The organism is Thiobaca trueperi (assembly GCF_004342175.1).
GTDB classification, from domain to species: domain Bacteria; phylum Pseudomonadota; class Gammaproteobacteria; order Chromatiales; family Chromatiaceae; genus Thiobaca; species Thiobaca trueperi.
This window is the reverse complement of the sequence record NZ_SMAO01000008.1, coordinates 113,952-223,065: the sequence shown is the minus strand read 5'-3', so window position 1 is coordinate 223,065 and position 109,114 is coordinate 113,952. Positions and strand designations below refer to the sequence as shown.

The following is a 109,114-nucleotide window of genomic DNA, read 5'->3' as shown; positions in this document are numbered from 1 at the left end:
CTCCTCGCTCACTCACCTTCCTCCCTAAAACCCCAACGACCACTCACACTCAGTCGTCAACTCACAGCGAGCCGCGCATTATACAAATTACAGACGCACCGTCAAGGCTTAATTTTCCAGAACAACGGACGACCCGTATCAGCATCGTTGCAGGTCTCTTGCTCTTTGTCGGTCGCTACAACTACCTGCAGGACGACTTGCCCTGGTCGACGATGCGACAAACCTGTCCGAAGATCCAGTTCAAAGCAATTTGTTGATCGCCTTCTCGATCTTGCCGCCTTGGGGTGACGTGGTGCTGATGTAGTGATCGACCAGATTGCCCTGGCGATCAATCAGATATTTGTAGAAGTTCCATTTCGGATAAGGCGCGCCTGCTGCGGCAAGACGCTCGAACAGCGGGGCGGCACCGCCTTTTTTGACGCTGACCTTTTCAAACATGGGAAACTCAACCGAGTAGGTCAGGCGGCAGAATGTTTGGATCTCTTCTTCCGACCCCGGCTCCTGACCAGCAAAATCGTTGGACGGGAAGCCCAGGACGACCAGCCCGCGATCCTTGTATTGGCGATAGAGCGCCTCCAGCCCCTCATACTGAGGCGTAAATCCACACTTGCTGGCCGTATTGACGATCAGGATCACTTTACCCTGGTAGGCTTCGCAGAGATTGACGACCTCTTCGCCAGCAAGTCGGCGCACATCGAGATCAAGCAGCGGCGAACAGGTCCTGTCATCAGCGGTGGCGGGAACGCTGGCGGCCGCCAGACTCAACATTAACAGCGTGTTTTTCATGAGGGATGACTCCTGAATCCTGATAGCGGCGGCGGGCAAATGTGGGTCTCAGATAGGTAGAGTGGGCGCGCGGCGATTGCAATGGCGGCTTGCAATCGCCACGCTCGTACCGATCATGCTGTGCTCTGAAATCCTTTGCGTTCTTTGCGCGCTTTGCGGTTCAACTGCTTTTTTTCGGATCATCCATAATGGGGACGGACATGAACGATTGGGTCAAGGCAAGGGTCGTCGGCAAGCATCAATGGGCAGCGGGGCTTTACAGCCTGCAATTCGATGCACCCATCGCGGACTATCAGGCCGGGCAGTACATCAAGGTTGCCCTGGACATCGAAGGGGAGCGGATCGGTCGGCCTTATTCGCTGGTGAACGCCCCGCAGAGTCGTCCGCTGGAAATCTATTTCAACGAGATCGCTGGCGGCCCGCTGACCCCGCCGCTCTCTGCGCTGAAACCCGGTGACGAGGTCTGGCTCACCGCGCATGCCGGCGGCATCTTTACCCTGGAGACGGTCCAGCCCGCCGAGACACTCTGGCTGCTGGCGACCGGCACCGGACTGGGCGTCTATCTCTCGATTCTGCGCACCGATGCGCCCTGGGACCTTTTCAAGCGCGTGGTCCTGATCCATGGGGTACGGGTGGCCACCGATTTCACCTATGCGGAGACCCTGGCCGAGATCGGCAGGCGTCACGCGGATCGTTTCACCTTCATCCCGGTGGTGAGCCGCGAGGACTGCGCCGGTACTCTGCACGGACGCATCACGGATCTGCTGACCAGCGGCCAGCTCGAATCGCGTGCGGACGCCACCATCGACCCGGCCACCAGCCATGTGATGCTGTGCGGCAACTCAGCCATGATCAAGGACGCCAAGGTCATCCTGGAGGCGCGCGGACTGGTGCGTCATCGGCGTCATGCGCCCGGCCACTACACGACCGAGCAATACCACTGACCCGAAAATGGGAGACTGAAACCGCAAAGGCGCGCAGGAGGCCAGGAAAATTGAAACACCTTCGCGCGCTTTGCGTCTCTGCGGTTCAAATACTCTTTGCTACAGAAACCAGTTGAGCGCGAGCAGCACCAGCGCAGCCATGATGCCAGCGATGATGTCGTCCAGCATGATGCCAAGCCCGCCGCCAACCTGCCGATCCACCACTCGGATCGGCCAGGGTTTCCAGATGTCGAAGAGCCGGAAGGCGAGGAATCCGGCGACAATCCAGAGCCAGCCCGGCGGGGCGACGATCATGGTCAGCAGAAAGCCGACGAACTCATCCCAGACGATGGCCGATGGATCCTTGGCCCCCAGATCATCGGCGACCCGTCCGCAGACCCAGATGCCAAAAAGGGTGAAGATCAGCAGCAGCCCGGCATAGAGCGTCCAGTGCAGCGGGCTCATGAGCAGATAAAGCGGGATGGTGGCAAGCGTGCCGACCGTACCAGGCGCCTTGGGCGAAAGCCCGGAGCCGAAACCAAAGGCGATCCAGTGCGTGACCTTGGTGCGGTCGAAACCGGTCTGGCGGACGGTGTCAGGGTTGAACGGCGAAGTGGTCATAACCTGCCCCATTGATTGTGAGAATACCGCCATCCGGCAGGCGGCAGATCAGCCCCGGTTCGGCGCGGATCCTTCCCACTGCGCGCACCGGGCAGGAGAGTTCGGCAGCCAGCGACTGCACCGCATCGAAACGCCCCGGCGGCACGCAGAAACAGAGTTCGTAATCGTCCCCTGACGACAGGGGCAGCGACCAGTCATCAGTCTGTTCGATGACCTCAGCCACCGGCAGCGAGAGCGGCAGGCGTGCCAGATCCAGTTCTGCGCCAACGCCAGAGGCCGTTAGAATATGTCCGAGATCGCCCGCCAGTCCGTCCGAAAGATCGATCATGGCCGTCGCCAGACCGCGCAGCGCCAGACCCAGTTCAACCCTTGGGGTCGGATACTCCAGACGCTGTCTGAGCGCCGGTTCGACCTCGATACCAGCAAGCAGCCCGCACAGCGCCAGCCCCGCATCACCCAGGGTGCCGCTCACGCAGATCAGATCGCCCGGACGCGCGCCATTGCGGCGCACCGCCGCGCCGACTGGCACCAGACCATGCACCTGGACCGTCACGCTCAATGGGCCGCGCGTGGTATCGCCGCCGATCAGCCGGATACCATAGCGGGCCGACAACGCGGCGAATCCGGCACTGAATGACCCGATCCAGTCCCGATCTGCTGCTGGCAGCGTCAGGGCCAGGGTGCTCCAGGCCGGTTCGGCCCCCATCGCCGCCAGATCGCTGAGTCCGACGGCCAGCGATTTATGGCCGATGGCAGCCGGATCGCAGTCGGGAAAAAAGTGGATGCCAGCAACCAGCGCGTCCAGGCTCACGGCCAGTTCATGAGCGGGCGGAACCGTCAGCAGGGCGCAGTCGTCGCCGACACCCAGCGCGACATCGGCGCGAACCGGCCCGATGTCGGCAAAAAAATCGCGGATCAGTTCGAACTCAGACATCCGGGAACGCTCACGGCTTGCGTTCCGGCGTCCCGGCATGACGGCGGGCGATCTTGTCCAGCACGCCGTTGACATACTTGTGCCCTTCATGCGCGCCGAGCAGCTTGGTCAGCTCAACCGCTTCATTGATGGCGACCCGATCCGGAATACTGTCCGAGAAGAGGATCTCGAAGGCGCCGAGACGCAGGATCGCCAGTTCGACCGGGTCCACCTGGGTGATGGGTCGATCCAGGAAGAGATCGAGCTGGGCGTCGATCTCCTTGATCCGCGCCGGGACGCCGGTCAGCAGTTGATCCAGGAGTTCCAGATTGAACTTGAACCGCTGTTTGGGATCCGGCGGATCGTCCTCGTGCGCGCCGCTCAGGGACATGGCGACGGCATCCAGCCACTCGGGATCGTCGAGCAGATGACGCTTGATCGCCATCGGATCCTCGCCGGTCAGACGCCATTGATAGAGTGCCAGCGCGGCATAGCGGCGCGACTGGCTGCGCGGGCTGACCTTGTCGGCTGTGTTCTCGGTCAAGTCAGTTGCCTCAGCAGATCGACCATTTCCAGGGCGGACATCGCCGCCTCGGCGCCCTTGTTGCCAGCCTTGGTGCCGGCGCGCTCGATGGCCTGTTCGATGCTGTCCACTGTCAGCACGCCGAAGGCAACGGGCAGGCCATATTTGAGGCTGACCTGCGCCATGCCCTTGACGCATTCGCCAGCGACATAGTCGAAATGCGGCGTGCCGCCACGAATCACCGCGCCGAGGGCGATGATGGCGTCATAACCGCCCTGGGCCGCCAGACGCTCAATGGCGACCGGCATCTCGAAGGCGCCGGGAACGCGCACGATGGTCAGATCGGCCTCATTCGCGCCGTGACGCAGCAGGGCATCGATTGCGCCTTTTTCCAGGCTCTCCACCACGAAACTGTTCCAGCGGGAGACCACCAGACAGAAACGGGCGTTTTCAGTGGCGCGGAGCGCGCCTTCAATGGTTTTGATGCTCATTGTGCTCTATTTTCAAGGATCGATTGATCGTCTTGCACCCACCTGGTAAAGACCTGCATCGTCACGCTGGGGGAGGCGCGGCGCGGGATTTGCGCCCACTATTCTCCCGCGATCGTCATGCGGTCGATGAGCCAGGAACCGGTGCGGGTGCCGCCTGGAAAGTCACAGTCGTTGCCAACCGCGACCAGGCCGGCGAACATGGTTTTGAGGTTGCCGGCAATGGTGATCTCTTCCACCGGATACTGGATCTCGCCGTTCTCGACCCAGAAGCCGGACGCACCGCGCGAGTAATCGCCCGTGACGGCATTGACCCCGTGGCCCATGAGTTCAGTGACCATGAGCCCGGTTCCCAATTCGCGCAGCATGGCCGCACGGTCCCTGTCTCCCATCTCGATGCGCAGATTGCGTACCCCGCCGGCATTGCCGGTGGTCGGCAGGCCGAGCCGGCAGCCTGAATAAGTGTCCAGCACATAGGTTTGCAACACGCCGCCACTGATCAGATCCTTGGCGCGGGTGGCTACACCGTCCCCATCGAAGGGCGCGCTGGACAGACCGCGCGGCAGGTGCGGCTCCTCGTGGATACGGACAAACTCGGGAAAGATACGTTTACCGAGATGATCGAGCAGAAAACTGGAGCGACGGTAGAGACTGTTGCCATTGATGGCCCCGACCAGACTGCGCAGCAATCCCGTTGCGACCTCGGCGCGAAAGAGCACCGGCGCCTCCTGGGTCGGCAGACGACGCGCCCCGAGCCGCGCGACGGTGCGCGCGGCGGCGCGCTCGCCGACGCTGTGCGCTGGCTCCAGATCCAGCGCGGAGCGGGCGGACGTCCACCAGTAATCACGCTGCATCATGTCGTCTTCTTGAGCAATCACGGCACAGTTGAGACTGTGACGGGTCGTCGGATAACCGCCGATGAAGCCGTGACTGTTGCCGGAGACATGGATGCCAAAATGGGTCGAGAGACTCGCGCCCTCTGAATTGATGATGCGCGGGTCGTGGCCGCGTGCGGCATCCTCGCAGGCCGTCGCCAGATTGATGGCCTCCTCGACGCTGAGCAGCCAGGGGTGATAGAGATCCAGGTCCGGGATCTCGGTCGCCATCAACTCCGCCGCAGCGAGATGCGCACAGCGGTCTTCCTGAGTCTGTTCGGCAATGGCGCAGGCCGCCCGCACGGTATCGCGCACGGCGTCCGTACTGAGATCGGAGGTACTGGCAGAGCCCTTGCGATGGCCGAAATAAACGGTGATGCCCAGTCCGTTATCGCGGGTGTGTTCCACGGTCTCGACCTCGCCGAGTCGCACCGCCACATCCAGTCCAGAGCTGCTGCCGACCGATGCCTCGGCGGCGCTCGCCCCCTGGTGCTTGGCTTCTTTCAGCAGGTCTTCGATGATCTGTTGCAACCGGGCCATGCGCTCGGCGGTGTCTTCGGTGGTCAGGATGGGCATGGTCGATGTCAAATATCTAAATGATGAGGGATGAAGGGCGGCGAAATGGCGCGTGAGTGACTATTCTACTCTCCTTTGCACATTGTTTTCCCGCCCGACCTGACACGGCTGATCCGGTCATCCTGACGACCCATACAATAGCCACAACTCACCCTGGATTAGCCCATGCTGCTCTCCCCCAAATACCGCTTTCTCTTCGTCCACATCGCCAAGACCGGGGGCACCAGCGTGCGTGCCGCGCTGGAGCGTCTGCGCTGGCGCGATCCCTGGTATTACCCGATGTTTCTGTGCAGCCGCCTCAGTCATCTGAGCGGGCACCGGATCGCGACCAAACTGCCGCGTCACGCCAAGGTCATCGCCGCTCAGGAGCTGCTGCCCAAGGACTATTTCGACTCGCTGTTCAAGTTCGCCTTTGTGCGCAACCCCTGGGATCTCCAGGTGAGTTCCTTTCACCATATCCGCCGCGAGCGACCACATTATCTGGGCGGTCATGAGACCTTCGATGCCTTTCTGCGCTGGAAGCTGGATCCGGAACGGCCCTATCAGTACCACCTCGATACCTCCATCACCTTACAGAGCGACTATCTGATCGATCTGCATGGTCGGGTTCTGGTGGATTTCATCGGGCGTTACGAGCGTCTGCATGAGGATTTCGCGACCGCCTGCGACCGCATCGGCATCGCGCCGCCCGCCCTCCCTCACGCCCGTGCGGCCAAGGATCGCAAACGGGATTATCGCGGTTATTACAACGACGAAACCGCCGGGCTGATCGCCCGGCATTTTGCGCGTGACATCGAGATGCTGGGTTATCAGTTCGATCCGGAATAGTCGTCAGTCGGCCAACTGCCTTCAATCCCCCGGCACCAGATCCCGATAGGCATGCCAGGTCGCATGGCCGACGAGCGGGACGGCGATGAAGAGACCGATGTAGAAGGTCAGCAGGCCAACGCCGACGATGCAGACGATGAGCGCGGCCCACAACAGCATCGGTCCCCAGTTGACGGTGACGGCCCGCACGCTGGTGCGCATGGCGGTGAAGGCATCGACCGGACGGTCAATCAGCATCGGCACGGTGATGGCGCTGATACAGAAGGCGCAGACGGCAAAGCCAGCGCCAACAACAATGAACGCAAGCAGGATGAGGTTGTACTGTCCCGACAAGAACACGACCTGGACAAAATTATCCAGGCTCGGAAAGGGATCGGTGAACAGCATGATGAACAGAAAGACGCTCGCCAGGATCCAGGCCTGCATAAGCATGATCAGAACGCCGGTGGTGATGCCGAGCTGGCTTTGATTGCGCTTGAAGGCCTCCAGCGCCTGACAGGTCTTGAGCGACTCACCCCGTTCCAGGTTGTCGCTCATCTGATAGAGTCCAATGGCAAGCAGTGGCGCCAGCAGAAAGAAGCCCGCCATCAGAAAGGGCACCAGAAAAGTCAGGTGTCCGAGCGCCATCAGCAGGGTCATGACCGCACCGATGAGGACGATCCCGGCGCCATAGGTCAGACTGTAGCCCGGCGCGGCCTTGATGTCGGCCCGGCCCTTGATGAGCCACTGCCAGGGATGTGTGAAATCGATCTGGTTGACCCGCAGCGCTTCCCGTTCTGCCGCCGGATTGGTCAGAGCAATATTTTGCATGCTTCGATTCCTCCCGATAGGGTTATGGTTCTTACGGCGCGGCCCGAGCGCCTGCAAGGATATTAGACGCATCCAGTCGCTTATTCCGACTTTTTCACTCAACTCATCGTCCGAACCAACAGCGGAGCCATCATCATGTCCCATCCCTCTTTCACGTCGCACTTCGATGAAGTTGCCGACGGCATCTATTGCATCGAAACCGGTCTCTACCGTCACGGTCTCGCCGCCTGTTATCTGGTGCGCGCCGGTGATCGCCTGGCCTTCGTCGATACCGGCACTGCCAACAGCGTGCCCGGTCTGCTCGGCGTCATCGCCGCACTTGGCCTGACGCCTGAGCAGGTGGATTATGTGATCCCGACCCATGTCCATCTGGATCATGCAGGCGGTGCTGGCGGACTCATGGCGGCCTGTCCGCATGCGCGTCTCGTCATCCATCCCAAGGGCGCGACCCATCTGATCGATCCGGGCCGGCTCATCGCCAGCGCGACGCAGGTTTATGGTGAGACGGCTTTTGCCAGAGATTTCGGCAAGCTGACGCCGATTCCGGCTGAACGCGCCATCCTGGCGGAGGACGGCCAGACCTTCGACCTCAATGGCCGCACCCTGACCTTCATCGACACGCCGGGTCATGCCAACCATCACGGCTGCATCCTCGACGCGGAAAGCCAGGGCTTTTTCACCGGCGACACCTTCGGCATCGCCTACCGCGAATTCGACACCCCGGATGGTCCCTGGCTCTTTGCGCCGACCACGCCGGTCGCCTTCGATCCCGACGCCTGGCTGACCACGCTGGACAAGCTCATGGCCTTCACGCCTCAGGCCATGTATCTGACCCACTATGGCCGGGTCGATCGCCCCGAGACGCTGGTGGACGGTCTGCGCCAGAGCATCCGCGATCTGGCCCGACTGGCGCTGGCGGAGGAAGGACGCGCGGACAGCGAGCGGTCAACCCGCCTGAAGAACGCTGTCACCGAACATCTGCTCGGCAGCGCCCGCACCCACGGCGTCAACCATGAAGACGCGCACATGCTGGAACTGCTGGCGGTGGATACCGACCTCAACGCCCAGGGGCTGGAGGTCTGGCTGAAACGACGGGAGAAGCAGGCGGCCTGATGGCCATTGCCGATGAAGAATCCGTAACCTTTGTACCATCCGCCTGCCGAGTCGTCTAAACTCAACTTCGTTTCAATTTTGGCCCCTGGTGGTCACTGACCAGGCTATCCGCCTGGTAACGGATTTTGCGTTGAATACCCTGATCATCACACTGAGGAGAAACACATGGCTATCAGTTTGCAAAAAGGCGGTAACGTCAGTCTGACCAAGACCGATCCGGGTCTGACCAATGTGCTGGTCGGGCTTGGCTGGGACGCCCGCTCGACCGATGGGGCTGCGTTCGATCTGGATGCCAGCGTCTTTCTGGTCGGTGAGAGCGGCAAGGTGCTGTCCGATGGCCACTTCGTCTTCTACAACCAGAAGACCTCGCCCGATGGCGCCGTCATCCATGCTGGCGACAACACCACCGGCGCGGGCGAGGGTGACGACGAGACGGTGTCGATCAATCTGCCGGGAGTCGAGGCCGGCGTTCAGCGCGTGGTCTTCGCCGTCACCATCCACGAAGCCGAGGCCCGCAACCAGAATTTCGGCATGGTGCGCAACGCCTTCATGCGCGTGCTGAACAAAGACAGCAGCACCGAGCTGGCGCGCTTCGACCTGTCGGAAGACTACTCCACCGAAACCGCCATGATCTTCGGCGAGATCTACCGCAACGGCGCGGAATGGAAGTTCAAGGCCGTGGGCCAGGGCTTTGCCGGCGGACTCAGCGCACTGGCGAAGGATCACGGGGTCAGCATCGGCTGATTTCGGGCCGCCAGCTTCCAGCTTGTTTTGCTGATGGCTGAAAGCTCGCGGCTTTCCCTCATCCGACGGGAGAGATTGCCATGCCAGTCTTCACCATCACCGGGGATGTCGATCCCTTTCTGCATGTCAGTCTGCGCAAGGACGAGAAGATTTTCTGCGAATCCGGCGCCATGGTCATGATGGAAGCGGCCCTGCAAGTGAAGGGGCAGATGCGCGGCGGTCTGGGACGTGCCCTGATGCGGCGGCTCGCCAATGACGAATCGCTGTTCCAACAGGAAATCCACGCAGTGGGCGGCGATGGTGACTGTCTGCTGTCGCCGACCCTGCCGGGTGCGATCGAGCTGCTGGATGTCGGCCCGGACGCTGCCTACACACTCTCCGACGGCAGTTTTCTGGCCGCAGACGACGGTGTGGAGGTTCGTCCGCGCATGAACACCCTCGGGGGCGGGCTCTTCGGCGGCACCGGCGGTTTCGTCATCATGGAGGCGACCGGGCGTGGCAAGCTGGCCGTCTCCGGCTTCGGCTCCATCTTCACCCTCGACATCGAACCTGATCGCGAAACCGTCATCGACAACAATCATGCTGTCGCCTGGTCGTCCGGCCTGCATTACGAGGTCGGAATGCCCAACTCCGGGAGCGGTGGCTTCTTCGGCACCCTGGTCAATTCCGCGACCTCTGGCGAAGGGCTGGTGATCAAATTCAGAGGCAGGGGCAAGGTCGTGGTCTGCTCGCGCAACCGCACCCTGTTTCGCGGTCCGGCGCAGTGAATCGAACGCTTCACTTTAACTAGAGGAATCTCAACATGGGCATCAGTCTTCAGAAAGGACAGAAAATCTCGCTGGACAAGGAAGCCGGCAGCAGTCTGACCCGGATCGTCATGGGGCTGGGCTGGGATTCAGTGAAGAAAGGCGGCCTGCTTGGCGGGCTCTTCGGCGGCGGCGGCGATATCGACCTCGATGCCTCCTGTCTGCTGTTCGACGAGTCGGGCAATCTGGTCGATACCGTGTGGTTTCGCCAACTGCGCAGCCAGGACGGCAGCATCGAGCACACCGGCGACAACCGCACCGGCGAGGGCGAAGGCGACGACGAACAGATCCGCGTCAATCTCGCCGCCGTGCCGGCCAATATCAAAAGTCTGGTCTTCACCGTCAACAATTTCACCGGTCAGGATTTCTCGCAGGTCGCCAACGCCTTCTGCCGCATCCTCAACGGTGCCAACAACAGCGAAATCGCGCGCTACGACCTGAGCTGCCAGGGCAGTCACAACGCCATGATCATGGCCAAGGTCTATCGCCACAGCGGCGAGTGGAAGATGCACGCCATCGGCGAGGTCGGACAGGGCCGGGTCGCCAGCGAACTGCTGCCGCAGATCACACCGCATCTCTAATCTCCAGCCACAGGCAACAGGGCAATGACTCGCATCTGGTTCAACCGGACCTTTTCCAATGTCCGCGCCCTGTTCGACCTCGTCCGCCAGGGTGACGGGTCCGGGGAATTCCATCTGGTCTGTTCACATACGCAGAGCGGATTCCCCGGCTTGCTGTCGGCGCACGAAACCGCCCTTGAGCCGACCGGTCTGACCGGTCTGGATTATGTCGATTTCTGTCTGCATTTCTGTCGGGAGCGACGAATCGACTGCTTCTGGCCGGGCAAGGAAGCGCGTCTACTGGCTGCGCACCGTGAGCGATTCGCCGCACAGGGTGTCGAGTTATTCGCAGTCGCCGCGCCCGAGATGCTGGAGATCCTGTTCGATAAGGCGCGCTTCTATGTCGAGGCGCGCCGCTTCTCCATCCCACCGCCCGACTCGGTTGAATTCAGCACGCCTGACGCATTCGAGACCGCCTATGCACGGCTGCGCATGGCGCATGAGGTGCTGTGCGTCAAACCAGCCGACGGTGTCAATGGGGCCGGTTTCCGTGTCATTGAGGAACAGCGCAGCGGGCTGGAGATCCTGCTCCAGGGCGCGCTTTACTCCATCCATCTCGACGGTCTGCGCCAGTTGCTGCGCGAGGCCGAAACCTTCAAGCCATTGCTGTTGATGGAATTTCTCGGCGGTTCCGAATACAGCCTGGATTGCGTGGGCGATGGCCGGCGACTCGTCGCCGTTACCCAGCGCAAAAAGGCCAGGGCCGGCGGTTATGGTCAGGAAATCGTGGAGATCCATGCACTCACCGATGCCGTGTCGGAAATGACCGCCGCTTTCGGTCTGCGCGGTCTCTTCAACGTCCAGTTTCGCGAGGGACAGAACGGCTTCCGCCTGCTGGAGATCAACCCCCGCTTTGCCGGCGGTATCGGTTACACGGGTGCAGCGGGGCTCAACCTGCCATATCTGGCGCTGCATGGACTCATCCACGGGTTTCCAGACCGCCCATTCCCCCTGGTTGCAGCCAGCACGCAGGTGTTGGAAGTGCCTCAATTCCACCGCATCGAGGCTGCTGCTTGAGCGAATCACGCCGGGTTGAACTGGTCACCGGAACACTCAGCGTCCAGGTTCGTGAATCAGCCTTTCCGCTGGATGATCTCTGCGGGTTTGCCGCCCGCGACAATCGTAAGCGCGGCTTTCTCTTCCTGAGCAAGGTGCTCGGCAAGCACTGGCCCGCCCTGCCCTCGCGGATGCGCCAGATACACCAACATCTGGCCGCGCAGCTTGAACTGGGCGGCGGCCCCTGGCTGGTGCTGGCGATGGCCGAGACCGCGACCGGACTCGGCCAGGGCGTCTTCGAGGCGCTGCTGGATCAGCGACCGGGGACCGAGGCGCTGTTCATTCATTCCACGCGCTATCGTCTTGCCGGTCGGCCTTTCCTGGCCTTTGAGGAACCGCACTGCCACGCACCCGACCAGTTTCTCTACGAACCGCTCCAGGCCGATCATCTTCAACGCTTCGAGACCGCCCGTGACCTGATCCTGGTCGATGACGAAATCAGCACCGGCACCACGTTATGTAATCTGGTCGATGCCTACCGGGCACGCAACCCACAGCTTGAACGGGTCCACTTCGTCGCCATCACCAATTTCAGCGGCGCGGATTGTGCCGAGCGGTTCGCCGCACGTCTGGGTCTGCCGGTGCAATGCGTGGCGGCGCTGGCGGGCGATTTTTCATTCCAGCCGGCAGACCTGCCAGAGCGCCCGCAGGCACCCGCTGCGGTTGGCGACAACCGGCGCCGACCCGACCAGCTCGCTGAATACCTCGGACGTTTCGGCATCGACCGGCGCCTGTGGATTCCGCCAGCCGACATCGCCCGTCTCAGCGCCGGACTGGCGCCGGGTGCCGCGATTCTGGTGCTGGGCACGGGCGAATTCATGCATGTCGCCTTCCGGGTCGGGCTGGAGCTGGAGGCTCAGGGCTTCGCCGTCGCCGTGCAGTCCACCACCCGCTCGCCCATCCTGTTGGGCGCCGATATTGGACATCGGCTGCTTTTTGCGGACAATTACGGCGAAGGCATCCGCAACTATCTGTACAACGTCGATTACAAAGATTACGCGCGCATCGTCGTCTGTCATGAAACGCCGCGCGACGGCCTGGACGATCTGCTGCAACAGCTTGGCCCCGATTGTCTGACCTATGGTCTGACCACTGACCACTCTTAAACTGGAGGTACACATGGCTATCAGTCTGAACAAAGGCGGCAACATCAACCTGAGCAAGGAAGCCCCCAATCTTGAAAACGTCCTTGTGGGTCTGGGCTGGGACGCGCGCGCGACGGATGGACAGGCGTTCGATCTCGACGCCAGCCTCTTTCTGGTGAAGGAAGACGGCAAGGTTCCAAGCGACGCCTATTTCATCTTCTACAACCAGAAGACCTCGCCGGAAGGCTCGGTCGAACATACCGGCGACAACCTGACCGGCGCGGGCGAAGGTGACGACGAATCGATCAAGGTCACGCTATCGAAGGTGCCCGCCGAGATCCAGCGGCTGGTGATCGTGGTCACCATCCACGATGCCGAGGCGCGTCGGCAGAGTTTCGGCCAGGTCAGCAACGCCTTCGTGCGCGTCGTCAACCGCGACAACAATCAGGAAGTGGTTCGCTTCGATCTCTCCGAGGACTATTCCACCGAAACCGCGATGATCTTCGGCGAGATCTACCGTCACAGCGGCGACTGGAAGTTCAAAGCGGTTGGTCAGGGCTATGCCGGCGGACTGCGTGCGCTCGCGCTGCAACATGGCGTCAACGTAGGCTAGACCATGAATTTCATACGCGGACAACGCGCCAAAATCGCCGATCTGGTGCCGAACGGCCAGCGCTTCACACTCGGCGTCACCATCAACGCGCCTGGACTGATCATCGACTTCGCCTGCTTCGGTCTGGATGCCCAGGGCAGGCTGTCCGATGACCGCTATATGACCTTCTTCAACCAGCCGACCACACCCTGCGGCGGGGTCGCGCTGGCGACCCCGGCAGGCGATACCGCCGGTTTCGCCATTGATCTCGCCCGACTGCCGGCAACCATCCAGCGTCTGACCGTCACCGCCGCCATCGATGGCGCCGGAACCATGTCGCGCATCGCCAGCGGACATATCCGCTTCGTGGATGGCGGCAGCGAGACCGGGCGCTTCGCCTTCACCGGCAGCGACTTCGCCCAGGAACGCGCCCTGATGCTGCTGGAGATCTACCGCAAGGACGGCGTCTGGCGCGCCTGTGCGCTGGGTCAGGGCTTCAATGGCGGTCTGGATGCACTGGTCGGCCATTTCGGCGGCACCCTGGCCGAACCGCCCACGCCAGCCCCGGCAGTACCGCCAGCTCCTCCCGCACCCCAGGCGCCGCCGGTCAATCTCAGCAAGGTGACGCTGGAGAAAAAAGGCAATTCGGTCTCGCTGGCCAAAAAAGGCAACGCCGAACATGGCGAGATCGTCGTCAATCTGAACTGGACGGCGGCTGAGGGCAAAAAAGGCTTTTTCGGCTTTGGCAACAAGCGGACCGATCTGGACATCGGCTGTCTGTTCGAGCTGCGCACCGGTGACAAGAGCGCAGTGCAGGCGCTCGGCGACACCTTCGGCGATTATTTCAATCTGCCCTATATCGGGCTGGATGCGGACGACCGCAGCGGCACTCGCACCGAGGGCGAGAATCTGCGGATCAACGGCCAGCACTGGGACAAGATCCGCCGCGTCCTCGTCTATGCCTTCATCTACGAAGGCGCGCCCAACTGGGCCGAGGCCAACGCACTCATCACCATCAAGACGCCGGGACAGCCCGAGATCGAAGTCCGGCTCGACTCGCACCGCAATGATCGCCCCATGTGCGCCATCGCCCTGCTCGAAAACCAGGACGGCGCGGTGAAGATCACCAAGCTGGTCGAGTATTATCGCGGCCACATGGACATGGATCAGGCCCACCGCTGGGGATTGGACTGGGTGAAGGGCAGAAAGGATTGACCCGACCGCGACCCCGATTAAGGTTCTACCCGCCTGAAAGACCGCCAATTGGACAGGATTAACAAGATTAAAAACAATGTTTTGAAAAATCCTGTCCATCCTGGAAAATCCTGTTAATCCTGTCTATCAATCGCCAAAACTGGCGCTTGTTCGATTTTTCCATCCACTCTCGTTATTTTCCATCAAGGTGAAACACATGGCATTTCAAGACTTTCTCAACAACCTGAAACAGAAGGCCGGCGACCTGAAAAACGAGGTGCTGAAGTTCAAGAACAAGGATTTTCTGAATGCCGCCGTCAGCGGCTCGGTGCTGATCTCGATGGCCGACGGCCATGTCTCGTCCGAAGAAAAGCAGAAGATGATGCGCTTCATCGAAAACTATGAAGCGCTGTCGGTCTTCGCCAGCAAGGAGATCGTGGAGTCGTTCCAGAACATCATGTCCCAGATCGAATTCGACAAGGATCTGGGCGAGACCAAGGCCTATGACGCCATTCGCAAAATGAAGGGCAACGATGACGCCTCGCGTCTCATCATGCGTCTCATCATCGCCATCGCCGGCGCCGACGGTAATTTCGACGACAGCGAAAAGCGTGTCGCGCGCAAGATTGCCATGGAACTCAGCCTCAATCCGGCGGAATTCGAGCTGGTCTGAGGGTGCGCACCCTGGTCTTTGTGGATCTGGATGACACGCTCTTCCAGAGCCGTCACAAATGCCCGACCGACGATGATCTGCATCCGGTCGCCTCGCTCCGGGATGGCAGCGTCCATTCCTTCATGACGGCGAAGCAGCGGGCGTTGTGGCGGCTGCTGGACGCAGACGCCACCCTCATCCCCACCACGGCGCGGGATCTCGATTCACTGCGCCGGGTGGATCTTCCCTTTCAAAGCTGGCGTATCCTCGACTACGGCGGAGTCATCCTGAATCCAGATGGCCATCCCGATGCGCCGTGGATGCAGCGGATGACGCAGGTTTCACAGGAAACCATCGGCGAGCTGAACGCACTGCTGGATCTGGTCGAGACCTTCATACAGAGCGCGGGACTCTCGGCCCATGTCCGCATCATTGAGGACTTCGGCCTGCCGTTTTATCTGGTGGCCAAATATCGCGACGACCGGGAGGACGACCTGAGCCGCTTGCAGGACGAATTGGTTCGGCCCTGGCTCGCGGAGCGTGCTGACGCCTATCGGCTGCATCGCAACGGCAACAACCTTGCCGTTCTGCCGCGCGCGCTGGGCAAAGAGCATGCCGTGCGTTATCTCATTGAGCATCTGGGTCGCGAAAACAGCGAACTCCTGACCATCGGGGTCGGAGACAGCCTGATCGATGGGGCCTTCATGGCCGAATGCGATTACGCCATCACCCCGCGCGGCTCGCAATTGTTCGAGGCGACCTTGCAGCAGATGTTGTAATTGACAGGATTAACAGGATTTTTCAAATCATTGTTTTCAATCTTTTTAATCCTGAATCATCCTGTTAATCCTGTCCAAATTTCAGAGCGGCGCGCCTCATGACCCTGCTCAACCAGCCCTCAGGTATCGAAACCTTCTCCGGCAGCTACCGCCCGCAGGATGTCCGCTTTCTGCTCAAACCCATCGACCTCGCTCCGGTCGAGGTGGCCGAGAAAGAGCGCCTGATCCAAAGCGGTCAGCACCATTACAGCGAAATGCTGAGTCCTGAGTCCCTCCCCTCGCCACGCTATCTGGCCGTCTTTCAGCAGGCATTTGCGATGGGACGCCGTCGCATGGCGCAAGGCATTCTCGATCTCGCCGCTATCATCGCGGCACGACGACCGCACGGGATCACGCTGGTCTCGCTGGCGCGGGCCGGCACGCCCGTCGGGGTGCTGCTCAAGCACGTTCTGACCGAGGTTTTTGGCCGTGACCCGGCGCACTATTCCATCTCCATCATCCGTGACCGGGGCATCGACACCAACGCGCTGCGTTTCATCCTCAGTCAGGCGGGACAGGATCCGGCGGGACTGGTGTTCGTCGATGGCTGGACCGGCAAAGGCGTCATCGCCCGCGAACTGAGACAGGCGCTCGATAACTTCCGGCAGAATCATGGGGTCAGCCTGGATGCCAGTCTCTTCGCCCTCACTGATCTGGCCGGGGCCGGCGTCGCACCCTCGGATGAGGATTATCTGATCCCGTCAAGCATCCTCAACGCCACGATCTCGGGACTGGTCAGCCGCTCCGTTCTCAATGATCAGACCGGCCCCAACGATTTCCACGGCTGCGTTTATTACGAGGAATTCGCCCCGGCGGATCGCTCGGTCTGGTTCGTCGAAGTGCTGCTCCGCGAGGTACGGGCGCTGCTCGCCGAGGGTTACGCGCCCTGCCCCTTGCCGGTCGATCCGGCCCCGGCACAAAGACGCTCGGCAGATCTGCTCACCAGCATTCGCGACACCTTTGGGATCGACAACCCGAACTTCATCAAACCCGGCATCGGCGAAGCCACCCGCGTCCTGTTGCGTCGGCTGCCCGAGCGCGTCATCATCTGCGACACAGAGGCTCCAGAGGTCGCCCATCTCTTGCAGTTGGCGCACGAAAAAGGAGTCCAATGGCAGGTCGATTCCGACCTTCCCTATCATGCCGTGTCGCTCATCCAGGGGCTTTCAGATGCTTAACGCCTACCGTCTTGGCGGATCGCTCTATGTGCCAGCCAGCCATCGGGACATCCTGCGCATTGCCAACGGCGCCAGGTGGCCGGCGCTGCGCTCGGTCATCTTCTGCACCGAGGACGCCGTCGCCCACTCCGCGCTCGAATCCAGCCTGGAGAATCTGCGCCGCTGTCTTGAACACATGGAACCACGTCCGACGCTCCTGCGCTTCGTGCGGGTGCGCAATCCCGAGATACTCGCCAGGCTGCTGGACCTGCCCGGCATCGAGAAGCTCGATGGCTTCGTCTTCCCCAAATTCGATCTGCACAACGCCGACCACTACATGGGACTGCTGGCAGGCACACCGCATCTCTGCATGCCGACCCTGGAAACGCGCGATGTCTTCGAGCCAGCGCGCATGATCGCGCTGCGCGACCGTCTGATCGAGCGTGGCTATCAGGAGCGGATCCTGGCCCTGCGTATCGGCGGCAACGATCTGCTGTCATTGCTTGGCATCCGTCGCCCGCGCGACCGCACGCTCTACCGCACCCCGCTGGGTCAGACCGTCGCGCAACTGGTGACCATCTTCAAACCGCACGGCTTCCAGCTCACCGCCCCGGTCTTCGAGCACATCGACTGCCCGAATATCCTGCGCGAGGAACTGGCCGAGGACATTGCTCACGGACTCTGCGGCAAAACAGCGATCCACCCCAGCCAGATCGCGCTCATCGAGTCCGGTTTCCGCCTCTCGCCGACCGACATTGAGGACGCCCACCGCATCCTGGTCGATGACCGGGCGGTCTTCCAGTTCAATGGGTCCATGTGCGAACTGGCCACCCACAGCACCTGGGCCCGGCACATCCTCGAACGCACCTCACTGGAATCCTGATCCTCGTGACAGGGTTCCGATCTGCCCCAACTGAATGCATACGGCCCACCATCATCGAGCAATCGAACCGGAAAGGGTTCCGCACGCCGTCTTGAATTCGGAACCGACGGCAGTTAACCTGTCGATCCGTTTTCGCGACAAGCCGCCATGCGGGCAATAAACCATCGCAAGACGCCAGTCTCTTCCGCCCGGATGGCGAAATTGGTAGACGCAAGGGACTTAAAATCCCTCGACTTCGGTCGTGCCGGTTCGACCCCGGCTCCGGGCACCACACGAAACAGCAGCACCCGCCGCCGCCTCTCAACTCCAAACTTAGAGGCGAGAGGGACGTTTCCCTCTCAGTTATCCCGGAAACACCCCGGTGGAGAGATAGCGGTCGCCCCGGTCACAGATGATGACGACGATCACCGCCCCGCTGACCTCGGCTGAGAGCCGCCGCGCCGCCGCCACCGCACCACCGGATGAGATTCCGGCAAAGATACCCTCGCGGGCGGCAAGCTCCCGGGCGGTCTGCTCGGCCAGCGCCTGCGAAACGTCCAGAATGCGATCAACCCCGGCCGGGTCATAGATCTGCGGCAGATAGGCCTCCGGCCAGCGGCGGATGCCGGGGATGTTGGAGCCCTCCTCCGGCTGCACGCCAAGAATCCGGATCGCCGGATTCTGTTCCTTCAGATAACGTCCGGTACCCATGATGGTGCCAGTGGTGCCCATGGCGCTCACGAAATGCGTGACACGCCCCTGGGTATCGCGCCAGATCTCGGGGCCGGTGGTCTCATAATGGGCGGCGGGATTATCGGGATTGGAGAACTGATCGAGTCGGAATCCCTCCCCTCGCGCCTCCATCGCACTGGCCAGATCAATTGCCGCCTCCATGCCCCCCGCTTTGGGCGTCAGGACGATGTCGGCGCCAAAGCCCTTCATGACGCCACGGCGTTCCTCGCTCATGTGCTCGGGCATGACGAGCCGCATGCGGTAGCCCTTGATGGCCGCCGCCATCGCCAGCGCAATCCCGGTGTTGCCGCTGGTGGCTTCGATCAGCGTATCGCCGGGCCGGATAACGCCGCGCTCCTCGGCGCGCCGGATCATGTGCAGCGCCGGACGATCCTTGACCGAACCAGCCGGATTGTTGCCTTCGAGCTTGGCCAGGATCAGGTTGTCGGTCGTGCCTGGCAGATGTTGCAGACGTACCAGCGGGGTGTTACCGACGCAGTTCTCGATGGTTGGATGGGGGATGGAATTCACTCGCTCGTCTCGTCATGAAGCGCCGCATGGCGGCGAGGGGATGAGCATGATGATTGAGCGCCAAACCGATTTCCAGCCCCTCTGCGCCAGAAGCATTCTGTGGAATCGGCATGACAGGGATCAAGTCATCACGGCTGACAACAGGACGCCACGTCCGCTCCGCTGGCTGCCGGGATCAATCCTGCACCGCCAGGATGACGTGCGACGCCTTGATCAGTGCACAGACGCGCCCGCCTTCGTTCAACTCCAGCGTCCGGGCACTCTCAATGGTGACGACGGCGGTCAGACGCGCGCCGCCGTCGAGCGCCAGCACCACTTCGGTATTGACCGCACCCTCGCTGATGCGCTCGATGCTGCCGCACAGCCGGTTGCGGGCCGACGTCCTGAGTCCGGCCTCATCCGTGGCAAGGATGACGAACGAAGCCTTGATGAGTGCGAACGCCTCGACACCGACTGCCAGCCCCAGGGCCTGAACGCTTTCATTGGTGACGATGGCGATCAATGACGCACCATTGATGTCGAGTCTGACCTCGGCATTGACAGCGCCGGGCGTGATGGCCGAAACCACCCCGCGCAGATGGTTTCTGGCACTGACTTTCATATTCAAGACCCCTAACAGATTGTGAAAGCGATCAAAATCCTTGATGCGCCGGCTGAGCCCCGCAAGGAAGCGGCGATGTTCCTGCTCGGCGGCCTCGAACACGGCGATCAGGCGTCGCCCGTCGTCGGTGAGCTCCGTGCCGCCCCCATGACGCCCGCCGACCTGGCGTCGAACCAGTGGTTGCGCCGACAGATTGTTCATGGCATCAACCGCATCCCAGGCCTGCTTGTAAGACATGCTCATGGATTTTGCCGCCTGCGAGATCGAGCCGGTCTCACCGATACGGCGCAGCAGATCGATCCGCCCGTGACCCACGAAACGCTGATGATCGAGGTCGAGCCTGAGCGTGCCGCTGGTTTCCAGCGTTTGATCAGGTGGATCGGTGATGTTCCGCATGCCTTCGTCTCCGGCAGATTCATTCTGTTTTTAAAGATATGACGGCACCCGAACGAGCGCAATCGCAGGGCGAAATCGAAATTGCTGCGTCAGAGACATGTCGCGACGCAGGTGTGCTGGCCGGTTGAGGATGTGTCTTTGACCCTGGACCTGGAGCGATAAGGATCGACCATTCTGGACGCCGCTGTGCGATAATTCGCAGCCATCTTTTTTCGAGGTTGTTTCGGCGGCAGCCGCTTCAACCCGCCTCACCCAACCTGATCCCGATCCGGGATCCACAGACGATAGGGAACCGATATGAGCCTTTTCATCTCCGATGCACTCGCCCAGGGCGAAGCCGCCGCTTCCGCTGGCGATCCCTTCATGGCCCTGCTGCCACTGGTGCTGTTCGCCGTCATCTTTTATTTCCTGCTGATCCGTCCACAGGCCAAGCGCCAGAAGGAACACCGCAAGATGGTGGAGTCGCTGGCCAAGGGCGATGAGATCATCAACGCAGGCGGCATCGCCGGGCGCATCGCCGACTTGGGCGAGAATTTCGTCCTGGTCGAGATCGCCGATGGCGTGCAGATCAAGGTCCGGCGCGCGGCGGTCGAATCCGTGCTGCCCAAGGGTACCCTCAAGGATCTCTGAATCGCCTCCAGCACTCGTGCGACAGTGCAGACGTTCCGAGCGTCTCCGATCATTGTCGTTGTCGTAATCGAAGACTCGCAGGCCGACAACGACAACGAACAGCCTCGGGATTCTAAGGTGCTGCACCAGGCCGCATCGTCAACGCTGATGCGGCCTAAGTGGCAGACACCGATGCCTGGCGGCTTGACCGGCCCCCGTCCTCCCATGCTCTGGCGATCAGCCAGGTTGAGATTGAAACTGCAATGAACCGATATCCCCTGTGGAAGAATCTGCTCATCCTGGGCGTGATCCTGGCCAGCCTCGTGCTGGCCTGGCCGAATCTCTACTCCCAGGATCCATCGATCGAGATCACCGCCGCGCGCGGCACCGAAATCGGCGAGACCAGTCTTGGCGAGGTACGCGCCGTGCTGGAAAATGCCGGTGCGCCCGTCAAGGGTATCGAGTTGCAGGAGGGCGGCAAACTCCTGGCTCGTTTCGCGAATGCAGGCGATCAGCTCAAGGCGCAGGATGTCATCGAGAACACCCTGTCGAAAAGCTACCATACGGCGCTCACCCAATCGGCTGATCTGCCCGGCTGGATGCGTGCGCTGGGTCTCAAGCCCATGAACCTGGGGCTGGATCTGCGCGGCGGTATTCATGTCGTCATCGACGTGGACATGGACGCGGCGCTGGACCAGGCGCTGGAACGCTACATCGGCGACATCCGCACCCAGTTGCGCGATGACAAGATCCGCTACCAGACCGCGACCCGCGAAGGCGGATCCATCCTGATCAAATTCAACGACGCTGAAAGCCGTGATGCAGGCGACAAGGTGCTGCGACGCGAGTTTCGCGATCTGCAACTCCAGGTCAGCCAGGACAACAATCAGTTCGCCATCCAGGCCAACCTGCCACCTGCCGAGCAGAAGCGCATCAAGGATTTCGCGCTGGAGCAGAACATCACCACCCTGCGCAATCGCGTCAATGCCCTGGGCGTTGCCGAACCCAGCATTGCCCGTCAGGGCGAGCGGCGGATCGTGGTGCAGTTGCCGGGCGCGCAGGATCCGGGACGTTTGAAAGAGATTCTCGGCGCGACCGCCACCCTCGAATATCGCCTGGTCGATACCGAGCACAGCGCCGCCGAAGCCGTGGCGGGACGAGTGCCGGTCGGCAGCAAGCTCTATTACGAACGCGACGGCAAGCCGATCCTGCTCAAGCGCCGGGTCATCGTTACCGGCGATCAGATCACCGACGCCTCGTCCGGCTTCGACAGCCAGAGTGGCACGCCGGCGGTCTTCGTCAACCTCGACGGCCCCGGCGCGCGGCGGATGCGCGACGTGACAACCGAGAACGTCGGCAAGCCGATGGCGGTGGTCTTCATCGAGAACCGCACCACGACCGAACTGGTGAACGGCAAACCGGTCAAGACCACCCGCAAGGTGGAAGAGGTCATCAGCGTTGCCTCCATCCGCGAGCCCTTCGGTCGCCGTTTCCAGACCACCGGGCTCGACAGCAGCAACGAAGCCCACAATACCGCCCTGCTGCTGCGCTCGGGCGCGCTGGCGGCGCCGATCCAGATCGTCGAGGAACGCACCATCGGCCCCAGCCTGGGTCAGGACAATATCGATCAGGGTATTTTGTCCGTGCTCATCGGCATGGCCCTGGTCGTGCTCTTCATGGGCTATTACTACCGCGCCTTCGGCATGATCGCCAATCTGGTACTGGTGCTGAATCTGGTGATGATCGTGGCCGTCCTCGGCATGCTCGGCGCTACGCTGACCATGCCGGGTATCGCTGGCATGGTCCTGACGGTCGGTATGGCGGTGGACGCCAACGTGCTGATCTTCGAGCGGATTCGCGAAGAATTGAATAATGGCAGTTCGCCTCAGGCAAGTATCGCCGCTGGCTTCAATAAAGCCTTTTCGACCATCGTCGATGCCAACGTCACCACCCTGATTGCCGCCCTCATGCTGTTCAGTTTCGGCACCGGGCCGGTCAAGGGCTTTGCCGTCACCCTGTCGATCGGCTTGATCACGTCCATGTTCACTGCCATCACCTGTAGCCGCGCACTCATCAATCGGATGTATGGCGGCAAGCGGTTGAAGACCCTGCCTGTCTGAGAGAAACCATCATGCGCGTCATCAAACTTCCCCATTTCAACTTTCTGTCGCAGCGTCGCAAAGCGATGGTGTTTTCCGCCGTGCTCATGGTTGTGAGCCTGCTCTCGCTGGCAGTGCAGGGGCTCAATCTCGGTCTGGACTTCACCGGCGGCACCCTGATCGAAATCAGCTACAAGGAATCGGCCGACCTTGGTGAAGTCCGCGCGGCGCTGACTCAGGGTGGATTCGTCAATGTGATGGTCCAGCAATTCGGGACGCCACGCGATGTGCTCCTGCGCATTCCGCCAGAGGGCGATGTGAACGACAATGAACTGAGCCAGCGCGTGCTCAAGGCATTAAATGCCGCTGCGCCTGATCAGGTGGAATTGCGGCGGGTCGAGTTCGTCGGGCCGCAGGTAGGCAAGGAACTGGCGGATCAGAGCGGACTGGCGGTCCTCTTCTCGCTTATTGGTATCCTTTTCTATGTTGCGTTGCGCTTCGAGTGGCGCTTCTCGGTCGGGGCCGTGGCCGCCACCATGCATGATGCTATTGTCGTCATGGGCGTCTTTTCGGTCTTTCGACTTGATTTCGATCTCACCGTGCTGGCGGCCGTGCTGACGGTCATCGGTTATTCGCTCAATGACACCATCGTGGTCTTCGACCGGGTGCGCGAGAATTTCCGCAAGATGCGCAAAGGCGCGGTGGTAGAGATCATGGACCAGTCGGTGAATGAAACCATGTCCCGTACCATCATCACCGCTGGCACCGTGCTGCTGGTCGTGGTCGCACTTTATCTGTTCGGTGGCGCCACCCTGCAAGGATTCTCGCTGGCACTCATCATTGGCGTCGTTTTCGGCACTTATTCCACCATCTATGTCGCGACCGCTGCCGCCGTTGTGCTCGGCGTGAGCCGCGCCGACCTGCTCAAGGTACCCAAGGAAGGCGCGGGGGCCGACAGTCTCCCTTGATGGTTGCATAGCGGCCATCCTGGATATAGACAGGATTAACAGGATTTTCCAGGATGGACAGGATTTTTCAAGGTATTGTTTTTAATCCTGTTAATCCTGAATCATCCTGTTAATCCTGTCCCATTGACAGAATTTCAGGCGGCTAAACACTCTCCTGAAAAGCGCCTAACGAAACCGCCGCAGATACTGCCACTCGAAGAAGCGTTTCAGCCAGTGGAAGAGGCGCAGCGATGGCAGCACGACATTATATTTCCGGTTGCGCGCCACCAGCATGCCGCTGTCGTTGGTATCGACGATACAGATGAGTTCCACCCTGAAGGTCTTGCCGGGCGCGCGTCCGGCAAGCTCCGCCAGCAGATTGCGGGCGGCGGTGCGCGCCTGGAGATCCGCCATGTGCGCCTGCTTGGGCATCCAGTCCGGCCCCGGAAAACTGCCCGAATCACCCGCGACATAGACCCGCTCGAAGCCGGGCACCCGGCAGTGCGCATCACCCTGGAGCAGACCGCCCGTCGAGCGCGGCAGATCGGTCTGATCGAACCAGGCGTTCCCCGTCAGACCCGGCATGAAAAGGATCAGATCGGCGTCAAACTCGCCGCCCTCGGTCGTCACCCTGCTCGCTGAGAAACCCTTGAGCTTGTGACCCAGATGTGTCGCGATCCCGCGCCGTTTCATCTCGGCCAGCAGTGCATCGACCGCCTTGGGACCGAGCCGGTTGCCGGGACGCTCGGCGGGTGTGAAGAAGGTCAGGTTGAACCGGTCGCGCCGTCCCTCACTGCGCAGCTGGCTGTCCATCCCGAACAGGAACTCGAAGATCGGCCCCCCACGCATGGAACTCGGCTCGTTGGGATTGCCGGCGAAGCCCATGGCGATACTGCCGCCATCCATCGCCCGCACGCGATCCCGAATGGCCTTGGCCGCTTCGATGCCCTCACAAGGCGTGATGGCATGCTCGATGCCGGGCAGCTTTTTAATGAACCGCCCGCCACTGGCGATGATGAGTCCGTCATTCTCAACGGGACCGGCAGTGGTCTCCAGGATGCGTCCATCCTGACTCAAGCCGGTGGCCTCAGCGGCGAAATGGGTGACGCGCATACGTTGGAAAAACGGCGTCAGATCGATCCGCAGATCGTCGCCGGTGCGTAACCCGCAGGGCACCCAGATGAGTCCGGGGTAATACACGAATTCAGCCTTCGCACTGACAACAGTGATTTCCAGGCTGGCGCTGGATCGGCGCAGGGTCTGGATGGCGGTCAGGGCAGCGAAGCCGGAACCGACGATGGTGATGCGATGCATAGCGACTCCATGGATGGCGGGCGACGCCCGATGACTCAAAACAGACTTACAATGCCTCGACCTCAATCGAATCGCCATAGATTTCGATCCCCAGCCGTTCCGCCAGCTTCGCGGCGCGGGCATCGATCATGGGCGAGATCACGATCAGTCGGCTGGCCTGACGCCCATGCCGACGCTTGTAAAACTCAAAGATATACATGCCCGCCTTATCGACGGACTCAATTCATCGCCTCTGGTGCGATTTCCAGAAGCGGCGCCAGCGCCGGCCACACATTCTCCAGAATCCGTTCCTGCGCCTCAGCGGTCGGATGCAGCCCATCCTCCTGCATCAGATTCCAGTGCTCGCCCACGTCTTGGAGCAGATCCGGAACCAGCGGCACCTTCAGCGTCTCGCTCAGGTTCTGAAACACGGCTTGAAAACCCTGGTTGTAAGCCGCACCGTAGTTGGGCGGCAGACGCACCCCAACCAACAGAACCCGGCTGCCCTGTTCGCGTCCCAGACGAATGAGCGCGCTCAGATTGTCGCGGATAACCGGATAATCGAACCCCCGCAGACCATCATTGGCGCCCAGCTCGATGATCAGCAGATCAGGCCGATGCTGCGCCAGCAATGACGGCAGCCGCGTCAGCCCGCCAGCGGTCGTCTCGCCAGAGACGCTGGCATTGACCACCTGGTACGCCAAACCGCGCTGTTGCAAACGCTCGTCGAGCAGCCAGACCCAGCCGGCTTCGCGAGCGATGCCATACCCGGCGCTCAGGCTGTCGCCGAGCACCAGAATCACCGGTGGCTGCGCCAGGATGGTGGCGGGCCACAAGAGGATATTGATCAGGAGTAGACGGAGCATGTCAGCACCCACGGCTCAGGCCGTCTCGCAAGCGATTGGATTAGGCAAGCATGTTAACGGTCCGGCTGGTGGCTTGACCATCCTCGCCGGTCTGGATCTGGAGATCGGAGCCGGCGAGGCCGTCGCCATTCTCGGCGCCTCCGGCTCAGGCAAATCGACCCTGCTCGGACTGCTGGCCGGTCTGGACGACGCGACTGCCGGCGAGGTCTGGCTGTGCGGGCAACGGATCGCAGACCTGGACGAGGACGGGCGCGCCGAGCTGCGCAGCGGGCGGGTTGGGTTCGTGTTCCAGAACTTCCAGTTGCTGCCGACCCTGACCGCGCGCGAGAACATCCTGCTGCCGCTGGAGCTGACCGGCACCGCTGGCGCCGTACGCCGCGCCGATGAGGCGCTGGAACGGGTCGGTCTGACCGCACGCGCCGGACACTATCCGCGCCAGCTTTCAGGCGGCGAACAGCAGCGGGTCGCCATCGCCCGTGCCTATGCGCCGCGTCCCGCCGTGCTCTTTGCCGACGAGCCGACCGGCAATCTCGATCAGGTCACGGGCGAACACATCATCGACCTGCTGCTCGATCTGCGCCGGGACGCTGGCGCGGCGCTGGTGCTGGTCACGCACGATCTGCGTCTGGCCGAACGCTGCGACCGCCGGCTGGCGATGGAGAACGGGCGTTTAAAATGACAACCCAACCCTGGCGCATCACCCTGCGACTGCTGCGGCAGGACTGGCGCAGCGGCGAACTTTATCTCCTGTCCGCTGCGCTCATCCTGACTGTGGCATCCATCACGGCGGTGGGCTTTTTCACCGACCGCGTCGAGGCGACGATGGATCGTCAGGGCAGCGAGCTCATCGCCGCCGATCTCGCGGTCGAGTCGTCTTCGTCGCTTCCCGATACCTTTCAGGCCGAGTCTGACCGAATGGGTCTGGTCAGCGCGCGCACGCTGGAATTTCGCAGTGTCGTGGTTGCCGACCGGGGACCGCAACTGGTGCAGATCAAGGCCGTCGATCCCGCCTATCCGCTGCGCGGTCAGTTGCGCTTACGCGATGGTTTCGACAGCCCGGATCGCACTATCGCCGCCGGGCCGCCAGCGGGCGAGGTCTGGGTCGAATCGCGTCTGCTGCGCCTGCTCGACATCGGGATCGGTGATCCGCTCGGCGTCGGCGATACGCAACTGCGGATCGGCGCCATCCTGAGCGACGAGCCGGCGCAGGGCGGCGGCTTCTTCAATCTCGCCCCGCGCGTGCTGATGAACCGCACCGATCTGGAGGCGACGCAGCTCATCGGCCCCGCCAGCCGCGTAACGCATCGACTCCTGCTGGCTGGCGATGCGCGAACCATCGCCGACATCAAGCCCTGGCTGACCGCGCGTCTGCCGCCCAATGCCTCGCTGGTCGATGCCCGCGAGGCCCGGCCCGAGTTTGCTGCGGCGGTGGATCGTGCCGCGCGTTTTCTCCGGCTGGCGACCCTGGTGACACTCCTGGTGGCGGGCGCCGCCATCGCGCTCGCCAGTCATCGTCTGGTGGAGCGCCAGACCGACGCCGTGGCCGTCATGCGCTGTCTGGGCGCGCCGCGACACCTGTTGATGCGGGTCTTCGTCCTGCGGCTGGTGCTCTTCGGTTTGATCGCCAGCCTGCTCGGCTGTCTGCTCGGCTGGCTCGGTCAGGCCGGACTGGTCGCCGCGCTCTCGGGCTGGTTCCCGTCCGATCTCCCGTCGCCATCGCTCGCGCCCATCCTGGTCGGTGTCGCTACCGGGATGATTGCGCTGCTCGGCTTCGCGGTGCCGCCACTGGTGCAACTGGCGAAGGTGTCGCCGCTGCGCGCGCTGCGGCGCGATCTGGGGACACCCCGCACCTCAGCCGCGCTGACGCTGGCCGCCGCCGGTTTGGCGCTGTCGCTGTTGATTTTCTGGCAGGCCGATAACTTCGCGCTGGCCTGGAAACTGCTGGCCGGCGTGCTCGGTGCACTGGTCAGCCTGATCGGTGCGGTCCTGCTGCTGGTGCGGCTTGCGGGCGGACTGGCCGGGCGCAGCCGGGGTGTCTGGCGGCTCGGTCTGGCCGCACTGGCGCGGCGTCCGAGCGGCGCGGTGCTCCAGATCGCAGGCTTCGGGATCGGCATCCTGGCCCTGCTGCTGCTCGCCGTGGTGCGCGTCGATCTGCTGCGCGCCTGGCAGGACAGCCTGCCGGTCAATGCGCCCAATTATTTCCTCATCAACATCCAGCCGCATGAAGTCGAGCCGCTGCGGGCATTTCTGCGCGAACGGGATATTGATGAGAACGAACTCTATCCGATGATCCGGGGGCGTTTGATCCGCATCGCCGGGCGCGAGGTGAAACCGACCGAGTACGAGAACCCGCGCGCCGAGCGGCTCGCCACCCGCGAGTTCAATCTCAGCTATGGCGAGAAACCCCAGCCGGACAACCGCATCGTCGCCGGTGACTGGTGGCCGGACGCCAAGGCGCCGCCACAGTTCTCGGTCGAGCAGGGGATCGCCGAAACGCTCGGCATCAAGCTGGGCGACGAGCTGGTGTTCTGGGTCTCGGGACATGAGGTCAGCGGTCCGGTGACCAGTCTGCGCGAGGTCAAGTGGGACAGCTTCAACGTCAATTTCTTCGTCAGCGCCTCGCCCGCGCTGCTTGGCAACGAGCCGGCAACCTTCATCACCAGCTTCCATCTGTCCGCCGACCGCGAGTCGGTCATCCCCGAACTGACGCGGCGCTTTCCGAGCGTGACCCCACTCGATGTGGACGCCATCCTGAAACAGGTGCGACAGGTGATCGACCGGGGCGTGCTGGCGGTGGAATATGTCTTTCTCTTTACCCTGATTGCGGGGCTGCTGGTGATGTACGCAGGGATTCAGGCGAGCCTGGAAGACCGGCGGGTCGAGCATGGCATCCTGCGCACCCTGGGTGCCGGACGCCGGGCGCTTCTCAGCAGTCTGGCGGTCGAGTTCACAGCGGCGGGTCTGTTGGCAGGGTTGCTGGCGTCGGTCTTTGCCGAGACCACCGGCTGGCTGCTGGCCGAGCAGTTATTCGAGCTGGAATTCAGTTTCAACCCGACGCTGTGGCTGATCGGTGTGTTTGGTTCGGGGTTATTGATCGGGCTGGCGGGGACACTGGCCACCTATCCGCTACTGATCCGCCCACCGTTGCAGACGCTGCGGCGGGCGGGATAGCAATCAACCGGGCGGATCGCTCCGTCCGGCTGATGCCGGCCTGAATCCGGTTCAGGCCCGGACCCACTCGGCGAAGTTATCGCTGTTTTTCTCCTCGCCGTCGCTGTAACCCGCTTCATAGGCGTCGGTCAGACGCTGTTCCTCACGTTTGGGGTTCTGGAGAAAGCCGCATTGCCAGCCCTGGATATAGTCGTCATCGACATGGCTCTGCTCCATTCTGGTCACGGCATCATAGTAAAACGGGTTCATGCGCGGTCTCCTCCGGGCTCTTTTAGGTTTGGGTAAAGCCTTCGTTCATGTCGTACAGTCAGGCTGGCGACCTGGATGGTCGAGTCGAGAAGGATATAAGCATACAGTGATTTTTTAAATCACCGAGAGCATGCTAAAGACGGTGGCTGCCGGACTTGACCTCAGATCCACCCCAGTGCATTGTTTTTCCATCATTGCAGGCCATGATGACAGTGGCTTTGGTGTCCCCACCAGACACCGCCTGACAACTGCGACGACTGGAACTCAAGGGCCGGACGAACATCTTACCCACATCATGACCATGACTCCCTTCACCCATTGGATCAGACGTTCCCTGTTTGCAACCGGCGCACTGACGCTGGTCTGTCTCAGTCAGGCGTCGGCTCAATCGTTCGATCTTCCGGACATGGGCAGCTCATCTGACGCCATCCTGTCCACGGGTGCCGAATCACGGCTCGGCAAGGCGTTCATGCGCAGCGTGCGCGAGTCTCTGCCAGTGCTGGATGATCCACTGCTGACCAGTTACATCGAATCACTGGGCCGCGCCCTGCTCGCGGCCGATCGCGACGCCACCGGCAGTTTCACCTTCTTCGTCATCGACGAACCCGTGGTCAATGCCTTTGCCGGTCCAGGCGGCTATATCGGCGTCTATGCCGGTCTCATCCTGGCGGCGGAGACCGAGAGCGAACTGGCCGCCGTCATGGCGCACGAAATCGCCCATGTCACCCAGCGTCATCTGATGCGCGGCGTCGAGGATCAGAGCAAGCTCGCCATCCCGGCCACGGCCCTGCTGATTGCCGCCGCCATTCTGGGCGCTCAGGTGTCATCGGATGCCGGCATGGCGGCGATAGCCGGCATCCAGGCGGCTGCCATCCAGCGCCAGATCAATTTCACCCGCGACAATGAGAAAGAGGCCGATCATCTCGGTATCACGACGCTGGCACAGGCCGGCTACGATCCCTATGCGATGGCCGGCTTCTTCGAGCGTCTCGCCAGATCGAGCCGGCTCTATGAGAACAATGCACCTGAGTTTCTGCGCACCCATCCGGTCAACGCCAACCGCATCGCCGACGCGCTTGGCCGGGCGGGGGACTTTGGCGCACGCCAGCGACCGGACAGTCTGCGTTTCCAACTGGCGCGCGCGGCGCTGCGTGAACGCGCCTACAGTCGCGCGGAACAGTCGGTCGCGCATTTCGGCAACACCCTGCGCGAAGGTCGTCATCGCAACGAAACCGCCGAACGCTATGGCTATGCCCTGGCGCTGGAACGCGCGGGCAAATTCGCCGAGGCCCAGGCAGAAACCACCAGACTGCTCGCCGCCCATCCCAGCCTGACTGAGTTCGTGACCCTCAACGCCCGGCTTGATCTCAAACAGGGACGCGCCGAACAGGCATTGAAAACGCTCAAGCAGGCAATCAGTCTGTCGTCCGACAACTGGCCCCTGCGTATCGCCTATGCCGAAGCGCTCATGAGCAGCGGCAAGCCGACCCAGGCGATGAGCGAACTCTCCGCCGTGGCCCGCCTGCGTCCGGGTAACTCCGCGCTCTACGGTCTGCTCGAACAGTCCGCGATGCGGGCCGGCAATCAGGCCGCCACCCATCGCTTCCGGGCCGAAAAGCTCTATGCCGAAGGCGATCTCGAACCGGCCATCCGTCAGCTTGAGGTTGCGCTGCGCCAGCGCGATATTCCCTATGCCGATGCGGCACAGATCCAAGCGCGGCTCGAAACCTGGAAGGAGGAAAAAAGCGAGCAGAAAAAGCGCGGAAAAGATCGCCCTTGATCCCGTTGGGATTTTTAAACCGCAAAGGCGCGAAGTATTCACCACAGGAGATCCAGATGACCGATTCAAAACGCCGAACACTGCTGAAAGGCTCGCTCGCCGCCGGTTCCGTTGGCGTCGCCGTCGGGGCGGGCCTGCTCAGGCCCGGTCAGGCACTCGCTGACTGGAACGCAGCGGCCTTTCAGGCTCGGGATGTCCCGACGGCACTGACCAAGCTGCTCGGCAGCGAGACCGCTGAGATGAGTGCGCGCATCAAGATCAAGGTGCCGGATATTGCCGAGAATGGCGCCGTGGTCCCAGTCACGGTCGAAACCGATCTGCCCGGCGTCACCTCTATTTCCATCATCGCCGTCGATAACCCCATTCCGCTGGTCGCCTCGTTCGAGCTGGCCGAATCTGCCATGCCCTTTGTCTCCACCCGCATCAAGATGGCCAAGACCTCGGATGTGATCGCGGTAGTGCGGGCGGGCGACAGGCTTTATAAAAACGCACAAAACGTCAAGGTCACGGTTGGTGGCTGCTGAGACGGGTCAGATGCGCATCCAGCACTGCAATAGCGAGAAGAGACCATGTCAGAGATGAAGATCCGCGCCAAATTGAGCGGCGACGAAACCACGGTCAAATGCCTGATGAGCCACCCGATGGAAAATGGTCAACGCAAGGACAGCAAGACCGGCGACCTCATCGCCGCCCATTTCATCCAGGAAGTGATCTGCAAGACCAAAGATCGGATCGTCCTGACCGCCTCCTGGAACGGTGGCGTGTCCAAAAATCCCTATCTGTCGTTCAAATTCAAAGGCGGTGCGGTCGGTGATCCGGTCGAAATCATCTGGACGGACAACCAGGGCAAAACCGAACGCGCAACCGCCCTGATCAGCTGAAGCGGATCACACCGCACCCTTGTCTCACGACAGCTTTTCAGTCCGTTGTGCTTGAAACGGAAATCCTCGGTGGGCTCCCGAGCGACTGGCAGCATCCCGACATCACGATACAAAACGCACCCATTCGTCGAGCGGTGCACGGGGCGTGCGCAGCCGGTTTTCGGGGGCATCGGGATCGGCATAACCCAGCGCCATGCCGCAAATGAGCATTTCCGTCTCCGGGATGCCCAGATGCTCGCGAATGATACGGTGGAAATGAATCACCGAGACCTGCGGACAGGTGTCCAGACCGCGCGCCCTGGCCGCCAGCATGAGGGTCTGGAGAAACATGCCGTAGTCGAGCCAACTGCCCTGCTCCATCAGGGTGTCGAGGGTGAACAGCAAGGCCACCGGCGCATCGAAAAAGCGATAGTTGCGGCCATGCTGCTCATGCATGCGTTTGGCATCGCCTTTCTGAATCCCCAGTAGCGCGTACAGCTCGAACCCCACTTGACGGCGGCGCTCAAGATAGGGCGACACCCATTGCCTGGGATAGTAGGGATAGGGATCGCTGTGGGTGGCGGCCTCCTCGGGATCGTCGAAGGCCGCCAGCAGACGTTCGCTGAGACGCACCTTGCTGTCGCCGGTCACGACCCAGGTTTTCCACGGCTGGATGTTGGTCCCGGAGGGCGCCCGCGCCGCCAGTCGGAGCAGATCTTCGAGGATGTCCTGGGAGACTGGCGAGGCGGTGAAGGCGCGACAGGAATAGCGGCTATCGATCACCTGATCGACGGCAGACTGAAGGGAGTCGGTCATGGCAGACAAATCCGTGTTTCAAAAAGGGCGAAAATACAACGGCTTCCCAGTGAGGCGAGTCGGCAGGAAATCGCATACCGCACTGGGTAGGGTTCAACGAGTCGGCTTTTTCACTTCATCCTTCTGAATCAGCGAGATGTCGCCAATGCCGGAGCGTTCCGCCGCCGCCTGTTGGGCGCCGCGCCCCTGCAACTTGATGACGAGCCGTACCTCGTTGGCCGAATCGGCGTAGCGGAGTGCGTCCTCGTAGCTGATTTCGCCTTCTTCATAGAGATTGAACAGCGCCTGGTCGAAGGTGACCATGCCCTGTTCAGCGGACTGTTTCATCAACTCCTTGAGCTTGGACACCTCGCCCTTGCGGATGAGATCGGCAGCCAGCGGGGTGTTGAGCAGGACTTCGATCACCGCACGCCGTCCCTGACCGCTCTTGCGCGGGATGAGCTGCTGGGCGACCACGGCCTTGAGGTTCAGCGACAGATCCAACAGCATCTGGTCGCGCGAGTCTTCGGGGAAGAAGCTGATGATGCGGTCCATCGCCTGATTGGCGTTGTTGGCGTGCAGCGTCGCCAGCACCAGATGACCGGTCTCGGCGAAGGTGATGGCATATTCCATGGTGGCGCGGGTGCGGATCTCGCCGATCAGGATGACATCGGGCGCCTGACGCAGGGTATTGCGCAGGGCGACCTCGAAGGATTCGGTATCCACCCCGACTTCGCGCTGGGTGATGATGCAGCCGTCATGCTCATGCACGAACTCGATGGGATCCTCGACCGTGATGATGTGGCCGGTCGTCTGACGATTGCGATAACCGACCAGCGCCGCCAGCGAGGTGGATTTGCCGGTGCCGGTCGCGCCGACGAAGATCACCATGCCGCGCTTGATCAGGGCCAGATCGCGCAGGATCGAGGGCAGCTTGAGTTCTTCCAGGGTCGGGATACGGGTCTCAATCCGGCGCAGCACCATGCCGGCGGATTCGCGCTGCACAAAGGCGCTGACGCGAAACCGCCCGAGCGGTGAGCGATCGATGGCGAACTGGCATTCCTTGGTGTCCTCGAACTCGGCGCGCTGCCGTTCGTTCATGATCTCGTAGACCATGCCCCGCGCCTGATCGGCGGACAATGCCTGCTTGGCGGCGGAATGAATGGTTCCATCGATTTTGATACTGGGTGGACGACCTGAGGTAATGAACAGGTCCGACCCCTTTTTCTCGACCAGGGCTCCTAATAATTGCTCCAGCGCACGCTTGAGATCCATCGTCAACCTCGCTCGAAAAAAGTTGGCAGTTAAACCGCGTCCATCATGGTATGCCTCGTTTTCAGTGGTCAGCCAGTTTGGCATCCATCTGCAACGTCGGCATCGACGCGGTTTAAATTATTTATTTTTAAATATTTAAACCGCGCCCAACCGAACGTCCGTCGTGACGCAAAGCCAGTTGAAGAGCCATGAAACGACGTTTATCGCACTGGGCGCGGTTTATTCGAAGCTCTCCTTGTTCTGCGCCTTCGAGCGGGCGTCCTTGCGCGAGATCAGCCCCTTCTGCAACAGATCCTTGAGATTCTGATCAAGGGTCTGCATGCCGTGCGCCTGGCCGGTCTGGATGGCCGAATACATCTGCGCGACCTTGGCCTCGCGGATGAGGTTACGGATGGCAGGGGTGCCGATCATGATTTCATGCGCCGCGACCCGACCGCCGCCGGTCTTCTTCAGGAGTGTCTGGGCAATGACCGAGCGCAGCGATTCGGAGAGCATGGCGCGCACCATGTCTTTCTCAGCCGCCGGGAAAACGTCGATGATACGGTCGATGGTCTTGGCTGCCGAGGTGGTGTGCAGGGTGCCGAACACCAGATGCCCGGTCTCAGCGGCGGTGAGCGCGAGCCGGATGGTCTCCAGGTCGCGCATCTCGCCGACCAGGATGATGTCCGGATCCTGACGCAGCGCCGAGCGCAGCGCCTCGCTGAAGCCCAGCGTGTCCTTGTGGACCTCGCGCTGGTTGACCAGACATTTCTTGCTGGTATGTACGAACTCGATCGGATCCTCAATGGTGAGGATATGGGCATATTCGTTGTCGTTGAGATAGTCCACCATCGCCGCCAGCGTGGTGGACTTGCCCGAGCCGGTGGGACCGGTGACGAGCACCAGCCCGCGCGGGACGTTGACGATGTCCTTGAAACTGGCCGGCGCCTTGATGTCCTCCAGGCTCAGAACCTTCGATGGAATGGTCCGGAAGACCGCGCCCGCGCCACGTTTCTGGTTGAAGGCATTGACACGAAAACGCGCGACACCCGGAATCTCGAAGGAGAAGTCGGTCTCCAGGAATTCCTCGTAATCCTTGCGCTGCTTGTCGTTCATGATGTCGTAGACCAGCGAATGGACGGAGCGATGTTCCAGGGCTGGGACATTGATCCGGCGCATGTCGCCATCGACACGAATCATGGGTGGCAGACCGGCTGACAGATGCAGGTCGGAGGCGTTGTTCTTGACGCTGAAGGCAAGTAGTTCGGCGATATCCACGACTTACTCCAGTAGTGGCCAGTTCGACGGATGGGGCGGTGACCGGGGGCTGCCGGTCAGGGCGCTGCAAGAATAGCCTGAAATCGTGGAGCCTCGGAATGGCGGCGCGATTCAGGCCGGCGCGTCCGGGTCGATCCCCAGCGCACGCAGGCGCGCGGCCAGATGTTCGGCGCGCTGGCGCTCCCGTTCGGCCCGTTCATGCTCCTGTTCGGCTCGCAGCGTCTCACGCTCGGCGCGTTGGGCTTCCAGGTTGGCCCGCGTGGTCTCACGTTCCGCCTGCCGGGCCAATTCGATTGAGTTGAGAAAAGGCCGCCCCTGCGGATCGAAGATCTCCAGGGTCTCGGGGGTGAGGGCGAAACGGATGCCGAGACGCGGGCTCACCCAACCATTGAGATGAGCAACGGCGCACAGCCGGTCATTCTGACGGATCCAGATCTCCAGCCGGTTGCGATCCGGGTCGTAGAGATAATATTCGGCGACGCCAAACCGTTCATAGTAATCGCGCTTGTCCGCCATCTCTTTGAGACTGTTGGATGGCGACAGGATCTCGAAGACCACCTGCGGGGCGACGCCCCCCTCCTCCCATTGCCTGTAGCTGCCGCGTCGTCCCTTGGGACGACCAAAGGCGACCAGCACATCGGGCGCGATGGGTCCGGTGATCTGACGGTCAGGCACCGGATACCACAGGAGATCACCAGCAATGAAGACATCGGGTCGGTCGGCGAACAGGATCTCCAGGTTCTCCTTGATGCGGACGATCCATTCATACTGCTCGGTGTTGTCCGCCATGGGTTGTCCGTCACTTTCAGGATAGGGATCGTCGGGATCGATGCGTGACAGTGGATTCATGGTCATGACTCCTGAGTCAGTTCAGCGAGCGGGCACCTAGTGATTTTGTTCCAGCCGGGCGACCTTTTCCATCACCTGGGCTTCGAGATCGCGTTTGTAACGGACGATCCGCTCGCGCATCGCCGGATCCGCCGCGCCGAGGATCTGGGCGGCGAGGATGCCGGCATTTTTGGCGCCATTGATGGCGACCGTTGCCACTGGCACGCCAGCCGGCATCTGCACGATGGAGAGCAGCGAATCCTCGCCGGAGAGACAGGCGGATTTGACCGGCACGCCGATCACCGGCAGCGGGGTGATGGCGGCGGCCATGCCGGGCAGATGCGCCGCGCCGCCCGCGCCGGCGATGATGACCCGCAGACCGCGTTCCACGGCGGTTTCGGCATAGTCATAGAGTCGTTTGGGTGTGCGGTGAGCGGAGACGATGGTCATCTCGTAGGGCACGCCAAATTCGGCGAGGATGGCGGCAGCCTCCTGCATCACCGGCAGGTCGGAATCGCTGCCCATGATGATGCCGACCTGGGGGGTTGATTGAGGGGCTGAATGCTGGCTCATGGGTGGTCTTCTCCAGAGATTTCGATCAGGTCGCGCACCCGCTCGGCCTTGTGGCGGGCGGTTTCCAGGTCCGGGTCGAGCACGGTCACATGACCCATTTTGCGAAAGGGGGCGGTCGCCGCCTTGCCGTACAGATGCAGACAGACGCCCGGAATCGCCAGGGCCTCCGCCATGCCTTTGACGACCGGACGACCGCGATGTCCGGGCGCGCCGAGCAGATTGATCATGGCCGCTGGCGACAGTTGATCGGTGGAGCCCAGCGGCAGACCGACCACGGCGCGCAGATGCTGCTCGAACTGGTCGGTGATATTGGCCTCAATGGTGTGATGGCCCGAATTATGGGTGCGCGGGGCGACTTCGTTGACCAGCAGCTCGCCATCGGCGGTCAAAAACATCTCGACGCCGAAGATGCCGACACCGCCCAGCACTTCCAGGGTGCGTTCAGCCAGCTTCACCGCCGCCGCCGCCGTCGCCGCAGGAATATTCGCCGGGGCCAGCAGCATGTCGAGCACATTCTCACCGGGACGGAAACACATCTCCACCACGGGATAACAGCGACAGTCGCCATCCAGCCCCCGTGCCACCAGCACCGCCAGTTCTTTCACCGCTGGCACGAAGCGTTCGACCAGCGACGGCACCGGCAGATGCTGGTCATAATCATCGGGCGTGCGCTGGATCGAGACACCGCGTCCGTCATAGCCGCCGCGCCGTGCCTTCTGCACCAGCGGATAACCAAAGGCGGCGAAGGCTTCAGGGCTCGGCTCCGGCATCGGAATGAAGGGCGCGGTCGCGATTCCGGCGTCCGCCAGCGCCTGCTTCTGGGTGAGCTTGTCCTGAATCAGCGCCAGCACCTTGGGTGACGGATGCACCCGGCGGCCCTCGCGTTCGAGCTGGATCAGGGTATCCGTGTCGATGTCTTCGATGTCGAAGGTGGTGACATCGCAGGACTCGGCCAGCTCGCGCAGTTTCGCCGGATCGTGGTAGTCGCCGACGATCTGATGCCCGGCGACCTGACCGGCCGGCGAGCCGGGGGTCGGATCCAGCACCACACAGGTACAGCCAAGCCGCTTGGCGGCCTTGGCCATCATGCGGCCAAGCTGACCGCCGCCGATGATGCCGATACGGGCAAGAGGTAAAGGGAATACATCCATGGCGCAATCATCTGCGTTATGAGAGAAACGAGAAAGCCACGGCGGAAAGCCGTGGCCGCGAAGTTGATGGCAGTTGCCTTATTACACTCGCTTAACCGGTCTGGCTCAAGATGAAACGCTTGGGCCGGGTCACACTCACCATTGCGCCTGTCCCGCATCGTGCGCCGCCGCGACCGCCCTCCCTCGCTCCTCGTTGATGCCGCGCGCAATCAGCAGGGCGGCGGCGAAGAGCAGGATGCAGAAGAGGATCGCGGCATGCAGTCCGAACAGGGCTTGCAGCAGACCGATGACGAGCAGACCGAAGACCCCGGCCAGCTTCATCGACAGCCCCCAGAAGCCGAAGAGCTCCGCCGCACGCGAAAGCGGGGCAAAGAGTCCGACCAGGGTGCGGGTGGTCGATTGACAGGCGCCCAGACTGAGGCCCGCCACACAGCCCACGACCAGAAAGATGTCCTGCGCCGCCCAGTTCAGGCCGAGGCGATCCTGCGCCAGCTCGCTGAGCAAAGGCGTGAGATAGATGAGCAGGATCGCGAGGATCCACATCAGCAGTGTCAGACTGTAAGTGCGCCGCGCGCCGATCCGATCCTGCACGAAACCAAAACCGAAGGCGCCGATGGCGGCGGTGATCTGCACCAGCACGAACATCAGGGTGCGGGTCGATTCGTCCCACTGGATCACCTGCGCCCCATAGATGAAGGCATAGGTGATGATGATGGAGATGCCGCTCATGGAGAAGAAGACCGAGAACAGCAGCACCGCCAGATCGCGATGTGCGCGCAGATGCCTGACAGTCTGGCCGACCCGCACCAGACCGAGCCGCAGATAACCCTGTCCCGCAGGCAGCGGGCGCGCCCGCCCGCGTTCACGCACCCAGAGAAAGGTCGGAATGGCCGCGATCAGGAAGAAGACCGCCGCCCAGGGACCGACCCAGCGGATGCGCTCGAAGTTCTCGGCGCTGACATCGCCCAGCACCAGCAGCACGAAGACGGCGGACGCCATGCCGCCGAGATAACCCAGCGACCAGCCGAAACCCGAGATCTTGCCCAGATCCTCCGGCGGTCCAAGACCCGGCAGAAAACCGGCGATGAATGACTCGCCGATGGAGTAGGCGAAATTGGAGAGGATCAGGAGCAGCACCCCGAGCCAGGCATAACCGGGTGCGACGAAATAGAGCGCCGCCGTGGCGAGCACCGTGAGCAGATAGCTCGCGAACAGAAAGCGCTTCTTGCTTGCGGTGTAATCCATGATGGCCCCGGCGACCGGCGAGCAGATGACCGCCAGCAGATAGCCGCTCGCCAGCGCCAGACTCCAGAGCAGATTGCCCAGCCGGTAGTCCGGGGCATCGCCGACGATGACACGGGTGAAGAGATCGCCGAAGACCACCGTGATGATGAGCAGGGTGTAGGACTGATTGGCGAAGTCGAACATCGCCCAGCCGAAAATCTCCCGCCTGGGGGCACGCACGCGGGCCGTCATGCGGCGCGCTCGCTGGCTGGCAGGTAGTCGGTGTCAGACGCGGAATGGGTGGTCATGGTGTCACCTTGGGCTTGACGGCGTGCGAACCTGGATTCGCGACTGGGGCCGCATTGTAGGTCAGATTGCGCGCTTCAGGTGACGCCCTGGACATGGTCAGAGCAGGATCAGCAGTACGCCAGTCAGCATGAGCGCACCGGCGGGAAGTTTGGATGCCAGTCCCGACTCACCGAACAGCCAGGCACCATAGAGAATGCCGAACAGCAGGCTGACCCGTTTGACCGCGATCATGTAGGCCACCTCCACCTGCTGGAGTGCGAGAAAGTGGGTATAGACCATGATGCCGATGAGCATACCGACGGCGAGCACCGGCCAGCGCCGGTCGATCAGCCGGCGCAGCACCTGTGGTTGCGGCAGCACGATCAGCACCAGCACAGCCAGCCCCAGCAGGGCGAAATAGAAGGCGCCGAAGGTCTCGGGCGGCAGATGGCGCATCGCGCCCTTGCCGAGGGTGGCGGTGACGGCATAGATGGCAGCGACCGCCAGCATCATCCGCGAGCCCGGCTCATAGAGGATCGCCGCGAAAGGCAATCCCCAACTGCGCCACTCGCGCCAGCGGGCATGACCGCTGTTCAGCACCCAGGCGCCCGCAACCACCAGCAACACCCCGGCGGCGCCCTGCGCTGAGACACGCTCGCCGAGCAGCATCCAGGCCACACCGATGACAAAGACCGGGGTGAAGGCGAGATACGGCAGGGTGAGCGAGAGCGGATGATCGCGGATGGCAGCCATGTAGAGCCACATCGCGAAGAGCTCCAGCGGCGTCATCACCGCCAGCCAGCCCCAGAAGGCCAGCGGCAGCTCGCCCAGAGGCGGGAGGCCGGCCAGCAGCGGTGTCATCAGCAGGCCGGGGATGCCGAAACGCACCACCAGCAGTTCGGTGGCCGATAAATCCTGAAGCCAGGCCTTGGTGGCGGCGTCCGCGCTGGCCAGACTCAGGGCGCACGCCAGCGCCAGGATGATCCAGCTCATCGCGCGGCCAGCAGCTCGACTCCCGCTCCCGGCAGATGCGCCCGTTCGCTGATCCGGCGTCGCCAGGCGCGGGCACCGGGCTGGCCCTGGAAGAGCCCGAGCAGATGACGGCTCATGGCGTTCAGCGGCACGCCCGACGCCAGTTCGCGCTCGGCATAGGGCCGAAAACGCTCCAGCACCTCATGACGGCTGGTCATGGACGACTCATCGCCGAAGATGAGCCGATCCGCCTCCGCCAGCATCCAGGGGTTGTGATAGGCCTCGCGCCCGATCATGACGCCATCCAGATCGGTCAGAAAATCCTGCGCCTCGTCCAGGCTCTTGATGCCGCCATTGATGGCGATGGTCAGGTGCGGAAAATCCCGCTTGAGCTGGCGCACGATGTCATAGCGCAGCGGCGGCACATCCCGATTTTCCTTGGGACTCAGACCCGAGAGCCACGCCTTGCGCGCATGGACGATCAGCGCATCGCATCCGGCCTGCGCCACCGTGCCGACGAAATCGACCAGTTCGCCATAGCTGTCGCGGTCGTCGATGCCGATACGGGTCTTGACCGTGACCGGGATGGTGACGGCGTCCTTCATCGCCGCGACGCAGTCGGCGACGGTCCCCGGCTCGGCCATCAGACAGGCGCCGAAGCGTCCGTTCTGCACCCGATCCGAGGGACAGCCGACATTCATGTTGATCTCGTCATAGCCCCAGTCGGCACCGAGGCGTGCACCATGCGCCATGTCGGCTGGAGCGGAGCCGCCGAGCTGGAGCGCAACCGGGTGCTCGGACGGATCGAAGCGCAGAAAGCGCGCCGTGTCGCCGTGGATCAGGGCGCCCGTGGTGACCATTTCGGTATAGAGCAGGGTGTGACGGGTGATGAGCCGGAGGAAATAACGGCAGTGGCGGTCTGTCCAGTCCAGCATGGGGGCAACGCTGAGTTTTATTGCCTTTTTATTCATAGTTTTATAGAGATTCGACTTGTCATATCGGCCTTTCTGGTACATCATCAATCATCGTTCTTCATGGTAAAAACCTGTCTTTACCGGATGCCGCGAGCCAGATTTGCACTATTTTTCCCGGCATTGGTGCACACTGTACCAAAGGAGCCGACATGGCGACGTTTCAGAAACGCAGCAACCGCTGGCGGGCGATTGTCCGCAAGAAAGGGCACGACCCGATCAGCAAGACCTTTCAGACCAAGGAACAGGCCGCCCGCTGGGCGCGTGAGGTTGAGTATGAAATGGATTCCCGCGCCTTCAAAGATCCCCGGATTCTGAACCGAACCACCGTCGGCGATCTGATCGACCGTCACCGCCGCGAAATGCCCACGCCCGGTCGAACCAAAGACGCCTGCCTGGCTATGCTCGCGCGCGAACTCGGCGATGTCGCCCTGGCGGATCTGACCAAGCCCCGCATCATTCAGTACGCCAAGATGCGCGCGAACGACCACGGCGCTGGACCGGCGACCGTCGCCCAAGACCTGATCTATCTGCGTGGTCTGTTGGAAGTGGCGCGGGCGCATTGGGACATCCCCGTCCTGGTCGAGGCGGCCATCGATGCGCGCCTAGTGCTGCGCCGTGAGGGCTTGATCGCCCCCAGCATCGAGCGCGACCGCCGCCCGACCCCCGACGAACTGGAACAGCTTCGCACTTATTGGGAGCGTCCCCTCCTGCGTGATATGCAGACGCCCATGTGGGACATCGTGCGCTTCGCTATCGCGTCGGCCATGCGCCTCAGTGAGATCGTCGCCATCTGTTGGGACGACATCAACGAGACGGATCGAACCATCCTCATCCGCGACCGCAAACACCCGTCCAAAAAGCTCGGCAATGACCAGACCGTGCCGCTCTTCACCGAAGCATGGGAGATCGTGCACCGCCAGACCCGCCGCGACAAGGAGCCGCGCATCTTTCCCTTCAAGGCCCAATCGATCAGCGCCAATTTCACCCGCGCCGTGATGCGCTGCCGGATTGATGACCTGCATTTTCATGACATGCGACACCACGCTATTTCACTGCTGTTCGAGGCCGGTTATCAGGTGCAGGAAGTCGCTTTGATTAGCGGTCATCGGGATTGGAAGCAACTGAAACGCTATACCCAGATTCAGGCCAAAGATTTGCGTCGAGAGGTTTCGCCGTGACAATCGATGATTCCTATTTTCAGTTCGCGACCTATTACGGAATCTTTAAATCGAACGCCAGTGATTGTCCGAAAAAAGAGGATCTTTATCGTCAGTATGACTATTCATATTACGTGACTTATCCGCCTGAAAAGCCGGTCAATTTCGATAAATACGAATCGCCTTGCGCGTCTATCCGGCTGATATATGACGATCTTGATCCGAATATTCGCTTTCGTTTGTCCCACCGCCCCCCCGGATCCTGTTCGCAACGTCGAGGCGCTGATTGATTTGCATCATGCGCGCATTTACCCGCATCCAGACTTGTTGGGCTGGCTGGCGAAAGGGCTTGAAAAATGGGGGGTGAGTCTCGACGAAATTTTAGGGCTTCGCGTTCCCAGTAGGCGCGCTGGTTCAAAGACTCTAAAGCAAAATAAGCTCGAAGCGTTTTGGATAAAAACGATGTTCTATATATATATCATTTGAAAAATCTGTTCTCCATCTCGGTAGAAGAGGCGGTTAACGTGGTACTGGCCGCCCAAGGCAGTGCCAAAGGAGAAGATGAATATACAGAAAACACGATTAAAGAACGCTACAGAAAATGCAAAACAAAGATGTTTATGACTGCGAACATGGGTGATGATTCAGGGAAAGAGCATTTACGAAAACTGATTCTCAAAGAGCATTCCAAAGAATACTTACGAGTATCTGATCAAAACGCACCCAGAGATCAAGCGCAATCTTCCGTAGGGTGTCGAATTCATGGGATTCTGCCCCCCTTGACGCTCGAACTCCCCTGATAGCCTAGTAGTCAGTCACGTTGAAACAGGCGGATAGAGGCGTGCCAGCTTACGGCGCGCTTCCTGGTTGGTGAACCGCCATTTGACGGGTTCCGCCTTGGCGTTGCGCTCGCTGACATTGGCATCGATCTCGCGTTTCAGGGTCGCGTCATCCGCGATGCGCGGTGACAGGCACCTGTTCGACAACACCGCTAACGCGATCTCGGCGATGTTGAGCCAGATCCCATGCCTGGGGGTGTCGTGGAACTCCAGCTTGCTGGGCGATGGCGCGCGCCTCGTCCGGTGGGAAGGCGTCATAGAGCGAGGCCTTCGTGTGGGTGTTGAGGTTGTCAAGGACCACGCGAATCACCTCCGCGTCGGGATAAGCCTGCACGATGTGGCGCAGGCCGGGGGCGAATTCGATCTCTCCACTTCCTCGTCCGTCAGCGTCACGCGATATTTGATGGCCGGCATGAGTGTCTGCTCCGGGTTGGAAACCTGACTTTCTGGCTTCCTTGGACCATTTACACGCCTAAAATATCTCTCTCATTCAACGTGACTGACTACTAGGTAAAATGACGCAGGATCAGTAATATACCAATCCACCCCAGAAAATCTGCACGATGAGGGAGCACATGGCGACGATTAAAGCAAAATTATTGGTCAATGCGGCCATCATCACTTTGGCTGTGATTCTCATTGTCGGCATCGAGTTCTTTTATCTCGAAACATTACAAAACTTGCAGCATGAGAGCGCGACCCGCGCGGAAGACGCGCAACTGGCGCTCAAGGCCTCGCGGGTCGGGCTGTCTCTGTACCAGGAAATTGCGGATGCCGTGATCAACCGTGACCTGAACGACACGGCACAAGACTGGCCTGAAAACCGTGATCAGAGCCTGAAACTCTTGGATGACCTCATGCAGGCCGCCGATACCCCTGAAGAAGACGTCTGGGCCAAAGAGGCTGGGCAGGCCGCCAGCGAAATCGTTGCCATCTTTGAAGGCAAACTGCTGCCCCTGCTGAAGACGACCACTGGAATCTCGCCCGAGATCACCGCCCTGGATGCTGAAATCGATCACCTGGTTGAGGTGGTCGCGGACGCCACCGTGAAGATGGCGGAGTCGCTCAGACAAGAGAGTCAGACGGCGAATCAGGCATTCGACCACACCGTCCACCGCTCCATGACGATGGCGATCATCGTCGGTCTCATCGGCATCCTGCTGCAATTGGGGATGGCCGGCTGGCTGATCCGCTCCATCATGCGGCCGCTGAACGCCATGATCGCCATGCTGACCGATATGGCGCAGGGCGAAGGCGATCTCACCAAACGTCTGGATGACCGCAGCCAAGATGAGATCGCCGTTGCCAGTCGGCTGTTTAACCGCTTTGTCGAGAAACTGCACGGGATCGTCGCGACGCTCTCTCAGACCACGAATCTGGTCGCCTCCGCCGCGACCGAACTGATGGCCACCGCCGAGCAGATCGCCGCCGGGGTGGAGCAAGTCTCGGCTCAGGTCAGCTCAGTGGCGACGGCGGGCGAAGAAATGTCGGCCACCAGCAGCGAGATTGCCCGGAACTGTCAGATGGCGGCAGATGGGAGCAATCAGGCCAGTCAGTCCGCCAATGTCGGCGCCAACGTGGTCAATCACACGATTCAGGGGATGGATCGCATCGCGAACCGCGTCCAGGAGACGGCCAGAGCGGTGGAAAATCTGGGTGCCCGGAGCGATCAGATCGGCAAAATCGTTGGCACCATCGAAAACATCGCCAAACAGACCAACCTCCTGGCACTGAATGCCGCCATCGAGGCCGCACGCGCTGGCGAGCAGGGCCGGGGCTTTGCCGTCGTTGCCGATGAAGTCCGGGCGCTTGCGGAACGGACGACCGCCGCGACCCATGAGATTGGCGAGATGATCGACGCGATCCAGTCGGAAACCCGGGTCGCGGTCCTGTCGATGAAAGAAGGGGTGAGCGAGGTTCAACAGGGAACGCAGGAAGCCGGCAAGAGCGGACAGGCGTTGCAGGAAATTTTGACGCAGATCGATGCCGTGAGCATGCAGATCAACCAGGTGGCGACCGCTGCCGAACAGCAGACGGCAACGACCGGTGAGATCTCCCACAACATCCACCAGATTACCGACGCGATGCATGATACGGCCAGGGGCGCCCACGAATCCGCAACGGCGGCAAACCAACTCTCACAGCATGCGGAAGACCTGATGCGGCTCGTCGGGCAGTTCAAACTCTAGTGTCTGCCGATCTTGCGAAGCAGACGGCCGATGTATTCGCCGTCGTTCTTCATGAACAGGATGTTCAGATCGAGGAAGTCTTCGAGTCTGGACAGGCCGAAATTCTGCTGCAAGGCGCCAAGCGGGGTTGGCGAAACGATGAAACTGGACAGCGTGACCTTGCCATCGCCAAGCCGCTTCTCGATATCCTTGATGACCGTGCAGAACTGCACCTTGGGGCTGTGTATTCCCTCATGGATCAGGCCATGCGGTTCGATGAAGACGATATGCTGCCTGCCGCCGTCGAGCACCCAGAGAATGAAGTCAGGATAAAACCCGCCGGCCTCGAAGAAGCCAATGCCGCTGCCACGCGATTTGTTGCGCAGCAGGAAGAACTCCCTGCCGGCATAGTCGGTGGCGTGATCGCGCAGATGTCCGTGTAAATCGCTGACGAAATCGTATTCGCTGTCTTTCAGCGCCACCGGCAGAATCTTGATCCGCGACGTGGCACCGGCGCCGTCCGGCATGTGCAGGAGCGGCGAATACAGATGAATGCCGCCCAGCAGGGCATCAGGCGGCTGTCCGCCCGACCGCGACTTTTCTTGCAGCGGGCCGGCAGTACCGGATTTCCTGATCACCTGCGCCAGCGTCTCGACCTCAGCGGCCAGTTGTTTGAGATCGGCAATCAGCGTCGCTTCGTTGGCATCGGCCATCATCTGCCACCGCTCGCCGGGCTTGGGCAGATTGTCGTCGTCGGCGGTCAGTTCGCGGTATTCGAGTCGCTGCGCGAAGAAGGCATCGACCTGATGATTGAACAGCGCCTCCATCAGCCGTTTGAGCAGGGTTGTCACCATCGTCTGCCATTGCCGCACCTCCGCCCAGGTGCGCGGCTGCATCACCGTATCCGGCGCATAGAGCCGATACCAGGCGCTATGGCTGTCGGCGAACAGCTTCGGCAGGTCGTCGCGATGGATCAGCAGATTCTCGAAGCCGCGCACGCGCTTGAAGGCTTCCAGATCGAAAAACACCGCGTCCCAATCGATCAGGGCGAGTTGATGGGCTTTGAATAACTGCGTCTTCCGGGCGGCTGCCTGAGTTGCCACAGCCGCACCAACGGCGAGCGCCTCGATGCGCGGATAGCCGTCCAGCTCGATCTGCCGGGCAATGATCTTCTGCGGCAGCGGCAATTTGAGGATCGGCAGCGGCGCATCGCGCTTGAAGTCGTATTCCCTGCCGTTGTCCTGCTTCCGCTTGGGCCGGAGCACTTTCAGCCGGGTGCCGAAGTTTCGCGTCGTGTGCATCGGCACCTCGATGACTTCCTTGCGTTCGTTGCCGGGCAGTCCTTCTGCGGCAAGGTAATCGCGGAAACGCTGCATGAACTCGGCCTCAATGCCGAACACCTGCAAGGTTTCCAGCCACTGAATGTTGGCCGGCCTCGGCACATGAATGCGGGTGCAGCGGCTGCTGCGTTTCAGGCTCCAATCGAAGCCTTTCAGGCGCACGCCGCGCCCGAACAACTGGATGATCTGCGAACCCTCGGACTTGCCGACATGCATCAGGCCCAGGGTGGAAACGCGCCAGCAGTCCCAGCCCTCGATGAACTTCTTCGCGCCGATGAGAATATTGACCGGCGACTGGCTGTCGCTTGCCCCCGCGAACAGCGGCCGGTCGTCGAATTCGCTGTCGGCGATCTCAACCTTCCCGGCGGGAATCTGTGCGCCGATATGATCGGCCAATCCCTTGGCATCACCGACATTGATCAGTCCGAACGGCTGCTCGGCATGGCCGGCGCGGAGATGGATTTCGCCGCTGTCGCCCTTGATCCGCGTCATGCGCAGGACACCGCCCGCCCGCGCCTGAAACACCTCGGCGAGCATCCAGCCGTACATCTCATCCACCGTTCCGCCAGCACCGAGCATGCCCTGCAATATGGGGAAGCCGTTGGCGAAAATATCGTTGCCGTTGGCATCGACCATGCCATTGGCCGCGCCGGATCTGGTCAGCAACAACTGGATGTCCTGCTTGCTGGTCGCCGGGTCGGCCAGAAACTCGCCGAGGAACAGCACGATCTTCGCCACGTCGGCGATGGCTGCCTTCTCGTCCTGATTCGCGCCGCCCGGCTTGCTGACGCTGCCGCCGACGAACACCCACAGCGGTTTTTCCAGATGGAAGGGCCGCAGGGCCAGGGCATCCCGGTCGTAGAGGCGCAACTGCTGGAAGTAGGCCAGCAGGCAGGCCGTGAGGTAGCGCCGCGCAATGCTCGTATCGTCCGCACCTTCCTGCGCCAGATTGAGGATGCTGTAATCCTTGCCAAAGCCGTCTTCGTAGAAATAGCGATACGAGTAGTCGAACAGCACGCTCTTCGCGTAGGTCTGCGTGATCGACTCGCTGCCGGCCGCCGCGACGGCCTGCGCAAAGGTGGCGGAATACTCGAAGACGAAACCGCGCGACGAGATCGCCTCGCGCCGTTTCAACCAGCCGGTTTCCTCCTCGCTGCCCAGTCCCCGATGGCCTTCATCGACCAGCAGCAGGTTGTTGTCGCCGAACTCGGAGACGGCCACGGTGTTCTCGCGCCGGACATCGCCCAGTTTGGTGATTTCGATGACATCGACGCGTCCGAGATCGGGCGAGCCGAGCAGATCCGCGCGGAAGCGTTGCGAGACAAGCCCGTTCTGCTCCATCTCGCGCAAATGCTGATCGGTCAGCGACTCGTTCGGGGTGATCAGCACCGAGCGCGAAAAGGCGCTCTCGCGGTTCGATGCCTTCGCGTAATGCCGGAATTGCAGGATATTGGCGTGCATCAGCAGTGTCTTGCCGCTGCCGGTGGCGTTCTGGAAGCACAGACGGTTGAGATCGGCGACCGTGAAAGGCTCAATCACCGTTGGCAGGTTGGCCTTCGTCCGCCAGTCGTTGAAGCGCGTCAGGAACGCGTTGAGCGAATCGAGCAGCCGCAAAGGCTGGTGGAAAAAGAGATCAAGGTAGCGTTCCGCGAACATCAGCGACAGCCACTGGAAATACTTCCAGACGATGCGACGCTGTCCAGCGACCTGTCGGCGGTCGTTCAGCGCCTTCGTGTGGGCGAGGATATTGTCTTCGTAACCGGCAAACTCGGCGGCGGACAGCACGGCGGACGCCGGCCAGTTCGCGTTCAGCTCGCGGAAGAAACGATGCCGCCCATCCTCGTGCAAGCCCTCCTTCTCTTCGTCGATGATCGCGTGGGCCAGGCGACGGATCGGCGGGATGGGCCGACCGTCGGCGTCCTGGTGCTCCGCGAACGGATCGATGCCGAACTGCTCGATCATCCAGGCGTTCAGTACCAGCTTGAAGATGAAGGGGTCGGCGCTCTTCGTCGATGTCTTCGACTTTCTTTCTGTGCTGGTGGCTTTCGCGGTTTTCTTCGTGGTTGCCATGCGAGTGCGAATCCCGATCAGGTAGCGACGGGCAAGACACCCGCCGGATTGCCAAGCCCTTCCAGCCTGGCAAGCCATTCGCCAAAATGCGGGCAGGAGGCGCGGATGGTGTTCAGCGTTGTCTTGTGAATGATGGTCGGACCATCCGAGGTTTTCTTGAAACTTGGAATCAGCTGCTCGATGCGAGCGGACGGGTGCATTGCCGGATCGTTGTTGATTTCTTCCGGTGCGCCGGCCTGTTGCACGATGTTAGTCAGTGTTGCCGTCAGCGCCGGATTGCCGAAATGCTCGGCGACGGTTTCGGGGCGGCTGAACAGCCAGGCCTCGAACTCATGCAATGCGAGAAAGGGAATGAAACGCGGCTGGTTGATGTCGGCCGCAAATGCCTGTTGCAGACGAATCGCCTTGTCGCGGGCTGTCAGGCCGAGGGTCGCCAAGGTTGTGGCGCGCGCCGGAAATTCCTCCGGCAGACCGTAAAAATCCAGCAAGGTGGTCACGCGGGCATTCGTGTCGCCCAGCAGTTCGAGGACATTCTGACGAATCTTTGCATAACTCGACACGCCGCCGCGAAATCCGCCGCCGCTCATGATCCGCTTGGTCCGCAGGATAGTGACGCTTCCATAGACGCCAAAGTCCGAAAGGTGCGGAATCAGCGTGCGTTTGGCAAAAACTTCCTCGGACTGGCCCTCCGCCAGAATCAGCAGCCGGGTCATCAGGGCCGTCCTCCGATGACGTTTTTTTCCCAAAGGTCGCCCACGCTGTAATCGTTCATCCAGATCGACAAATCCTGCTCCGTCAGGCGACGGAAATTCGTGTGCAAACCATCGTTGTTGGCGATGATGATCGCTTCGGGCGAAAACTGGTTCAGCAGCGTGACCGACTGGGTCGCCAGCATCACCTGACTGCGCCGGGCAGCGGCTTCGATCATCTCGGAAAGGATGGTGATGGCGAAGGGATGCAGGCCAAGCTCCGGCTCGTCGAGGAGAATCAGCGACGGCAGCGACGGTTGCAGCAACAGCGCGGCAAGACAGATGAAACGCAGCGTGCCGTCGGACAAAGAGAAACCGTCAAAATAGGCCCCCGATCCCTTCTGTCGCCATTCCAGCTTGATCTTGTTCGGGTTGTTGCGCGAAGGTTCGAGAACGAAATCCTCGAAGAACGGCGCCACCAACTGTATATGCTCGACGATGTGCCGATACTCGGTCGGATGGTTCAGTTTCATCCAGTAAAGAAAGGCCGCAAGGTTGGCCGCATCGGGGCGAAATGCCCGGTTGTCGTCGATATCCTGCGTCTTCTTCGCTGGCGCCGAGCTGGACGTGTCGTGGAAGTGATAGACCACCCAGTTCTGAACCCCTTGCAAGACATGCTCGGCCACACGGCGGCCACTTCCAGACGTATTGGCTGTATCGTGCAGAACAGTCTCTTTATGCCCTGCGCCGATCTGTAAATTCCATGGATGCAGATAGCGCGTATCGTGGAAATAGATCGTCTCCCAATCAAAGACCATCGTGTCTCCGACCGCAGGTTTCAGGCAGAAGCTGTAAGCGTTGTATCCGAAATCAAAACGGAAAGACATCATCGGCGTGGTCTTCTCGCCGTGGTGCAACAGGCGATCCGACCCACCGTTTTCGCCAACGTAAAGTTGCAACTGCTTCGACAACACCGAATTGAGGAAGCGGAACACGCCGATGAGGTTCGACTTGCCGGCGCCGTTGGGACCGATCACGACATTGAGGCGTTGCAGTTCCAGCTCGCAGGATTCGATGGACTTGAAGCCATTGACAGTCAGTTTGTTGAGCATCGATCAGACCTCCTCTCCCGCCCACATGCGGCGATGGAATTCCTCTTCGAGCAGCCGCACCTCGCCATACCTGCCGAGATTCGGCAGGTTGTGCGTGCCGTTGATGTAGACGATGTCATAGAGCGTCCTGTCCTCGCGCCGCGTCGGATTCCACTTCATCTGTTGCGACAGGAAGGCATCGAGCACCGCTGCGTCCTGCTCGGGGTCGTCGGTCAGCGTGCGCCAGAGCACCAGCACGCTTTGCCGGTGCCGGTCATCGCCCGTCCGGGCGCGGATAGTGCCCTCCACGGGACGGAACCACCAGGTTTTGCTCCCCTCGCCCTCCGGGAGAGGGGCCGGGGGAGAGGGCTGAACGTCGGTCAGCGTCTCCACGTGCAGGCGGGTCTTCGCATCTCCCGGCAACAAGGGATCGGGCTTGCGGACAAAGGTCGCCGTGAAGCGCCTGCCGGCGTGCAGCCGATCGACATGCAGGCCAATCAGCCAGTTGAAGGTCTCGACCAGATCGACGCTGCGCTGCTCGCGCTCGTCGGAACCGGCTTTCCTGATCTCCAACCGATAGGCCGTCGGATCGCGGAACTGCGCCACATTGAGCAGGCTTTGGCTGCCCTGGGTTTCGACATCGAGCATGTATCGCAGCAGGTAGTCGCGCTGGACGTCAGCATCGTCCAGCATGCGAACGCCCTCGTCTCGATCATTGAGCCTGAGGTTGTTCAGGCAATCTTCGTAGGATTCGAGACGAAGGTATTTGAAACAGTGCGAAACGCCATCGCGTGCGAGCGGCTTGCCATCGGCCCATTGGCTGGCGTAGATCGCCTTCTTGACGCGCGGCAACACCAGTTGATCGAAGTAATCCTCCATCTCCACCAGGGCATAGCGACGCTGCCCACTGTCTTCGCGATTTTGCTGAATGACCGCATGGGCTGTCGTCGCGGAACCGGCGAAAAAATCCAGCACCCAATCCGACGATTCGGGACGGGTCGCCAACGCCAGGACCCGGCGTAGCAAGGCGGTGGGTTTGGGGGTCTGAAAAACCACTTCTTCTGCATCCAGCCGGACGCAGGCGAGCAATTCCTTTTTGGCGTCTTGCGTATGGCCAACCTCGGCGTAGAGCCAGATGGTTTGGGGGACTCGCCCCTGTTTGACCTCGGAAAGAAAGCGCTTGATCGCAGGCACGTTGTTTCCGGTTTCTCCCCACCAGATGCGACCATCGCGATTCAGTTCGTCGAATTTCGTTTTGGAAATCACCCAGTATCTTCCTGGCGGCGGACCGGGAATGACGCGCCCGGAGGGACAGGTGATCGGATAGCGACCTTCGCTGTAAGGGTTGCGTGCGGAAACGTCGCCCGGCTTCCAAGGTCCGCGCGGATCCTGGTCGGGATTGCTGTAACGCGCCTCCATTTCCGCCGTGCGCGGCAGTAAAAAAGGTGTCCAGTTTGCGGCACTTCTGGCATACACCAACACGAAATCATGGTCTTCCGAAAAATGCCGCGCTGAATTTTTGGGGGAGTAAACCTTTTGCCAGATCACCGTCGCGACGAAATTCTCACGCCCCCACACGGCATCCGCAGCTTGTCGGAAGACGGCCTGCTCATTGTCGTCGAGCGACACAAACAACGACGTTTGTTCCGATGCCAGCACATGCGCCAGACGCAATCGTTCGTCGATCATGGCGAGCCAGGAGGCGTGGCGATAAGCATCCTTATAACGAAAGCCATCCGAACCGGTGTTGTAAGGCGGATCGATGTAGATAGACTGGATTTGGTTGCGTAACTTGCTGCTCATCAAACGCAGCGCATGGCTATTTTCTGCGTGCAGCAACAGACCCTGAATCTGTTCGTCCAGACCTTCGATGATTTGAATGAGCGTTTGCTTGAATTGATCAGAAAAGAGTGCGGTATCAAGCACCAAAGAGGGATTATCTTTAAGAAACTCAACTGTCAGTGGCACAGAATAAGCCGGCGTCGCCAGATCGCCCTCAATCTCATCAATCGCAAACAGCTTCACCCACTCCTCCCGCTGCCGTTCATTCGCCGCGATCTCGGGATAGAACGTCTCGGGGATGCGATCCAGCGTGATGCAGTAGTGCGTCTCGACGACGAACTTCTTTTTCAGCCAGAGCTTTTTCTGGAAGTCTTCAAGCTGGGCGAGGAAATCGATCAGGCGCTGCGCCAACAGGCGAATGACCTGCGCTTTCTCCAGGGCATCCGTCATGGCCTTCAGACGCGCCTCGGTGACGCCGGCCTTCACGTCGGCATCCTCGCCGCCCATGAAGTCATCCAGTTTGATGACTTCATTCTTCAAATAGAAATCCAGCTCACGTCGCAGGAAGCCCCCGAGATCCTTATGGATGAAGTAATCCATGGTGTTGCTGGCGGTGTATTGGCCGAGGTAACGCGCCAGCAGGGGCTGCTTCCTATCCTTGCCCTTGGGGACGTCCCGGCTCAGTACAGTGTGATAGGCAGCGGCGCGTTCTGGATTCCCGCCGTCCCGGGAATGACGGGCCAGTTGATCGAGCACGGTCTGCACCAGTTGCTCGTTGCGCTTGTCCTGCCACTTGGCCTTCTGGCCGGTCTTTTCCGGGTCGGTGCGGAAATTGATGTGGACAATCAGCTCATTGCCGTCCCATGCAAGCGGGGTGTCGGCGTCGAGAATGAAGTAACGCTCGTCGCGGTCAGCCGCCTTCACGTTGTTGTGCGTGCCTTCGGCGGCATTGACGAGGCGGAAATGGACCTTGAGCGCCGTCCCGCCGCCGCCTTCTTCTTCAAACAGGCTGCGGGTGATGCCGCGTTCGTCCTTCTGCAATGCCTGGCGCGGATCGAAGCTGAATTCAGCGAAGTTCTCAGTGGTCTTGATGTAATACTGGTCCTTGTTGGCCCAGTGCAGCACGACTTCGGCGCCGTCGTAGGGCACCGCATAGGTTTCCGCACCACCGGCTGCGCCCTTGCCGTAACGGCGCAGGGACATGAAATCGCCCTGATCGTAGTAGCGCGAGAAGAAGCGATGCAGATGGTCGTAAATCTCGGCATCCTCGCCGCCGGTCAGGCGGACGACTTCGTAGCGGGCACGAGCCTGCTGCACCTTGGGCGCCGCATCGGGATCCGGCGCACCGAATTCGATGGCCTGCTGGCGTGCCGCTTCGTAGTCCTTCCTGGCTTCTTCCTCGTGGCGCGCACCGCGATCAGCAAACACCCTGTCGATCAGTTGATCGAATTCGGTTTCGAGGAAGGCTTCGACCTGCCCGCGCCTGGCGTGCAGGATGCGGTACAGCCCGAAATCCAGATCGGGCTGGTCGAGCTGGAACATCTCCCGCAGCAGGGTTAGCAGCCGCTGTTTCTTTTCGTTTATTGTCTTGTCATCGGCCATGAGGCTTCTCGCAATGGTCAAACCACCCTGAATCGCAGGGCGAAGAGGTTATCCGATTCGTTATGCTGCTGGATGCGTTTTTCCAACGACCCGGGATTTCCGGGCGATTTTGGCGTTTGACAGACGGGTAATGCTTTGTTTTCATTCGGCGATTTTCTCGCCAGCCTCTAACATCGCAGGCTAAAAGATTGATTCGTAAAGATACCAACCAGATACCGGACGGCCTGCAAAGTCACACCCCCGTGATGCAGCACTATCTGCGCCTCAAGGCCGAGTATCCGCAGATGCTGCTCTTCTATCGCATGGGCGATTTCTACGAACTCTTCTTCGAGGACGCAGAACGTGCGGCGCGGCTGCTGGACATCACCCTGACCAAGCGCGGTCAGTCCGCCGGTCGCCCCATTCCGATGGCGGGCGTGCCCTATCACGCACTCGAAGGCTATCTGGCCAAGCTGGTCCGTAAAGGTGAGTCGGCGGCGATCTGCGAACAGATCGGCGATCCGGCCAAGAGCAAGGGGCCGGTGGAGCGGCGGGTGACGCGCGTGGTCACGCCCGGCACGCTCACCGATGAGGCGCTGCTTGAGGATCGGCGCGAGAACCTGCTGGCCGCCGTCGCCGAGGGCAAGGACAGTTTCGGTCTGGCGGTGCTGGAACTCTCCAGCGGGCGTTTCTCGGTGCTGGAGGTCACGACCCGCGAGGCGCTGGCGAGCGAGCTGGAACGGCTCAAGCCGGCTGAGATCCTGATCGAGGAAGACAGCCGGCTGCCGAACGAGCTGCGGATCGGGCATGGTGTCACCCGCCGTCCGCTCTGGCATCTGGATCCGGACAGCGGGGAGCGGCTGCTCTGCCAGCAGTTCGGTACCCGCGATCTGGCCGGTTTCGGCTGTGCCGCGCTGCGGCTGGCGGTCGGTGCGGCGGGCTGTCTGCTCCAGTATGTCCGCGACACCCAGTTCGCCGCCCTGCCCCATCTGCGCGGTCTGACCACCGAACAGCGCGATGAGGCGCTCATTCTCGACGCCGCGACCCGGCGCAATCTGGAACTGACCGAGAGCCTGAGCAGCCGCGCCGAACACACCCTGGCCGGCGTGCTGGATCGCACGGCGACCGCGATGGGCAGCCGGCTGCTGCGCCGCTGGCTGAATCGTCCGCTGCGTGACCGGCTGGCAGTAAGCGAACGGCATGCGGCGATTCGCGCCCTGATCGCCGAAGGCAATCTGGCCGATCTGCACCGGGCGCTGGCCGGCATCGGCGATCTGGAGCGCATCCTCGCCCGCGTGGCGCTGGGCACGGCGCGCCCGCGCGATCTCACGACACTGCGCGACTCGCTCGCGTCACTGCCCGCGCTGCACGACCTGCTGGCCGGCATGGACGATCCGCTGCTCGTGCGTCTGGACGCGGGGATCGGCGCGCATCCCGCCATTCTCGATCTGCTCCAGCGCGCCATCATCCCCCAGCCGCCGATGCTGATCCGCGACGGTGGCGTCATCGCCCCCGGTTTCGATGCCGAACTGGACGAACTGCGCGATCTGTCGCGCAACGCCGACCGCTTTCTGCTCGATCTGGAGTCCCGCGAGCGCGAGCGCACCGGTCTGCCCGGACTCAAGGTCGGTTACAACCGGGTTCACGGTTATTACATCGAACTGGGCCGCGCCCAGGCCGATCAGGTGCCGGCAGACTATATCCGCCGTCAGACGCTCAAAGGCGCGGAGCGGTACATCACGCCCGAACTCAAGCAATTCGAGGACAGGGTTCTCAGCAGCCGCGAGCGGGCGCTGGCGCGCGAAAAGGCGCTCTATGAATCGCTGACCGGTCAGTTGGCCGAATCCCTGACACCCTTGCAGACCAGCGCCACCAGCATCGCCACGCTCGACGCCATCGCCAATCTGGCCGAGCGCGCCGAGACCCTGAACTGGAGCTGTCCGGAGCTGACAGACACGGCCCTGATCGAGATTCAGGATGGTCGTCATCCGGTGGTGGAAGGCGTGATCGATACGCCGTTTGTCGCCAACAGTCTGCGGCTCGACGCCCGACGGCGGATGCTGGTCATCACCGGCCCCAACATGGGCGGCAAATCCACTTATATGCGTCAGAACGCGCTCATCGTGCTGCTGGCGCATGTCGGCAGCTTCGTCCCGGCGCGGTCGGCCATCATCGGCCCGGTGGACCGCATCTTCTCGCGCATCGGCGCCTCGGACGATCTGGCCGGCGGACGCTCGACCTTCATGGTCGAAATGGAAGAAACGGCCAACATCCTCCACAACGCCACCGCGCAGAGCCTGGTGCTGATGGACGAGATCGGACGCGGCACCAGCACCTTCGACGGACTTTCGCTGGCCTGGTCGTGCGGGGTGGAACTGGCGACCCGCATCGGCGCCTACAGCCTCTTCGCCACCCATTATTTCGAGCTGACCACGCTGCCGGACGAATATCCCGGCATTGCCAATGTGCATCTGGACGCGGTCGAGCATGGTCAATCCATCGTCTTCCTGCACGCGCTGCGCGATGGGCCGGCGAATCAGAGCTATGGTCTGGCGGTCGCCGCGCTTGCCGGCGTGCCCGCTCCGGTCATCGCCCGCGCCCGTGAACGGCTGCGCGAACTGGAAGAGACCGCCCGGCGTCACGCCGAGCGCGAATCGGTGCAGCTCTCGCTGTTTCCGCTGACCCCGGAACCCGAGCCGATCCCCGATCCCCCGGTTTGTGCGGCACTGCGCGAACTGGACCCGGACAGCCTCACGCCCCGCGCGGCGCTGGAGACGCTTTATCGGTTGAAGGGGATGCTGGAGCCGGCATGACCCGGCCCATGCGACTCCAGCCGGGCGCCTGGACGCTTTCCGGGAAAGTTTCTACCAGCCTGAAAGACCGCCAATTGGACAGGATTAACAGGATTTAAAACAATCACCTGTTAATCCTGTCTATTCGTGGCGTGTTATCCGGTATGGAGCCTTCAGAAAATCACCTTAAGCGGTGTCTTTTTTCTCGGGAAAGACCAGCGAGGCGATGACGCCGATCGCCAGCATGCCAAGCACGATCATGAGGCTGGTTCCCGGCGAGATATGCAGCCCGGTATCGCCGATGGCGTGGTTCCAGGATTGCAGCGCCATTTTCGCCGCGATGAAGAAGAGCAGCGCGATGACGGCCTTTTCCAGATGGACCAGATAACGGGTCAGCGCCGCCAGCACGAAATAGAGACTGCGCAGACCGAGGATGGCGAAGATCATGGCGGCATAGACCAGGAGCGGTTCCTGGGTCACGGCGATGACCGCTGGCACGGAGTCGAATGAAAAGGCGAGGTCCGAGGTTTCGATGGTCGCCAGACAGAGGAAGGCGGGGGTCGCATAGATGAGCCCTTTACGAGTGACCTGGGCATGTCGCTCGGCCTCCTCGCGACCGACGAACAATTCCTCATGCTTGACGAAGAAACGGTCGAAATGCAGCCGGGTGTAAATCGGCATCGCCCTGCCGGTCAGACGCACGCTCCAGTGATTGCCGTAATCCTCGATCTCTTCGCCATCGCCACGGCTCTTGAGCATCTGCACGCCGCTCCAGGCAACCAGTGCGGCAAAGACGAACCCGACCCAGGGGCTGGCCATGAAGAGACTGGCGCCGATCAGCACGAAGAGCGCCCGGAACAGCAGCGCGCCGAGGATACCCCAGTAGAGGATGCGGTGCTGGAGGCCGGATTTGATGCCAAAGGAGGCGAAGATGGCCATGAAGACCATCAGATTGTCCACCGACAGACTCTTTTCGAGGAAATAGCCGGCGAGATAGAGATCGGCCCATTCCTTGGAGAAACGTCCCCAGAGATAGCCATAAAAACAGAGCGCCAGGAACACCCAGAACGCCGACCATTTGGCCGCGTTCGAGACGCTGATTTCAGTGGTGTGCCGATGCGAGAACAGATCCAGATACAGTGAGACGCCGACCACGGTCAAAAAAATGACGATGGTTTCGGTCGGAAATCCGAAATGCTCCATACGATTGCTCCAGGGTTCAGCAGGGGTGAATAAAACGCAACGCAAAACCGCCGCTGAGTGCGGCGGTCGATGATCCGGGCGAACCAGCCTGTGAAGCGGGTCGCTCAGGGGCGGCGAGCATAGGCCAGATCGAAGATTTGCTCCAGTCCTGAATGCGTTCCCCGCACCTGTTCCACCACGGCGGCAACCCAGTCGAAATATTCCCGGCGGCGCTGGAGATCCCAGTCATGCGGCGGGCTGTCGGCCATGTCGCGCAGATTGCAGATCTTGTCGGCCAGCTTCAGCAGTCGCGCCCGCTCGCTCGCACCCGCCGCATGCCGGATCTGCAAGGCCTTGCGCTCGGCCTTGGGCAGGCTTTTGTCGTCCGTGACCTCCATCACCAGATCGCGGATCGCGGGGCCGAAACGCTCGGCCAGTTCGTCGGGCGTGGTCTGCGTATCCTCCACCGTGTCATGCAGCAGGGCGGCACAGAGCAGCAGCGGATCCTGCACGCCGGCCTCCAGCGCCAGCACCCGCATCAGTGCGATGGGATGATTGATATAGGGCGACGCCTCACGATCCTTGCGCCGCTGATCCCGGTGCTTGTGCGCGGCGAAGCTCAGTGCGTCGGCCACCAGCGCGAAGTCTGACTGATTCATTTTGAGGCTCCTGTTAAACCGCGCCCACTCGAACGTCCGTCGATTCTGCCAAGGCCGATTCAATCCTCAACGATCACATGCCGCACCGGGCGCGGTTTAGAAGAGCGCACGCAGCAATCGCTGATGCGATGGGTCCAGATAGCCGGCGAAGACCTCGTCGAAGGCGTCGCGGGCGACCTGCTGGCGCTCCAGCAGGCGCCCGATCAGTGCGCCCATTGCCAGCAGGGTGTCCGTCCCGGCCTGTCCCGTCTCGTGCAGATGCCGCGCCAGTTCGGTCAGATAGCGGGCCTGGACGCTCAGATCCTGAAAGTGTCCGAGTTGATCGAGCAGGGTCTTGAGCAGATCGATGAGCTGGCGGATGTCGCGCTTCGGATAGAGACCCTGGAAAAACTCCATCAGGTAGCGCAGCTTCTTGCAATGCTTGCGCAGCGCATGGAGCGCCTCGGGTGGCGAGTCCGGGCGGATCGCCCGCCCTTCGCGCCGCACGCGCTTCGCCAGACGCCGGATCTGTGCATCGGCGACGGCCTTGATGGGACGCCGGGCGTTGACGGGGATGATCTGTCCCGGTCGCTGCGCGGCGACCGGCGCGTCCAGAAAGACACGCCAGTCCTCAATCAGTCGGACAAAGGCGTCAGAGTCGAGCGCGGTCAGCAGATGCCCTCGCTCATCGTCGTAACGGTGCGACAGCTCCGCGTGCAGCGGTTCAAGACAGGGTCGCAGCGGGGCCGGAAGACATTGCCGGTCGGTCTCGAAACCGAGCAGATAGACATCCAGATCGCGCACCGGGCCGGTCACGCCCTGGAGCCAGGCGAAGCGGGCCTTGTAATCGGCCACCTCATGCTCGGGAAAGACGCCGCGCACCTGCGTCAGCACCGAACGGATCCGTCGGGTGGCGACGCGCAGATCGTGCAGCGGCTCGGGATCCTCATTCGCCCGCACCCCGTCGAGCGTTGCCAACAGGGTTGAGAACAGGCCGCGCAGAATCGTCCTGACAACGACATCGGCGTCCTCAGTCGGGTCGAGCGGCCTATCGGGTCTGGATGACTCACTCATTCAATCACTCCCTGGCGACTCACTTAAACCGCGTCCAGCGCGAGATGCTGAGTTTCGAGTGAATTCGACGTTTGGCACATCCACGGACCTTGGCGGCGACGCGGTTTAAAATTTTATATTTTTCTTAAACCGCGCCCGCTCTCAAGGTCGTCGATGCTGACAAGGTCGATCCAGCCTAAAACATCGCATACCGCACCGGGCGCGGTTTAAGTCACGAAAGATTCGCGATTCGAGGCGTAACATCCGCAGGATCCGCCGCCCGGCATGACAAACCAATCCGTTTGAACCCGGTCGAAACGCACATCAGACCAACCGCTGACGACTGCCCCTGACACCTGACGACTGAAAAATCCCGAGGCGAACCATGAACAAACTCGCACAGCTCAAGAGCATGACCACAGTTGTCGCCGATACCGGCGATTTCCAGTCGATCATCGACTATCAGCCCCAGGATGCAACCACCAATCCCTCGCTGCTCTACAAGGCGGCCCAACTGCCGGTCTATCGTGAACTGGTCGAAGACGCCCTGCTCTTCGGTCAGCGGCAGGGGGACGGCGACCGTCTCGCTCAATCACGCTGGACGATGGACAGACTGGCGGTCAATTTCGGTACCGAGATCCTCAGGATCGTGCCGGGCCGGGTCTCCACCGAGATCGACGCCCGACTCTCGTTCGACACCGAGGCCACCCTGCGCCGCGCCCATGAGCTGGTCGCGCTCTATCAGCAGGCCGGCATCGACCCCGGCAGCCGGGTGCTGTTCAAGATCGCCTCCACCTGGGAAGGCATCCGCGCCGCTGAACGGCTGGAGCGTGAGGGCATTCACTGCAATCTGACCCTGTTGTTCGGTTTCGCTCAGGCCGTCGCCTGTGCCGATGCGGGCGTGACCCTCATCTCGCCCTTCGTCGGACGCATTCTCGACTGGTACAAAGCGGCCGAGAATCTGGCCGGCTATCCGGCAGACGAGGATCCGGGCGTGCGCTCGGTGACACGCATCTTCAATTATTACAAGCGTCATGGCTACCAGACCGTCGTCATGGGCGCCAGTTTCCGCAATCTCGACGAGATCCTGGAACTCGCCGGCTGCGATTATCTGACCATCTCGCCCGCCCTGCTCGGCGAACTGGCTTCCACCGACGGCGATCTGCCGCGTAAACTGGATGCCGAGAAGGCCCGCGCGATGGATCTTGCCAGGGTCGAATACGACGAAGCGGCTTTCCGCTGGGAGCTCAACGAAGACGCCATGGCGACCGAAAAACTCGCCGAAGGCATCCGGGTGTTCGCCGCCGACACCCGCAAACTGGAGCAGTTCGTCCAGGAGGTCAGCCAGAGCGGTTAAATCGCACCCAGTGCGGTATGCGATGTTGTTGGCTTGAACAAATCTTGGCAGCATTGACGACCACCGGAGCTGGCGCGATTTAAGGCATTAAAAAATTTAAAATTTTAATCCGCGTCTCCGCCAAGATCCGTGATGCGCCAAATCGACAGAAATAAGGCCCGCATGCCCCACAACCTCATCGCTTCCGCACATCCCTGGCGGCTTCTGCTGCTGCTCCTGATCGCCGTCATGGCCGCCTGGCGGCTGGCCATCGCCGCGCTGCTGCCAGTGACGCAGGACGAAGCCTATTATTTCGACTGGGCGCGCAGTCTGGCCTGGGGTTATTTCGACCACCCGCCAGGGGTCGCACTGCTCGGGATCACGACCCTGCTGGAGCCGGGATCGGCCTTCATGGCCCGCCTCGGTGGACTCCTCGCCGGACTGCTCACGCTCTGGGTGCTCGCCCGTTTCTATCGTCACGGCGGGCTGACCGACCGGCGCGATCTGGGGCTCGCGCTGATTCTGGTCTTCGCGACCCTGCCGGGACTCGCCGGCGGTGTCATCACCACCCCGGATACCGCGCTCGCGCTGGCCTGGGCGCTGGCGCTGCACGAAGGCGAGCGCGCCCTGGCCGGGGATCGCCGACGCTGGCTGACGGCGGGGGCGGCGGTCGGCCTGGGTCTGCTCGGCAAATACACCATGGTGCTGATCGGCCCGGTGTTCCTGTGGGCCATCCTGCGCGCCGACCCGCGTGCGCTGCGCACGCCCTGGCCCTATCTGGGGGCGCTGGCGGCGCTGCTGGTGTTCGCACCGAACATCCTCTGGAACGCGCAGCATGACTGGCTGACCATGCGCTTTCAGTTCGGTCATGGTTTCGCCACCGATGCCGGCCCGCTGCTTGCGGCGACCGCCGAGACCATCGAGCATTCAGGCCCGCAGTCACCGGGCGAGCGACTCACCAGTCTGCTCGGCTATGTGGCGACTCAACTGGGGTTCTGGGGACTGATCGCGGTGCCGCTGCTGCTGGCGCCCTGGCTGGCGGGTCGAACTGAATCCATACCGAAGACGGCGGCTGCATCCAGTCTGTCGCGACCGGCGCGCGAGCTGCTGATCGCCGCGACCCTGTTTCCGCTGGGCTTTTTCGCTCTTGTGTCATTGACGAGCGAAGTCGAAGCCAACTGGCCGGTCATGTATCTGCTCGCCGCCGCGCCGCTGGCCGCCATCTGGCTGCGGCGGGTGTGGGGCTGGGCGCTGGCGGCGGTTGCCGCCAATCTGCTGCTGGTCAGTCTCTACGCCATCCATGCCGCCACCGGCCTGCTGCCGCTGCCCGACAGCCAGAACCGCATCCTGCGCGAGACGCATGGCTTCGCCGAGCTGGCGCAGGCGGTCGGCGAACTGGAACCGCCGGTCTATGCCGACCGCTATCAGACCACCGCCATGCTGCGCTTCTATCGCCCGGATCTGCACACCAGCCAGTGGCCCGGTCTCACCCGTCCGTCCGAATATCTACGGGGCCGGATCGCCCCGCGCATCACGCCGGAAGCCGTGAACGAGCCCTTCTGGCTGGTCAGCCGTTTCGGCGCACCGCCTGACATCGCCGGCTTCACCGCCGACACCCGGCGCACCCTGTTCGACTGTCTGGGTTCGTCCTTGCAGGCAGCCGCGACCGCGCCCTGTCGGCATCCGCTGCATGTGTGGCATCTCTACCGCTATGTGCCCCGGATCCTGTAATGCAATTGCATTGTCTGCGTGTCAGCACTAGGATGTATGCAATCCACGACTCCATTCACTGGAAAAGCCATGCCCGCCATGCTTGACGCTGAATCGACGCTCACCGACCGTTATCAGACCACTGTCCCGGAGAGCGTTCGCCGCGCGCTCAAATTGGGCAAGCGTGACAGAATCCATTACACCATCCTCGCCGACGGTGAGGTTGTCATCACGCGGGCCGCTCAAGCTGAGGATCATGACCCCGTCCTCTCGCAATTCTTGCGTTTTCTGGCCGACGACATGGCGAGCCATCCCGAGCGCATCCAAATGTTCGACCCCCATCTGTTACAACGTATCCAGTCGCTGACTGATGGCGTGGACGTGGATCTCGACCGGCCCCTGTCGGCAGACGATGAGTGAACACAACCGCCTGTTGCCGTTGATCGTCAATGGCTGGACGATCTTCGCCCATCCCCTGTTTCTTGAGCAGCTTGAAACGCTGATCCGGCAGGTCGAAGCACTCAAGCTGAAGGATCCGGTCGGTTATGTGAAGAAGAATGCAAGCAAGCGGCTGGCAGCCACCGCCAGACTGGCGTTTGAGGTCATCCCGCAAGACCCGACGCGCGTCGAGTACCGGCAGGGAAACACCCTTGGCGATGCACGCCGACACTGGTTCCGCGCCAAGTTTTTTCAGCAATACCGTCTGTTCTTCCGCTATCACGCGCCGAGCAGGATGATCGTCTACGCCTGGGTGAACGACGAAGACACCAAACGCGCCTACGAGCGCGACGATGACGCCTATCGGATCTTTCGTCACATGCTGGACAGCGGACATCCGCCAGACGATTGGGATCAGCTTCTGGTCGAGGCGCACGCCTGCACAGCGCGCATGCAAGCGATTGCGGGCGCTTACACCGGCCCGTCCTCCTCATAGCGGGTCAAAATCACCGGGACCGACTCCAGCGTGCGATGCACCGGGCAGCGGTCGGCGATTTCCAGCAGACGGGCGCGTTCCGCCGGGCTGAGGTCGCCGTGGATGTTGAGCCGCCGGATGATGCGTTCGACCTTGCCCCCTTTGGGCTCGCCATCGCCGCAATCCTCGGCATAGACCCGCTCATGCGTCAGACGGACCTCAACATCGTCGAGTGACAGACCCTTATGATTGGCGTACATCCGCAGCGTCATGGAAGTGCAGGCGCCGAGCGCCATCAGCAGCAGATCGTAGGGCGAAGGACCAAGATCCGAACCGCCGACCGCACGCGGCTCGTCAGCCAGCCATTGATGACGGTCGGTATAGAGTCCGCGCAGAAAGCGGGTATCGATCTCGGTGACCAGCACCTCGCCCGGCTGGACCTTGGGCGCGGTGCCGGTACTTGGCTCGAAACCGTGGCGTCCCAGCCCCAGATAACGGCTGGCCCAGGCCACCAGCGTCTCGGCCACATATTCGGCATCCTCACGATTGCTCAACATGTGATCGGCGTTGTCGAGCGAAATGAAGCTCTTGGGATGGCGGGCCGCCTGATAGATCTTGGCTGCCTCGTCGATGGAGACAATGGTGTCGAGCGGCGAGTGAAAGACCAGCAGGGCGCGATTCAGATGACGGATATGATCCGCCGAGACATACTGATCCAGATCGTCCAGCAGTTGCTGGCGGATGCGGAAGCGGCGCAGACCGATCTTGACCTCGGCCTCGCCGGTTTCCTCCAGCAGTCCGCGCGCCCCGCTGAACAGATGCTGCACATGGGCGGCGGTCGCGGGCGCACCGATGGTCACGACCGCCTCCACCGACGGCAGTTGCGGCGCAGCCGCCAGTACCGCCGCGCCGCCCAGACTGTGACCGATCAGCAGCGCCGGCGCCTGAAAGTCCTGTTCCAGCTTGCGCGCGGCGGCCAGCAGGTCCGCGACGTTGGACGAGAAATTGGTATTGGCGAAATCGCCGTCGCTGTTACCCAGCCCGGTGAAATCGAAGCGCAGCACCGCGATCCCGCGCGCAGCCAGGGCGCGGCTGATACGGCTGGCGGCGGCGATATCCTTGCTGCATGTGAAGCAGTGAGCGAAGAGCGCATAACGGGCGGTCGTGACCCGCTCCGGCGGGGTCTCCAGCAAACCCACGAGGGTCTGACCCTCTGCGTTCGGGAATTCGAGCTTGATGCGTGACATTCCAATTTCCCCGGTGTTGGTTGGGCGATCATAATAGAGTGTATTTGAACCGCAAAGGACGCCAAGCGGTATCACTTTTGACAGGATTAACAGGATTTTTCAAACCTTTGTTTTCAATCTTGTTTAATCCTGTTAATCCTGTCTAAATCAAAGACCTGCTCCCACTCCCCGTCATCTCAGAGTCACCATGAAATCGCTCGCCCGTCCGCTCCGCGCCCGCATCCATCTCGATGCGGTGCGTCACAACTATCGTCAGGCCAAACATCTGGCGTCCCCGGCGCGCGCGCTCGCCGTCATCAAGGCCAACGGCTATGGCCATGGCGCGGTCGCGCTGGCGCAGGCGCTCACCGACGAGGCCGACGGCTTTGCCGTGGCCTGTGTCGATGAGGCGCTGGAACTGCGCGAATCCGGCATCCACAACCCCATCCTGCTGCTCGAAGGCGTCTTTCACCCGGACGAGATCGCGGTGGTCGATCAGGCCGGGTTGTGGATGGCGGTTCACTGCCGTGAGCAACTGGAGTGGGTGCTGGCGTCGCGTCCGTCGCGTCCGCTGATCTGCTGGCTCAAGATGGATTCGGGGATGCACCGCGTGGGCCTTGCGCCGGACGACTTCGCCGCGTCCCATGCCCGGCTCGCCGCCTGCCCCCATGTCGGCAAGATCGTCGCGATGAGCCATTTCGCGCGGGCCGACGAGCCGGAACACCCCTACACCGCGCACCAGATCGCGGTCTTCGAGCAGGGGCTTGCAGGACTTGCGCTGCCCCGCAGTCTCGCCAATTCGGCGGGCATTCTGGCCTGGCCTCAGACGCACGGCGACTGGATCCGCCCCGGCATCATGCTCTATGGACTCTCGCCGCTCCCCGACGCGCATCCGGTGGGCCTGCAACCGGCGATGACGCTCGAATCCGCGCTCATCTCGGTACGCGACCTCCAGCCCGGCGAGCCGGTCGGCTATGGCGGGCGTTTCGTCTGCGAGCGACCGACCCGTGTCGGCGTCGCCGCCATCGGCTATGCCGATGGCTACCCGCGCCATGCCTGTGACGGCACCCCGGTTGCGGTCAATGGACAGCGCACCCGACTCATCGGGCGGGTGTCGATGGACATGATCACCCTGGATCTGACCGAGCTGCCGGACGCCCGCCCTGGCGATCCGGTCGAACTCTGGGGTACGACCATTTCGGCCCATGAGGTCGCCGAGTCAAGCGACACCATCGCCTATCAGCTCTTCACCGGCATCAGTCGTCGCGTGCCACTCTTCCATCATTCCCTGACCAATGGGGTGGCGTCATGACCAGCATCCTGTCCTGGCTCAATGCCCCCTGTCGCCCGCTGGACGACATCGCCGCCGAGGCGGCGCGACAGCGGCAGGATCAGCTCACCAAACCGCGTGGCTCGCTGGGTCGGCTGGAAGAGCTGGCGATCCGGCTGGCCGGCATGCAGGGCACCGCGACCCCATCGGTCGATCCGGTGCAGATCCTGCAATTCGTCTCGGATCATGGGGTCGCGGCGGAGGGCGTGTCGGCCTTTCCGCAGGCCGTCACCCTCCAGATGCTGCACAACATCGCCCGTGGCGGCGCGGCCATCTCGGTCATGGCCGATGCACTTGGCGCCCGCATGGAGATCTTCGATCTGGGCATCGCCACCGACCCCGGCCCGGTTGCCGGCGTGCGCGCGGCACGTCTCGGGCCCGGCACTGGCAACATCGCCCGCGAACCGGCAATGACCGCAAGCCAGCTTGCAGGCGCGCTGAATCTGGGCCGTGCCGCTGTCGAGCAGGCGCTCGACCAGGGGGCCGGACTCCTGATCTGCGGCGAGATGGGGATCGCCAACACCACCCCGGCCACCGCCCTGGCCTGCGCCCTGCTGGGGATCGCGCCCGGTACGCTGGTGGGGCCGGGAACCGGTCTGGATCCCGCCGGGATCGCCCGCAAGACCCAGGCGATCGAGAAGGCGCTTGCGCTGCACGCCACGTCCGGATGCACACCGCTCGACCTGCTGGGACGACTCGGTGGCTTCGATATCGCCGCCACCGTGGGCGCCTTCATCACCGCCGCGCAACGGGGTCTGCCGATCCTGGTGGATGGTTTCATCATCACCGCCGCCGCGCTCGCCGCCGTGCGTCTGCAACCCGCAACGCGCGGCTGGATGCTCTTCTCGCATGGCTCGGCGGAGCCCGGACACCGGCTCATGATGCAGGCGCTCGACGCCGATCCGCTGCTCGATCTCGGGCTGCGTCTCGGCGAGGGCAGCGGTGCGGCGGCGGCCGTCCCGCTGCTGCGTCTCGCCTGTGCCGTCCATGCGAAGATGGCGACCTTTGCCGAGGCCGGCGTGAGCGCAAGCGGGGACTGAATCATGCTCGATCTGCGTCCACTCTGGATCGCCGGGCGTTTTCTGACCCGGCTGCCCTTCCCCGATTCGGGACTGACCGCGCCTGCCGAGGCGGGCCGGGCGGTGCCCTGGTATCCCTTCATCGGTCTGGTGCTGGGCGGTCTGATCGCCAGCCTTGCCTGGGGGCTCCAGGGCACGAACCCCGGCGTTGCAGCGGCGCTGGTGCTGATTCTCTGGGTCTGGTCCACCGGCGCCCTGCACCTGGACGGACTCGCCGACACCCTGGATGCCTGGGTCGGCGGACTGGCGAGCCGCGAACGCACCCTGGAGATCATGAAGGATCCACGCAGCGGACCCATGGGGGTGGCGGCGATCAGTCTGGCGCTGATCGCCAAATGGGCTGGACTCCAGGCGCTGATCGCTCAGGGCGATCCCTGGCTGCTGCTCTGGATCCCGCTCCTGGCGCGGGCACAATTACCGCTTTTGCTGCTGACCGCGCCCTATGCACGCAAAGAAGGCATGGCCGCCGATCCATTCAACTGGCTGCCGCGCCGCAGGGCCTGGATCGCGACGCTCATCGCCTGGAGCGGCTGTCTGGCGATGGCTGGCTGGTACGGTCTCGCGCTGGTCGCCGCGACCCTGATCATCTTTGCACTCGCCAGACGGACCATGCTCCAGCGGCTCGGCGGATTCACCGGCGATACAGCCGGCGCACTGGTCGAAATCACCGAAACCCTGCTGGTGCTGGTTTGCGCCCTTCCAATCGGCGCCTGATTGGCGCGCCCGCCGCATTATCAAAAACCAAGCCTTTGTTTTTAATTACTTTTAATCCAAGCCAGCGCGATGCTCAAGCGGGCGCCGATCTGGCTGCGCGCACCTGTCCGCGTTCTCAGACGAGCGTCAGAAAGCCGGAAAATCTGCGTTATTTCATGGCAAGCGATTGAGATTGCTGATAATCTCCAGAAAACGAAAGGCCCGGTGTGTATGCCGCGCCAAATCTGCCGCCGACCCGATCAATACGCATGCGGCACAGCGGGCCGGGCTCGACCGCAAGCTGATGGCGTCCGACCAATGGTGACGCCAGGAGAGTTGGACCATGTATCGCTGGATCCAAACCGAGAAGGCACGTTATTACCAGGCTCAACTGGTTGAGGATCTGTTCGGGGACTGGACGCTCGTTTCCAGTTGGGGTTCACTCGATACGCGCCAGGGCGGCGTGCGCAAGACCGGCGTTCCCTCCTACGAGGCCGGCATCGACCGTATCCGGGCCATCGACAGACGCCGCCGGCTGCATGGCTATCGACTGGTGCAGGGCTGGCCGACGCAGGCATCAAGCGAATGGAACTGACCCGACCCGATTACCAGGGGGGCGGAATCGTCAACCTGATGAGCAGTCTCATCCAGGCGCGTGGCGGGCGGTCTGCATATCCCGCGCTGGATCGGCTGCCGGTCGCAGAGCTGGCACAGACGACCAACCTCATCCTGCTGGTGATCGATGGACTGGGTGCCGACTGGCTGGCGCGACATTCGCCCGATGGCATCCTCAATCGTGCGCGACGCGGGGACATCACCTCGGTCTTTCCTTCCACGACGGCGGCGGCCATCCCCACGTATCTCACCGGCGACGCCCCGCTTCAGCACGGGCTGACCGGCTGGCATACCTATTTCCGCGAGCTGGGCTGCGTGATGACCGTGCTTCCCGGCGTCCCGAGATATGGCGGTGTCTCCTATCGCCGCGCTGGCATCGATCCCGTCGCGCTCTTTGGCCACACATCGGTTTTCGATCGCATCGCCACGCGGGGCGTCATCGTTTCGCCCCATTTCATCGCCCGCTCGGACTTCAATCTGGCCCATCGCGGACGCGCCGAGATCCTCGCCTTCGATGGTCTTCAGGATCTGTTTCGCCAGACCCTGCGCGCACTGCGCTCCAGCACGCATCGCTGGGGCCGGCGACATCGGACAGAACCCCAATATCTTTATCTCTACTGGCCGCAACTGGACAGCATCGGTCACCAGCAGGGCATGGAAAGCGCTGCCGCCGTGGCGCATCTGGCCCAGATCGAAGCGGCGATCACCGACTTTCTGACCGCCGCCGCCGGCAGCGAGACCCGGCTGATCGTCACCGCCGATCACGGCCAGATCGATACCACGCCGACAGACAGCATCGATCTGTCCGATCACCCCGAACTGGCAGACTGTCTGCTGTTGCCGCTCTGCGGGGAGCCGCGCGCCGCTTTCTGCTACGTCCGCGCCGATCGCGCCAGCCGATTCGAGAACTACTGCGCTCAGGTGCTCGGCGATCAGGTCGATCTGTTGCCGAGCCGGCAGCTGATGGAATCAGGTCTGTTCGGGACCGGCACGCCGCATCCGCGCTTTCTGGACCGCATCGGCGATTACTGTCTGCTTCCGCGCGATCATCGTGTCATCCGCGACCATCTGCCCAGCGAAGAGCCCCATGTCCAGATCGGGGTTCACGGCGGACTGCATCCAGCCGAAATGCGGGTGCCGCTGTGCGTCCTGACAGCCTGATACGCTCAGGCACCAGCATTTTTTGACAGGATCAGCGACATGCGTCATTTTCATTTTGTGTTTAGCCCTGGGGATGTCACCGACCTCAGTGGAGACGCAGTTTAAAATTTCATATTATTGAATATCTTAAACCGCGCCAGCTCCAACCGTCGTCAGTTCTGCCAAGGCCGGTTCAATCCCCAAACATCGCATATCGCACTGGGCGCGGTTTAATCCTGTCTGAACTCAAACCTCGCCGCGATTGTAGTCAGGCTGCGCCGTGATCTTGTGGATACTGAGATCGGCGCCGAGATATTCGGCCTCTTCAGTCAGACGGATGCCGATGGTCAGCTTGATGAGTCCGTAGACGGCGAAGCCGCCAGCGAAGGCCACCAGTACCCCGACCAGGGTTCCGGCCAACTGAGCGGTAAGGGTGACGCCGCCCATGCCGCCCAGTGCCTTCAGCCCGAAGATCCCGGCGGCGAGACCGCCCCAGAGACCGCAGAGTCCGTGCAATGGCCAGACACCGAGCACGTCATCGATCTTCCATTTGTTCTGGGTCAGGGTGAAGGCATAGACGAAGAGCGCGCCGGCGATGCCGCCCGTGATGAGCGCACCAAGCGGGTGCATGAGATCCGAACCCGCGCAGACCGCCACCAGACCGGCCAGCGGGCCGTTGTGCAGAAAGCCGGGGTCGTTTTTACCCACGACCAGCGCGGCGAGGATGCCGCCAACCATCGCCATCAGCGAATTGACCGCCACCAGACCGCTCACCGCCTCAACGGTCTGAGCCGACATCACATTGAAACCGAACCAGCCAACCGTCAGGGTCCAGGCGCCCAGCGAGAGAAAGGGGATCGATGACGGCGGATGCGCAGTCATGCCGCCATCCTTGCGATACCGACCCGCCCGAGGACCGAGCAGCAGCACCGCCGCCAGCGCGATCCAGCCCCCGACCGCATGCACCACCACGGAGCCGGCGAAGTCATGGAAAGGCGCACCGAAGGTGCTCTCGATCAAGCCCTGCATCCCGAAATTGCCGTTCCAGGTCATGCCCTCAAACAGTGGGTAAAGCAGACCCACAATCAGGAATGACGCCAGGAGTTGCGGATAAAAGCGCGCACGCTCGGCGATGCCGCCGGAGACGATGGCCGGAATGGCTGCCGCAAAGGTCAGCAGAAAGAAGAACTTGACCAGTGAGTAGCCGTTCTTCTCCTGGAGCGCCTCGGCCCCGCTGAAGAAATCGATCCCGTAGGCCAGGCTGTAGCCGACGAAAAAGTACGCGATGGTGGAGATGGCGAAATCGCTCATGATCTTCGCCAGTGCGTTGACCTGATTCTTGGCCCGCACCGTGCCCACCTCCAGAAAGGCGAAACCGGCATGCATGGCCAGCACCATGACGGCGCCGATCAGGATGAATAAAACGTCTGTACCTGCCTGCAATGATTCCATCTGTCATCTCGTTGATCGTTATGGACGGAGGCGCCAAGCATGGATCGCGCCAACCCGCAGACAAGGCGGCAAGCGACGCCAGTGTCTGCCAGAAGCCATCCGCGTCCCGGATGAGCGATGCACCATTGAGGTGCCCGGAGGTCAGAATGACGCACTGAAATGTGACTAAACCGCGCCCGGTGCGGTATGCGATGTTTGGGGATTGGGTCAGCCTTGTCAGAATCGACCACTGTTGGCACTGGCGCGGTTTAAGCAATTCAATAATATGAAATTTTAAACCGCGTCCCCACTGAGGTCGGTGATCTGCCCAGAATCAGACACAAACTGAAAATGACGCATATCGCGCTGACGCGGTTTAACCGCACACCAGAAAAAAGCAGCGGCGTGATGACAGGCAATCCCGATAAAATGCGGGGCGCTATGATGAGGGGGGATCGCCGATGACAAACAGCATTGGCGAATCACGACAATAACGCGCAAAACCGCGAAGCACGGGTGATGACTATGATTTTCTGGTTGATTGGCGCCATGATCGGCGCCCTGGCTGGTTTCGGCAGCGTGGCGGTTGCGGCACTGACGGGCGAGCTGTCGCTGCCGATTCTGACCGGCAATGCACTGCTCGGCGTGGCGGTCGCAGTGGTGTCTGCGCTCATCCTGCAACGTCTGGTCGGCCGTCATCTGGTCGAGCTGGGAGCCACCCTGCACGCCATGCACCTGGACGGCGATCTCTCGCGCCGCGCGCCGGTCACGGCTGGTCCGGTCGGTGTCTGTGCCGATCGCTTCAATACGCTCATCGAGAGTTTTCAGGGGATCATCGGCAAGGTCATCTTCGATGCACAGCGGGTGGCGGACGCCGCCGATGTGCTGGCCGACCATGCGCGCAATGTGGCGGATGGATCGAGTGATCAGCGACAGGCTTCGTTGAGCCTGGTGCAGGTGATTGAGCAGATGACGTCTGGCGTCAATGCCGTGGCCGATCATGCGACAAAAACGGCTGACAATGCCCAGGACGCCCGAGACCTTTCACATGAAGGAACGCAGGCGGTGTCGGCGGCCTCAACTGAAATCGACCGCATTGCCGAATCGGTCGAACAGTCGGCCCAGGTCATCGCCGCGCTGGGAGATCGCTCGCAGGCGATCGGCGGCATCGTCAGCGTGATCCGCGAGATTGCCGAGCAGACCAATCTGCTGGCGCTCAATGCCGCCATTGAGGCGGCACGGGCGGGTGAGCAGGGACGCGGCTTCGCCGTGGTCGCCGACGAGGTGAGAAAGCTCGCCGAACGCACGGCCTCCGCCACCAGCGAGATCAGCTCCATGATCGCCGCCATCCAGAACGAAACCCGCGCAGCCATCGTGGCGATCCGCGCCGGCAGCGATCAGGCCCATGCCGGCGCGAATCTGGCCCGACAGGCGGCCGGTTCGCTTGATCGCATCAACCAGGGCGCGGAACAGAACATGGCGCGCATTGAGGAAATCGCCACCGCCATCGCCCAGCAAAGCCGCGAGGCCGACCGGGTGCTGGAGCATGTGCAAGAGATCATGACCATGATCGAACGCAACACCGCTGGCGCCGCTGAGACGCTCCAGGAGGCGCAGGGGCTCGAAAGTCTGGCCGCCAATCTGCATGAGATCAGCAAGGTCTTTCGTCTTGGTAAGACAGGCAACCAGGCGATGGCGGTCCATAACCGCATGCCGGCAATCGTGCAGCAGGCTGCCGACGAGCTGAGGAAGATCCTGGAACACGCCATCTCCACCAGACAGGTGAGCGAGGAGGCGCTGTTCGAGCCGACCTACCGGCCCATCCCCGATACCAAACCACCCAAATTCTCCACCGATTTCGATGCCATGACCGACCGCCTGTTCCCGCGCGTCCAGGAACCGATTCTGGAGCGCAATGCCGAAATCACCTATGCCATCGGCTGTGACCGCACCGGCTATGTTCCCACCCACAACAAGCGTTTTTCACAGCCGCTGACCGGCGATGAGGCACGCGACATGCTGCACAACCGGACCAAGCGCCGCTTCGACGATCCGGTGGGCAAACAATGCGGCGCGCATGAGCTGCCCTTTCTGATCCAGACCTATCGACGCGACACGGGCGAGATTCTTCACGACATCTCCGCACCCGTCTATGTCAATGGGCGCCACTGGGGCGGATTTCGGATCGGCTATCGCGCTTAAACCGCGTCCAGAGCGAGAGCTGAGTTTCGAGTGAGTTCGACGTTTGGCGCATCCACGGCCATTGGTGGGGACGCGGTTTAAATTTTATATTTTTTAATATCTTAAACCGCGCCAGCTCACACGGTCGTCGATGCCGCCAGGGTCGATCCAACCCAAAGGCATCACATATTGCACCAAGCGCGGTTTAATATGATGGCCCATCTCATGGTGCGGCGTCCGGCTGGCAGACCGCTGCCAGACGGCATAACTCGGCAAGATTGGCAGCGCCCATCTTTTCCATCATGCGGGCGCGGTGATTCTCGACCGTGCGGGGGCTGATCCCGAGTTCACGCGCCACATCCTTGTTGGTCAGCCCCTGAGTGGTCAGTTTCAAGACGGCATGCTCGCGCGGGGTCAACTGGCGGAAGCGGTCGAGGATCTCGTTTGCCGATGCAGCTTCCGCGCAGCGCCTGTCATTCTCTTCCAGCGCGGCGGCCACGCGCTGAAGCAGGACTTCAGTGCTGGCTGGCTTCTCCAGAAAGTCGATTGCCCCACCCTGGATCGCCCGCACCGTGGTCGGCACATCGCCAAAGGCGGACAGAAAAATGATCGGCAGGAGACAGCCGCGCTCCAAAAGCAGGCTCTGCAAATCGAGACCGCTCATTTCAGGCATGTGCTGATCCAGCAGCAGACAGCCCTGCTCCTCCGGGGCCAGGGCGTCCAGAAAATCGCTGGCGGAGGCAAAGCTTCTGACGCGATAACCCGCCAGTTCCAGAATCAGTGTCAGCGAATCCCGCATCCCCTGATCGTCATCCACCAGAAAAACGCTCTGTCTGTCTGTCATGACCACAATGTCCTCAAACACGACCTACCCTGTTCCGAAGGCCAAGGTATCATGGCGCTATGAGTAAAAATACGCAGACCTTTCTTGCCATCGGTTCGAATCTCGATCCTTTGCACCACGTCACGCTTTGTCTGGAGCGGCTGCGCACCATCCCCGACACCTGGCTGTCCGTCGAATCCCCCTGGTATCGCACCCGCCCCTGGGGGATCGAGGCGCAACCGGATTTTGTGAATCTGGTCGTCGGGCTGACCACGCGCCTGTCGCCGCGCGATCTGCTGCGCGAGACTCAGTCCATCGAGCAGGATCTGGAACGGGTACGCACGCTGCAAAATGGTCCGCGGACCATCGATCTGGACATCCTGCTCTTCGGTGATCGCATTCTGGATGAAGCGGGTCTGCGCATCCCGCATCCGGGCCTGCTGTTGCGGGACTTCATGCTGATACCGCTGATCGATATCGCGCCGACTGTCGTGCATCCCGAGCGCGGCCTTGCGGTCGGCGCACTGACGGGCGAAATCCGCTACCGTCAGATCATCGAGCGTCTGCCGGCTCAGGCGGGTGGATAGAGTTCGGGCAGGGGATCGGCGGTCTGTCGCGAGCCGCCCGCTGTCGCCCGATCCAGATAAGGCGCGAGACCTGTCCAGGCCGCTGCGCCATCCCAAACCTCGCTCGACGGGGCATAGATGGCGCGATCCAGCGTGCTCAGAGTCGCATCAATCCCCTCCCCGCCCAGACGGCCCGCCAGTTCGCCAAGCCCCGACGGCGACTGCGCAGGCCAGCGGATCTGACCCCAGCGAATCAGTGCGGTGCGGGCGGCGCGGGCATCGCCGGCCTGACAGGCCCGCTCGATCTGACGGCGGGCGGCGCGCAGCGACTCGTCCGCTTCCTCCGGCTTCACGGTGATCGCGCCGGGCGTTGCCTGACGGGCGCGGCGTTCACGCAGCCACCACCCCAGAGTCGCCAGCCAGACCAGCCCCAGCAGCAGCGTCAGCCAGGGCCACCAGCCGGCATCCGGCTGTCCCGCCATGGGCGGTTTGGGTGCAGCGGGTGCGGCGGCTTCGGGCGCGGCAGTGACCGCCGGCCCGGTGCTCGCAACCGGCGGTGGAGCGGTTCCAGCCGGCGCGGGCGCAACCTCCACCACGCGCGCCGGAATGATCGCGACCCGTGGCGCATCGTCAATCGTATCCCACCAGTCAAGCCGGATCTCGGGGAGGGTCAGGGGGCCGGCGCGGGTCGGCACCAGCGCCATCTTGAAACTCTTGATGGCGGTCGGCGCCGCGACGCCCGACAGATCCTCGGCGTGGGGCTGATCGGGATAGACCTGGACGCCATCCAGCATCCCCTGATCCAGATCCGGCAACTGCGCCGCTGTCGCGCCCTGCGCGGTGATGGTCAGGGTGCGGGTCAGGGGCTCGCCCACCTTGAAGACCGGTGGGGTCGGCGTCCACTCATCCGAGAGCTGCACCGAGGTCGCCGGCAGCCAGGGGGAGGTCGATCCATCATCCGGCCGGGGGCGGATCTGGAGGGTCAGATCCGACGCCCGTTCGACCAGGCGCCGCCCCGGACTGCCCATGCCCGGCATGCCCTGAAAGAGGCTCCCGCCAAACGCCTCGTCCAGATCTGCAAAGGGGTCGCGCTGACTGCTCGCGCGCGGCTCGGGCATCACGGCATCCAGACGCGGGCTCTGAATGGTCAGCGGCCCGCTGCGCTGAGGCGTCACCAGATAAGATCGCTCGATCACGATATAGGTCTGGCCATTGATGACCTGCTCGTGGCCATGATCCTCGCCGACACGCTGGACGGTTGCGCCTTCGACCTGCGGGTCGGACAGCGCGGCCTGTTGCGGTTGCTGGCGAAAATAGAGCTTCACCCGATAGCCGAAAGACTGCTGGACATAAGGATTCTGATGTTCGACTTCGGCCTCCATGAACACTGGCCGGGGATCGTCAGCCGGGTCGCGATCAGCGTCTGCGACGACTTCAACCGCAGTCGCCTGACTCTGCTCCGCGCCCAGCGAAATGACCGGGATCATCAGACGCCCCATCCGTTTGGGCGCCAGTTGCAGTGTCCATTGACGGGTGTTGGAGATGACCCCATTGACGATGCTCGTCACCTTGCTCTGGCCCCGGCTGAGGATGTCGAAATCCTGTTCCAGCGGGGTGAAATCCGGCTCGCCGGTGGTCGAGCCATCGGCAGTCAGACGCAGGGTCAGGGTCTCGCCCGCGCTTACCCGGTTGCGATCCAGTTGGACCTGAGGCGCGGCGGCCCATGCCAAGCCACTGGCGAGCAGCAGCCAGAGCAGCAGCGCCCGGCTCAGGATGGAAATCTTCGGCATCACGGCAACCGTCCCTCTCGACGCAGATGTTGTAACAGAAAACGCTGACGCAGCAGTCCGGCCGGATCGTCAGGCACCCGCCGCAACTGGGCCTCCATCGCCTCCTGCTGTTCACGCTCCTGGGGCGTCAGGGATGACTGAGCGACACCGGGTCGATCCGGCTGGTCATCCGATGGCTGATCGTTTTGACTGGCTGCGGCTGTACCCGACGCATCCAGCGGTGCGTCAGGCGTCTGCTCCGGCTTGAGCGCATCCCGACCGAAATCGCTGGCGTCGGGTGATGATCCGTCATGGTCTGACGGGGCCGGCTGCTGATCCGCCGTCCCGGTATCCGGTTCAGATGCCTGGTCATTTTGATCCGCTTTGGCCTGGGTCTCGGACGATGACGACTGGCCTTGACCCTGCCCGTCAGCCTGATCGTCGGCGCCATCCTGACTGTCCTGCTCGCCCGGTTCCTGATCCTTTTGCGACTGATCCGTGCCCTCCCCTTGCTTCTGCGGGTCGTCCTGTTGCGATGGGTCCGGCTGTGACTCGGGCGGCCTCTTCTGCTCCAGCGTTTTTCGCACCAGATCCAGATTATGACGCGCATCGGCCTGATTCGGATCCTGCTGCAACGCCTGTTCATACGCCTTGACCGCCTCGTCGAGCCGCCCGAGACGCGCCAGCGCATTGCCACGATTGTAATCCGTCTCCGCTCCCTGCAAGCCGGACAGCGCATCCAGCGCACCCTGAAAATCGCCCGACCGATAACGCGCCGCCGCCTGCCAGGCCGGATCCTGGAAACGCTCGGCAGCGGCCTGAGTGTCGCCAGCGGCAAAGTCGCGCGCGGCCTGCTGGTCGGGTCGCTGCCAGAGATCGGACCAGCCGACGGCCTGACCCGGCGTCGGCGGCAGAACCAGAATCAGCGCCACCACCGGCACCAGCCAGCCGCGCCGGAAGGCCAGCGCCGCCAGCGGCAGCAGGATCAGCAGCAGCCATGGGCCTTCCTCGCGCCATTGATCCGCAACCAGTTCGGTCTGGTCGATCCGCTCGCCCAATGCGCCGCCCGCCGTCAGAATCCGGGTATCGCCATCGCCGATTTCGGCCTCCAGATAACGCCCGCCACCCGCCCGCGCCAGCTCGCGCAGCGGCTCGGGGTCGAGCCGCGCGATCTGGATCGCGCCAGTGGCATCCTGGACGAAACCGCCACCTGCCGCTGGCACCGGCGCACCCTTCGCGGTACCGACCGCCAGCACCGACAGCCGATGCCCGGCGGACTGAAGCGCACGCGCCATCTCCAGCGCGCCGGCCAGATTACCCGCATCATCAGTGACCAGAATCAGCTCGCCGTTCCGTGCACCCGCCCGCTCCAGCAGATCGCCGGCGAATCTGAGCGCCAGATCGGTGCGACGCGGGCCGGGGACCGGAATCAGGTCCGTCGTCAATTGCGGAACCTGATCGGCGATGGTTTTCGCATCGCCAGTCAACGGCGAAACCACGAAGGGCTCGGGGCTGAAGGCCAGCAGAGCCACCTGTCCTTCGGTCGATACGCGCAGCAGATCCAGGATCTCGAAACGCGCTCGCGCCAGACGGGAGGGTTTCAAATCGGCGGCATTCAGACTGGGGGAAAGATCAAGCAGAATCACGCGCTGACTGGTCGTTGCAAACACCGGCTGCGGCAACCGTTCCCAGACCGGCCCGGCCAGCGCCAGAACCAGCAGCAGCCAACCGACACCCAGCAGAATCAACGGCCAGCGGCGCGGCGAGCCGGTCTCGCCCACCAGCAGATGCGGCAGCAGATGCGGATCGACGAGCCTGTTCCAGATCGAGGCATCAGACCGCGAGCGACGCCATAGCGCCCACAGCAGAAGCGCCAGCGGCAGGAGAGCAAGGAGCCAGAGAGGACGAAGCATGAGCATTCGGTCAATTCTAAATTCAGGCTGCCGGATCTTCGAGCAGTTTATGAATCTTAAGCGATCTGACCGAGTAAATCGCTACAGGGGGCATGTCTTTGAGCGGGCTGTGGCAATCGAACATGCCCCTACCCATCGATTGCCCGCACATCTGCGGGACATCTACAGCAGGATTGGATTCGGGTCGTCCCAACCGAGCGGGGAACGGGTTGAACACCATCGCTTGCAACCAAAAAGGTGCGGGGCGGGGTGAAATCCCCCGCCCCGCCCCGCTTAAGTCAAGTCTACTTATAATGCCCCTTGAAGGTATTCACCGAATCCTTGAATGCCTCCCAGACATGCTCGCTTTCGGCCTTGACCTGCTCCCAGGTGTTTTCGCTCGCGGCCTTCATTTCCTCCAACCGTTTAGCGCCTTCCTCGCGCTTGACGCGCAACGCAGCGAGTTGCTCCTGATAGGCCTCTCGTGCATCTTCCTTGATCTCACTCCCTTTGGCCTCCCAGGCATCAAGATCCGCGCTCCATTCGTCGAGCCGCGTTTTCATCGCCGCAACATATTCGTCTTTGGTCATCATTTGGATCGTTCCTGTTTTGGGTTGTCAGGCCGACTGCATGTCGGCATGGAGATGCCTAATCGGCGTGTACATCAATTCTGCATTCACTTAAAACGCGCCAGGTAAAACGCTGGTTGATTGACGCGAAATCGATCCAGCGCGAAAACAATTCACGCTAAAGGAGCGCGATTTAACGCCAGTAAAAATCCAGCCGCGACTGGCCCGAGCCACCGATATGCGCGGTCTTGCGCTGGGCCTCACCATGGCCGACTTCACCGGTGGGGGTCACTTCCACGCTGTAGTCGCCCGGCGCCAGTTGAACAAAGAACAGCGGGCCTTTCGATTCGGCAGTCAGGATCTGTTGGCTGCGCGCATCCGAAATCGTCACCCGAACCGCTGAGAGATATTCACCACTCCCCTGTTTCGCAAACATCAAATGCAGATTGAACTGATTCGACACCGCCGCGAGTTCGGTGCGCTCGCTTTCACCAATGCCACCCGAGACATAGCGAACGCCATCATCTTTCTGAATTTCCGATGAGCGATCCATTGACTGCGGACTGTTCGCGCCACCGAGCACATCATCCGGGGGTGGCGACATAGGCGATCCGGAGTCGGACGGCATGGGCGAGGCGGGATCCTTTGCGGGTCGAATCCCATAGCTCTGGCTGGCGTCGGCCACCTGCGGCGAGCTGCCTCCAAGGATGAATACAGGCACCTGATAAATCTGCTCCGCACTGGCCGATTGCAACGCGCCGCCACCGACTATCAGCGCGACAGCAATCAGATTCAAACCGGATGTGTTTGTCATATCGAGCCTCTCTGTTTCAGGTTGATGACGTGTTCCATCTCACTCCGTGAGCGTGAAAGCCGGGCCTATCGGTCGAATGATCAAGAAATCGCTGCTAGCTGTTACGCGGCGCCACAAGCAATAGCGCACCCACCGCGATCGCCGCCACGCCAGCCCAGATCGGGATATTGACCGTTTCCTGTTCGTTCACTGTCAATTCAAGCGGGCCAACCTGAGCTTGCTGAGTCGATTTGGTATAGCTGAACCCGCCATAGGCCAGGCCCAACCCACCAGCAATGATCAGCGCAAAGGCTGAAATTCTGACTGCGTTCATTTCGCCCACCCTCTTGCGATTGATTTTTCAGGAAATTATCCGATCCGCATCCCGGCTATGGGTCCAATCACCCCGAAAACGGATAACAGCCAGAGAATCACAACGATCACAACGACTGCATTGAGGATTCTTTTGATGGTTCCGTCCATCGGGATGTAATTGTTGATCACCCACAGAATGAGGCCAACAACCGCAAGCGTTATCACCAACGAAATCAAAGTCATAAAATTTCTCCTGCAAGGTTGAACGGACGGTTGACAGACGCAGGATAAGTCGCGGCACAGGAGACGTCTGTTCGTTATCGCACAGAGACACCATGTTTTCCTGTTTGAAAGCAAAGTGGTTTTATGTGCGTTAACGAACTGATCGCCGCGAGATTTTAAAATAGTCTGCCGTTCGAACTTCCCTGATCCAGTCGCGGAAGCCGTCGCTGTCGCTCGTCACGCTTTCAACCATCCAGAACAGAAAGGTAAAACGCATGAACAAATTCAATATGACCGCCATCGCTGTTGCAGTTGGTCTGATTTTCAGTGCCGGCATGATGGCGCAGACCATGTCGAAAGACGACTATCAGGCCGCCGAGGCAACGATCGCTGACAAATACAAAGCAGATAAAGCAAACTGCGATTCGCAATCGGGCAAGCAGCAGGATATCTGTATCGCTGCCGCCAAGAGCAATAAAAATGTTGCCAAAGCCGAATTGGAAGCCCGTCACGAACCCTCTGCAAAGCATGATTATGACGTGGTCGTCGCCAAGGCCGAGGCGGACTATGCTGTCGCCAGCGCAACCTGCCAGAACAAAAGCGGTAACGATCAGGATGTCTGCATGAAGGAAGCGAAAGCGGTTGAGACCCGTATCAAGGCGGATGCCGAAGCAGAATTAAAGGTTTTAAATGCGAATAAGACGGCGGGCAAGGAATATACCGAGACCGGCATGAAGGAAAAAGCGGAGATGACCGAGGCGCGCCAGGAAGCGGCAACAGACAAGCTGGAGGCAAATTATGCGGTCGCGAAGGAAAAGTGCGATGCGTTGAAAGATGATGAAAAGGATAGCTGCCAGGATGCTGCAAAAATGAAATACGGAAAATAATCAGCCGCATCCGGTGAAATGATTCGATTGGTTTATCTCTGATCGAATCATTTCTGACTTTTGTTTCTGGTGGATATAATTATCTTGCTTGATTACTGGTATGTTTTGTTCTTGTATTTCAACCAGCCGTGGATATGTTTACTGTCAGGATCGTGGTGCGTCCAATGTACTAATCCACCTTGACTGTTCCATTCATACTGCCCATAAAAAATTATGAGGCCGCCAACTTTCAATTCAGCCAATCGCGGCGCGATATCAATATTATGAGCCATCAATAACGTCTGGCCGCTGCTGAGCCTTAGAATGAAACGTTGATGCCGATCCCCCGATAGATCATCAGTTAGCAATCGCGTTACAACACCTTGCCCCTGCACTTGCAGGCCGCTTTTCTTAGTGAGAAACGCTTGCTTTATAATCCAATCTGAGCTTTTTACTAAAGACGCGCTTTCCTGCGGCGATAGGTTGTACGCATATGTTGCGGCTGACACACATGTAATGAACAGACTTGCTAATAAAATGATGGCGTATTTTTTCATCTGCTGACCCTCTGAAACTTTTCTACGTGCCTTGGTTTCGTCCCACTCAAAATTCATGGCTGGTGCAATCTTCGGCCTTGCAGGTTTAGGTTAGGCGCGCGTGGCGGGTAGAGCGCAGCGAAACCCATCATTTTCCTGCATTGAAATTTCAGGATCGGGAAGACGAAAAAACGCTTGATTTCAAGAGGACGATCGATGATGGCATCCGGGTCCGCGAATTGATGGGTTTCGTGACCAATTGCCCTTACCCGTTGTCCCATCGTGATTAAAAGCCGTCAGGCGGATGCCCGCAGGCAGCCGCCCCCATCTCCACGGTCTCTAAAACCGGCATTTAGCTCCATACGGCGGAATACGCTACGCTATTCCGCCCTACCAAATCCGAATCAGATCCCTGCGGCGGCGCGCAGTTCATCGGCCTTATCAGTCCGCTCCCAGGTAAACCCAGGCTCATTGCGTCCGAAGTGGCCATAAGCCGCCGTGTCCTGATACTTGATCAGGTCACGGTTGGTGAGATCGAGCATCCGCATGATGCCGTAGGGACGCAGGTCGAAGTGGACGCGGATGAGTTCGATGATGCGGGCTTCGCTGACGCGCGAGGTGCCGAAGGTGTCGATGGACACCGAGGTCGGCTCGGCGACGCCGATGGCATAGGAGACCTGGATTTCGCATTTGTCAGCCAGCCCGGCGGCGACGATGTTCTTGGCGACATAGCGGCCGGCATAGGCCGCCGAACGGTCAACCTTGGACGGATCCTTGCCGGAGAAGGCGCCGCCGCCGTGACGGGCCATGCCGCCGTAGGTATCGACGATGATCTTGCGTCCGGTCAGGCCGCAGTCGCCGACCGGGCCGCCGATGACGAACTTGCCGGTGGGGTTGATGTGATATTTGGTGCCGGCGTTGAGCCAGCCGGTGTCGCCGAGCACGGGTTTGATGATTTCTTCCATCACGGCTTCGTGCAGCACGCTTTCGCTGACATCCTCGCTGTGCTGGGTGGAGAGCACCACGGCATCGACCGCGACCGGCTTGCCGTCGCTGTAACGCACGGTAATCTGCGATTTGGCGTCGGGACGCAGCCAGGGCAGCGTGCCGTTCTTGCGCACTTCGGCCTGACGCTTGACCAGCCGGTGGGCGTAGTCGATCGGGGCCGGCATCAGCAGGTCGGTTTCGTTGGTGGCGTAGCCGAACATCAGGCCCTGGTCGCCCGCGCCCTGCGCCTCTTCGGTCTCGCGATCGACGCCCTGATTGATGTCTCTGGACTGCTCGCCAAGGGCGATGAGCACGCCGCAGTTGTTGCCGTCGAAGCCGACATCGGAGTTGTCGTAGCCGATTTCCTTGACGACGCGGCGCACCACCTTTTCATAGTCGATCTTGAGATCGGCATCCGTCACCGTGATTTCGCCGGCCAGCATCACGAAACCGGTCTTGACCAGGGTTTCGCAGGCGACGCGCGCCTTGGCATGGTTGGGATCGCGACGATAGATCTCGTCGAGCACGGCGTCGGAGATCTGATCCGCCATCTTGTCGGGATGCCCTTCGGAAACGGATTCAGAGGTAAAGATGTAATCCTTGCTCATAGGTAATCAGTGGCCTGATCGCTGCGCCACGAAGGCGGTTAATGGAGCGGCGGATGATACCGTGTTGGCTGAACAGCGTAAAATCGATGTGGGCGCCCGCTGGCGGGCGGTTGAACCCTCTGTCAGAAACCTTCCGGCGACCGCCGATGGTTCATTTTGAATCGGCCGCCATTCCGTTACCATGAGCGGGACGATTTCACCTACTGACGACCTCGGAGGTTAACGATGGCCCTTGAAACCCCCGTCTGTGACTTTGGCCTCCCCGCACCGGATTTCGCGCTGCCCGGCGTCGATGGGCGGATCTGGACCCGCGACGACTGCCGGGGCGAACGCGGTCTGCTGGTGATGTTCATCTGCAATCACTGCCCTTATGTGCAGGCGATCCGCGACCGTCTGGTACGCGATGCCCGCGAGCTGGCCGTGCACGGCATCGGCTGCGTGGCAATCAGTTCCAACGATGTCAACGATTATCCGGAAGACTCCTTCGACCATATGAAACAGGTGGCCGAGCAGTTCGGCTTCCCTTTCCCCTATCTCTATGACGAGAGTCAGTCTGTCGCGCGGGCCTATGGCGCGGTCTGCACCCCGGATTTCTTTGGCTACGATGTGGATCTGGGGCTCCAGTACCGTGGCCGGCTCGACGCCAGCCGCAAGGAGGCCGCGCCCGCCGACGTGCGCCGCGATCTGTTCGAGGCCATGCGGCAGGTCGCCGAGACCGGGGTCGGCCCGGCGGAGCAGATCCCGAGCATGGGCTGCTCGATCAAATGGCGGGCTGACTGACGCGATCAACATTGTTCAGGCGGTGGAAAATGCTGGTCATTTTCACCGTCAATACTTAATATTAGCGGCTTATAAATTAGCTTCGGGCGACCGCTTTGGTCTCTGTCATCACTTCAGGAGGGACGCATGTCCTCACGTAAAGAACTTGCCAACGCGATCCGGGCGCTGGCGATGGATGCGGTGCAAAAGGCCAATTCAGGCCATCCAGGCGCACCCATGGGCATGGCAGATATCGCCGAGGTTTTGTGGAACGATTTCATGACGCACAATCCGGCCAATCCGCATTGGCCTGATCGTGATCGGTTCGTGCTGTCCAACGGGCATGGCTCCATGCTCATCTATGCCCTGCTGCATCTGACCGGCTACGATCTGGGCATCGAAGACCTCAAGCAGTTCCGCCAGCTCCATTCCAGAACCCCCGGCCATCCCGAGTACGGCTATGCGCCGGGCGTCGAGACCACCACCGGCCCGCTCGGTCAGGGCATCACCAACGCGGTCGGCATGGCGATTGCCGAAAAGGCACTGGCGGCGCAGTTCAACAAGCCGGATCACACCATCGTCGATCACAATACCTATGTGTTTCTCGGCGACGGCTGTCTGATGGAAGGCATTTCGCACGAAGCCTGCTCGCTGGCCGGTGCCCTGGGTCTGGGCAAGCTGATCGCCATCTATGACGACAACAACATTTCAATCGATGGCGAGGTGCGCGGCCACGGCGATACCCCCGCCTGGTTCCTCGACAACACGCCCAAGCGCTTCGAGGCCTATGGCTGGAATGTGATCCCCAAGGTCAACGGCCATGATCCGGAGGCGATCAAGACCGCCATCGAACAGGCGCGCGCGGTCGCTGACAAGCCAAGCCTCATCTGCTGCCAAACCATCATCGGCTTCGGCTCGCCGAACAAGCAGGGCAAGGAAGAGTGCCACGGTGCGGCGCTGGGCGAGGCGGAAATCGCCCTGACCCGCGAGAATCTGGGCTGGACGCATGCGCCCTTCGTGATCCCGGAGACGATTTATCAGGGCTGGGACGCCAAAGAGCGCGGCGCCGCTGCCGAGTCCGACTGGAACAAACGGTTCGCGGCCTATGCCAAGGCGTATCCGGCTGAGGCTGCCGAGTTCAAGCGCCGCATGGCCGGCGAGCTGCCCGCCGACTGGTCGGCGCAGGCCGATGACTTCATCCGCTCGGTGATCGAGAAAGGCGAGACCATCGCCTCGCGCAAGGCATCCCAGAACGCACTCAACGGCTTTGGCCCGCTGCTGCCTGAACTGCTCGGCGGCTCGGCTGATCTGGCCGGCTCCAACCTGACCCTGTGGAAAGGCTGCAAGGGTATCGGCAAGAGCAATGCGCCCGGCAATTATCTCTATTACGGCGTGCGTGAGTTCGGCATGTCGGCGATCATGAACGGCATCGCGCTGCACGGGGGCTTCATCCCCTATGGCGCGACCTTCCTGATGTTCTCGGAATATGCCCGTAATGCGTTGCGCATGGCGGCACTGATGAAGATCCCCACGATCTTCGTCTACACCCACGACTCCATCGGTCTGGGCGAGGACGGGCCGACCCATCAGCCGGTCGAGCAGATCCCGACCCTGCGGATGATTCCGAACATGAGCGTCTGGCGTCCCTGCGATGCGGTGGAATCCGCCGTCGCCTGGAAGCTCGCCATTGAGCGCAAGAGCGGGCCGAGCTGTCTCATCTTCTCGCGCCAGAATCTGGCCCACATGCCGCGCACGGACACGCAGCTCGCCGACATCGCGCGCGGCGGTTACGTCCTGCGCGATTGCGTCGGCACCCCCGATGCCATCATCATCGCCACGGGTTCGGAGGTCGAACTGGCGGTCAAGGCGGCGGAAGCGATGACCGACAAGGCAATTCGCGTCGTCTCCATGCCGTCAACCGACGCCTTCGACCGGCAGGATGCGGCTTACAAGGAAGCGGTGCTGCCCAGGGCCGTGACTGCCCGTGTCGCCGTTGAAGCGGCGGTGACGGATGGCTGGTGGAAATATGTCGGCACTCAGGGCGCGGTGCTCGGCGTTGACCGTTTCGGCGAATCCGCCCCGGCCGGCGCGCTCTTCAAGGAGTTTGGCTTTACCGTCGAGAATCTGGTCAGCAAGGTCCAGAGCGTGCTTTGAATTAGACAGGATTTACAGGATTAAAAGACAGGATTTTCAGAAATCCTGTCAATCCTGTTAATCCTGTCTAATGAAAAATTTATTTATCACAGGAGCTTTCACGCATGACACTCAAAGTTGGCATCAATGGTTTTGGTCGTATTGGTCGCATGGTCTTTCGCGCCATCTCCAAAGACTTCCCCAATATCGAAGTCGTCGGTATCAATGACCTGCTCGACCCCGATTATCTGGCCTACATGCTGAAATACGATTCGGTCCACGGCAACTTCAAGGGTGACATCGCGGTCGATGGCCACACCATGATCGTCAACGGCAAGCCCATCCGCCTGACCGCCGAAAAGGATCCGGCCAACCTCAAGTGGGATGAGATCGGCGCCGAGCTGGTCATCGAGTGCACCGGCTTCTTCCTCGATGAGCCGTCGTGCCAGAAACATATCCAGGCCGGCGCGAAGAAGGTTGTGCAGAGCGCGCCCTCGAAGGACGCCACGCCCATGTTCGTCTATGGCGTCAACCACAAGACCTATGCCGGTCAGGCGATCATCTCCGCCGCTTCCTGCACCACCAACTGTCTGGCGCCGGTCGCCAAGGTGCTGCATGACAACTGGGGTATCAAGCGCGGTCTCATGACCACGGTCCACGCCGCCACCGCGACCCAGAAGACGGTCGATGGCCCCTCCATGAAGGATTGGCGCGGCGGTCGCGGTATCCTGGAGAACATCATCCCCTCCTCCACCGGTGCGGCCAAGGCGGTCGGCAAGGTGCTGCCCGACCTGAACGGCAAACTCACCGGCATGGCCTTCCGCGTGCCGACCTCCGATGTCTCGGTGGTCGATCTCACCGTCGAGCTGAGCAAGGAAGCCAAGTACGACGAGATCTGCGCCGCCATGAAAGCCGCTTCGCAGTCGGGCGATCTGGCCGGCGTGCTGGGCTACACGGATGAGAAAGTCGTCTCGACCGATTTCCGTGGCTGCCCCACCCCGTCGGTCTTCGACGCCGAGGCCGGTATCGCGCTCGATTCGACCTTCGTCAAGGTCGTGTCCTGGTACGACAACGAATATGGCTACACCTGCAACATGCTGCGTCTGGTCGAGTACATCGCGAAATAATTGGGTTTGACGCCTGCTGGACGTGAGACCCATCATTCACCGCAATGGACAGGGAATGATGGGTTTTGCTCCACTTGACCCGATTCTGACCGGTTGGCTGTCCCCGGGCGTTGACGCTCTGGAGCATCACAGCCTGCCCGCCCCTGCTGTTTTCTGACCCGCCTGCCCCAATGATCAGGCCCGACCGCCTGACGATCCGCCGAGGAAACCAACCCCATGGAGCAATCGCTCGAACCCACCTGCCGTGTGACGGCGGCCAATGCGATCGCCGATGTGCAGGGGAGCGCCGACACCCGCCGCATCGCCATCGACCGGGTGGGCATCAAAGACATCCGCCATCCGGTGCGGATCCGTGACCGCTCCGGTCTTGAACAGCACACGGTCGCGACCTTCAACATGTCCGTCTATCTGCCGCACGACTTCAAGGGCACGCACATGTCGCGCTTCGTGCAGATCCTGAACAGCCACGAACGCGAGATCAGCGTGTCCTCCTTCCAGGACATGCTGGCCGAGATGTCGCGGCGTCTGGAGTCCGAGGCCGGCCATATCGAGATGCGCTTTCCCTTCTTCGTCAACAAGAAGGCGCCGGTTTCGGGGGTGTCCAGCCTGCTCGACTATGAGGTGACCTTCATCGGTGAGATCCGTGACGGTCAGCCGAATCTGGAGGTCAAGGTGGTGATACCGGTCACCAGCCTCTGTCCCTGTTCCAAAGAGATCTCGGCTTACGGTGCGCACAACCAGCGTTCACATGTCACGGTGCGAGTGCAAACCGACGGCTTCATCTGGCTCGAAGAACTCATTGAACTGGTCGAACGCGAGGCCTCATCCGAACTCTTTGGCCTGCTGAAGCGTCCGGACGAGAAATTCGTCACCGAGCGCGCCTACAACAATCCCAAGTTCGTCGAGGACATGGTGCGCGATGTTGCCAGTCGTCTGAACGAAGACCGCCGCATCCTCGCCTATGTGGTCGAAGCGGAGAACTTCGAGTCCATCCATAATCATTCGGCCTATGCCATGATCGAGCGGGACAAGGCGCGCGAGGCGCAGATCGCCGAGGCCACGCTCTGAATCACGCTCAACCCCGCTGCCTGTTCCTGCATGGCTTCACTGGCAGCGCACAGGACTGGCTGGACTGCATCGGCGACGACCCCGATTGTCTGGCCATCGATCTGCCGGGGCACGGTGATGCGCCGGATCCGACCGGCGGCTTTGAGGACGCGATCCAGCGTCTGCTCGAACGTCTGCCTGACAGCATCGACCGCCTCGTCGGCTACTCGCTGGGGGGACGGATCGCGCTGGGTTTGATGCAGGCCGCGCCCCGGCGTTTTCGCGCCGCGACCATCATCTCCGCCCATCCGGGACTGACCGATCCGCTTATCCGCGAACAGCGGCGCGCTGCTGATGATCAATGGATTCAGCTTTTGCGGCTCCAGGGAATCGAGGCCTTCGTTCATGCCTGGGAACGCCAGCCGCTCTTTGCCAGTCAACGCCGTTTGCCGTCTGCGCTGCTCGACCGGCAGCGGGCGCGCCGTCTGAGCCAGCGTGCCGAAGGGCTGGCCCGGTCTCTTGAATGCTTCGGGCTGGCCGGGATGCCCAGTCTCTGGGATGATCTGGCACAGTTTTCGGGGCAGTTGCGGTGGATCGCCGGCAGCGAGGATCCGAAGTTTCTCTATCTGGGACGGCAGGTGGCCGAACAGCGTCCAGCGACGGATCTGAGGATCCTGGATGGCGTCGGCCATAATCCCATCCTGGAGGCGCCAGCGATCCTGCCTGACCTCTTTTTAAGGTGATGTTCTGAAAAATGGTCACTCATCCCATCTCCGGCGCCGGCTATCTGTTGCAGGGCATCCGGCTCATCGCCCGCCCCGGACTCAGACGCTTCGTCCTGATCCCGCTGCTGATCAACATCCTGGTCTTCTCTGCCGCCATCTATGCCGGCATCGCCCAATTCGAGGGGCTGATGGCGCTGCTGGAGTCGCAACTGCCGAGCTGGCTCGGCTGGCTGGAGTGGCTCATCTGGCCGATCTTCATCCTGATCCTGCTCGTCCTGGTGTTTTACAGCTTCAGTCTGGTCGCCAATCTCATCGCCTCGCCCTTCAACGGCCTGCTGGCCGAAAAGGTCGAGCTGATGCTGACCGGCCAGTCGCTCGATCAGGGCAACGACTATCGCCGGATGCTCGCCGAGCTGTTGCCGACACTCTTCGATGAGACCGTCAAGATCCTCTATGCCCTGCTGTGGGCGATTCCCTTTCTGGTGCTGCTGCTCATTCCCGTGGTCGGCCCGGTTCTCTGGTTCCTTTACACTGCCTGGATCCTGGCCGTGCAATACAGCGACTATCCAATGGGCAACCACGGTCTCAAATTTCGCGAGATGCGCCGCCGATTGCGGAGCCGGCGCAGTCTGAGTCTGGGCTTCGGCGCCGCCGCTGCCGGTCTGGGCATGGTCCCGGTGCTCAATTTCATCCTGATGCCGAGCGCCGTCGCGGGCGCCACCGCCATGTGGGTGAGTGAATTCCGGCGCGCAAACAACTATCAGGGCACCCATGAATCGCGGGTCGCCACCCGTTACGTCCTGCTGGGTATCGATCATCTGTCCGGACGGATCAGCGGCGAGATCCTGGCCGGCCCGCTGCGGGGACAGTTGCTCGAACAGGTGGCGACCGAGGATCTGCTGGATCTGTTGCAGACCGCCTATATCACGGACGCCGAGTCAGCCGAGGCACTGGAGGTCTATCTGGCCCGCGAGCGCGGCCACCGCATCAGCGAACCGCCGCCCCGCAGTCGCCCCGAAGCGGCACCGCCGCCGCCATTGATCCCCATGGACGGCAATGAAGCGCGGGCCATCCTGGGCATCGGCCCGGAAGCCGGCCCCGACGAGATCCAGAACGCCCACCGCCGACTGATCCAGCGACTGCACCCGGATCGCGGCGGTTCGGACTATCTGGCGGCGAAGGTCAACGAGGCCCGGCGAGTGCTGCTGGATTGATCTAAACCGCGCCAACACGGTATGCGATGTTTTTGGATTAGATCGTTGTCGTAATCGTTGTCGTAATCGAAGACTCGACAACGACAACGACAACGATTAAGAAAACGACGGTGCTGCACTCGGAACCATCGGCGCGCCCAATGTTGAATGCGGCCTCAGTGGACGCGCGGTTTAATCCGCACTCGTGGTGGCATTCGCCACCAGTTCGCGCGGCAGGGCGAACACCACCTGCTCGCGGATGCCGTCCTGCTCTTCCACCTCACTGACGCCCCATGCGCGGAGTCGGGCGACGACCTGCTCGACCAGGATCTCGGGCGCTGAAGCGCCAGCGGTGAGACCGATGCGCGGATTGTCAGTCAGCCAGTCGCGCTGGATGTCTTCCGCCCCGTCGATCAGATAGGCGGTGCAGCCCTGCTTCTCGGCCAGTTCGCGCAGCCGGTTGGAATTGGAGCTGTTGGGCGAGCCGACCACCAGCAGCAGATCGCAGCGGGTCGCCAGATCGCAGATGGCGTCCTGGCGGTTCTGGGTGGCGTAACAGATGTCGCTCTTCTTCGGTCCCTGGATCGCGGGGAAACGCTCTTGCAGGGCGGCGATGATCTCGCGGCTGTCGTCCATCGAGAGCGTGGTCTGGGTGACATAGGCGACCCGTTCGGGATCCGGGATGGTCAGGCCGTCGATGTCGGCAACGGTTTCCACCAGATGGATGGCGCTGCCTTCGCCGGAACACTGCCCCAGCGTCCCCTCTACTTCGGGGTGTCCGCGATGACCGATGAGGATGACATCGATGCCGCTCTTGCCATAGCGGGCGACCTCCAGATGGACCTTGGTGACCAGCGGGCAGGTGGCGTCGAAGATCCGCAGTCCGCGCGCCTCGGCGGCCTGACGCACCGCTTGCGGGACGCCGTGGGCGCTGAAGATGAGGGTTGCGCCGTCCGGCACATCCTCCAGTTCCTCGACGAAGATGGCGCCGCGCTGCCGCAGCCCCTCGACGACATAGCGGTTATGCACCACCTCATGGCGGACATAGATGGGTGCCCCATAGAGATCGAGCACACGTTCGACGATGGCGATGGCGCGATCGACGCCAGCGCAGAAACCACGGGGATTGGCAAGCAGGATAGTCATGGCGGGGAGATGCAGGAGCCCTGGCTGTGTTGAAATGAATGACGACGCTGGCCTGGCGGCTGCCGGGCCGACGATGAGTTCCGGGGTGACGAAGCGTATCCTTACCCAATCACGCCCCTCAATCAAACGATGGATGGTCAGTTTGAAAACTTCAAGCATGCACGCGCCCAGCATCGGTTTCGTCAGCCTGGGCTGTCCCAAGGCGACGGTCGATTCCGAGCGTATCCTGACCCAACTGCGGGCGGAGGGTTATGACATTCGCCCCGATTACGCCGACGCCGATCTGGTCGTCGTCAACACCTGCGGTTTCATCGATGCGGCGGTGGATGAATCGCTGGGCGCCATCGGCGAGGCGCTGACCGAAAACGGGCGGGTGATCGTCACCGGCTGTCTCGGCGCGCGCGGTGAACTGGTGCGCGAGGCGCATCCAGAGGTACTGGCGGTCACCGGCCCGCATGCGCTGGACGAGGTCATGGCGGCGGTGCATGCCCATCTGCCGGCCCCGCAGGATCCCTTCGTCAGTCTGGTGCCGTCGCCGGGCGTCCGGCTCACGCCCGCGCATTATGCCTATCTGAAGATTTCGGAAGGCTGCATGCACCGTTGCAGCTTCTGCATCATCCCCAGTCTGCGCGGCGATCTGGTCAGCCGGGGCATCGGCGAGGTGCTCGACGAAGCCGGAAGGCTGGTCGAGTCGGGCGTCCGCGAACTGCTGATCGTCTCGCAGGACACCAGCGCCTATGGTCTGGATCTGCGTCATCGGCCCGATTTCTGGAAGGGCCGCCCGCTCAAAACGCATATCACCGATCTGGCACGCGCACTGAGCGACCTGCCGGCCTGGATCCGGCTGCACTATGTCTATCCCTACCCGCACGTCGATGAGTTGATCCCGCTGATGGCCGAGGGGCTGATCCTGCCCTATCTGGATATGCCGCTCCAGCACGGCAGCGAACGAGTGCTGCGCGCCATGCGCCGTCCCGCCGCGACCGAAAAGGTGCTGGAGCGACTGACGCGCTGGCGCGAGATCTGTCCCGAGCTGGTCCTGCGCAGTACCTTCATCGTCGGCTTTCCCGGCGAGACCGAGGCCGAATTCGCGCAGTTGCTGGACTTTCTGCGCGCCGCCCAACTGGATCGGGTCGGCTGTTTTCCCTATTCGCCGGTGGCAGGCGCCGCCGCCAACGATCTGCCCGATCCGGTGCCCGAAGCGGTTAAACAGGAGCGGCTGGAACGCTTCATGGCGGTTCAGGCCGAGATCAGCCGCGACAAGCTGGCGACACGGATCGGTCAGCGGCTCACCGTGCTGGTGGACGCACTCGAAGAGGATGCCATCATCGCCCGCAGCTATGCCGATGCGCCTGAAATCGACGGCGAGGTCATCATTCCCGGCGAGTGGGAGATCGAGATCGGCGACTTCATCGAGGTCGAGGTGTTCGATTCCGGCGACCATGATCTGTGGGCGCGGCCTGTGGAGGATTGAGGCGATTTCCGGGAAAGTCCGTACCCGGCGCGAAACGCCGTCAATGGACAGGATTAACAGGATGATTCAAGATTAACAGGATTAAAAACAATAATTTGAGAATCCTGTCCATCCTGAAAAATCCTGTTAATCCTGTCTATTCCGGCTGGTGTGATCGTCTGATACCGGGCCGGACGGTTCCGCTGGTTCGCCCCGTCCCTCACCGCCCTGCCCCGTCTCCGCATCCGGCTCAGACGATGCACCGTCTTCGCGCCGGCTCACCGCCGGCTCATCGCCCTCGGGGTGCACATCCGGCAGCACCTCGGCAAATTCGATGGCGTACATCTCCCAGATCGTGACGAACAGTGAGGCGATTACCGGGCCGATAAAAATCCCCGCCAGACCAAACATGAGGATGCCGCCGAGCGTGCTGAAAAAGATCATCAGCTCATGCATGCTGGTGTCTTTTCCCACCAGGATGGGGCGCAGAACATTGTCCAGGCTCCCCACGATCAGACCGCAGAAGAGCGCCAGACCGATGCCGGCAACAGGATCGCCCTGGAGGATCAGGATCGCGGCGGCGGGAATCCAGACGATGGCCGCCCCGACATTCGGGATCACCGACAGAACCGCCATCACGCTGCCCCAGAAGACCGCGTTGTGGATACCCGCAACGGCGAAGGCGATACCCGCCAGGGTGCCCTGCAAGAGTCCGATGAAGAGCGATCCCTTCAGGGTGGCGCGGGTCACGGAGGTGAACTTGGCGAGCATCAGACGCTCGTCGCTGGTCTTGAGCGGCAGGTAATAGATGAATTTTTCGATCAGTTTCGGCCCGTCCAGTTGCAGGAAGTACAGGCTGTAAAGCAGCACGAAGGCCATGAAGACAAAATTTGCCGCGCCCAGCGTGGCGGAGGACACCCATTCCACCAGCAGCCGGCTGACCACGGTCGCCGCCTCGCCGGCCTGTTGCAGGATCTGCTCCCGATTGAGCACCAGTTGCTCATAAAACGGCAGACGCTCCAGATAGGCCATGAAGGTGGCCGGATCATTGAGGATGCCCTTGAACCAGACGGTGATCATCTGGCTGACATCCAGCGCCTGCCCGATCAGCACGGCGATCAGCATCACCGCCGGAATCAGGACGACGATCACCATCAGCAGCAGTGTCAGGAGCGACGCCAGTTGACGCCGCCCCCCCAACCGTTTCTGCAGCGACAGAAAGAGCGGGCGCGCCAGCGCACTGAAGAGCCCCGCCAGAAACAGGGCCATGAGAAACTGCTGGATCATGGACAGAAACAGGGCCGAGATCCCCAGCGCCATCACCAGGATGACAGTCTTGTTGACGGTGCGTTGATTCATGGTTGATGTCTCAAGGTGGTTTCCGGGCCCAGAACCTGTCTGACGGCCTCGCAAAGCACATCCAGCTCCGGATTCGAGATGACATAGGGCGGCATCAGATAGACGAGCCGCCCGAAGGGGCGCACCCAGACGCCGCGCTCGACGAAGCGGCGCTGGATGTCACGCATTGCGACCGGGTGCGCCATCTCGACCACGCCGATTGCGCCGAGCACACGCACTTCCGCCACCCCCGGCAACCCGCGACAGGGCGACAGTCCATCCTCTAGCCCCTGCTCGATCCGCCGGATATTGGCCTGCCAGTCAGCGGACAGGAGCAGTGCAATGCTCGCATTGGCAACCGCGCAGGCGAGCGGATTGCCCATGAAGGTCGGGCCATGCATGAAAACGCCCGGCTCACCGGATGAGATGGTGTGCGCGACCCGACGACTCGCAAGCGTGGCAGCCAGGGTCAGATAACCGCCGGTCAGCGCCTTGCCGAGGGTCAGGATGTCGGGGGCGATCCCGGCGTGCTCGCAGGCGAAGAGACGCCCGGTGCGACCAAAGCCGGTGGCGATCTCGTCGGCGATCAGAAGTACATCGAAACGGTCGCAGAGTGCGCGGACCCGGGCCAGATAGTCCGCACTGTAAAAACGCATGCCGCCTGCGCCCTGGACGATGGGTTCCAGGATGACCGCCGCCAGCTCATGCTGGTGACGTTCGATCAGCTCGGCGAAGGGCGCGATGTCATCGGGCCGGCAGGGCTCGCCAAAACGACTGGTCGGCGCAGGCGCAAAGACCTGTTGCGGCAAGACCCGATTGAAGAGATGGTGCATCCCGGTGACCGGATCGCACACCGCCATGGCGTTGAAGGTATCCCCATGATAACCAGAGCGAATCGTCATCAGACGGTGCCGCTCCGGTCGTCCGGCAGCGATCCAGAACTGAAGCGCCATCTTGATGGCGACCTCCACCGCCACCGAGCCCGAGTCGCAGAGAAAGACGTGCCGGAGCGGTTCCGGGGTCAGATCCACCAGCGAGCGCACCAGACGCATCGCCGGCTCATGGGTCAAACCGCCGAACATGACATGCGACATCCGGTCGAGCTGATCGCGTGCCGCCTGATTCAGAACCGGATGGTTGTAGCCGTGGATCGCGCACCACCAGGACGACATACCATCAATCAGGATCCGTCCGTCCATGAGTTCCAGCCGGCAGCCCTGCGCCGCACGCACCGGATAGACCGGATCGCGGTCGATGGTCGAGGTGTAGGGATGCCAGGCGTGGGCCTGGTCGATGGCGAGGAGTTCGGCCTGATCCATGAGTGACTAAACCGCGTCCAGCGCGACATGCGTAATTTTCATTTTGTGTTTAGCTTTGGAGATGTCATCTCCATTAAACCGCGTCCAGAGCGAGATGCTGAGTTTCGAGTGAGTTCGATGTTTGGCGCATCCACAGCCATTGGTAGGGACGCGGTTTAAAATTTTATATTTTTAATATCTTAAACCGCGCTCGCTCGAACGGTCGTCAATTCTGTAAAGGCCGACTCAATCCCCAAACATCACATACCACACCGGGCGCGGTTTAATCAGGCCAGAAATCAGCGCAGATCGTCTCCTCGAAACCCCAGGGACAATCCGCTGGAAAGGCCGTTTCAGCCAAACCTGTCTCACGCGCCGCCATAAGGGCCGCATCGCCATAGGCATCGGCGATCATCTCCGGCAACTGTGATTTCAGGCTCGGATTATCGGCCAGCAGACGCAGCAGATCGCGCCGCATCACCTTGATGGTGGCACGCCAGGAGTTGCCCCGCAGGGTCGGCTGAAACCGCCATTTCAACAGGTGCATGAGCAGAATGGCGAGACGGCTGAAGAGTTCGCGTTTTTCGCTGCGGCCCATGCTTTCGATTTCCTCGGCGATCCGTTCGATGTCGGCGGAATCCAGCTCTCCGGCACGCAACAAAGCGGCCTGTTGATTGGTCCACGCATAAAAGTCGGAGTCGTGGAGGGTCGATTGCATCATCGCTGCCATGGGGTTTTGCCTGAAGCGGTTGCCGTGATCCAAACTGCTATACTGAGCCGCGCCTGAGCAGGCAAAGCGTCTGGCAGGCGGCGCGCCCGATCATGACAGCAAGCATCCGCCCCTTCAAGCGCCCGCGCCACAGGTTGTCACACTCGATTCACACCCACATCGCACGGAGTACAAACGATGAAGCGACTCGCATGCCTGACTGCCGCCTCCGCACTCCTCGCCTCCGGCTCGCTGCACGCCAGCGAGTCCTCCGCCAGCCCCGATCTCGACGAGGCTCGAGCCATCGTCAAGCAATTCGCCACCCAGCTACAGGGCGAACTCGCCACCGCGATCAAAGAGGGTGGTCCGGTCAAGGCCATTGGCGTGTGCAAAGAGCGTGCTCCGGCCATCGCCAGCGAGCTGGGCGCCAGCCGGGGTTGGGAGGTGAAACGGACCAGTCTCAAGGTGCGCAATACCGAACTCAATGCCCCCGATGGCTGGGAGCGGCGCGTCCTGAACGATTTCGCGCAACGCCAGGCGGCCGGGGCCGAGGTCCAGACACTGGTGCAGAGCGCGGTGGTCGAAACCAATGGCGTCAAGCGTTTCCGCTTCATGCAGGCGATTCCGACCGGCGAGGTCTGTCTCGCCTGCCACGGCACGGCGATTGCGCCCGAGATCACCGCCGCGCTCGACGAACAGTATCCGGACGATCAGGCGCGCGGCTTCAGTCTGGGCGAGATTCGCGGCGCCTTCAGCCTGTCCAAACCGCTCTGAGTCGATTTCCAGGCAATCGCCCGCAGGGCGAACCCTCGCCATGACAACCCGGCCCCGGCCTGAATGCAGAGGATGATCCCCTATGGCTGATGTCCACTTCGATCTCAGCTTTGATGGCACGCTCGCGCCCGGCGCCGAGCCGCTGGCCGTGCGCCAGCAACTGGCAGCCATCTTCAAACTCGATGAGCCGGGCGTGGCGCGTCTCTTCACCGGCAAACCCGTGTTCATCAAACGTGAGGTCGATGTCGCGACCGCCGCCAAATTCGAGCGTGTTTTCAATCAGGCCGGGGCCATTCTCAGGATCACCCCGAGCGATGCGGCCAGCCAGCAAGGCGCGAGTCATTCAGCCCCTTCGCCCACACCGACCGCGAGCGACCCGGATGCACCGGAGTCGCCACCGACAGCTCCCGCGTTTGGGTCATCCGGGCTGGCGATTGCGCCTCAGGGCGGTTTTCTCGAAGATCCGACCCCGGTTAAGATGCCCGATCTGGATACCAGTTACCTGAGCCTCGTCGCCAGCCCCGACTGGACCCTTGAGGATTGCGAACCCATTGTGGCCACCAGCCCCGTCGGGGATCTGAGCCATCTCTCGCTGGTCGATCTCGACCGCCCCAACCCCCAGGACAGTTCCGACTGACATGACCACAGATTTCGACCACATCGTGATTGGCGCCGGCATCAGCGGACTTGGCGCCGCCCATTTTTCCGCCCGCCGGGGTCTGTCCACCCTGGTGCTCGAATCCAGCGAGCGGATCGGCGGCTGTCTCAACAGCCAGCGTTTCGACACGCTCGGCGGTTTCTGGACCGAGGCCGGCGGACACACCTGCTTCAACAGCTACGGCAATCTGCTGTCGATCCTGGATGATCTCGGTCTGACCGCACAGGTGCAGCCCAAGGTCAAGGTCGGCTATTCGCTGTGGAAAGACGGCAAACGACGCTCCGTTGCCTCGGCCCTGCATCTGTTCGAGGCCGCCCGCTCCATCCCGCGCATCTTTTCCGCACCCAAGATCGGGCGCAGCGTGGCCGACTACTATGGAAGCGTGCTCGGTCGTCGCAACTATCGGGATCTGCTGCGTTACGCCTTCCAGGCCGTGATCTGCCAGCCCGCCGACGATTATCCGGCTGAGGCGCTGTTTCGCCGCAAACCGCGCCGCAAAGACGTCATCAAGGCCTTCACCTTTGCCGATGGACTCTCGACCATCCCCGCCGCCATCGCCGCGCAGCCGGGCATCGAGGTGCGGACCAGTCAGCGCATCACCGCCATCGAAGCAGACGCGGCGGGTTTCCGGGTGTTGCTCGAAGGCGCAGATCCGATCATCTGTGGCGCGCTGACCCTGGCCGTTCCGCCGAACGCCGCCGCCGCGCTGCTGCCCCCGGAATACACTGACGCGCGCGCCCTGATCGGCGGAATCGGGATGGCCGAATTCGCGACCCTGGTGCTGGTGTTCCGCAACACGGATCTGGATCTGCCGCCGCTGGCGGGACTGATTGCAATCGAAGACGCCTTCTACTCGTCCGTCTCGCGCGATTTCCTGCCGGATCCGTCATACCGTGGCTTTGCCTTCCATTTCCGCCCGGGCGTGCTGGATGCCGCCGCACAGGTGGAACGCGCCTGCGCCGTGCTCGGCGTTGCCCCGTCACGCATCGCCGCACAATCGCTGGTCCATAACCGCCTGCCAGCGCTGCGCTACGGACATACGGACCTGGTGCGCCAGCTCGATGCCGCGCTAGCCGGCACTCGCCTTGGCGTTACCGGCAACTGGTTCCTCGGGGTCTCGATCGAGGACGCGCTCACCCGCAGCCGCAGCGAATCGGATCGACTGTTTGGCCCGTGAATGATCAAACATGTTCAAACTGCCGCTCAAGCTGGGTCTCCTGCTGCTCGCCGCCATCGCGGCGGGCGTGCTGTGGCAGAAAGCCGAGCTGAGTGTCCTGGCGCTCGCCCGTCTCGATCCGGTTCCCGAAACCCGCGCTTTGGTCGAGGCCGGACACTATGCCGAAGCGGCTGAGTATCTCGGCTTCTTCATGGAATATGACTATGTGAGTCAGGATCCCGCCGCCCGCGCACTGCATGACGACATCCAGCGGGTACGCAGCAGCGCCGCCTATCGGGCACGCAAAGTCAGGGAGGGACTGTTCCAGGGCACCAGCGATGAAACCATCGGACAGGCCACAGGGATTGCGGCCGATCTGCTGGTGATCGGCGATCTTCGTGACCTGAGCAGAGAGGGCATCAACTGGAGCCAGGACAGAGAGGTCGATGAGGTGATCGTGGCGCTGTCCGGCATCGGGCTGGCGGCGAGCGCCGCGCAGCTCGCCACCGCCGGGGCCGCCACCCCGATCAAAGGTGGGGTGATCGCGCTCAAGATCGCCAGAAAGGGCGACCGGCTTCCGCCCTGGCTGGGCAAGGCGATGATCGATGGCGCCGCGACCGTCAAGCGGACGGGTAAACTGGATGCGGTCAGCCAGCCGCTCGGCGATGTCCACACCCTCGCCAGGGTTCCCGGCGGCCTGAACCTCCTGAGCCACACCGAGGATATCGCCTCGCTCAAGCGCATGGCGCGGCTGGCCAAAACCTTTGGCAAAGAAACCGCAACGCTTTATCGGATTGGCGGCGACGTCGCCCTGAAAACCGGCGCGCGGGCGGGCGAACTGGGTGTGGAGACGGTCAAACTGGCTGCCACCTATGGTCGCTCCGGGCTCAAGACACTTGATCGTGTCGGCGCAACCACCTTCGTCAAATACGCCGCCCGCTCGACCAAGGTCGCCTACAAGGGCGACATCTTTCAACTCATCGCCCGTTTTCTGGCGCAACTGCCCGACTGGCTGCTGGTGCTGTTCACCGTGACCGGCGCAGCGGTTTGGGTTCCACGACGCTGGATCGGAAGGCCGTCCAACCGACTGAGTCTCGCTTCAAATAGACAGGATTAACAGGATTTTCCAGGACGGACAGGATTTTAAATTATTGTTTTTAATCTTTTTAATCCTTGTTCATCCTGTTAATCCTGTCTAATTGACGGTCTTTCAGGCGGGTAAAAACTTTCCTGGAAAAAGCCTTAACACCTCACAGGAGTATCACCATGCGTAAAACGCTGATTGCCCTGTCCTGCTGCGGTCTTGCCGCCGCCGCAAGCGCCGAACAGATCGGCAGTGTCGCCACCAAGTTCAAATGGATGGGGCCGAACGACAAGATCGTGGTCGAAGTCTTCCAGGACGAACAGATTCCGAGTGTCGTCTGTTATCTGAGCCGCGCCAAGACCGGCGGTGTCTCGGGCGCGGTCGGCGTCGCCGAGGATACCTCGGACGCCTCACTCGACTGTGTGCAGATTGGCCCCATCGATCTGCCCGACGATATACGCTCAGGCAAGCGGAATGGTGATGAGGTGTTCAAAAAGCGCACCTCAATCCTGTTCAAGAGCCTTCAGGTGGTGCGTTTCTACGATGCCCCGCGCAATGCGCTGGTCTATCTGAGCTATAGCGACCGGATCATCGAAGGCTCGCCGAAGAACAGCATCACCGCTGTCGCGATTCAGCCCTGGCATCAGACTCCCGCACCAGCGCAAACCCCAGCGGCAGCCAAATAGCCGTGCTCGGCAGCCGGGGCACCCTCAGGCGACCGACTGATAATAGAGATTCTGTGGATGCCGGGCCTCGGCGAAGAATGACCAGCGTTCAGCCAGCAGACCGAAAAACTGGGTCGCGAAGGCCAGGATGGGCAGGCTCGATGAGCCGGTGACATAGGCGAGGCCAATCAGGAGGATTGGCAGCGCAAAGACCAGCACCAGAAAGACGATCCGCACCCGGTCAATGGCTTGGATGCTCCGGCCATGAAAAAACTCACGGGTGTTGAAACTGCCACCGGTCGCGCCCTGGGTTTTCTGCGCCACGACGGCATGACGGATGCCAATGGCAGTCTGGGTCGTGCTCCTGTGCGTGATCAAGGCATTGCGCGACAGATGCGCCATGCGCGAGGCCAGACCCGCGAGGGTCAGAATGACCGCCCAGGTGCCAAAAAAGGTAACCAGCGGATTGCCGACCCAGGCCGAATAGGCCGCTGCCAGCATGAAACCGGAGGCCGCACCGAGCAGGATGAAATTGCTCACCGTCAATGGCGTCTGCCATTCCTGCAGAAAACGCACACCCGCATAGATCATCGCCGTGCAGAGAAAGAGCGCCAGGCTTGCCAGGGTTCCCAGCAGAGCCAGCAGGAGGGTCACATCCACCGGCAGGGACCGACCGACCTGAAACAGCGGCCGGGTCCAGCCCAGCCAGTGTGCCGCACCATAAGCGAACACCAGAACCATCACGATGGGCAGAACGATGACCTCGCGCGACAGCCAGGAGGTCCGCCACATGGCTGCCGCGCGCCAGGCGCGTTCGGGACGGCCCAGATGGAAGAAGGACGCCGCCAGCCCGGCAACCAGGAGGAGCAGTGCAAGCAGACTGCCGACGGCCTGGAACCGGCTTTCCTGAGCCGGCAGAAAACCTGCCGTGGCATAGATCTGACCGGTGACCATAGCCAGAAACAGACCCTGACCGGCACCGATCAGGGTGGTCAGAAAGATGACTGAAAAGGCGGGATGCATGGTTGGGTTCCGATTCGTAGGTCGGGTTAGCCCGGCAGGGCGTAACCCGACGGATGGATGGAGTTCAATAGCCGCCGAAGATGTCGGGTTACGCTACGCTAACCCGACCTACAAACTACCAGGCCACATCGTCCAGCGTCTCTTCGCCGGTGTAGGCGGTGAGATCTTCCTTGCGCAACGGATTATCGACCCGTGTCAGTGCTTCGGGGTCGATGTGCATCACTGTCCGGTGACGCGGCAGATAATGATTCGACGGCCGGGTACCGCACTCCGGCATGAGTTGATAGCCGCCGCGCTCGCGGATCGCGACCGAGACCTCCGAGTCCGGATCATGCACATCGCCAAACAGCCGGGCGCTGGCCGGACAGGCGAGGACACAGGCCGGTTTGCGGTCGCGCTCGGACAGATTCAGGTCGGTGATGCGGTCGATGCAGAGTGTGCATTTCTTCATCACCCGCTGCTGTTCATCCAGCTCGCGCGCGCCATAGGGACAGGCCCAGGAGCAGTATTTACAGCCGATGCACCTGTCGTAATCGACCAGCACCACGCCATTGTCCGGGCGCTTGTAGGAGGCGCCGGTGGGACAGACGGGCACGCAGGGCGGATCCTCGCAGTGCAGACAGCTCTTGGGGAAATGTACCGTCTCGGTATTGGGGAAGGTGCCGACCTCGAAGGTCTGGACCCGGTTGAAGAAGGTGCCGGTCGGTGCCGCGCCATAGGGGTTCCGGTCCACCAGCGGACCGGCCCAGCCGGAGGTATTCCACTCCTTGCAGGAGGTCACGCAGGCATGACAGCCGACGCAGACATTCAGATCGATGACGAGTGCGAGTTGAGTCATGTTGTCAGCCTCCAGCCGCCAGGGTCCAGTTACCGGCAGGAGCGAGCATGCCGGTGACAGGAGACAGGAGGCCGGTCGATGGAGGTTTCATTTCTTGCCAAAGATGCCAGCGACGTATGCCTGCCATTTGCCGCGCTGCTTCTCCTGTCCCGGCAGTCGCGGCATGGGCGTGAACTGAGGTGAGGTCATGGCGGGCTCATGGGGATCGGCCTTGTAGACGCGCACCCGCACATCGAACCAGGCGGCCTGACCGGTCACCGGGTCTGAGTTGGACAGATGCTCACCAGCGGCGTGCGCGGGCAGTTCCTCATGGATGAGATGGTTCAGCAGAAAGCCCTTGCGCGACTCGTCCGCATCGGCGCTGAGTCCCCAGGCACCGGCGGCCTTGCCGATGGCGTTCCAGGTCCAGACCGTGCCCGGCTCCACCGCCTCGGAGAAACGACACATGCAGCGCACCCGGCCATGCACTGACTCGACCCAGACCCAGTCGCCGTCGCCAAAGCCCTGCTCTGCGCCGACACGCGGGCTGAGATAAAGATAATTGTGACTGTGGATCTGTCTGAGCCAGGCATTCTGGCTGTCCCAACTGTGGTACATGGCCATCGGACGCTGGGTCAGGGCGTTGAGTGGGTAGCGCGCGGTGTCGGTCAGTTGCGACTCCAGCGGCTCGTAGTAAAACGGCAAGGGGTCGAAAAAGGTCTCGACCCGTTCGCGCAGTCGCTCGGGTGGTTGACGGCCCGGTCGTTTGCCCTGCGCGGCCAGCCGGAATTTTTGCAGCACCTCGGAATAAAGATGCAGGATGATCGGCTCGGCATAGCGAATCAGACCATGCGCCCGCGCCCAGTGCAGATAGCCCTTGTTCCAGTTGCGCATGTACTGATAGTTATGCGGCAGCTCGTGCTGGAAGACACAGCCGTGTTCGGCATAGCGTTCCCATTGGTTCGGGTTGGGCTCGCCCTTGAGCGACTTGTCGCCGTCTTCGCCGCGCCAGCCGGCCAGAAAGCCGATGCCGGAGCCGGGCGAGGTCTCGTAATTGACGATGAAATCCGGATAGTCGCGATATTTGCGGCTGCCGTCCGCGTTGACGAAGGCGGGCAATTTGAGCCGTGATCCCAGCTCGATCAGCATCTCCTGGAAGGGCTTGCAGTCGCCCTTGGGCGGCAGGATCGGGATCCGCACCGCATCGACCGGCCCCTCGAACTCCGAGATCGGGCGGTCGAGCATGGAGAGCACGTCGTGGCGCTCCAGATAGGTCGTATCCGGCAACACCAGATCGGCGAAAGCAACCGTCTCCGAGGCGAAGGTGTCGCAGACCACCAGAAAGGGAATTTTGTACTCGCCGTTGGGCTGCTTATCGACCAGCATCCGGCGCACCTCGCCGGTGTTCATGGTCGAGTTCCAGGCCATGTTCGCCATGAAGAGGAACAGTGTGTCGATCGGATAGGGATCGCCACGCCAGGCATTGGTGATGACATTGTGCATCAGGCCGTGGACCGAGAGCGGATACTCCCAGGAAAACGCCTTGTCGAGACGCACCGCCTCGCCGGCCGCATCGACGAACAGATCCTCCGGTTTGGCCGGCCAGCCCAGCGGCAGCCCGTCGAGCGGGGTGTTGGGCTGCACTGCCTCCGGTCCGGTCGGCGGCTTGGGACAGGGCGGAATCGGGCGCGGATAGGGCGCGCGATGCCGGAACCCGCCGGGGCGGTCGATGGTGCCGAGCAGACTCATGAGGATGCCCAGGGCGCGGATGGTCTGGAAACCGTTGGAGTGGGCCGCCAGACCACGCATGGCATGGAAGGCGACCGGATTGCCGGTGATCGAATCATGCTCGTCGTCCCAGCAGTCGGTCCATTTGAGCGGCAGTTCGATCTTCTGGTCGCGCGCCGTGACGCCCATTTCATGCGCCAGCCGGCGGATGGTCGCAGCGGGGATGCCGGTGATGGGCTCGGCCCATTCGGGCGTGTATGACTCGACACGCTCCTTGAGCAACTGGAAGGACGGTTTGACCGGCGTCCCGTCGGGCAGGACGTAACTGCCCAGCAGACGCGGCTCGGCTCCTGGCGTATGGGTGCTGATGGGGCCATTGATCTCGCGATCCCACCAGAGCCGGTTATCCGGGTCGAAACAGCCTTCCTCGACATGCATCTCGGCGCGATACAGCAGTCCGTGGTCGTCGCGTGCCGGATCATTGATGACCAGCTCGGCGGCATTGCTGTACTGAATGAGAAAATCGCGGTCGAACAGCCCTGTGTGGATGAGCTCGTGGGTGATGGCGAGGATCAGGGCGCCATCGCTGCCGGGTTTGATCGGCACCCACTCGTCGGCAATCGCCGAGTAGCCGGTACGGATGGGATTGATGGAAATGAAACGCCCGCCGCGCCGCTTGAATTCCGAGATCGCCATCTTGAGCGGATTGGAGTGATGGTCCTCGGCGGTGCCGATCATCACAAAGAGTCTGGCATGCTCCAGATCCGGTCCGCCGAACTCCCAGAAGGAGCCGCCGATGGTGTAGATGAGTCCGGCAGCCATGTTGACCGAACAGAAACCGCCATGCGCCGCATAGTTCGGGGTGCCGAACTGTTTGGCGAACATGCCGGTCAGCGCCTGCATCTGGTCGCGCCCGGTGAAGAGCGCGAATTGCTTCGGATCCTCGGCGCGCAGCCGGGCCAGCCGCTCGGTGAGCAGGGAAAAGGCTTCCTCCCAGGAAATGACCTCGAACTCGCTCGCCCCGCGCTCGGCCCCGGCCTTGCGCCGCAAGGGCCGGGTGATGCGTCCCGGCGAATACTGCTTCATGATCCCCGAGCTGCCCTTGGCGCAGATCACGCCCTTGTTCAGCGGATGGTTCGGGTTGCCGTCGATGTAACGGACCTCGCCGTCACGCAGATGGACCCGGATGCCGCAGCGGCAGGCGCACATGTAACAGGTCGTTTCCTTGACCTCGACCTGGCCGATCAGTCCGTCCGAGTAAGTCGTGGGATCCTGCATGGGGCACCTTCGCCGGATCAGAATCAAAAATGAGCGCAGTCCAATCGTCGTGCGCCGGTTGTTTCAAGGCGTTAAAGCCAGTGCAGCACCTTGGAAATCCTGGTGCCGTTCGTTGTCGTTGTCGTTGTCGAAGATTCGCAAGCCGACGACGATTACGACGACGATTACGACAACGATTACGACAACGACAACGACAACGACAACGACAACGACAACGATCAGAGACGGTCTCGGAACATCTGCACTGCTGCACGAGAACAGATCGCCATGTTACAGAAAATTAGCATTATCTAAAACTGCATCCGGCATGATTGGGCGTGATTTGTGTGAACGCGCTTCAGGACGGGTCGGGATGATCAGCGGGTCCGGAGTGCGCGGTTCCGCGCACTGTTGAATCTGAGCCAGATCTGAGCCAACATAAGGCACCGGATCGGATCGCGACGCATGCCACCGACCAGGCCGATCTTCAACCCCCTGACTTAAAAAGCAAAACGCATGCATCAGATGCCCCTGAATCATGAGACAGGCGTGATGCAATTGCCCTCCATGCTTCCCCGAACCCATTGCGGAGATTTTCATCGTGGGCAATTCGCTCCAGGAACAACTGCTCAAGGCCGGCCTCGTCGACGCGCACAAACTCAATCAGACACGCACGTCGCAGCGCAAGCAGGTCAAACAGACCGGCAAGCGTGGCCCGCAGGCTGACAACGAAACCCGCGCCGCCGCTGAACGCGCCCGTGCTGAAAAGGCGGCGCGTGATCGCGAGCTGAATCGTCAGCGTCAGGAAGAGGCCGCTCTGCGCGCCGCCGAGAATGAGATCCGTCAGCTCATCCACAGTCACCGGGTGGTCCGCGATGGCGGTGACCTGGCCTTCAACTTTACTGACGGGACCGCGCTCAAGCGTATCTATATCAACAAAGCGCAGCACGCCGGGCTGGTCAACGGCAGTCTGGCGCTGGTGCGCCAGGATGCATTCTACGAAGTGATTCCAGCCGAGATCGCCGAGCGGGTACGCGCCCGCGACGCCAGTCTGGTGCTGGTTCACAACCAGCCGACCGACCAGCCGGAGGCCGATGACCCCTATGCCGATTATCAGGTGCCGGACGATCTCATGTGGTAGTCCCTCCCCTCTCCGCCGCCGGGATCAGACAGCCGGGTTGCGGATCTGCCAGCAATTGTGGATGCGTGGATTGCGGGCAAAATCGCGCGGCAGGGTCTCGGCGCTGATGTCGGTGACATCCAGTCCGGACAGCGCCTCCAGATCGATGCGGAAGCGCCGCAGGTTGTTGGAGAAGATGAGCGTGCCATCGGGTTCCAGCAGACGCATGGTGGAGCGGATGAGCTTCGCATGGTCGCGCTGGATGTCGAGCGTGCCGTACATGCGCTTGGAGGTCGAAAAACTCGGCGGATCGAGAAAGATCAGGTCATAGCGCCGCCGACCGGCCATGAGATCCAGCCAGCGCAGACAGTCGGCCTGGATCAGCTCATGTTCGCTGCCGGCGATGTGATTGAGGTTGAAATTGCGCTGCGCCCAGTCGAGATAGGTGCGCGACATATCGACCGTAGTGGTGAATGCCGCACCGGCGTTGGCTGCGTAAACGGTCGCGGTGCCGGTATAGCCGAAGAGATTGAGGAAACGCTTGCCCGCTGACAGCCGCCCGATCAGACGGCGCACGTCGCGATGATCGAGAAAGAGCCCGGTATCCAGATAGTCCTCGAAATTGACGAGGAAGCGGTGTCCGTTTTCCATGACGGCATGGAAATGGCGCGTTTCAGCCAGTCGCTCGTACTGATTCAGCCCCTTCTGGGGCTGGCGGACCTTGAAAAAGACCTGCTCGCCGGGCACCTCCAGCACCTCCGGGATCAGACCCAGCGCCTCACGCAGACGGTGACGCGCGCGTTTGGGATCGACGGTGGCGGGCGCGGCGTATTCCTGCACCTGCACCCAGCGTTGTTCGCCTTCATAGATGTCCACTGCCAGCGCGTATTCAGGCAGATCGGCGTCATAGACGCGCAGACAGGTGATCTGCTCATCACGCTGCCATTTGCGCAGTGATTTCAGGTTTTTGACCAGCCGGTTGGCGAGCATGACCGCACCCGGACTGCGTTCCTCGGGCGCGAGTGGACGCGGCTGATTGGACACGAAATAGCGTGGTTCCACCTGAAAGTGCAGGAGCTTGCATTCAATGGGGCCGTTGTAGAGCGTGTGCATCCGCAGCGCACGCAGCCCCATGTGCTTGCCCAGATCCGGGGTTCCGGTGAAGAGCGCGGCGCGCCAGCCGACGAAGCGCTCCTTGAGCACCGCGCCCAGATGGGCATAGAGCGCGGGCAGTTCGTCCGGCGCGCCGAGCCGCTCGCCATAGGGTGGATTGACGATGACGAGACCTTCATCCTCGGCGCGGCCCGGTTGACAGTCGGTCAGCTCGCGGCGCTCGAAGTGGGCCAGACCGGCGAGCCCGGCCCGCTCCAGATGATGCAGCGAGACGCGGATGGCGTTCGGGTTCTGATCGTAACCGCGCAGTGCACCAAGCCGCTTGATTCCAGCATCGCGCCGGATCCGTGCCTCGCCGAGCAGACGCGCCCAGATGGCGTCGTCATGCTGCAACCAGCCGTGGAAGCCGAAACGCTCACGCAGCAGTCCGGGGGCGATGTCTGCGGCCATCAGCGCACCCTCGATGACGAGGGTGCCCGAGCCGCACATGGGATCGAGCAGCGCACCGCCTTCGGCGGCGATCTCGGGCCAGCCGGCACGCATCAGGAGCGCGGCGGCGAGATTTTCCTTGAGCGGCGCGGCAGAGCCTGAATCCCGGTAGCCGCGCAGATGCAGCGACTCACCGGAGAGATCGAGACTGATGCCGACGCCGTCCTGATGGGCGTAGACATGAATCCGCAGATCGGGTTGCTCCAGATCAACGCTCGGTCGCTGTCCATAACGCTGCGTGAAGCGGTCGGCGATGGCGTCCTTCACGCGCAGCACGGCAAAATGCGGATGGTTCACGCCCTTCAGGTTGCCGTCGAACTGGATGGCAAAGGTGTGATCTGGGGTCAGATGCGCTTCCCAGGGGATGTCTGCGGCGCCCGCATAGAGATCGTCCGGTCCCTCGACACCGAACTGGGCCAGCGGAAAGAGGATGCGATTGGCGATTCGCGACCAGAGACAGGCCCGATAGCCGTCCTCCAGGGTGCCCGAGAAACGCGCGCCGCCGCGCGCCTCGGTGGCGTCGCGCATGCCGAGCCGGATGAGTTCCTCGGCCAGCAGACTGCCCATATGCTTGGGCGCGGAAGCGAAAAAATGATGCGGGGACATGCGGATCGGGAACTCCAGGTGGGGGTATTCGGCTATCGGCTATCGGCTATCAGTGTTGAGCTTGACATTGAAAAGCGGTGCAACACCATTTTTGGCGGCTGGCGGCTCTTCAATCATCCTTCTTGAGCAGATCCGCAAGAGCGGCGAAAGGATTGTGCGTCGTCTGTTTGCCGCTCCCGCTTTTCGCACCACCACGACCGG

General features: G+C 61.7%; 103 protein-coding genes, 1 tRNA gene and 1 pseudogene (1 of these 105 running past the window's edge). 55 read left to right on the top strand and 50 right to left on the bottom strand.

What is annotated here, in order from left to right; all coding sequences use genetic code 11:
- Window positions 1-257: hypothetical protein (locus EDC35_RS18690; protein ID WP_207896263.1), on the top strand; the 257-nt coding region annotated here is incomplete at its 5' end.
- Here the strand turns inward: EDC35_RS18690 and EDC35_RS15225 are convergent.
- Window positions 241-786, bottom strand: coding sequence for a glutathione peroxidase (locus tag EDC35_RS15225; protein WP_132978107.1), 546 nt, complete (start codon window positions 784-786; stop codon window positions 241-243). The genes EDC35_RS18690 and EDC35_RS15225 overlap by 17 nt on opposite strands.
- A gap of 200 nt (window positions 787-986) precedes the next feature.
- Between EDC35_RS15225 and EDC35_RS15220 the strand changes: the two genes are divergently transcribed.
- On the top strand, window positions 987-1,730 hold the full coding sequence (locus EDC35_RS15220) for a ferredoxin--NADP reductase (RefSeq protein ID WP_132978106.1): 744 nt from the start codon (window positions 987-989) through the stop codon (window positions 1,728-1,730).
- A gap of 99 nt (window positions 1,731-1,829) precedes the next feature.
- Here EDC35_RS15220 and EDC35_RS15215 read toward each other — a convergent pair whose 3' ends face one another.
- From EDC35_RS15215 to pmbA, 5 genes are all read right to left on the bottom strand, one after another.
- Complete coding sequence (locus EDC35_RS15215) at window positions 1,830-2,330, bottom strand: phosphatidylglycerophosphatase A family protein (protein WP_132978105.1); 501 nt, start codon at window positions 2,328-2,330, stop codon at window positions 1,830-1,832.
- A complete protein-coding gene (thiL, locus tag EDC35_RS15210; protein WP_132978104.1) occupies window positions 2,305-3,264 on the bottom strand; it encodes a thiamine-phosphate kinase in 960 nt (319 codons plus the stop codon). Before thiL ends, EDC35_RS15215 begins: the two co-directional genes overlap by 26 nt.
- A 10-nt stretch (window positions 3,265-3,274) precedes the next feature.
- Complete coding sequence (gene nusB / locus EDC35_RS15205) at window positions 3,275-3,787, bottom strand: transcription antitermination factor NusB (protein WP_132978103.1); 513 nt, start codon at window positions 3,785-3,787, stop codon at window positions 3,275-3,277.
- Window positions 3,784-4,257 (bottom strand): 6,7-dimethyl-8-ribityllumazine synthase, encoded by a 474-nt coding sequence (gene ribH, locus EDC35_RS15200; RefSeq protein WP_132978102.1) that lies wholly within the window; start codon window positions 4,255-4,257, stop codon window positions 3,784-3,786. The genes nusB and ribH overlap by 4 nt, the downstream gene beginning before the upstream one ends.
- Window positions 4,258-4,355: 98 nt before the next feature.
- The gene (gene pmbA, locus EDC35_RS15195) at window positions 4,356-5,705 is read right to left on the bottom strand and encodes a metalloprotease PmbA (protein WP_132978101.1); all 1,350 of its coding nucleotides are present in this window, start codon (window positions 5,703-5,705) and stop codon (window positions 4,356-4,358) included.
- 165 nt (window positions 5,706-5,870) lie between these two features.
- Here pmbA and EDC35_RS15190 point away from each other — a divergent pair, with 165 nt between their 5' ends.
- Window positions 5,871-6,533, top strand: coding sequence for a sulfotransferase family 2 domain-containing protein (locus EDC35_RS15190; RefSeq protein ID WP_132978100.1), 663 nt, complete (start codon window positions 5,871-5,873; stop codon window positions 6,531-6,533).
- A 21-nt stretch (window positions 6,534-6,554) separates the two neighbouring features.
- On the opposite strand, the gene EDC35_RS15185 is transcribed toward EDC35_RS15190, so the two are convergent.
- A complete protein-coding gene (locus tag EDC35_RS15185; RefSeq protein ID WP_132978099.1) occupies window positions 6,555-7,343 on the bottom strand; it encodes a DUF2189 domain-containing protein in 789 nt (262 codons plus the stop codon).
- A gap of 135 nt (window positions 7,344-7,478) precedes the next feature.
- On the opposite strand from EDC35_RS15185, the gene EDC35_RS15180 reads away from it, so the two are divergent.
- The 13 genes from EDC35_RS15180 (at window position 7,479) to EDC35_RS15120 (ending at window position 18,334) form a co-directional block, all read left to right on the top strand.
- A complete protein-coding gene (locus EDC35_RS15180) occupies window positions 7,479-8,456 on the top strand; it encodes an MBL fold metallo-hydrolase (protein WP_132978098.1) in 978 nt (325 codons plus the stop codon).
- Window positions 8,457-8,621: 165 nt separating this feature from the next.
- The gene (locus EDC35_RS15175; protein ID WP_132978097.1) at window positions 8,622-9,200 is read left to right on the top strand and encodes a TerD family protein; all 579 of its coding nucleotides are present in this window, start codon (window positions 8,622-8,624) and stop codon (window positions 9,198-9,200) included.
- 80 nt (window positions 9,201-9,280) lie between these two features.
- Complete coding sequence (locus tag EDC35_RS15170; protein WP_132978096.1) at window positions 9,281-9,967, top strand: TIGR00266 family protein; 687 nt, start codon at window positions 9,281-9,283, stop codon at window positions 9,965-9,967.
- A gap of 35 nt (window positions 9,968-10,002) precedes the next feature.
- Window positions 10,003-10,587: a TerD family protein gene (locus tag EDC35_RS15165; protein ID WP_132978095.1), complete on the top strand. Its 585-nt coding sequence runs from the start codon at window positions 10,003-10,005 to the stop codon at window positions 10,585-10,587.
- Between the two features lie 24 nt (window positions 10,588-10,611).
- On the top strand, window positions 10,612-11,643 hold the full coding sequence (locus EDC35_RS15160) for an ATP-grasp domain-containing protein (RefSeq protein ID WP_132978094.1): 1,032 nt from the start codon (window positions 10,612-10,614) through the stop codon (window positions 11,641-11,643).
- Window positions 11,640-12,788 (top strand): phosphoribosyltransferase domain-containing protein, encoded by a 1,149-nt coding sequence (locus EDC35_RS15155; protein WP_132978093.1) that lies wholly within the window; start codon window positions 11,640-11,642, stop codon window positions 12,786-12,788. Before EDC35_RS15160 ends, EDC35_RS15155 begins: the two co-directional genes overlap by 4 nt.
- Window positions 12,789-12,801: 13 nt before the next feature.
- Entirely contained in the window at window positions 12,802-13,380 is a 579-nt protein-coding gene (locus tag EDC35_RS15150) for a TerD family protein (RefSeq protein WP_132978092.1), read from the top strand.
- A gap of 3 nt (window positions 13,381-13,383) precedes the next feature.
- Window positions 13,384-14,574: a TerD family protein gene (locus EDC35_RS15145; protein WP_132978091.1), complete on the top strand. Its 1,191-nt coding sequence runs from the start codon at window positions 13,384-13,386 to the stop codon at window positions 14,572-14,574.
- Between the two features lie 196 nt (window positions 14,575-14,770).
- Window positions 14,771-15,226: a tellurite resistance TerB family protein gene (locus EDC35_RS15140; RefSeq protein WP_132978090.1), complete on the top strand. Its 456-nt coding sequence runs from the start codon at window positions 14,771-14,773 to the stop codon at window positions 15,224-15,226.
- A 2-nt stretch (window positions 15,227-15,228) separates the two neighbouring features.
- Window positions 15,229-15,984: an HAD family hydrolase gene (locus EDC35_RS15135; protein WP_132978089.1), complete on the top strand. Its 756-nt coding sequence runs from the start codon at window positions 15,229-15,231 to the stop codon at window positions 15,982-15,984.
- Between the two features lie 98 nt (window positions 15,985-16,082).
- Complete coding sequence (locus EDC35_RS15130; RefSeq protein WP_132978088.1) at window positions 16,083-17,201, top strand: cysteine protease StiP family protein; 1,119 nt, start codon at window positions 16,083-16,085, stop codon at window positions 17,199-17,201.
- Window positions 17,194-18,063, top strand: a complete 870-nt coding sequence (locus tag EDC35_RS15125; RefSeq protein WP_132978087.1) for an HpcH/HpaI aldolase/citrate lyase family protein — start codon at window positions 17,194-17,196, stop codon at window positions 18,061-18,063. Before EDC35_RS15130 ends, EDC35_RS15125 begins: the two co-directional genes overlap by 8 nt.
- Before the next feature lie 186 nt (window positions 18,064-18,249).
- Window positions 18,250-18,334 (top strand) — tRNA-Leu (locus tag EDC35_RS15120).
- A gap of 71 nt (window positions 18,335-18,405) precedes the next feature.
- Here EDC35_RS15120 and cysM read toward each other — a convergent pair.
- Together cysM and EDC35_RS15110 are read right to left on the bottom strand one after the other, a co-directional pair.
- On the bottom strand, window positions 18,406-19,296 hold the full coding sequence (cysM, locus tag EDC35_RS15115) for a cysteine synthase CysM (protein ID WP_132978126.1): 891 nt from the start codon (window positions 19,294-19,296) through the stop codon (window positions 18,406-18,408).
- A 184-nt stretch (window positions 19,297-19,480) separates the two neighbouring features.
- A complete protein-coding gene (locus EDC35_RS15110) occupies window positions 19,481-20,302 on the bottom strand; it encodes a TOBE domain-containing protein (RefSeq protein ID WP_165903452.1) in 822 nt (273 codons plus the stop codon).
- Window positions 20,303-20,599: 297 nt separating this feature from the next.
- Between EDC35_RS15110 and yajC the strand changes: the two genes are divergently transcribed.
- The 3 genes from yajC to secF all read left to right on the top strand — a co-directional run bounded on the left by yajC (window position 20,600) and on the right by secF (window position 23,978).
- Entirely contained in the window at window positions 20,600-20,932 is a 333-nt protein-coding gene (yajC, locus tag EDC35_RS15105) for a preprotein translocase subunit YajC (protein ID WP_132978086.1), read from the top strand.
- A gap of 242 nt (window positions 20,933-21,174) precedes the next feature.
- Window positions 21,175-23,031 carry a protein translocase subunit SecD gene (gene secD, locus EDC35_RS15100; protein ID WP_132978085.1) on the top strand — a complete coding sequence of 619 codons (1,857 nt, stop codon included), beginning with the start codon at window positions 21,175-21,177 and terminating at the stop codon, window positions 23,029-23,031.
- Between the two features lie 11 nt (window positions 23,032-23,042).
- Window positions 23,043-23,978 carry a protein translocase subunit SecF gene (gene secF, locus EDC35_RS15095; protein WP_132978084.1) on the top strand — a complete coding sequence of 312 codons (936 nt, stop codon included), beginning with the start codon at window positions 23,043-23,045 and terminating at the stop codon, window positions 23,976-23,978.
- A 165-nt stretch (window positions 23,979-24,143) separates the two neighbouring features.
- Here secF and EDC35_RS15090 read toward each other — a convergent pair whose 3' ends face one another.
- From EDC35_RS15090 to EDC35_RS15080, 3 genes and pseudogenes are all read right to left on the bottom strand, one after another.
- Window positions 24,144-25,271, bottom strand: a complete 1,128-nt coding sequence (locus EDC35_RS15090; RefSeq protein ID WP_132978083.1) for an NAD(P)/FAD-dependent oxidoreductase — start codon at window positions 25,269-25,271, stop codon at window positions 24,144-24,146.
- A gap of 46 nt (window positions 25,272-25,317) precedes the next feature.
- Window positions 25,318-25,488 (bottom strand): annotated as a pseudogene (locus EDC35_RS15085) (PD-(D/E)XK nuclease family protein); the annotation flags it as partial.
- A 1-nt stretch (window position 25,489) separates the two neighbouring features.
- On the bottom strand, window positions 25,490-26,116 hold the full coding sequence (locus EDC35_RS15080) for an arylesterase (RefSeq protein ID WP_132978081.1): 627 nt from the start codon (window positions 26,114-26,116) through the stop codon (window positions 25,490-25,492).
- On the opposite strand from EDC35_RS15080, the gene EDC35_RS15075 reads away from it, so the two are divergent.
- Both EDC35_RS15075 and EDC35_RS15070 read left to right on the top strand, forming a co-directional pair.
- Window positions 26,115-26,795: an ABC transporter ATP-binding protein gene (locus EDC35_RS15075; RefSeq protein WP_132978080.1), complete on the top strand. Its 681-nt coding sequence runs from the start codon at window positions 26,115-26,117 to the stop codon at window positions 26,793-26,795. The genes EDC35_RS15080 and EDC35_RS15075 overlap by 2 nt on opposite strands.
- Window positions 26,792-29,287, top strand: a complete 2,496-nt coding sequence (locus tag EDC35_RS15070) for an ABC transporter permease (protein ID WP_132978079.1) — start codon at window positions 26,792-26,794, stop codon at window positions 29,285-29,287. The genes EDC35_RS15075 and EDC35_RS15070 overlap by 4 nt, the downstream gene beginning before the upstream one ends.
- 51 nt (window positions 29,288-29,338) lie before the next feature.
- Here EDC35_RS15070 and EDC35_RS15065 read toward each other — a convergent pair whose 3' ends face one another.
- A complete protein-coding gene (locus EDC35_RS15065) occupies window positions 29,339-29,536 on the bottom strand; it encodes an Alvin_2107 family globule sulfur oxidation protein (protein ID WP_132978078.1) in 198 nt (65 codons plus the stop codon).
- A 406-nt stretch (window positions 29,537-29,942) separates the two neighbouring features.
- Between EDC35_RS15065 and EDC35_RS15060 the strand changes: the two genes are divergently transcribed.
- Genes EDC35_RS15060 through soxZ form a run of 3 tightly spaced genes read left to right on the top strand, consistent with a single transcriptional unit; the run spans window position 29,943 to window position 32,197 of the window.
- A complete protein-coding gene (locus EDC35_RS15060; protein WP_243651697.1) occupies window positions 29,943-31,316 on the top strand; it encodes a M48 family metalloprotease in 1,374 nt (457 codons plus the stop codon).
- A 56-nt stretch (window positions 31,317-31,372) separates the two neighbouring features.
- Window positions 31,373-31,840 carry a thiosulfate oxidation carrier protein SoxY gene (gene soxY, locus EDC35_RS15055; RefSeq protein ID WP_132978076.1) on the top strand — a complete coding sequence of 156 codons (468 nt, stop codon included), beginning with the start codon at window positions 31,373-31,375 and terminating at the stop codon, window positions 31,838-31,840.
- A 45-nt stretch (window positions 31,841-31,885) separates the two neighbouring features.
- The gene (soxZ, locus tag EDC35_RS15050; protein WP_132978075.1) at window positions 31,886-32,197 is read left to right on the top strand and encodes a thiosulfate oxidation carrier complex protein SoxZ; all 312 of its coding nucleotides are present in this window, start codon (window positions 31,886-31,888) and stop codon (window positions 32,195-32,197) included.
- A 102-nt stretch (window positions 32,198-32,299) separates the two neighbouring features.
- On the opposite strand, the gene EDC35_RS15045 is transcribed toward soxZ, so the two are convergent.
- The 9 genes from EDC35_RS15045 to dusA all read right to left on the bottom strand — a co-directional run bounded on the left by EDC35_RS15045 (window position 32,300) and on the right by dusA (window position 41,510).
- Entirely contained in the window at window positions 32,300-32,992 is a 693-nt protein-coding gene (locus EDC35_RS15045) for a nitroreductase (protein ID WP_132978074.1), read from the bottom strand.
- 93 nt (window positions 32,993-33,085) lie between these two features.
- Window positions 33,086-34,246, bottom strand: a complete 1,161-nt coding sequence (locus EDC35_RS15040) for a PilT/PilU family type 4a pilus ATPase (protein WP_132978073.1) — start codon at window positions 34,244-34,246, stop codon at window positions 33,086-33,088.
- Window positions 34,247-34,465: 219 nt separating this feature from the next.
- Entirely contained in the window at window positions 34,466-35,503 is a 1,038-nt protein-coding gene (locus EDC35_RS15035; RefSeq protein ID WP_132978072.1) for a type IV pilus twitching motility protein PilT, read from the bottom strand.
- A gap of 111 nt (window positions 35,504-35,614) precedes the next feature.
- Complete coding sequence (locus EDC35_RS15030; RefSeq protein ID WP_132978071.1) at window positions 35,615-36,352, bottom strand: Uma2 family endonuclease; 738 nt, start codon at window positions 36,350-36,352, stop codon at window positions 35,615-35,617.
- A 36-nt stretch (window positions 36,353-36,388) separates the two neighbouring features.
- Window positions 36,389-36,904 carry a 5-(carboxyamino)imidazole ribonucleotide mutase gene (gene purE, locus EDC35_RS15025; RefSeq protein WP_132978070.1) on the bottom strand — a complete coding sequence of 172 codons (516 nt, stop codon included), beginning with the start codon at window positions 36,902-36,904 and terminating at the stop codon, window positions 36,389-36,391.
- Window positions 36,901-38,055: a 5-(carboxyamino)imidazole ribonucleotide synthase gene (locus tag EDC35_RS15020; protein ID WP_132978069.1), complete on the bottom strand. Its 1,155-nt coding sequence runs from the start codon at window positions 38,053-38,055 to the stop codon at window positions 36,901-36,903. Before EDC35_RS15020 ends, purE begins: the two co-directional genes overlap by 4 nt.
- Before the next feature lie 135 nt (window positions 38,056-38,190).
- On the bottom strand, window positions 38,191-39,531 hold the full coding sequence (locus EDC35_RS15015; protein ID WP_132978068.1) for an MFS transporter: 1,341 nt from the start codon (window positions 39,529-39,531) through the stop codon (window positions 38,191-38,193).
- A 153-nt stretch (window positions 39,532-39,684) separates the two neighbouring features.
- Window positions 39,685-40,560, bottom strand: a complete 876-nt coding sequence (locus EDC35_RS15010; protein ID WP_132978067.1) for a DMT family transporter — start codon at window positions 40,558-40,560, stop codon at window positions 39,685-39,687.
- Window positions 40,557-41,510 carry a tRNA dihydrouridine(20/20a) synthase DusA gene (dusA, locus tag EDC35_RS15005; RefSeq protein ID WP_132978066.1) on the bottom strand — a complete coding sequence of 318 codons (954 nt, stop codon included), beginning with the start codon at window positions 41,508-41,510 and terminating at the stop codon, window positions 40,557-40,559. Before dusA ends, EDC35_RS15010 begins: the two co-directional genes overlap by 4 nt.
- Before the next feature lie 152 nt (window positions 41,511-41,662).
- On the opposite strand from dusA, the gene EDC35_RS15000 reads away from it, so the two are divergent.
- From EDC35_RS15000 to EDC35_RS14990, 3 genes are all read left to right on the top strand, one after another.
- A complete protein-coding gene (locus EDC35_RS15000) occupies window positions 41,663-42,691 on the top strand; it encodes a tyrosine-type recombinase/integrase (RefSeq protein ID WP_132978065.1) in 1,029 nt (342 codons plus the stop codon).
- Window positions 42,692-42,877: 186 nt separating this feature from the next.
- Window positions 42,878-43,156 (top strand): hypothetical protein, encoded by a 279-nt coding sequence (locus EDC35_RS14995; RefSeq protein ID WP_132978064.1) that lies wholly within the window; start codon window positions 42,878-42,880, stop codon window positions 43,154-43,156.
- Complete coding sequence (locus tag EDC35_RS14990) at window positions 43,120-43,470, top strand: hypothetical protein (RefSeq protein WP_165903451.1); 351 nt, start codon at window positions 43,120-43,122, stop codon at window positions 43,468-43,470. Before EDC35_RS14995 ends, EDC35_RS14990 begins: the two co-directional genes overlap by 37 nt.
- 15 nt (window positions 43,471-43,485) lie before the next feature.
- On the opposite strand, the gene EDC35_RS14985 is transcribed toward EDC35_RS14990, so the two are convergent.
- Window positions 43,486-43,767, bottom strand: coding sequence for a hypothetical protein (locus EDC35_RS14985; RefSeq protein WP_132978062.1), 282 nt, complete (start codon window positions 43,765-43,767; stop codon window positions 43,486-43,488).
- 317 nt (window positions 43,768-44,084) lie between these two features.
- Between EDC35_RS14985 and EDC35_RS14980 the strand changes: the two genes are divergently transcribed.
- Complete coding sequence (locus EDC35_RS14980; RefSeq protein WP_132978061.1) at window positions 44,085-45,698, top strand: methyl-accepting chemotaxis protein; 1,614 nt, start codon at window positions 44,085-44,087, stop codon at window positions 45,696-45,698.
- Here the strand turns inward: EDC35_RS14980 and EDC35_RS14975 are convergent.
- From EDC35_RS14975 to EDC35_RS14960, 4 genes are read right to left on the bottom strand one after another with little or no spacing between them, the layout of a single operon-like run.
- On the bottom strand, window positions 45,695-49,087 hold the full coding sequence (locus tag EDC35_RS14975; RefSeq protein ID WP_132978060.1) for a DEAD/DEAH box helicase family protein: 3,393 nt from the start codon (window positions 49,085-49,087) through the stop codon (window positions 45,695-45,697). The genes EDC35_RS14980 and EDC35_RS14975 overlap by 4 nt on opposite strands.
- A gap of 17 nt (window positions 49,088-49,104) precedes the next feature.
- Complete coding sequence (locus tag EDC35_RS14970) at window positions 49,105-49,800, bottom strand: DUF4276 family protein (protein ID WP_132978059.1); 696 nt, start codon at window positions 49,798-49,800, stop codon at window positions 49,105-49,107.
- Window positions 49,800-50,888 carry an AAA family ATPase gene (locus EDC35_RS14965; protein WP_132978058.1) on the bottom strand — a complete coding sequence of 363 codons (1,089 nt, stop codon included), beginning with the start codon at window positions 50,886-50,888 and terminating at the stop codon, window positions 49,800-49,802. The genes EDC35_RS14970 and EDC35_RS14965 overlap by 1 nt, the downstream gene beginning before the upstream one ends.
- A 3-nt stretch (window positions 50,889-50,891) precedes the next feature.
- Window positions 50,892-54,251 carry a site-specific DNA-methyltransferase gene (locus EDC35_RS14960; protein ID WP_132978057.1) on the bottom strand — a complete coding sequence of 1,120 codons (3,360 nt, stop codon included), beginning with the start codon at window positions 54,249-54,251 and terminating at the stop codon, window positions 50,892-50,894.
- Window positions 54,252-54,496: 245 nt separating this feature from the next.
- Between EDC35_RS14960 and mutS the strand changes: the two genes are divergently transcribed.
- Window positions 54,497-57,043 carry a DNA mismatch repair protein MutS gene (mutS, locus tag EDC35_RS14955; protein ID WP_132978124.1) on the top strand — a complete coding sequence of 849 codons (2,547 nt, stop codon included), beginning with the start codon at window positions 54,497-54,499 and terminating at the stop codon, window positions 57,041-57,043.
- Window positions 57,044-57,208: 165 nt separating this feature from the next.
- On the opposite strand, the gene EDC35_RS14950 is transcribed toward mutS, so the two are convergent.
- The 3 genes from EDC35_RS14950 to EDC35_RS14940 all read right to left on the bottom strand — a co-directional run bounded on the left by EDC35_RS14950 (window position 57,209) and on the right by EDC35_RS14940 (window position 59,916).
- Entirely contained in the window at window positions 57,209-58,225 is a 1,017-nt protein-coding gene (locus EDC35_RS14950; protein WP_132978056.1) for a TerC/Alx family metal homeostasis membrane protein, read from the bottom strand.
- A 104-nt stretch (window positions 58,226-58,329) separates the two neighbouring features.
- Window positions 58,330-58,863: an HD domain-containing protein gene (locus EDC35_RS14945; protein WP_132978055.1), complete on the bottom strand. Its 534-nt coding sequence runs from the start codon at window positions 58,861-58,863 to the stop codon at window positions 58,330-58,332.
- Window positions 58,864-58,959: 96 nt separating this feature from the next.
- Window positions 58,960-59,916 (bottom strand): CHAD domain-containing protein, encoded by a 957-nt coding sequence (locus tag EDC35_RS14940; RefSeq protein ID WP_132978054.1) that lies wholly within the window; start codon window positions 59,914-59,916, stop codon window positions 58,960-58,962.
- 364 nt (window positions 59,917-60,280) lie between these two features.
- Between EDC35_RS14940 and tal the strand changes: the two genes are divergently transcribed.
- The 4 genes from tal to EDC35_RS14920 all read left to right on the top strand — a co-directional run bounded on the left by tal (window position 60,281) and on the right by EDC35_RS14920 (window position 63,875).
- Window positions 60,281-61,252 (top strand): transaldolase, encoded by a 972-nt coding sequence (gene tal, locus EDC35_RS14935; protein ID WP_132978053.1) that lies wholly within the window; start codon window positions 60,281-60,283, stop codon window positions 61,250-61,252.
- A 162-nt stretch (window positions 61,253-61,414) separates the two neighbouring features.
- Entirely contained in the window at window positions 61,415-62,962 is a 1,548-nt protein-coding gene (locus tag EDC35_RS14930; protein ID WP_132978052.1) for a glycosyltransferase family 39 protein, read from the top strand.
- Window positions 62,963-63,031: 69 nt separating this feature from the next.
- A complete protein-coding gene (locus EDC35_RS14925) occupies window positions 63,032-63,361 on the top strand; it encodes a type II toxin-antitoxin system PrlF family antitoxin (RefSeq protein WP_132978051.1) in 330 nt (109 codons plus the stop codon).
- The gene (locus tag EDC35_RS14920) at window positions 63,354-63,875 is read left to right on the top strand and encodes a type II toxin-antitoxin system YhaV family toxin (protein ID WP_132978050.1); all 522 of its coding nucleotides are present in this window, start codon (window positions 63,354-63,356) and stop codon (window positions 63,873-63,875) included. The genes EDC35_RS14925 and EDC35_RS14920 overlap by 8 nt, the downstream gene beginning before the upstream one ends.
- Here the strand turns inward: EDC35_RS14920 and EDC35_RS14915 are convergent.
- Window positions 63,851-65,101 (bottom strand): bifunctional alpha/beta hydrolase/OsmC family protein, encoded by a 1,251-nt coding sequence (locus tag EDC35_RS14915; RefSeq protein WP_132978049.1) that lies wholly within the window; start codon window positions 65,099-65,101, stop codon window positions 63,851-63,853. The two genes, EDC35_RS14920 and EDC35_RS14915, sit on opposite strands and share 25 nt — an antisense overlap.
- A 187-nt stretch (window positions 65,102-65,288) precedes the next feature.
- Between EDC35_RS14915 and alr the strand changes: the two genes are divergently transcribed.
- The 5 genes from alr (at window position 65,289) to EDC35_RS14885 (ending at window position 69,958) form a co-directional block, all read left to right on the top strand.
- On the top strand, window positions 65,289-66,392 hold the full coding sequence (alr, locus tag EDC35_RS14910) for an alanine racemase (protein ID WP_132978048.1): 1,104 nt from the start codon (window positions 65,289-65,291) through the stop codon (window positions 66,390-66,392).
- The gene (cobT, locus tag EDC35_RS14905; RefSeq protein ID WP_132978047.1) at window positions 66,389-67,450 is read left to right on the top strand and encodes a nicotinate-nucleotide--dimethylbenzimidazole phosphoribosyltransferase; all 1,062 of its coding nucleotides are present in this window, start codon (window positions 66,389-66,391) and stop codon (window positions 67,448-67,450) included. The genes alr and cobT overlap by 4 nt, the downstream gene beginning before the upstream one ends.
- A gap of 3 nt (window positions 67,451-67,453) precedes the next feature.
- On the top strand, window positions 67,454-68,203 hold the full coding sequence (locus tag EDC35_RS14900; protein WP_132978046.1) for an adenosylcobinamide-GDP ribazoletransferase: 750 nt from the start codon (window positions 67,454-67,456) through the stop codon (window positions 68,201-68,203).
- A gap of 322 nt (window positions 68,204-68,525) precedes the next feature.
- Window positions 68,526-68,777, top strand: coding sequence for a hypothetical protein (locus tag EDC35_RS14890; RefSeq protein WP_132978044.1), 252 nt, complete (start codon window positions 68,526-68,528; stop codon window positions 68,775-68,777).
- A complete protein-coding gene (locus tag EDC35_RS14885) occupies window positions 68,768-69,958 on the top strand; it encodes an alkaline phosphatase family protein (RefSeq protein ID WP_132978043.1) in 1,191 nt (396 codons plus the stop codon). The genes EDC35_RS14890 and EDC35_RS14885 overlap by 10 nt, the downstream gene beginning before the upstream one ends.
- A gap of 225 nt (window positions 69,959-70,183) precedes the next feature.
- Here EDC35_RS14885 and EDC35_RS14880 read toward each other — a convergent pair whose 3' ends face one another.
- Window positions 70,184-71,389 (bottom strand): ammonium transporter, encoded by a 1,206-nt coding sequence (locus tag EDC35_RS14880; RefSeq protein WP_132978042.1) that lies wholly within the window; start codon window positions 71,387-71,389, stop codon window positions 70,184-70,186.
- A gap of 498 nt (window positions 71,390-71,887) precedes the next feature.
- Here EDC35_RS14880 and EDC35_RS14875 point away from each other — a divergent pair, with 498 nt between their 5' ends.
- On the top strand, window positions 71,888-73,570 hold the full coding sequence (locus EDC35_RS14875) for a methyl-accepting chemotaxis protein (protein ID WP_243651695.1): 1,683 nt from the start codon (window positions 71,888-71,890) through the stop codon (window positions 73,568-73,570).
- A 202-nt stretch (window positions 73,571-73,772) separates the two neighbouring features.
- On the opposite strand, the gene EDC35_RS14870 is transcribed toward EDC35_RS14875, so the two are convergent.
- Window positions 73,773-74,393, bottom strand: coding sequence for a response regulator transcription factor (locus EDC35_RS14870; RefSeq protein ID WP_132978041.1), 621 nt, complete (start codon window positions 74,391-74,393; stop codon window positions 73,773-73,775).
- 59 nt (window positions 74,394-74,452) lie between these two features.
- Here EDC35_RS14870 and folK point away from each other — a divergent pair, with 59 nt between their 5' ends.
- Window positions 74,453-74,959 (top strand): 2-amino-4-hydroxy-6-hydroxymethyldihydropteridine diphosphokinase, encoded by a 507-nt coding sequence (gene folK, locus EDC35_RS14865; RefSeq protein WP_132978040.1) that lies wholly within the window; start codon window positions 74,453-74,455, stop codon window positions 74,957-74,959.
- On the opposite strand, the gene EDC35_RS14860 is transcribed toward folK, so the two are convergent.
- The 6 genes from EDC35_RS14860 to EDC35_RS14835 form a co-directional block, all read right to left on the bottom strand.
- On the bottom strand, window positions 74,944-76,728 hold the full coding sequence (locus tag EDC35_RS14860) for a BatD family protein (protein WP_132978039.1): 1,785 nt from the start codon (window positions 76,726-76,728) through the stop codon (window positions 74,944-74,946). The genes folK and EDC35_RS14860 overlap by 16 nt on opposite strands.
- Window positions 76,728-78,620, bottom strand: a complete 1,893-nt coding sequence (locus tag EDC35_RS14855; protein ID WP_243651694.1) for a vWA domain-containing protein — start codon at window positions 78,618-78,620, stop codon at window positions 76,728-76,730. Before EDC35_RS14855 ends, EDC35_RS14860 begins: the two co-directional genes overlap by 1 nt.
- A 284-nt stretch (window positions 78,621-78,904) precedes the next feature.
- Entirely contained in the window at window positions 78,905-79,192 is a 288-nt protein-coding gene (locus EDC35_RS14850) for a sll1863 family stress response protein (protein ID WP_132978037.1), read from the bottom strand.
- Between the two features lie 169 nt (window positions 79,193-79,361).
- Window positions 79,362-79,982, bottom strand: coding sequence for a carboxypeptidase regulatory-like domain-containing protein (locus EDC35_RS14845; protein ID WP_132978036.1), 621 nt, complete (start codon window positions 79,980-79,982; stop codon window positions 79,362-79,364).
- 94 nt (window positions 79,983-80,076) lie between these two features.
- Window positions 80,077-80,295 carry a hypothetical protein gene (locus EDC35_RS14840; protein ID WP_132978035.1) on the bottom strand — a complete coding sequence of 73 codons (219 nt, stop codon included), beginning with the start codon at window positions 80,293-80,295 and terminating at the stop codon, window positions 80,077-80,079.
- Between the two features lie 35 nt (window positions 80,296-80,330).
- Window positions 80,331-80,519, bottom strand: coding sequence for a Thivi_2564 family membrane protein (locus tag EDC35_RS14835; protein WP_132978034.1), 189 nt, complete (start codon window positions 80,517-80,519; stop codon window positions 80,331-80,333).
- A gap of 254 nt (window positions 80,520-80,773) precedes the next feature.
- Between EDC35_RS14835 and EDC35_RS14830 the strand changes: the two genes are divergently transcribed.
- Window positions 80,774-81,385 (top strand): hypothetical protein, encoded by a 612-nt coding sequence (locus EDC35_RS14830; RefSeq protein ID WP_132978033.1) that lies wholly within the window; start codon window positions 80,774-80,776, stop codon window positions 81,383-81,385.
- A gap of 92 nt (window positions 81,386-81,477) precedes the next feature.
- Here EDC35_RS14830 and EDC35_RS14825 read toward each other — a convergent pair whose 3' ends face one another.
- Window positions 81,478-81,978, bottom strand: coding sequence for a DUF3465 domain-containing protein (locus tag EDC35_RS14825; protein ID WP_207896261.1), 501 nt, complete (start codon window positions 81,976-81,978; stop codon window positions 81,478-81,480).
- A gap of 326 nt (window positions 81,979-82,304) precedes the next feature.
- Window positions 82,305-83,495 carry a methionine adenosyltransferase gene (gene metK, locus EDC35_RS14820; RefSeq protein WP_132978032.1) on the bottom strand — a complete coding sequence of 397 codons (1,191 nt, stop codon included), beginning with the start codon at window positions 83,493-83,495 and terminating at the stop codon, window positions 82,305-82,307.
- A gap of 225 nt (window positions 83,496-83,720) precedes the next feature.
- On the opposite strand from metK, the gene EDC35_RS14815 reads away from it, so the two are divergent.
- From EDC35_RS14815 to cysZ, 6 genes are all read left to right on the top strand, one after another.
- Window positions 83,721-84,275 carry a thioredoxin family protein gene (locus EDC35_RS14815; RefSeq protein ID WP_132978031.1) on the top strand — a complete coding sequence of 185 codons (555 nt, stop codon included), beginning with the start codon at window positions 83,721-83,723 and terminating at the stop codon, window positions 84,273-84,275.
- A gap of 126 nt (window positions 84,276-84,401) precedes the next feature.
- The gene (gene tkt / locus EDC35_RS14810) at window positions 84,402-86,408 is read left to right on the top strand and encodes a transketolase (RefSeq protein ID WP_132978030.1); all 2,007 of its coding nucleotides are present in this window, start codon (window positions 84,402-84,404) and stop codon (window positions 86,406-86,408) included.
- Between the two features lie 104 nt (window positions 86,409-86,512).
- A complete protein-coding gene (gene gap / locus EDC35_RS14805) occupies window positions 86,513-87,514 on the top strand; it encodes a type I glyceraldehyde-3-phosphate dehydrogenase (protein ID WP_132978029.1) in 1,002 nt (333 codons plus the stop codon).
- 216 nt (window positions 87,515-87,730) lie between these two features.
- Window positions 87,731-88,582, top strand: coding sequence for a GTP cyclohydrolase FolE2 (gene folE2, locus EDC35_RS14800; RefSeq protein ID WP_132978028.1), 852 nt, complete (start codon window positions 87,731-87,733; stop codon window positions 88,580-88,582).
- The gene (locus EDC35_RS14795) at window positions 88,579-89,304 is read left to right on the top strand and encodes an alpha/beta fold hydrolase (protein ID WP_341539442.1); all 726 of its coding nucleotides are present in this window, start codon (window positions 88,579-88,581) and stop codon (window positions 89,302-89,304) included. The genes folE2 and EDC35_RS14795 overlap by 4 nt, the downstream gene beginning before the upstream one ends.
- Window positions 89,305-89,315: 11 nt before the next feature.
- The gene (cysZ, locus tag EDC35_RS14790; RefSeq protein WP_132978027.1) at window positions 89,316-90,500 is read left to right on the top strand and encodes a sulfate transporter CysZ; all 1,185 of its coding nucleotides are present in this window, start codon (window positions 89,316-89,318) and stop codon (window positions 90,498-90,500) included.
- A gap of 171 nt (window positions 90,501-90,671) precedes the next feature.
- Here the strand turns inward: cysZ and ispH are convergent, their stop codons facing one another.
- Window positions 90,672-91,625, bottom strand: coding sequence for a 4-hydroxy-3-methylbut-2-enyl diphosphate reductase (gene ispH, locus EDC35_RS14785; protein WP_132978120.1), 954 nt, complete (start codon window positions 91,623-91,625; stop codon window positions 90,672-90,674).
- A gap of 157 nt (window positions 91,626-91,782) precedes the next feature.
- Here ispH and rimO point away from each other — a divergent pair, with 157 nt between their 5' ends.
- Window positions 91,783-93,099 carry a 30S ribosomal protein S12 methylthiotransferase RimO gene (gene rimO / locus EDC35_RS14780; protein WP_132978026.1) on the top strand — a complete coding sequence of 439 codons (1,317 nt, stop codon included), beginning with the start codon at window positions 91,783-91,785 and terminating at the stop codon, window positions 93,097-93,099.
- 126 nt (window positions 93,100-93,225) lie between these two features.
- Here rimO and EDC35_RS14775 read toward each other — a convergent pair whose 3' ends face one another.
- The 3 genes from EDC35_RS14775 to EDC35_RS14765 all read right to left on the bottom strand — a co-directional run bounded on the left by EDC35_RS14775 (window position 93,226) and on the right by EDC35_RS14765 (window position 96,444).
- Window positions 93,226-94,437, bottom strand: coding sequence for an AI-2E family transporter (locus EDC35_RS14775; protein WP_132978025.1), 1,212 nt, complete (start codon window positions 94,435-94,437; stop codon window positions 93,226-93,228).
- The gene (bioA, locus tag EDC35_RS14770) at window positions 94,434-95,735 is read right to left on the bottom strand and encodes an adenosylmethionine--8-amino-7-oxononanoate transaminase (protein ID WP_132978024.1); all 1,302 of its coding nucleotides are present in this window, start codon (window positions 95,733-95,735) and stop codon (window positions 94,434-94,436) included. Before bioA ends, EDC35_RS14775 begins: the two co-directional genes overlap by 4 nt.
- 262 nt (window positions 95,736-95,997) lie before the next feature.
- Entirely contained in the window at window positions 95,998-96,444 is a 447-nt protein-coding gene (locus EDC35_RS14765; protein ID WP_243651693.1) for a DUF29 domain-containing protein, read from the bottom strand.
- Window positions 96,445-96,621: 177 nt separating this feature from the next.
- On the opposite strand from EDC35_RS14765, the gene EDC35_RS14760 reads away from it, so the two are divergent.
- The 5 genes from EDC35_RS14760 to EDC35_RS14740 all read left to right on the top strand — a co-directional run bounded on the left by EDC35_RS14760 (window position 96,622) and on the right by EDC35_RS14740 (window position 100,781).
- Complete coding sequence (locus EDC35_RS14760; protein ID WP_132978023.1) at window positions 96,622-97,197, top strand: Tll0287-like domain-containing protein; 576 nt, start codon at window positions 96,622-96,624, stop codon at window positions 97,195-97,197.
- A gap of 82 nt (window positions 97,198-97,279) precedes the next feature.
- Window positions 97,280-97,834 (top strand): hypothetical protein, encoded by a 555-nt coding sequence (locus tag EDC35_RS14755; RefSeq protein WP_132978022.1) that lies wholly within the window; start codon window positions 97,280-97,282, stop codon window positions 97,832-97,834.
- 1 nt (window position 97,835) lies between these two features.
- Window positions 97,836-99,032: a protoporphyrinogen/coproporphyrinogen oxidase gene (locus tag EDC35_RS14750; RefSeq protein WP_132978021.1), complete on the top strand. Its 1,197-nt coding sequence runs from the start codon at window positions 97,836-97,838 to the stop codon at window positions 99,030-99,032.
- Between the two features lie 10 nt (window positions 99,033-99,042).
- The gene (locus EDC35_RS14745) at window positions 99,043-100,128 is read left to right on the top strand and encodes a hypothetical protein (RefSeq protein ID WP_132978020.1); all 1,086 of its coding nucleotides are present in this window, start codon (window positions 99,043-99,045) and stop codon (window positions 100,126-100,128) included.
- Between the two features lie 149 nt (window positions 100,129-100,277).
- Window positions 100,278-100,781, top strand: a complete 504-nt coding sequence (locus EDC35_RS14740; protein WP_132978019.1) for a CreA family protein — start codon at window positions 100,278-100,280, stop codon at window positions 100,779-100,781.
- A gap of 24 nt (window positions 100,782-100,805) precedes the next feature.
- Here EDC35_RS14740 and soeC read toward each other — a convergent pair whose 3' ends face one another.
- The 3 genes from soeC to soeA all read right to left on the bottom strand — a co-directional run bounded on the left by soeC (window position 100,806) and on the right by soeA (window position 105,606).
- Entirely contained in the window at window positions 100,806-101,783 is a 978-nt protein-coding gene (gene soeC, locus EDC35_RS14735) for a sulfite dehydrogenase subunit SoeC (protein WP_132978018.1), read from the bottom strand.
- A 115-nt stretch (window positions 101,784-101,898) separates the two neighbouring features.
- Entirely contained in the window at window positions 101,899-102,621 is a 723-nt protein-coding gene (gene soeB / locus EDC35_RS14730; protein ID WP_132978017.1) for a sulfite dehydrogenase subunit SoeB, read from the bottom strand.
- An 87-nt stretch (window positions 102,622-102,708) separates the two neighbouring features.
- Entirely contained in the window at window positions 102,709-105,606 is a 2,898-nt protein-coding gene (gene soeA / locus EDC35_RS14725) for a sulfite dehydrogenase subunit SoeA (protein WP_132978016.1), read from the bottom strand.
- A gap of 90 nt (window positions 105,607-105,696) precedes the next feature.
- Between soeA and EDC35_RS18595 the strand changes: the two genes are divergently transcribed.
- Both EDC35_RS18595 and EDC35_RS14715 read left to right on the top strand, forming a co-directional pair.
- Window positions 105,697-105,900, top strand: a complete 204-nt coding sequence (locus tag EDC35_RS18595) for a hypothetical protein (RefSeq protein ID WP_165903450.1) — start codon at window positions 105,697-105,699, stop codon at window positions 105,898-105,900.
- A 286-nt stretch (window positions 105,901-106,186) separates the two neighbouring features.
- Entirely contained in the window at window positions 106,187-106,726 is a 540-nt protein-coding gene (locus tag EDC35_RS14715) for a DUF2058 domain-containing protein (protein ID WP_132978015.1), read from the top strand.
- A gap of 24 nt (window positions 106,727-106,750) precedes the next feature.
- Here the strand turns inward: EDC35_RS14715 and rlmKL are convergent, their stop codons facing one another.
- Both rlmKL and EDC35_RS14705 read right to left on the bottom strand, forming a co-directional pair.
- Window positions 106,751-108,913, bottom strand: a complete 2,163-nt coding sequence (rlmKL, locus tag EDC35_RS14710; RefSeq protein ID WP_132978014.1) for a bifunctional 23S rRNA (guanine(2069)-N(7))-methyltransferase RlmK/23S rRNA (guanine(2445)-N(2))-methyltransferase RlmL — start codon at window positions 108,911-108,913, stop codon at window positions 106,751-106,753.
- 109 nt (window positions 108,914-109,022) lie between these two features.
- On the bottom strand, window positions 109,023-109,114 hold the 3' end of the coding sequence (locus EDC35_RS14705) for a YajD family HNH nuclease (protein ID WP_132978013.1). Its footprint extends 325 nt past the window's final position; only the last 92 of its 417 coding nucleotides appear in the window; its start codon lies beyond the right edge, outside the window; its stop codon occupies window positions 109,023-109,025.

Coding starts and splice junctions, on each gene's coding strand:
- EDC35_RS14940 (WP_132978054.1), bottom strand. CDS start 59,916: ATGAGTGAGTCATCCAGACCCGATAGGCCGCTCGACCCGACTGAGGAC.
- purE (WP_132978070.1), bottom strand. CDS start 36,904: ATGAGCCAGCATTCAGCCCCTCAATCAACCCCCCAGGTCGGCATCATC.
- EDC35_RS14915 (WP_132978049.1), bottom strand. CDS start 65,101: ATGTCACGCATCAAGCTCGAATTCCCGAACGCAGAGGGTCAGACCCTC.
- EDC35_RS15140 (WP_132978090.1), top strand. CDS start 14,771: ATGGCATTTCAAGACTTTCTCAACAACCTGAAACAGAAGGCCGGCGAC.
- cysZ (WP_132978027.1), top strand. CDS start 89,316: ATGGTCACTCATCCCATCTCCGGCGCCGGCTATCTGTTGCAGGGCATC.
- EDC35_RS15030 (WP_132978071.1), bottom strand. CDS start 36,352: ATGAATCCACTGTCACGCATCGATCCCGACGATCCCTATCCTGAAAGT.
- EDC35_RS14825 (WP_207896261.1), bottom strand. CDS start 81,978: ATGAATTTTGAGTGGGACGAAACCAAGGCACGTAGAAAAGTTTCAGAG.
- EDC35_RS14985 (WP_132978062.1), bottom strand. CDS start 43,767: ATGACGCCTTCCCACCGGACGAGGCGCGCGCCATCGCCCAGCAAGCTG.
- EDC35_RS15070 (WP_132978079.1), top strand. CDS start 26,792: ATGACAACCCAACCCTGGCGCATCACCCTGCGACTGCTGCGGCAGGAC.
- ribH (WP_132978102.1), bottom strand. CDS start 4,257: ATGAGCATCAAAACCATTGAAGGCGCGCTCCGCGCCACTGAAAACGCC.
- EDC35_RS14930 (WP_132978052.1), top strand. CDS start 61,415: ATGCCCCACAACCTCATCGCTTCCGCACATCCCTGGCGGCTTCTGCTG.
- soxY (WP_132978076.1), top strand. CDS start 31,373: ATGACCGATTCAAAACGCCGAACACTGCTGAAAGGCTCGCTCGCCGCC.
- EDC35_RS14970 (WP_132978059.1), bottom strand. CDS start 49,800: ATGACCCGGCTGCTGATTCTGGCGGAGGGCCAGTCCGAGGAAGTTTTT.
- thiL (WP_132978104.1), bottom strand. CDS start 3,264: ATGTCTGAGTTCGAACTGATCCGCGATTTTTTTGCCGACATCGGGCCG.
- EDC35_RS15080 (WP_132978081.1), bottom strand. CDS start 26,116: ATGCTCCGTCTACTCCTGATCAATATCCTCTTGTGGCCCGCCACCATC.
- EDC35_RS14815 (WP_132978031.1), top strand. CDS start 83,721: ATGGCCCTTGAAACCCCCGTCTGTGACTTTGGCCTCCCCGCACCGGAT.
- EDC35_RS14765 (WP_243651693.1), bottom strand. CDS start 96,444: ATGGCAGCGATGATGCAATCGACCCTCCACGACTCCGACTTTTATGCG.
- EDC35_RS15125 (WP_132978087.1), top strand. CDS start 17,194: ATGCTTAACGCCTACCGTCTTGGCGGATCGCTCTATGTGCCAGCCAGC.
- EDC35_RS14880 (WP_132978042.1), bottom strand. CDS start 71,389: ATGGAATCATTGCAGGCAGGTACAGACGTTTTATTCATCCTGATCGGC.
- alr (WP_132978048.1), top strand. CDS start 65,289: ATGAAATCGCTCGCCCGTCCGCTCCGCGCCCGCATCCATCTCGATGCG.
- EDC35_RS14980 (WP_132978061.1), top strand. CDS start 44,085: ATGGCGACGATTAAAGCAAAATTATTGGTCAATGCGGCCATCATCACT.
- EDC35_RS15040 (WP_132978073.1), bottom strand. CDS start 34,246: ATGGATCTCAAGCGTGCGCTGGAGCAATTATTAGGAGCCCTGGTCGAG.
- EDC35_RS15150 (WP_132978092.1), top strand. CDS start 12,802: ATGGCTATCAGTCTGAACAAAGGCGGCAACATCAACCTGAGCAAGGAA.
- EDC35_RS14950 (WP_132978056.1), bottom strand. CDS start 58,225: ATGGAGCATTTCGGATTTCCGACCGAAACCATCGTCATTTTTTTGACC.
- EDC35_RS15110 (WP_165903452.1), bottom strand. CDS start 20,302: ATGCGGAACATCACCGATCCACCTGATCAAACGCTGGAAACCAGCGGC.
- EDC35_RS14775 (WP_132978025.1), bottom strand. CDS start 94,437: ATGAATCAACGCACCGTCAACAAGACTGTCATCCTGGTGATGGCGCTG.
- EDC35_RS14925 (WP_132978051.1), top strand. CDS start 63,032: ATGCCCGCCATGCTTGACGCTGAATCGACGCTCACCGACCGTTATCAG.
- soeB (WP_132978017.1), bottom strand. CDS start 102,621: ATGACTCAACTCGCACTCGTCATCGATCTGAATGTCTGCGTCGGCTGT.
- tkt (WP_132978030.1), top strand. CDS start 84,402: ATGTCCTCACGTAAAGAACTTGCCAACGCGATCCGGGCGCTGGCGATG.
- bioA (WP_132978024.1), bottom strand. CDS start 95,735: ATGGATCAGGCCGAACTCCTCGCCATCGACCAGGCCCACGCCTGGCAT.
- EDC35_RS15180 (WP_132978098.1), top strand. CDS start 7,479: ATGTCCCATCCCTCTTTCACGTCGCACTTCGATGAAGTTGCCGACGGC.
- EDC35_RS15190 (WP_132978100.1), top strand. CDS start 5,871: ATGCTGCTCTCCCCCAAATACCGCTTTCTCTTCGTCCACATCGCCAAG.
- secD (WP_132978085.1), top strand. CDS start 21,175: ATGAACCGATATCCCCTGTGGAAGAATCTGCTCATCCTGGGCGTGATC.
- EDC35_RS15020 (WP_132978069.1), bottom strand. CDS start 38,055: ATGGATGTATTCCCTTTACCTCTTGCCCGTATCGGCATCATCGGCGGC.
- EDC35_RS15075 (WP_132978080.1), top strand. CDS start 26,115: ATGTCAGCACCCACGGCTCAGGCCGTCTCGCAAGCGATTGGATTAGGC.
- EDC35_RS14745 (WP_132978020.1), top strand. CDS start 99,043: ATGTTCAAACTGCCGCTCAAGCTGGGTCTCCTGCTGCTCGCCGCCATC.
- soeA (WP_132978016.1), bottom strand. CDS start 105,606: ATGCAGGATCCCACGACTTACTCGGACGGACTGATCGGCCAGGTCGAG.
- EDC35_RS14755 (WP_132978022.1), top strand. CDS start 97,280: ATGGCTGATGTCCACTTCGATCTCAGCTTTGATGGCACGCTCGCGCCC.
- folK (WP_132978040.1), top strand. CDS start 74,453: ATGAGTAAAAATACGCAGACCTTTCTTGCCATCGGTTCGAATCTCGAT.
- EDC35_RS14945 (WP_132978055.1), bottom strand. CDS start 58,863: ATGAATCAGTCAGACTTCGCGCTGGTGGCCGACGCACTGAGCTTCGCC.
- EDC35_RS15225 (WP_132978107.1), bottom strand. CDS start 786: ATGAAAAACACGCTGTTAATGTTGAGTCTGGCGGCCGCCAGCGTTCCC.
- EDC35_RS15010 (WP_132978067.1), bottom strand. CDS start 40,560: ATGAGCTGGATCATCCTGGCGCTGGCGTGCGCCCTGAGTCTGGCCAGC.
- EDC35_RS15060 (WP_243651697.1), top strand. CDS start 29,943: ATGGGCAGCTCATCTGACGCCATCCTGTCCACGGGTGCCGAATCACGG.
- EDC35_RS15090 (WP_132978083.1), bottom strand. CDS start 25,271: ATGCATCGCATCACCATCGTCGGTTCCGGCTTCGCTGCCCTGACCGCC.
- mutS (WP_132978124.1), top strand. CDS start 54,497: ATGCAGCACTATCTGCGCCTCAAGGCCGAGTATCCGCAGATGCTGCTC.
- EDC35_RS14845 (WP_132978036.1), bottom strand. CDS start 79,982: ATGACAAACACATCCGGTTTGAATCTGATTGCTGTCGCGCTGATAGTC.
- EDC35_RS15065 (WP_132978078.1), bottom strand. CDS start 29,536: ATGAACCCGTTTTACTATGATGCCGTGACCAGAATGGAGCAGAGCCAT.
- EDC35_RS15160 (WP_132978094.1), top strand. CDS start 10,612: ATGACTCGCATCTGGTTCAACCGGACCTTTTCCAATGTCCGCGCCCTG.
- tal (WP_132978053.1), top strand. CDS start 60,281: ATGAACAAACTCGCACAGCTCAAGAGCATGACCACAGTTGTCGCCGAT.
- EDC35_RS14960 (WP_132978057.1), bottom strand. CDS start 54,251: ATGGCCGATGACAAGACAATAAACGAAAAGAAACAGCGGCTGCTAACC.
- EDC35_RS15000 (WP_132978065.1), top strand. CDS start 41,663: ATGGCGACGTTTCAGAAACGCAGCAACCGCTGGCGGGCGATTGTCCGC.
- EDC35_RS14855 (WP_243651694.1), bottom strand. CDS start 78,620: ATGCTTCGTCCTCTCTGGCTCCTTGCTCTCCTGCCGCTGGCGCTTCTG.
- yajC (WP_132978086.1), top strand. CDS start 20,600: ATGAGCCTTTTCATCTCCGATGCACTCGCCCAGGGCGAAGCCGCCGCT.
- EDC35_RS15220 (WP_132978106.1), top strand. CDS start 987: ATGAACGATTGGGTCAAGGCAAGGGTCGTCGGCAAGCATCAATGGGCA.
- EDC35_RS14870 (WP_132978041.1), bottom strand. CDS start 74,393: ATGACAGACAGACAGAGCGTTTTTCTGGTGGATGACGATCAGGGGATG.
- ispH (WP_132978120.1), bottom strand. CDS start 91,625: ATGACTATCCTGCTTGCCAATCCCCGTGGTTTCTGCGCTGGCGTCGAT.
- EDC35_RS15145 (WP_132978091.1), top strand. CDS start 13,384: ATGAATTTCATACGCGGACAACGCGCCAAAATCGCCGATCTGGTGCCG.
- EDC35_RS15045 (WP_132978074.1), bottom strand. CDS start 32,992: ATGACCGACTCCCTTCAGTCTGCCGTCGATCAGGTGATCGATAGCCGC.
- EDC35_RS14890 (WP_132978044.1), top strand. CDS start 68,526: ATGTATCGCTGGATCCAAACCGAGAAGGCACGTTATTACCAGGCTCAA.
- EDC35_RS14830 (WP_132978033.1), top strand. CDS start 80,774: ATGAACAAATTCAATATGACCGCCATCGCTGTTGCAGTTGGTCTGATT.
- folE2 (WP_132978028.1), top strand. CDS start 87,731: ATGGAGCAATCGCTCGAACCCACCTGCCGTGTGACGGCGGCCAATGCG.
- EDC35_RS14965 (WP_132978058.1), bottom strand. CDS start 50,888: ATGCTCAACAAACTGACTGTCAATGGCTTCAAGTCCATCGAATCCTGC.
- EDC35_RS14835 (WP_132978034.1), bottom strand. CDS start 80,519: ATGACTTTGATTTCGTTGGTGATAACGCTTGCGGTTGTTGGCCTCATT.
- EDC35_RS15185 (WP_132978099.1), bottom strand. CDS start 7,343: ATGCAAAATATTGCTCTGACCAATCCGGCGGCAGAACGGGAAGCGCTG.
- EDC35_RS15015 (WP_132978068.1), bottom strand. CDS start 39,531: ATGACGGCCCGCGTGCGTGCCCCCAGGCGGGAGATTTTCGGCTGGGCG.
- secF (WP_132978084.1), top strand. CDS start 23,043: ATGCGCGTCATCAAACTTCCCCATTTCAACTTTCTGTCGCAGCGTCGC.
- EDC35_RS14740 (WP_132978019.1), top strand. CDS start 100,278: ATGCGTAAAACGCTGATTGCCCTGTCCTGCTGCGGTCTTGCCGCCGCC.
- EDC35_RS14760 (WP_132978023.1), top strand. CDS start 96,622: ATGAAGCGACTCGCATGCCTGACTGCCGCCTCCGCACTCCTCGCCTCC.
- EDC35_RS14860 (WP_132978039.1), bottom strand. CDS start 76,728: ATGCCGAAGATTTCCATCCTGAGCCGGGCGCTGCTGCTCTGGCTGCTG.
- EDC35_RS14975 (WP_132978060.1), bottom strand. CDS start 49,087: ATGGCAACCACGAAGAAAACCGCGAAAGCCACCAGCACAGAAAGAAAG.
- rlmKL (WP_132978014.1), bottom strand. CDS start 108,913: ATGTCCCCGCATCATTTTTTCGCTTCCGCGCCCAAGCATATGGGCAGT.
- EDC35_RS14995 (WP_132978064.1), top strand. CDS start 42,878: ATGACGATCTTGATCCGAATATTCGCTTTCGTTTGTCCCACCGCCCCC.
- pmbA (WP_132978101.1), bottom strand. CDS start 5,705: ATGCCCATCCTGACCACCGAAGACACCGCCGAGCGCATGGCCCGGTTG.
- cobT (WP_132978047.1), top strand. CDS start 66,389: ATGACCAGCATCCTGTCCTGGCTCAATGCCCCCTGTCGCCCGCTGGAC.
- gap (WP_132978029.1), top strand. CDS start 86,513: ATGACACTCAAAGTTGGCATCAATGGTTTTGGTCGTATTGGTCGCATG.
- EDC35_RS14840 (WP_132978035.1), bottom strand. CDS start 80,295: ATGAACGCAGTCAGAATTTCAGCCTTTGCGCTGATCATTGCTGGTGGG.
- EDC35_RS15165 (WP_132978095.1), top strand. CDS start 10,003: ATGGGCATCAGTCTTCAGAAAGGACAGAAAATCTCGCTGGACAAGGAA.
- EDC35_RS14900 (WP_132978046.1), top strand. CDS start 67,454: ATGCTCGATCTGCGTCCACTCTGGATCGCCGGGCGTTTTCTGACCCGG.
- soxZ (WP_132978075.1), top strand. CDS start 31,886: ATGTCAGAGATGAAGATCCGCGCCAAATTGAGCGGCGACGAAACCACG.
- EDC35_RS14750 (WP_132978021.1), top strand. CDS start 97,836: ATGACCACAGATTTCGACCACATCGTGATTGGCGCCGGCATCAGCGGA.
- dusA (WP_132978066.1), bottom strand. CDS start 41,510: ATGAATAAAAAGGCAATAAAACTCAGCGTTGCCCCCATGCTGGACTGG.
- EDC35_RS15215 (WP_132978105.1), bottom strand. CDS start 2,330: ATGACCACTTCGCCGTTCAACCCTGACACCGTCCGCCAGACCGGTTTC.
- EDC35_RS14850 (WP_132978037.1), bottom strand. CDS start 79,192: ATGATGACCAAAGACGAATATGTTGCGGCGATGAAAACGCGGCTCGAC.
- soeC (WP_132978018.1), bottom strand. CDS start 101,783: ATGCATCCCGCCTTTTCAGTCATCTTTCTGACCACCCTGATCGGTGCC.
- EDC35_RS14875 (WP_243651695.1), top strand. CDS start 71,888: ATGACTATGATTTTCTGGTTGATTGGCGCCATGATCGGCGCCCTGGCT.
- EDC35_RS15175 (WP_132978097.1), top strand. CDS start 8,622: ATGGCTATCAGTTTGCAAAAAGGCGGTAACGTCAGTCTGACCAAGACC.
- EDC35_RS15130 (WP_132978088.1), top strand. CDS start 16,083: ATGACCCTGCTCAACCAGCCCTCAGGTATCGAAACCTTCTCCGGCAGC.
- EDC35_RS14920 (WP_132978050.1), top strand. CDS start 63,354: ATGAGTGAACACAACCGCCTGTTGCCGTTGATCGTCAATGGCTGGACG.
- EDC35_RS15170 (WP_132978096.1), top strand. CDS start 9,281: ATGCCAGTCTTCACCATCACCGGGGATGTCGATCCCTTTCTGCATGTC.
- rimO (WP_132978026.1), top strand. CDS start 91,783: ATGCACGCGCCCAGCATCGGTTTCGTCAGCCTGGGCTGTCCCAAGGCG.
- EDC35_RS14885 (WP_132978043.1), top strand. CDS start 68,768: ATGGAACTGACCCGACCCGATTACCAGGGGGGCGGAATCGTCAACCTG.
- metK (WP_132978032.1), bottom strand. CDS start 83,495: ATGAGCAAGGATTACATCTTTACCTCTGAATCCGTTTCCGAAGGGCAT.